Source organism: Pseudoalteromonas sp. J010 (assembly GCF_003934235.1).
Lineage (GTDB): Bacteria > Pseudomonadota > Gammaproteobacteria > Enterobacterales > Alteromonadaceae > Pseudoalteromonas > Pseudoalteromonas peptidolytica.
Genome location: NZ_RDBW01000031.1, coordinates 1 through 115343, shown reverse-complemented (window position 1 = coordinate 115343; position 115343 = coordinate 1). Strand labels below are relative to the sequence as shown.

At 41.2% G+C, this 115343-nt stretch carries 96 protein-coding genes and 2 pseudogenes (1 of these 98 running past the window's edge); 39 read left to right on the top strand and 59 right to left on the bottom strand.

The features are described 5' to 3' along the window. Positions 1-76 carry the 5' end (the start) of a hypothetical protein gene (locus EAG18_RS16685; protein WP_125253497.1) on the bottom strand. 179 nt of this gene lie to the left of the window's left edge, so the window shows 76 of its 255 coding nt (coding positions 1-76); the start codon lies at positions 74-76; the stop codon falls past the left edge of the window. Between the two features lie 532 nt (positions 77-608). Here EAG18_RS16685 and EAG18_RS16680 point away from each other — a divergent pair. Continuing rightward, positions 609-866, top strand: a complete 258-nt coding sequence (locus tag EAG18_RS16680; RefSeq protein ID WP_125253496.1) for a type B 50S ribosomal protein L31 — start codon at positions 609-611, stop codon at positions 864-866. A 5-nt stretch (positions 867-871) separates the two neighbouring features. Next, the gene (gene ykgO, locus EAG18_RS16675; protein WP_080672543.1) at positions 872-1009 is read left to right on the top strand and encodes a type B 50S ribosomal protein L36; all 138 of its coding nucleotides are present in this window, start codon (positions 872-874) and stop codon (positions 1007-1009) included. Positions 1010-1070: 61 nt separating this feature from the next. Here the strand turns inward: ykgO and EAG18_RS16670 are convergent, their stop codons facing one another. Beyond that, a complete protein-coding gene (locus EAG18_RS16670) occupies positions 1071-1466 on the bottom strand; it encodes a cytochrome b562 (RefSeq protein ID WP_125253495.1) in 396 nt (131 codons plus the stop codon). Between the two features lie 240 nt (positions 1467-1706). Between EAG18_RS16670 and EAG18_RS16665 the strand changes: the two genes are divergently transcribed. Both EAG18_RS16665 and EAG18_RS16660 read left to right on the top strand, forming a co-directional pair. Next, entirely contained in the window at positions 1707-2756 is a 1050-nt protein-coding gene (locus EAG18_RS16665; RefSeq protein WP_125253494.1) for an ABC transporter substrate-binding protein, read from the top strand. Positions 2757-2915: 159 nt separating this feature from the next. Next, positions 2916-4562 (top strand): S8 family serine peptidase, encoded by a 1647-nt coding sequence (locus EAG18_RS16660; RefSeq protein WP_125253493.1) that lies wholly within the window; start codon positions 2916-2918, stop codon positions 4560-4562. 21 nt (positions 4563-4583) lie between these two features. Here the strand turns inward: EAG18_RS16660 and EAG18_RS16655 are convergent, their stop codons facing one another. The 4 genes from EAG18_RS16655 to ybaK form a co-directional block, all read right to left on the bottom strand. Further along, positions 4584-5414 (bottom strand): EamA family transporter, encoded by an 831-nt coding sequence (locus EAG18_RS16655; protein WP_125253492.1) that lies wholly within the window; start codon positions 5412-5414, stop codon positions 4584-4586. Next, complete coding sequence (locus EAG18_RS16650; RefSeq protein WP_125253491.1) at positions 5415-6356, bottom strand: phosphotransferase; 942 nt, start codon at positions 6354-6356, stop codon at positions 5415-5417. A 272-nt stretch (positions 6357-6628) separates the two neighbouring features. After that, complete coding sequence (locus tag EAG18_RS16645) at positions 6629-8884, bottom strand: acyl-CoA dehydrogenase (RefSeq protein WP_125253490.1); 2256 nt, start codon at positions 8882-8884, stop codon at positions 6629-6631. A gap of 626 nt (positions 8885-9510) precedes the next feature. Then, entirely contained in the window at positions 9511-9969 is a 459-nt protein-coding gene (ybaK, locus tag EAG18_RS16640) for a Cys-tRNA(Pro) deacylase (RefSeq protein WP_125253489.1), read from the bottom strand. A 278-nt stretch (positions 9970-10247) separates the two neighbouring features. Between ybaK and EAG18_RS16635 the strand changes: the two genes are divergently transcribed. Beyond that, positions 10248-10421, top strand: coding sequence for a hypothetical protein (locus EAG18_RS16635; protein ID WP_185745610.1), 174 nt, complete (start codon positions 10248-10250; stop codon positions 10419-10421). A 524-nt stretch (positions 10422-10945) separates the two neighbouring features. On the opposite strand, the gene dnaJ is transcribed toward EAG18_RS16635, so the two are convergent. After that, entirely contained in the window at positions 10946-12082 is a 1137-nt protein-coding gene (gene dnaJ, locus EAG18_RS16630) for a molecular chaperone DnaJ (RefSeq protein ID WP_125253487.1), read from the bottom strand. Between the two features lie 153 nt (positions 12083-12235). Continuing rightward, positions 12236-14158 carry a molecular chaperone DnaK gene (dnaK, locus tag EAG18_RS16625; protein WP_125253486.1) on the bottom strand — a complete coding sequence of 641 codons (1923 nt, stop codon included), beginning with the start codon at positions 14156-14158 and terminating at the stop codon, positions 12236-12238. Positions 14159-14501: 343 nt separating this feature from the next. On the opposite strand from dnaK, the gene EAG18_RS16620 reads away from it, so the two are divergent. The 4 genes from EAG18_RS16620 (at position 14502) to EAG18_RS16605 (ending at position 18946) form a co-directional block, all read left to right on the top strand. Further along, a complete protein-coding gene (locus EAG18_RS16620; protein WP_125253506.1) occupies positions 14502-15296 on the top strand; it encodes a thioesterase family protein in 795 nt (264 codons plus the stop codon). A gap of 208 nt (positions 15297-15504) precedes the next feature. Continuing rightward, positions 15505-16710, top strand: coding sequence for a PqiA/YebS family transporter subunit (locus tag EAG18_RS16615; RefSeq protein WP_125253485.1), 1206 nt, complete (start codon positions 15505-15507; stop codon positions 16708-16710). Further along, complete coding sequence (pqiB, locus tag EAG18_RS16610; RefSeq protein WP_125253484.1) at positions 16707-18365, top strand: intermembrane transport protein PqiB; 1659 nt, start codon at positions 16707-16709, stop codon at positions 18363-18365. Before EAG18_RS16615 ends, pqiB begins: the two co-directional genes overlap by 4 nt. Then, complete coding sequence (locus EAG18_RS16605) at positions 18362-18946, top strand: ABC-type transport auxiliary lipoprotein family protein (RefSeq protein ID WP_125253483.1); 585 nt, start codon at positions 18362-18364, stop codon at positions 18944-18946. The genes pqiB and EAG18_RS16605 overlap by 4 nt, the downstream gene beginning before the upstream one ends. Here EAG18_RS16605 and EAG18_RS16600 read toward each other — a convergent pair. Together EAG18_RS16600 and EAG18_RS16595 are read right to left on the bottom strand one after the other, a co-directional pair. Beyond that, positions 18941-19450, bottom strand: coding sequence for a GNAT family N-acetyltransferase (locus EAG18_RS16600; protein ID WP_125253482.1), 510 nt, complete (start codon positions 19448-19450; stop codon positions 18941-18943). The genes EAG18_RS16605 and EAG18_RS16600 overlap by 6 nt on opposite strands. A 297-nt stretch (positions 19451-19747) precedes the next feature. Further along, positions 19748-22633, bottom strand: a complete 2886-nt coding sequence (locus tag EAG18_RS16595; protein WP_125253481.1) for an insulinase family protein — start codon at positions 22631-22633, stop codon at positions 19748-19750. Positions 22634-22747: 114 nt separating this feature from the next. Between EAG18_RS16595 and EAG18_RS16590 the strand changes: the two genes are divergently transcribed. The 3 genes from EAG18_RS16590 (at position 22748) to ushA (ending at position 25115) form a co-directional block, all read left to right on the top strand. Then, complete coding sequence (locus tag EAG18_RS16590; RefSeq protein WP_275557326.1) at positions 22748-23173, top strand: MAPEG family protein; 426 nt, start codon at positions 22748-22750, stop codon at positions 23171-23173. 102 nt (positions 23174-23275) lie between these two features. Next, positions 23276-23467 carry a hypothetical protein gene (locus EAG18_RS16585; RefSeq protein WP_125253479.1) on the top strand — a complete coding sequence of 64 codons (192 nt, stop codon included), beginning with the start codon at positions 23276-23278 and terminating at the stop codon, positions 23465-23467. Positions 23468-23528: 61 nt separating this feature from the next. Further along, on the top strand, positions 23529-25115 hold the full coding sequence (gene ushA, locus EAG18_RS16580) for a bifunctional UDP-sugar hydrolase/5'-nucleotidase UshA (RefSeq protein WP_125253478.1): 1587 nt from the start codon (positions 23529-23531) through the stop codon (positions 25113-25115). 280 nt (positions 25116-25395) lie between these two features. Here ushA and EAG18_RS16575 read toward each other — a convergent pair whose 3' ends face one another. After that, on the bottom strand, positions 25396-26322 hold the full coding sequence (locus EAG18_RS16575) for a hypothetical protein (RefSeq protein ID WP_125253477.1): 927 nt from the start codon (positions 26320-26322) through the stop codon (positions 25396-25398). Next, the gene (locus tag EAG18_RS16570; protein ID WP_244297404.1) at positions 26309-27082 is read right to left on the bottom strand and encodes a PhnD/SsuA/transferrin family substrate-binding protein; all 774 of its coding nucleotides are present in this window, start codon (positions 27080-27082) and stop codon (positions 26309-26311) included. Before EAG18_RS16570 ends, EAG18_RS16575 begins: the two co-directional genes overlap by 14 nt. A gap of 344 nt (positions 27083-27426) precedes the next feature. Here EAG18_RS16570 and EAG18_RS16565 point away from each other — a divergent pair, with 344 nt between their 5' ends. From EAG18_RS16565 to EAG18_RS16555, 3 genes are all read left to right on the top strand, one after another. After that, the gene (locus EAG18_RS16565) at positions 27427-28278 is read left to right on the top strand and encodes a S1/P1 nuclease (RefSeq protein WP_125253476.1); all 852 of its coding nucleotides are present in this window, start codon (positions 27427-27429) and stop codon (positions 28276-28278) included. A 40-nt stretch (positions 28279-28318) separates the two neighbouring features. Then, positions 28319-31453 carry a TonB-dependent receptor gene (locus EAG18_RS16560; RefSeq protein ID WP_125253475.1) on the top strand — a complete coding sequence of 1045 codons (3135 nt, stop codon included), beginning with the start codon at positions 28319-28321 and terminating at the stop codon, positions 31451-31453. A gap of 731 nt (positions 31454-32184) precedes the next feature. Further along, positions 32185-35463 (top strand): TonB-dependent receptor, encoded by a 3279-nt coding sequence (locus EAG18_RS16555; protein WP_125253474.1) that lies wholly within the window; start codon positions 32185-32187, stop codon positions 35461-35463. Between the two features lie 56 nt (positions 35464-35519). Here the strand turns inward: EAG18_RS16555 and EAG18_RS16550 are convergent, their stop codons facing one another. After that, positions 35520-35990: a MarR family transcriptional regulator gene (locus tag EAG18_RS16550; RefSeq protein ID WP_125253473.1), complete on the bottom strand. Its 471-nt coding sequence runs from the start codon at positions 35988-35990 to the stop codon at positions 35520-35522. 112 nt (positions 35991-36102) lie between these two features. Between EAG18_RS16550 and hmgA the strand changes: the two genes are divergently transcribed. After that, entirely contained in the window at positions 36103-37398 is a 1296-nt protein-coding gene (hmgA, locus tag EAG18_RS16545; protein WP_125253472.1) for a homogentisate 1,2-dioxygenase, read from the top strand. 8 nt (positions 37399-37406) lie between these two features. Further along, entirely contained in the window at positions 37407-38033 is a 627-nt protein-coding gene (maiA, locus tag EAG18_RS16540) for a maleylacetoacetate isomerase (RefSeq protein WP_176033376.1), read from the top strand. Positions 38034-38102: 69 nt separating this feature from the next. Here maiA and EAG18_RS16535 read toward each other — a convergent pair whose 3' ends face one another. After that, a complete protein-coding gene (locus EAG18_RS16535) occupies positions 38103-38333 on the bottom strand; it encodes a TIGR02647 family protein (RefSeq protein WP_125253470.1) in 231 nt (76 codons plus the stop codon). 60 nt (positions 38334-38393) lie between these two features. Here EAG18_RS16535 and EAG18_RS16530 point away from each other — a divergent pair, with 60 nt between their 5' ends. Both EAG18_RS16530 and EAG18_RS16525 read left to right on the top strand, forming a co-directional pair. Next, complete coding sequence (locus EAG18_RS16530) at positions 38394-38675, top strand: DUF1496 domain-containing protein (protein ID WP_125253469.1); 282 nt, start codon at positions 38394-38396, stop codon at positions 38673-38675. Between the two features lie 33 nt (positions 38676-38708). Further along, a complete protein-coding gene (locus tag EAG18_RS16525) occupies positions 38709-38951 on the top strand; it encodes a VF530 family protein (RefSeq protein WP_125253468.1) in 243 nt (80 codons plus the stop codon). A gap of 172 nt (positions 38952-39123) precedes the next feature. Here the strand turns inward: EAG18_RS16525 and EAG18_RS16520 are convergent, their stop codons facing one another. The 3 genes from EAG18_RS16520 to EAG18_RS16505 form a co-directional block, all read right to left on the bottom strand. Further along, positions 39124-39834: a transporter substrate-binding domain-containing protein gene (locus EAG18_RS16520; RefSeq protein WP_125253467.1), complete on the bottom strand. Its 711-nt coding sequence runs from the start codon at positions 39832-39834 to the stop codon at positions 39124-39126. Positions 39835-40207: 373 nt separating this feature from the next. Then, on the bottom strand, positions 40208-41320 hold the full coding sequence (locus EAG18_RS16510) for an arginase family protein (RefSeq protein WP_125253466.1): 1113 nt from the start codon (positions 41318-41320) through the stop codon (positions 40208-40210). Between the two features lie 297 nt (positions 41321-41617). After that, on the bottom strand, positions 41618-42397 hold the full coding sequence (locus tag EAG18_RS16505; RefSeq protein ID WP_125253465.1) for a DUF2189 domain-containing protein: 780 nt from the start codon (positions 42395-42397) through the stop codon (positions 41618-41620). Between the two features lie 169 nt (positions 42398-42566). Between EAG18_RS16505 and udp the strand changes: the two genes are divergently transcribed. After that, a complete protein-coding gene (gene udp, locus EAG18_RS16500; RefSeq protein ID WP_125253464.1) occupies positions 42567-43331 on the top strand; it encodes a uridine phosphorylase in 765 nt (254 codons plus the stop codon). Positions 43332-43421: 90 nt separating this feature from the next. Here udp and cdd read toward each other — a convergent pair whose 3' ends face one another. From cdd to ppc, 3 genes are all read right to left on the bottom strand, one after another. Next, positions 43422-44288, bottom strand: a complete 867-nt coding sequence (cdd, locus tag EAG18_RS16495; protein ID WP_125253463.1) for a cytidine deaminase — start codon at positions 44286-44288, stop codon at positions 43422-43424. 43 nt (positions 44289-44331) lie between these two features. Next, positions 44332-44700 (bottom strand): hypothetical protein, encoded by a 369-nt coding sequence (locus tag EAG18_RS16490; protein ID WP_125253462.1) that lies wholly within the window; start codon positions 44698-44700, stop codon positions 44332-44334. Positions 44701-44917: 217 nt separating this feature from the next. Continuing rightward, entirely contained in the window at positions 44918-47551 is a 2634-nt protein-coding gene (gene ppc, locus EAG18_RS16485; protein ID WP_125253461.1) for a phosphoenolpyruvate carboxylase, read from the bottom strand. 125 nt (positions 47552-47676) lie between these two features. Here ppc and EAG18_RS16480 point away from each other — a divergent pair, with 125 nt between their 5' ends. Genes EAG18_RS16480 through EAG18_RS16470 form a run of 3 tightly spaced genes read left to right on the top strand, consistent with a single transcriptional unit; the run spans position 47677 to position 49433 of the window. Continuing rightward, complete coding sequence (locus EAG18_RS16480; protein WP_125253460.1) at positions 47677-48069, top strand: DUF393 domain-containing protein; 393 nt, start codon at positions 47677-47679, stop codon at positions 48067-48069. Next, positions 48059-48784: an SDR family NAD(P)-dependent oxidoreductase gene (locus EAG18_RS16475; protein WP_125253459.1), complete on the top strand. Its 726-nt coding sequence runs from the start codon at positions 48059-48061 to the stop codon at positions 48782-48784. The genes EAG18_RS16480 and EAG18_RS16475 overlap by 11 nt, the downstream gene beginning before the upstream one ends. Before the next feature lie 7 nt (positions 48785-48791). Then, entirely contained in the window at positions 48792-49433 is a 642-nt protein-coding gene (locus EAG18_RS16470) for a flavin reductase family protein (protein ID WP_125253458.1), read from the top strand. 4 nt (positions 49434-49437) lie between these two features. On the opposite strand, the gene EAG18_RS16465 is transcribed toward EAG18_RS16470, so the two are convergent. Further along, positions 49438-50223, bottom strand: a complete 786-nt coding sequence (locus tag EAG18_RS16465) for a DUF6279 family lipoprotein (RefSeq protein WP_125253457.1) — start codon at positions 50221-50223, stop codon at positions 49438-49440. A gap of 137 nt (positions 50224-50360) precedes the next feature. Between EAG18_RS16465 and EAG18_RS16460 the strand changes: the two genes are divergently transcribed. After that, on the top strand, positions 50361-51086 hold the full coding sequence (locus EAG18_RS16460) for a tetratricopeptide repeat protein (protein ID WP_125253504.1): 726 nt from the start codon (positions 50361-50363) through the stop codon (positions 51084-51086). A gap of 94 nt (positions 51087-51180) precedes the next feature. On the opposite strand, the gene EAG18_RS16455 is transcribed toward EAG18_RS16460, so the two are convergent. The 7 genes from EAG18_RS16455 to EAG18_RS16425 form a co-directional block, all read right to left on the bottom strand. Continuing rightward, positions 51181-52581 (bottom strand): aldehyde dehydrogenase family protein, encoded by a 1401-nt coding sequence (locus EAG18_RS16455; protein ID WP_125253456.1) that lies wholly within the window; start codon positions 52579-52581, stop codon positions 51181-51183. Between the two features lie 212 nt (positions 52582-52793). Further along, complete coding sequence (locus EAG18_RS16450) at positions 52794-54242, bottom strand: SLC13 family permease (protein ID WP_125253455.1); 1449 nt, start codon at positions 54240-54242, stop codon at positions 52794-52796. A 12-nt stretch (positions 54243-54254) separates the two neighbouring features. After that, positions 54255-55199: a porin gene (locus tag EAG18_RS16445; RefSeq protein ID WP_125253454.1), complete on the bottom strand. Its 945-nt coding sequence runs from the start codon at positions 55197-55199 to the stop codon at positions 54255-54257. A gap of 606 nt (positions 55200-55805) precedes the next feature. Continuing rightward, positions 55806-57158, bottom strand: coding sequence for a sigma-54 dependent transcriptional regulator (locus tag EAG18_RS16440; protein WP_125253453.1), 1353 nt, complete (start codon positions 57156-57158; stop codon positions 55806-55808). Further along, complete coding sequence (locus EAG18_RS16435) at positions 57151-58872, bottom strand: ATP-binding protein (RefSeq protein ID WP_125253452.1); 1722 nt, start codon at positions 58870-58872, stop codon at positions 57151-57153. Before EAG18_RS16435 ends, EAG18_RS16440 begins: the two co-directional genes overlap by 8 nt. A 273-nt stretch (positions 58873-59145) precedes the next feature. Next, complete coding sequence (locus tag EAG18_RS16430; protein ID WP_125253451.1) at positions 59146-60975, bottom strand: M28 family metallopeptidase; 1830 nt, start codon at positions 60973-60975, stop codon at positions 59146-59148. A gap of 396 nt (positions 60976-61371) precedes the next feature. Further along, positions 61372-63555: a M4 family metallopeptidase gene (locus EAG18_RS16425; protein WP_125253450.1), complete on the bottom strand. Its 2184-nt coding sequence runs from the start codon at positions 63553-63555 to the stop codon at positions 61372-61374. A gap of 524 nt (positions 63556-64079) precedes the next feature. Here EAG18_RS16425 and EAG18_RS16420 point away from each other — a divergent pair. Both EAG18_RS16420 and EAG18_RS16415 read left to right on the top strand, forming a co-directional pair. After that, complete coding sequence (locus tag EAG18_RS16420) at positions 64080-64607, top strand: hypothetical protein (RefSeq protein WP_125253449.1); 528 nt, start codon at positions 64080-64082, stop codon at positions 64605-64607. 18 nt (positions 64608-64625) lie between these two features. Next, positions 64626-65060 carry a hemerythrin domain-containing protein gene (locus EAG18_RS16415; RefSeq protein WP_125253448.1) on the top strand — a complete coding sequence of 145 codons (435 nt, stop codon included), beginning with the start codon at positions 64626-64628 and terminating at the stop codon, positions 65058-65060. 251 nt (positions 65061-65311) lie between these two features. On the opposite strand, the gene EAG18_RS16410 is transcribed toward EAG18_RS16415, so the two are convergent. The 13 genes from EAG18_RS16410 to EAG18_RS16360 all read right to left on the bottom strand — a co-directional run bounded on the left by EAG18_RS16410 (position 65312) and on the right by EAG18_RS16360 (position 79443). Further along, positions 65312-66079: a sulfite exporter TauE/SafE family protein gene (locus EAG18_RS16410; protein WP_125253447.1), complete on the bottom strand. Its 768-nt coding sequence runs from the start codon at positions 66077-66079 to the stop codon at positions 65312-65314. Positions 66080-66113: 34 nt separating this feature from the next. Then, complete coding sequence (locus EAG18_RS16405; RefSeq protein ID WP_125253446.1) at positions 66114-67010, bottom strand: LysR family transcriptional regulator; 897 nt, start codon at positions 67008-67010, stop codon at positions 66114-66116. A gap of 11 nt (positions 67011-67021) precedes the next feature. Beyond that, positions 67022-68875 carry a monovalent cation:proton antiporter-2 (CPA2) family protein gene (locus EAG18_RS16400; RefSeq protein WP_125253445.1) on the bottom strand — a complete coding sequence of 618 codons (1854 nt, stop codon included), beginning with the start codon at positions 68873-68875 and terminating at the stop codon, positions 67022-67024. A 507-nt stretch (positions 68876-69382) separates the two neighbouring features. Further along, positions 69383-69802, bottom strand: coding sequence for a GNAT family N-acetyltransferase (locus tag EAG18_RS16395; protein ID WP_125253444.1), 420 nt, complete (start codon positions 69800-69802; stop codon positions 69383-69385). A gap of 356 nt (positions 69803-70158) precedes the next feature. After that, entirely contained in the window at positions 70159-70317 is a 159-nt protein-coding gene (locus EAG18_RS22200; RefSeq protein ID WP_161972751.1) for a hypothetical protein, read from the bottom strand. A gap of 750 nt (positions 70318-71067) precedes the next feature. Then, complete coding sequence (feoB, locus tag EAG18_RS16390; protein WP_125253443.1) at positions 71068-73152, bottom strand: ferrous iron transport protein B; 2085 nt, start codon at positions 73150-73152, stop codon at positions 71068-71070. 182 nt (positions 73153-73334) lie between these two features. Beyond that, positions 73335-73562 (bottom strand): FeoA family protein, encoded by a 228-nt coding sequence (locus tag EAG18_RS16385; protein ID WP_125253442.1) that lies wholly within the window; start codon positions 73560-73562, stop codon positions 73335-73337. Positions 73563-73910: 348 nt separating this feature from the next. Then, positions 73911-74639, bottom strand: coding sequence for a hypothetical protein (locus EAG18_RS16380; protein WP_275557325.1), 729 nt, complete (start codon positions 74637-74639; stop codon positions 73911-73913). Between the two features lie 140 nt (positions 74640-74779). Then, positions 74780-75022, bottom strand: a complete 243-nt coding sequence (locus tag EAG18_RS22435; RefSeq protein WP_275557324.1) for a hypothetical protein — start codon at positions 75020-75022, stop codon at positions 74780-74782. A gap of 92 nt (positions 75023-75114) precedes the next feature. Further along, positions 75115-76308 carry an organoarsenical effux MFS transporter ArsJ gene (gene arsJ / locus EAG18_RS16375; protein ID WP_125253441.1) on the bottom strand — a complete coding sequence of 398 codons (1194 nt, stop codon included), beginning with the start codon at positions 76306-76308 and terminating at the stop codon, positions 75115-75117. A 5-nt stretch (positions 76309-76313) separates the two neighbouring features. Next, positions 76314-77324, bottom strand: coding sequence for an ArsJ-associated glyceraldehyde-3-phosphate dehydrogenase (locus tag EAG18_RS16370; RefSeq protein WP_125253440.1), 1011 nt, complete (start codon positions 77322-77324; stop codon positions 76314-76316). Between the two features lie 40 nt (positions 77325-77364). Further along, positions 77365-78123 carry a metalloregulator ArsR/SmtB family transcription factor gene (locus EAG18_RS16365; RefSeq protein ID WP_125253439.1) on the bottom strand — a complete coding sequence of 253 codons (759 nt, stop codon included), beginning with the start codon at positions 78121-78123 and terminating at the stop codon, positions 77365-77367. A gap of 285 nt (positions 78124-78408) precedes the next feature. After that, on the bottom strand, positions 78409-79443 hold the full coding sequence (locus tag EAG18_RS16360; RefSeq protein WP_125253438.1) for a tetratricopeptide repeat protein: 1035 nt from the start codon (positions 79441-79443) through the stop codon (positions 78409-78411). Between the two features lie 562 nt (positions 79444-80005). On the opposite strand from EAG18_RS16360, the gene EAG18_RS16355 reads away from it, so the two are divergent. After that, positions 80006-80851, top strand: a complete 846-nt coding sequence (locus EAG18_RS16355) for an EamA family transporter (RefSeq protein ID WP_125253437.1) — start codon at positions 80006-80008, stop codon at positions 80849-80851. A 12-nt stretch (positions 80852-80863) separates the two neighbouring features. Here EAG18_RS16355 and EAG18_RS16350 read toward each other — a convergent pair whose 3' ends face one another. Beyond that, complete coding sequence (locus tag EAG18_RS16350) at positions 80864-81280, bottom strand: hypothetical protein (RefSeq protein ID WP_125253436.1); 417 nt, start codon at positions 81278-81280, stop codon at positions 80864-80866. Positions 81281-81503: 223 nt separating this feature from the next. On the opposite strand from EAG18_RS16350, the gene EAG18_RS16345 reads away from it, so the two are divergent. Further along, a complete protein-coding gene (locus EAG18_RS16345) occupies positions 81504-82448 on the top strand; it encodes a bile acid:sodium symporter family protein (protein ID WP_125253503.1) in 945 nt (314 codons plus the stop codon). 18 nt (positions 82449-82466) lie between these two features. Here EAG18_RS16345 and EAG18_RS16340 read toward each other — a convergent pair whose 3' ends face one another. The 9 genes from EAG18_RS16340 to EAG18_RS16300 form a co-directional block, all read right to left on the bottom strand. Then, positions 82467-82901 carry a GNAT family N-acetyltransferase gene (locus EAG18_RS16340; RefSeq protein WP_125253435.1) on the bottom strand — a complete coding sequence of 145 codons (435 nt, stop codon included), beginning with the start codon at positions 82899-82901 and terminating at the stop codon, positions 82467-82469. Then, positions 82898-83929 carry a S66 peptidase family protein gene (locus EAG18_RS16335; protein WP_275557323.1) on the bottom strand — a complete coding sequence of 344 codons (1032 nt, stop codon included), beginning with the start codon at positions 83927-83929 and terminating at the stop codon, positions 82898-82900. Before EAG18_RS16335 ends, EAG18_RS16340 begins: the two co-directional genes overlap by 4 nt. Positions 83930-84558: 629 nt before the next feature. Then, positions 84559-85137, bottom strand: coding sequence for a pyridoxal 5'-phosphate synthase (locus EAG18_RS16330; protein ID WP_125253434.1), 579 nt, complete (start codon positions 85135-85137; stop codon positions 84559-84561). Positions 85138-85234: 97 nt separating this feature from the next. Further along, positions 85235-85795 carry a hypothetical protein gene (locus EAG18_RS16325; RefSeq protein ID WP_125253433.1) on the bottom strand — a complete coding sequence of 187 codons (561 nt, stop codon included), beginning with the start codon at positions 85793-85795 and terminating at the stop codon, positions 85235-85237. 366 nt (positions 85796-86161) lie between these two features. Beyond that, complete coding sequence (locus EAG18_RS16320; RefSeq protein ID WP_125253432.1) at positions 86162-86566, bottom strand: hypothetical protein; 405 nt, start codon at positions 86564-86566, stop codon at positions 86162-86164. 570 nt (positions 86567-87136) lie between these two features. Next, a complete protein-coding gene (locus EAG18_RS16315) occupies positions 87137-88261 on the bottom strand; it encodes a right-handed parallel beta-helix repeat-containing protein (protein ID WP_125253431.1) in 1125 nt (374 codons plus the stop codon). Between the two features lie 247 nt (positions 88262-88508). Continuing rightward, positions 88509-88919 carry a hypothetical protein gene (locus EAG18_RS16310; RefSeq protein WP_125253430.1) on the bottom strand — a complete coding sequence of 137 codons (411 nt, stop codon included), beginning with the start codon at positions 88917-88919 and terminating at the stop codon, positions 88509-88511. Between the two features lie 115 nt (positions 88920-89034). Next, entirely contained in the window at positions 89035-89286 is a 252-nt protein-coding gene (locus tag EAG18_RS16305; RefSeq protein ID WP_125253429.1) for a hypothetical protein, read from the bottom strand. Between the two features lie 325 nt (positions 89287-89611). After that, positions 89612-90067, bottom strand: coding sequence for a DUF3291 domain-containing protein (locus EAG18_RS16300; RefSeq protein ID WP_125253428.1), 456 nt, complete (start codon positions 90065-90067; stop codon positions 89612-89614). Positions 90068-90212: 145 nt separating this feature from the next. On the opposite strand from EAG18_RS16300, the pseudogene EAG18_RS16295 reads away from it, so the two are divergent. From EAG18_RS16295 to EAG18_RS16285, 3 genes and pseudogenes are all read left to right on the top strand, one after another. Continuing rightward, positions 90213-91367: pseudogene (locus tag EAG18_RS16295) on the top strand (IS110 family transposase). Positions 91368-91905: 538 nt separating this feature from the next. Continuing rightward, positions 91906-92148, top strand: coding sequence for a type II toxin-antitoxin system Phd/YefM family antitoxin (locus EAG18_RS16290; RefSeq protein ID WP_000557294.1), 243 nt, complete (start codon positions 91906-91908; stop codon positions 92146-92148). Between the two features lie 6 nt (positions 92149-92154). Next, a complete protein-coding gene (locus tag EAG18_RS16285) occupies positions 92155-92451 on the top strand; it encodes a type II toxin-antitoxin system RelE/ParE family toxin (protein WP_125253427.1) in 297 nt (98 codons plus the stop codon). A gap of 116 nt (positions 92452-92567) precedes the next feature. On the opposite strand, the gene EAG18_RS16280 is transcribed toward EAG18_RS16285, so the two are convergent. The 3 genes and pseudogenes from EAG18_RS16280 to EAG18_RS16270 form a co-directional block, all read right to left on the bottom strand. Continuing rightward, complete coding sequence (locus EAG18_RS16280; protein WP_125253426.1) at positions 92568-95318, bottom strand: restriction endonuclease; 2751 nt, start codon at positions 95316-95318, stop codon at positions 92568-92570. Positions 95319-95889: 571 nt separating this feature from the next. Next, positions 95890-95985, bottom strand: a pseudogene (locus tag EAG18_RS22430) (transposase); the annotation flags it as partial. 302 nt (positions 95986-96287) lie between these two features. After that, complete coding sequence (locus EAG18_RS16270; protein ID WP_275557322.1) at positions 96288-96959, bottom strand: hypothetical protein; 672 nt, start codon at positions 96957-96959, stop codon at positions 96288-96290. A 303-nt stretch (positions 96960-97262) separates the two neighbouring features. Between EAG18_RS16270 and EAG18_RS16265 the strand changes: the two genes are divergently transcribed. Continuing rightward, positions 97263-97880 carry a hypothetical protein gene (locus EAG18_RS16265; protein WP_125253425.1) on the top strand — a complete coding sequence of 206 codons (618 nt, stop codon included), beginning with the start codon at positions 97263-97265 and terminating at the stop codon, positions 97878-97880. Positions 97881-97928: 48 nt separating this feature from the next. On the opposite strand, the gene EAG18_RS16260 is transcribed toward EAG18_RS16265, so the two are convergent. After that, positions 97929-98750, bottom strand: coding sequence for an aminotransferase class IV (locus EAG18_RS16260; protein WP_125253424.1), 822 nt, complete (start codon positions 98748-98750; stop codon positions 97929-97931). Between the two features lie 107 nt (positions 98751-98857). On the opposite strand from EAG18_RS16260, the gene EAG18_RS16255 reads away from it, so the two are divergent. Beyond that, positions 98858-99784 (top strand): LysR substrate-binding domain-containing protein, encoded by a 927-nt coding sequence (locus tag EAG18_RS16255; protein WP_125253423.1) that lies wholly within the window; start codon positions 98858-98860, stop codon positions 99782-99784. Here EAG18_RS16255 and EAG18_RS16250 read toward each other — a convergent pair. The 4 genes from EAG18_RS16250 to EAG18_RS16235 all read right to left on the bottom strand — a co-directional run bounded on the left by EAG18_RS16250 (position 99746) and on the right by EAG18_RS16235 (position 102759). After that, a complete protein-coding gene (locus EAG18_RS16250) occupies positions 99746-100366 on the bottom strand; it encodes a LysE family translocator (protein ID WP_125253422.1) in 621 nt (206 codons plus the stop codon). The two genes, EAG18_RS16255 and EAG18_RS16250, sit on opposite strands and share 39 nt — an antisense overlap. Before the next feature lie 103 nt (positions 100367-100469). Further along, complete coding sequence (locus tag EAG18_RS16245; RefSeq protein ID WP_125253421.1) at positions 100470-102083, bottom strand: PepSY-associated TM helix domain-containing protein; 1614 nt, start codon at positions 102081-102083, stop codon at positions 100470-100472. Beyond that, positions 102080-102400, bottom strand: a complete 321-nt coding sequence (locus tag EAG18_RS16240) for a hypothetical protein (protein ID WP_125253420.1) — start codon at positions 102398-102400, stop codon at positions 102080-102082. Before EAG18_RS16240 ends, EAG18_RS16245 begins: the two co-directional genes overlap by 4 nt. Then, positions 102400-102759, bottom strand: a complete 360-nt coding sequence (locus EAG18_RS16235) for a hypothetical protein (protein ID WP_275557321.1) — start codon at positions 102757-102759, stop codon at positions 102400-102402. Before EAG18_RS16235 ends, EAG18_RS16240 begins: the two co-directional genes overlap by 1 nt. A gap of 138 nt (positions 102760-102897) precedes the next feature. On the opposite strand from EAG18_RS16235, the gene EAG18_RS16230 reads away from it, so the two are divergent. From EAG18_RS16230 to rdrB, 6 genes are all read left to right on the top strand, one after another. Next, a complete protein-coding gene (locus EAG18_RS16230; RefSeq protein ID WP_125253419.1) occupies positions 102898-104946 on the top strand; it encodes a TonB-dependent receptor in 2049 nt (682 codons plus the stop codon). A 148-nt stretch (positions 104947-105094) separates the two neighbouring features. Next, complete coding sequence (locus EAG18_RS16225; RefSeq protein WP_275557320.1) at positions 105095-105796, top strand: transporter substrate-binding domain-containing protein; 702 nt, start codon at positions 105095-105097, stop codon at positions 105794-105796. Between the two features lie 577 nt (positions 105797-106373). Further along, a complete protein-coding gene (locus EAG18_RS16220; protein ID WP_125253417.1) occupies positions 106374-108524 on the top strand; it encodes a DUF6351 family protein in 2151 nt (716 codons plus the stop codon). 474 nt (positions 108525-108998) lie between these two features. Further along, positions 108999-109742 carry a hypothetical protein gene (locus EAG18_RS16215; protein WP_125253416.1) on the top strand — a complete coding sequence of 248 codons (744 nt, stop codon included), beginning with the start codon at positions 108999-109001 and terminating at the stop codon, positions 109740-109742. 3 nt (positions 109743-109745) lie between these two features. Further along, a complete protein-coding gene (rdrA, locus tag EAG18_RS16210) occupies positions 109746-112643 on the top strand; it encodes an antiviral RADAR system adenosine triphosphatase RdrA (protein ID WP_125253415.1) in 2898 nt (965 codons plus the stop codon). Then, on the top strand, positions 112640-115150 hold the full coding sequence (rdrB, locus tag EAG18_RS16205) for an antiviral RADAR system adenosine deaminase RdrB (RefSeq protein WP_125253414.1): 2511 nt from the start codon (positions 112640-112642) through the stop codon (positions 115148-115150). Before rdrA ends, rdrB begins: the two co-directional genes overlap by 4 nt. Positions 115151-115343: the final 193 nt, after the last annotated feature.

Sequence of the window (115343 nt, the reverse complement as noted above, 5' to 3'; positions counted from 1 at the left end):
CTTGCTGTAGTGCAGAGTCATCACTGCTTTGCAGTTTAGCTAAAATTGAGTTATCTAATTCAGCTTGTTTATCCATAATGAATGCTCTTTTATCTGTATTTATATCGGTCAACAACGATGCTCTGTTGCAAACCATTGTACTAGGTTTTAGTTATTTATGAGGCTACTGCTTTATACCACGCACGATGTACGTAATACGAGTTACATTCTTCCACCAACAAGTCGGGAGGATAAAGTCCACTCCTAGCTTCGGTAAAAGCTTTTGACTAATAATAATGTCGTTATGCAAACTGCCCTTACATTTATATGGCTTCGAATCAAATTACCGTAAAAACAGGTATGAACAATATACCTGCACTACTCTAATTTTTTGATACGCATATCATAATGATCTGTTATGCAGCATTAGTTATAACAGGCAATTTTGAGGAAAGTAACCCCCCTTTTTTTTAACTGCTCAAGATACGTTCAGTTTCATGTTGATGGCGACGATAAAACAACCATTATGCTGTAAATATCATCTCATCAAAATTTAGTTGTTGAGAATAGTTTTTATTTAATTTATATTTGATATGGTATAACAACACACAAATGTAGGAATCGTTGTAATGAAACCAAATATTCACCCTGACTATCAACTTGTTGCTTTTCATGACACATCTGTAGACAAATACTTTATCGTGGGATCCACTATTAAAACTGACCGAACGATTGAGTTAGATGGTAATACTTATCCCTATTTTCCGATCGATGTGTCTAGCGCTTCTCACCCTTTCTATACAGGTAAGCAAAAACTTGTTGCAAGTGATGGCCGCGTTGCGCAATTTAATCGTCGCTTTAAAAATTTAGCGTCTAAAAAAGGATAAAAATCATGAAAGTCTTAAGCTCACTTAAAAGCGCTAAAAATAGACCAGGATGTCAAGTTGTGAAAAGAAGAGGCAGAGTGTATGTGATCTGTAAAACGAACCCTAGATTTAAGGCGGTACAGGGTAAAAAGAAAAAGCGCTAAATGTATAAACAAGTGCCAATCAACATCGCTGATCGGCACTTGATTAGAATAGACTTTACTATCACTTGTTTCCAAATAACAGTTCCCAAAAGCTTGGTGGCTCATGGAGCTCGTGATATTTCTTCCTCAACTTATCGACTTCCAGTAATTTTTGACGTGCAGCATCAAGTTCGCCTGACTCAAGTCGCTGCTCAACTAAGGCCACAGTTTCTAATACTTGCTCAAGACCGGTTAATGATTCTGAAGCTACCGTTTTCTTAAAATTAAACGCTTTGCTTTCACGTACAAGTAGCTTAAATTCATCTAGATGTACCTGCATTTGTTGTTTTGTTTCAGACTGCACTGCTAATTTGTATATATGTCCCATCTTTTTCATTGTTTTATTCAGGTCACTTTGCTCGTTTGCGATGACAGAAGTAGCAACAAAAAATATGATAGCGTAAATTACTTTTATCATGAGGGTCTCCCTATTAGATTTGCCGCTTAGTATAAAGCAAATGCAATCAGAGCTACATTTATTGTTGATAACCTAAGTACCTTCGTAAAAAGCTGGCTTAAAACAACCAATACCCGAGCCCTCCTTTATTAAGCCACATGATATACGTGACAATGACAGTCACTAAAGCGCATTTATGAGCTATAATTTGTAAAGCAACGGTTCTTTTGACTTATCAATACATTTTCGCAGCTATGGCTTATGTTCAAAAAACTCGTACTTTTCATCCTGCTCTTAATTACCTCAAAGATAGCTTTAGCTGCACCACGATTCAGTGTTACGTTTGTGAATCCAGGCTTTGCCAACGAAAACCCCACAGGAGACTTCTGGCGTAATGTAAGCAGGATTATGCAAGCAAGCGCCAATAACCTAAATATCGAGTTAAAAATTAGCTATGCTGAGCGCAATCATATTTTAATGAAGCAACTGATAAGCCAAGCATTATCCAATCAGCCAGACTACCTTATTGTCGTAGATGAGAAATCCAGCGTTATTCCTTATTTATTATCAATACCAGCCTCAAACGTAAAAATCATATTTTTGCTAAACGGCCCGTCAAAAGAAGCAGAACTCGCGCTAGCCAATGCAGGACATCAAATTATTGGCACTATTGAACCTAATAATTTCCAGGCCGGGTTTAAGTTAATGCACCAACTTGCGAGAAAATCAATGAGGTCCACCGCCCCATCTAAACACCTGTTAGCGCTGCTAGGTGATGTCGCAACTACAGCTGCATTGGATAGACAGAAGGGCATGCTAGCCTACCTTGAGCATAATAAAGAGATTGAGTTAATCGCTGAAGAAAACAGTCAGTGGTCACAACAAGAAGCGTACAGAATAACAGCAGCATGGTTACGTCGAGACCCATCAATTACGACAATATGGGCTGCCAATGATCCAATAGCCATTGGCGCCTTAAAAGCTGCAAATGAACTGCAGCGAAAAGTAGTCGTAGGTGGTATTAATTGGGATAAAAATATTGCCCCGCAACTTGACGTTTCTATAGGTGGTCATGTTCTTCTTGGGGCTTACACACTTACTAGGCTTGCCCACTATCATCAATTCCAAAACTACATTGGACATTTAAAAGTATCAATTTTCGAACAACTAGACACGTCAAACTTACTTCTTTTTAACGCGATCCATGGAAACTTTATTGGACAGCTGGAATTTTCACGTTACATTAATGAGCCAGAGCAATTTACAATACGGGAAATAAGCAACTCAATAAAGCAAAAAAAACAACAATAAGCCACCCATATATTTATACTTTTAAAATTATCAATTCAAATACAGAAATTAAAAACTATAAATAATGCAATTTGGAAACTAATGGCACCTTCCAATTGACAGCGATGTCAACACCTGTTTTAGTTACAAAAGTAAACAACATGTAAAACAGGTGAACTTATGAAAAACAGTAAAAAAGCAACAAAACTTATCAAGCTTTCGGCGTTAAGCGTATGTGTTTGCGCGAGCCTCTCATCAGTAGCGCAGGCTGACACTCAGCGCGTTATCGTGACATTAAAAGATAACGCCACAACTAACATATTACCGCTACAGCTAAACGATCTTGAAGCCGCGCATTTGAAGTCTCAGATCCTTTCGGAGGCGGCATACACAACATTAGGTACAACGGCTTTGGGCACACTTCCGAGTGTCAATGCGTATGTTGCAGAGGTATCTCCTGCACAAATGCAACAACTGCAGGAAGATAAGAATATTGCTCAAGTTGAGATAGACCCAAAACGTTACTTGCCTTCGATAGAGCCTACTGCAATTGACTTACTAGCAGAAAGTACTCCATATGGGATTAGAATGGTACAGGCTGATCAGGTTTCAGACAGTTACAGCGGTAATCGCAAGGTTTGTATCATGGATACAGGCTACACGCTAGGACATCAAGACTTACCTAATACTGGGATCACCGGTAATGATGGTTATGGTAATTACGATACAGGTTTGTGGAGTAACGACGGCAACGGACATGGCACTCACGTAGCTGGCACAATAGCAGCACTTGGTGGTAATGGAACAGGTGTGGTTGGTGTAAACCCGTCAGGCCAATTAGGTCTGCATATTGTTAAAGTATTTAACGACCAAGGCCGTTGGGCATATGGCTCTGATCTTATTAAAGCGATTGAGCAGTGTGAGCAAGCAGGCGCTAACGTAACCAGCATGAGCTTAGGGGGCAGTGGCAGCTCTACAGCAGAACGAAATGCCTTTGAACAAAGTTATCAACGTGGCATGCTACATATTGCCGCAGCAGGTAACGGCGGTAACAGCTCGCTAAGCTATCCGGCATCTTATGATGCAGTTGTGTCAGTTGCTGCGGTAGATAGCTCAGAATCTAAAGCTTCTTTCTCACAGTACAACAACCAGGTTGAAATTGCAGGGCCAGGTGTTGGTGTTAACTCTACTTGGAATAACGGTGCTTACAGAAGCATTAGTGGTACATCAATGGCGACTCCTCACGTTTCCGGCGTTGCAGCACTGGTTTGGAGCCAATTCCCGCAATGTACAGCCAAGCAAATCCGTAACGTATTAAATGCAACTGCAAAAGATAAAGGCCAAACTGGACGTGATACATCTTATGGTCACGGTATTGTCCAAGCGAAAGCTGCTGTAGATTATTTAACTGCAAATGGCTGTGATACCTCTGGCGCTGTAAATGCGAACTTTAGCGTGACAGTAGATGGTATGACCGCTAAATTCAGTAATCAATCGACATCAGGTCGCTACCAGTGGCAATTTGGTGATGGTGCAACGAGCTCGCAAACAAACCCATCACATACCTATGCTTCAGCTGGTACATATCAAGTGACATTAACTGTAACTGCTGCAAACAATAAAACAGCATCAAAAACTGTTTCCGTTACAGTAGATGGCGCGCCTACGGGATGTAAAGGTATCCAAGAATGGAATGCGACTAAGCGCTACTATAACGGTGACCGAGTATCATTCAAAGGATTCGAGTACAAAGCGACATACTGGTCACAAGGTGCAAGCCCTGAAATCTACTCAAATGTTTGGACAAAGGTAGCACAGTGTAAATAACAACTTGATGAGTAGTGGTGTTTAAGCACCACTACTCAGTGCTAGCAAAACACTGGCGATCAAGATAACTAATATCATCCCCCACTCTCTTATTGATAGCTGTTCTTTGAAACACCACATGCCGAGCAAACTCGCACTGACGATACCAATGGCTCTTTTCAGCCCCTCCACCATCCCAGGCTGTAGTCCAGTTAATGCCTGCATCTGGGCAATAACAGCAATGGCAAACACAAACGTCGACAACCCCCAAAGCCCTGCATGCTTTGTTAGCTCGTGAAATGAATACCTCGGGCGTAGAAAGATGAAGTTAACCATAAGCACCATTAGGGTAATAAACGTGGCATGAAAAGAAAGCGAGCTGTACTGTAATGCTTGTTTGTCAAAAACAATACATAACCCCCAACAAAATGACGTAATAGTTACTTGCTTTGCACCGGGCTCTTGAAAGATAAATTTACCACCTTGCAAGATGAAAGATGCGCTCACAATCACCGTAAGAAGAAGTGACTGATGTATAGTTAATAATTCCCCCAATAATAGCCAAGCAAAAATGCCAGCAACTGCAGGAGTAACCGATAAAAGAGGTAAGATCAATGCCATCCTGCCCAGTGCCAACGCTTGAATAAAGCTGACACTACCAACAGCGGCAAGTACTCCGCTAATTAGCGCGGGTTTAAAATAGTTCCAATCAGGTAGCTGCTTATCAACGAAAAGCCAATAACCAAGGTAGACTGGTAGCACAAGCAGACTCAACATCACTGACATCTGTGCAGCGCTATAGTAGCTCGCTAGCCTTTTTCTTAAAAAATCAAAAATAGCCCAGTGTAAAGCGCTTAGTAGGGCAACCGCCATTTACCGCCCTTGTTGTAAAGCAATTTGAGTTTGAAACTTCATGTATTTATTAATTTTAAAGTGATCAGGCTTCCAGCCTAACAAAAACCGATAGAAGTCAGCCCACACAACCGGCCACAGCGCTTCCCACTCGCTAAGTAGCTGTGCTACGTCTATTGAGGCTGCTTTACCTAACAGCTCGACCCTTAAGGTATCTAAGTACAACTTGAGGTAGTCATCCGCATAAAGTAGTTGTGCTTGTTCATCTAAAACCGAGGTAATGAACAGCATTAAATCTGAAACTCCAATGCCTTTGCCCACGTATTGGAAATCAAATCCCAGCGCTTGCTCTCCATTAAACGCAAAATTAGCTAATTTTGCGTCTCCGTGGATCCATGTGTGCCAGTAGCTATTTTTTATTCTATGGTGCAATAAACTGGCGGCTTGCTTTACTTCACCATCAGCCATTCTTTTAAATTCATCAGGACGAGTTTCTAGATGCCAGTAATTCCCTTGCTCCCAAACATGCTCTGCGGGGCTTTGTAAAAAGTGAGCATGAAACTTGGCAAGCCAGCCAATCACAGCCATTATTTGTGCTTCAGATGGTTTATCAACTTGCACAAAACCCTGACTAGAGAAGTCCCTAAATACAATGTAATCCATACCATTAGCTCCACCTTCCCCTAAATAACTCGCGGTATTACAAGGCGGTATAAGCTCGCAAGCATGGTACTTATAAAAGTGCCTTTCTACTTGGTATGAGTGCGCTTTTCTCTTTAAGGCCACAGCTGACTGTGAAATGCGTGAGTGTGTTACCTGCTTAGGCACTTTGGTTCTTTTTATTGCTAATTTACCAACGTCATGGTTGATAAACAGCATATCACCACAACCGCTCCAAAGTTGCTGATTTCTTTTTAATGACATGGGCACAGAAATTACATCATTAGGAATAATTATTTTCACTGAGTTATACCCTTTTTGTTATTTAACTTGAAATGTAATTGATCAATCTATCTGATTAATTATTCGCCCAAGTTATTCAAACACAACACCAAAGCCTGCTCGTTTGATAAGCCCTGAGCGTCAAAATCAACAACACTCGGTCACCTAATATAAACAAGCTATTGTGCCGTGAGACTCTTAGTATAGCTGCTGTTATTATCTTTACCCAACATGAAAAAGCCCTTAACCAATTGGCTAAGGGCTTTAAGTTTACCAACAAGTGAATGACTAACTTATTCGTTTACCGCTTGCTTGGCAGCTTCTTTTGCGGTTTCCTCATTAAGTAAGTTTAAATCAAAGTCAAACTCATCTACGCGAATGGCTTTTTCACGCTTACGATTGTAGTCAACTAATTTTGCGTATTCTTCTTCATTGATAAGATTTGCAACTAGTGCATTATCAAGAGTTTGCTCAAAACGAACACCAGGTTGGATTTCACGTCGACGAACTGCTTTTTTCACCTTAACAAGTAAATCTAAACAGCCCATTTTAGCTTTATATGCCTGCTCATTAATATCGTGTCCGTCACCTGCTGTAGGCTTAACAAGATGGGTTAATTGAGCCTTAAATGGCGTATCCATTTGTGCAGCAGCGGCAAGCTCGCGCACCATGTCATCATTTATTTTCGGCATCTGTTTTCCACTAAACTGCATCGTGATTACGCGCATGAATTTACGAGTACCGCTCGCAGGGAAGTTGTCCAAGAACTTATGCAGTGCTTCTTCTGCGCTAGTTAACGCGTATCTTGTTGCGTAGTGGAAATAAGGAGCCGCCTGCTCACGCTCAGATACCGCAACTTTCTGCTCATAGTATTTAATGGACGCCATTGCCGCATATAGGTAACTCATAACATCGCCTAGTCGAGCGGAGAGCATCTCTGCTTGCTTCAATTTACCGCCCAACACAAGTAGTGAAAAGTCAGCATATACGGCAAGTTTAGCAGCAAGCCTATGTGCCGCTTTTTCATACTCTCGAACTTCTGGTAGTGATGACTTAGCATCAGCAGTAAATGGCATCACACCGTACTTGAATGCCCGTAAACTGTTTGCAACGCTGTAGCTTACCGTTTTGGTCAGAATACCTCTGAACTTACTGTCAGCATCTTTATCTTCGCTGTGGATTGACTCTACCATTGATTGCAAGTAAGGGTGACAACGCATTACACCTTGACCAAAAATCATCAGGTTACGAGTCAAAATATTTGCCCCTTCCACCGTGATCGCTATTGGCTGAGCAACATAACCGCTTGCAAGTGTGTTTTGCGGACCGTTTTGGATTGCCTTACCAGCAAGAATATCCATCGCTGAGTCAAGCACGTCACGACCAGTTTCCGTCATGTGATATTTAGCGATAGCCGTCACTACTGATGGCTTAAGACCCATCCCCAAACCTTCAGTAGTTAGCACTCGCATTGCTTCTTGCAAATATGCTTTGCCTGCGATATCCGCCAACTTTTCCTGAATACCTTCAAACTGACCAATAGACAGGCCAAATTGCTCACGGACAGCCGCGTATTCAGATGCCGATTTTAGTGCCACTTGGCTTGTCGATACGCCAAGCGCAGGTAATGAAATACCACGACCGGCACCTAAGCAACTGACCAGCATTTGCCAGCCACGACCAATATTCTTTTTGCCGCCGATAATAAAGTCCATAGGAATAAAGACTTTTTCACCGCGGGTTGTACCGTTATAAAAGCGAATTCCCATTGGGTCATGACGATTACCAAGTTGCACACCCGGGTGATCATGCGGTATTAACGCACAGGTAATGCCAAGTTCTTTTTTACCGCCAAGCAAACCTTCTGGATCAAGTACTTTGAATGCTAGACCAAGAACGGTTGCGATTGGCGCAAGAGTAATGTAGCGTTTATCCCAAGTTATTTCGAGACCTAGAACTTCTTCACCATTGTGCACACCTTTTGTAACAATGCCTTGATCCGGAATGCCACCAGCGTCAGAACCCGCTTCTGGGCTTGTTAATGCGAAACACGGAATATCACGGCCATTGGCTAGACGAGGAAGGTAGTGCGCCTGCTGCTCTTTAGTACCGTAGTGGAGCAACAACTCGCCAGGACCCAGCGAATTTGGAACCATAACGGTTACCGCTACAGCTGAAGACTTGGTAGCAATCGTGCCAACAATCGTTGAGTTGGCGTAAGGGCTAAACTCTAGACCACCGTACTCTTTTGGAATGATTAGTGAAAAAAATCTTTCTTTTTTCAAAAATTCAAGCACATGCTCTGGCAAGTGTTTGCCATTTTGAATTTCTGAGTCATCTATCATACCCATGAGTTCTTTCACAGGACCATCTAAAAACGCTTGTTCTTCAGTACTTAGTTTGGCTTCTGGCACAGCGCGTAGTGCTGCAAAATCAGGTTTACCTTGATAAATCGACCCTTCTAACCAAACATCACCGGCATCTAATGCTTCTTGTTCTGTGATTGAAATGCTTGGGAGGATCTTTCTTAAATTCGTTCTTAAGCTCATAATTAACTCATCCGACCAGATAAATATACTTACATTACGGCATAAAAATGCGTTTAGATCAATTACTCTATCTCACTTTTTAACGCTTTTTTTACTGAGTTATCTAGCGGTTAATATAAATGACTGCAAAATTAATAGCTTACACGTGTAAGTTGAAAGTAATATTTTGCAGGGYGATGACAAAAATATGCTTAAAAAAGGGAAGCTCTCCGTTGTTACATGAGAGAAGCTGAGGTAGATGTTAGCTTACGCCCAAAATGAAGGCGCTTGATATCATGAGGTAGCAAGACATGCTGTTCAGTATGGCGCTATTTTTTGGCTATAACTTACAATGCACAACAACGTCTTGGTACTAATAAATAAAGCGTTTTAGCTCCTTAAAAATAATGGCTTATCACATCAATACAAATAATATTTCGTCAAAAACAGCTACAATAGAGCACCTTATTCATCCGGTATAATACTCTTTTGGGCGTCATCGTAGCGCACCAAAGCTATAATCTAAGGTAGGTGTAGTCGGCGATTTTTGCTTGATCTCAAGCTTAAGTTACCTTAATTATGAAATAAACGTTTCTTAGCCACACTGAAAAAACACTGATAACTAAACGCTGTGCAAAGTTGTGACGCTAAAAACATGCTATTTTTGCTTTGCAAATAGCTTTTATATCTGTCGGCGAAATGGCCACTTCCACTCCACGTTTCCCTGCACTCACATACACTTGTTCAAATGACAAAGCACTTTCGTGGAGTAATGTAGGCAGTTGTTTTTTCTGGGCAAATGGGCTAATCCCGCCGACCAAATAACCGGTAACTTTTTGTGCATACAGCTGTTCAGCAAGCTGCGCTTTTTTACCTTCACATGCCTTTGCAAATGCTTTCAGGTCCACCTGTTTAGTTGCTGGTGATACCGCTACATATAGTTGCCCATCAACCTCTATTAATAATGTTTTGAATACTTTTTCTCTATCTAAGTTAAGCTTTGTTGCCGCTTCATTTGCAAAGTCATTGTCGTTAGGATCATGCTCAAATTGCAGTATTTTAAATTCAACATTAGTCTTTTTAAGTAAGTTAATCGCTGGAGTCATCAAGCTTCCTTTTACACTTCTGTTACTATTGCGCACGTATTCTGATATTAATGCGTTTTCTCTTTAAGATGTCAATCTTGTCTATACTGATAAATACCAAACAAGCAAGTCTAGATTTCAGGTGAGGATCTCAGCTCTGCTTATTTTTTAAGTTTGTTTTTGTAGCAGTTTGGTTATATCAATTTGCTTAATTAAGTGCTCTATTTTGAGGCGAGAAAGTCTTGTCGATAACTAGGCAAAAATTTTGCTATTTAGTTGTTCTAAATAAGAAATTTTTAATGCTGTTAGCGTCGGATTTACTCCTTCTAATTGAGCAAGTATTAAGTCAAATTGGTATTAGTACTGATATAAGGCAGCCGCTACGCACCATAGTTACTCAATGTGAGTCAGGCGATAAAGGCCCTGTGCACCTGCAAAGCCACCTTAGCCTGTATTCTTGTATGGCAACATAGTAGTAATGTGGATCAAGCGCTGCTCTTTGAGTCCACCTAAGTGATTTTGTACATTGTTGCTCAACTTCTGCTTAGATTACTGGCGGCAAGTAGAGTGTTGCGACCAAAATACACTCAGGAGAATAAAAACCAAACGGCAAAGGCAAGCACCTCCAGTTATTTCGGTGGAAGGTAATGAAAATATTGATAGTTAAATATCTGTTTTGCCTTGTCGGGTTCTTCTTATTGGTATTAGTTTTATGTCAAGAGTATGAACATTGGAAAACCATGCAGCTATGCAGTAATAAGTGTGCCCATCTCACAGCGACGAAAAATATTCGTGTGCACGCCAAGATCAATGGTGCTGTTTGCTATTGTGGGAAGGCAACAACGCACATCTTGATTGTTGAATCGTAACACCTTTCCAATCAATAATGCCCACATTATTTGCGGGCATTATAAGTAAGCTAGCTACCAAACGTACATTCAATGCTGTTAGGACAAAAGTCCACGACTAGAACAGCATTGATTATCCGAAATTCAAGCTACTTCGTTAAGTCGTCAAAGAACTTTTTAACGCCGTCAAAAAAGCCTTGCGCTTTAGGGCGGTTTTTACCATTATTTTCGCCCATAGAGTCTTCAAATTCTTGAAGAAGCGCTTTTTGACGCTCGTTTAAGTTTACTGGCGTCTCCAGTACGACTTTACAAATTAAGTCACCTACCGCACCACTGCGCACAGACTTCACACCTTTACCGCGCATACGGAACATTTTACCAGTTTGGCTTTCTGATGGAATTTTCAGTTTTGCACGACCATCTAGCGTCGGGACTTCAATTTCGCCACCAAGTGCGGCTGTTGTAAAGCTAATTGGCACTTCACAGTATAGATTATTGCCATCGCGTACAAAGATAGGGTGTTCTTTTACACTCACCTGTACATATAAATCACCGGCTGGAGCACCATGTGCACCGGCTTCCCCTTCACCAGATAAACGTACTCTGTCACCCGTATCAACCCCAGCTGGGATCTTAACATTCAGTGTCTTCGTTTTTTCTACACGCCCTTGTCCATGGCAGCTGTTACATGGATCTGAAATTATCTGACCTGTGCCCTGACAAGTTGGGCAAGTTTGCTGTACAGCAAAAAAGCCTTGGCGCATTTGAACTTGACCTGCACCATGACAAGTTGTACAAGTCTTGGGCTTCGAGCCAGCTTTTGCACCACTGCCATCGCATGGTTTACAGCTCACCCAAGTTGGAACTTGAATATCAACCTGCTTACCACGTACCGCTTCTTCAAGACTTAGCTCAAGGTTATATCTTAAATCAGCACCACGTTGTTGTCTTGATTGACGACGGCCACCGCCACCACCAAAGATATCACCGAATACGTCCCCGAAAATATCGCCGAAGTCGCCAGCACCGCCAAATCCACCATGACCAGCACCACCGCCTTGTTCGAAAGCTGCATGGCCGTATTGATCATACATCTGGCGTTTTTGACTATCAGTCAATATCTCGTAAGCTTCTTTTACTTCTTTAAATTTCGCTTCGAGTTCAGCGTTACCAGCAGTACGGTCAGGGTGATACTTCATTGCAAGACGTTTATACGCCTTTTTAATGTCACGTTCACTGGCGTCTCTTGCAACACCTAATACTTCATAATAGTCAGGTTTAGACATTTTTATCACACTACTCTTTCTTGGCAACTTATGTCGTTGCAGACTCTGTTGAGCCCTGTCGCTTGCAAATACTTGCGAGACAACAGTCTAATTTATAAACACGTAGGGCGCGACAAGCCATACAGCCAGCGCGCCCTCCTTCAAGACCTACAATTACTTGTCGTCTTTAACTTCTTCAAATTCAGCGTCAACTACGTCATCGTCTTTTTTCGCTGAATCTTGTTGGGCACCTGCATCACCGCCAGCTTGTTGGGCTTGCGCTTTTGCTTGAGCGATTTCCATTAGCTTTTGAGATTTCTCTGCTAGTGCTTGTGTCTTAGCATCGATTTCTTCTTTGCTATCGCCCTTAATTGCTGCTTCTAGCTCGCCAAGTGCAGCTTCAATTGCTGTCTTGTCATCAGCAGGAAGGTCGTCACCCGCTTCTTCAACTTGTTTGCGTGTAGCATGAACAAGCGCATCAGCTTGGTTACGAGCGCCAACTAGCTCTTCAAACTTTTTGTCTTCTTCAGCATTTGCTTCTGCATCACGTACCATCTTTTCTACTTCATCATCGCTTAGACCTGAAGAAGCTTGGATAGTGATTTTCTGCTCTTTACCTGTATCTTTGTCTTTCGCAGATACGTGTAAGATACCATCTGCATCCACATCAAAGGTAACTTCGATTTGTGGTACACCACGCTGAGCTGGACGAATACCTTCTAGGTTGAATTGGCCTAGAGACTTGTTATCGCTTGAGCGCTTACGCTCACCTTGTAGTACGTGAATTGTTACTGCAGACTGGTTATCTTCTGCTGTTGAGAAAGTTTGCGACTTTTTAGTAGGGATAGTCGTATTTTTCTCGATTAACGCAGTCATTACTTGACCCATAGTCTCAATACCTAGAGACAGAGGACAAACGTCAAGTAGTAGTACGTCTTTCACGTCACCCGCAAGTACACCACCTTGAACCGCAGCACCGACTGCTACCGCTTCATCAGGGTTTACGTCTTTACGAGGCTCTTTACCAAAGAACTCTGCAACTTTCTTCTGTACCAGTGGCATACGTGTTTGACCACCAACTAGGATGATGTCGTTCACGTCGCTTACAGACAGATCTGCATCAGCTAATGCACGCTTTAGTGGCTCGATTGATTGCGCAACCAAGTCTTCAACTAGTGACTCAAGTTTTGCACGAGTAAGCTTCACATTCATGTGCTTAGGACCTGTCGCGTCAGCAGTTACGTAAGGTAGATTAACCTCTGTTTGCTGTGCAGATGAAAGCTCAATTTTTGCTTTTTCTGCAGCTTCTTTAACACGCTGCATCGCTAGCGGGTCAGTTTTCAGGTCAATGCCTTGATCTTTTTTGAATTCAGCAACTAAGTAGTTGATAACGCGGTTATCAAAGTCTTCACCACCTAAGTGAGTGTCACCGTTGGTTGCTAGTACTTCAAATGTGTGCTCGCCTTCAACTTCATCAATCTCGATGATTGAGATATCGAATGTACCACCACCTAAATCGTATACCGCAACAACATTGTCGCCTTGTTTTTTATCCATGCCGTAAGCAAGAGCTGCTGCTGTTGGCTCATTGATAATACGCTTAACTTCAAGACCTGCGATACGACCTGCATCTTTTGTTGCTTGACGCTGTGAATCGTTAAAGTATGCAGGAACTGTAATAACAGCTTCTGTTACTGCTTCACCAAGAAAGTCTTCAGCTGTTTTTTTCATCTTCTTAAGAACTTCAGCTGAGATCTGAGGTGCAGCTCTTTTCTCACCACGCACTTCAACCCAAGCGTCACCATTGTCCGCTTTTACGATGTTGAAAGGCATGATGCTAAGGTCACGCTGTACTTCTTCATCTTCAAAACGACGACCAATTAGACGCTTGATCGCGTATAGTGTGTTTTTAGGGTTAGTCACCGCCTGGCGTTTTGCTGGCTGACCTACTAGTGTTTCACCGTCATCTGTAAATGCAATAACAGAAGGAGTTGTGCGGTCGCCCTCAGCATTTTCAATAACGCGCGGCTTGTCACCATCAAGTACCGCTACACAAGAGTTAGTAGTACCTAAATCGATTCCAATAATTTTACCCATGAATCATCTCCGACTTCAAAATTCGTTGTTCAGTTAGTTGCTTTGATAAATAGGGCCGCCAATTTGTAATTCAAGCGTCACAACTAAAAAAAATTAAAAAAAATCGAATTTTTTTCCTGTTTCATGTATTTCGCTCAAAAAATCAACTTTTATTGCCTATTTCGTAATAGCCTTATTTAAATCGACAACTGATAAACCATTACTCAAGCATCGGCCTAAAGCGACCAATAAATACGTCGATTTAGTGTTACCAGATAATAATGGTTCTAACATTTCTCTCTTGATTACCTGGTTAGACCAGTTATGCTAATTGCAAACATAGCAAATAATGAGAAATGACAACATGACATTTGATGAGCTTATTCACTCTCCGTGCTTAAAAAAGAAAGAAGCACAAATGACCTTCCCAGCAAACTGGTGTCAAGGTCGCACTGCATTCGGCGGATTGTCAGCAGCTATTGCGGTACAAAACATGAAGCACCAACTTAATGAGCCCCGTCGGTTACTCTCCGTGAGTGTAAACTTTGTAGGTCCACTGCTTGAAGGTACTCCATTTACAGTATCTACAACTATTCTACGTAGCGGCAAAAATGCAACTCAAATGCAAACACAATTAGTTCAATCAGGCCAGGTATGTTTAATTGCTATCGGTTGTTTTGGCAAAGATAGAGAGTCAGCCATTGCTGTCTCTAATAATGAACGCCCTTCTCTACGGGAAGTCAATACAGAAGCAGTTTTACCGTATCAAGAAGGTGTAATGCCAGCGTTTTTCCAACATGTTGCCTTAAATGCCCAGCAAGGTGCCTTGCCCTTTTCAGGCGCTGCATCTTCTAATTTAGGTGGCTGGATGAAGTTCAAGCAGCAAAATGCCAACATGAATGAGCTGCACGTGCTAGCACTAGCGGATGCGTGGCCACCGACTCTACTGCAAATGTGTAAAGCACCAAGCCCTGCTAGTAGTATGTCATGGTATATTGAGTTTCTGAGTGATATTGACCTATCGTCTCAATCTTGGCTGGGTTTTGAAGCTATTACACACCACAGCAACAACGGCTATGGGATAGAAGATGCAAAAATTTGGACACAAGATGGTAAATTGGCCGCACTGAGCCGTCAAACAGTTGCGGTATTTGATTAAGCTAAATTCAGGATAAGGAGTTGACGCATTCCTTATCCAAATCGCAGCTTGATTAGAATGTAGAAATTCAAAATATCATATAACCATCGCTTGCGCTTATTCTAAAAAACTCTATGCCCACCAATCGAGCTGCCTCACGACCTCAAATATTTGAATTATTTAAGTACATCAAGCAAACTAGATAAAAATAAAATCAACGGATTTTTGTGTGTTAACAGCTTGCCCAGAATGCGACACGCTCGTTCAAATTGATCAGGTCGACTCGCAAAAACGTGCGGTATGCCCAAATTGCCGGTGCGTACTTTGCCAAGTGCAAGGCCATCATAATCAACTGATACAGGCTTTTAGCTTTTCCGCCCTGTTATTTTTATGTGCAAGTTTGTTCCCCAACTTCATTACCTACACTCAACACGGTATCACTCAGGTGGTGAGCCTTTGGCAAGCGCTGATGTTACTTGCAGATCATTACAGCTACTTCTTAGCTGGGTTATTTGCGTTTACTATTTTGATCATGCCGATTGCAGTTAGCCTGTTACTACTTCTTGCACACACTAATTATTGGCAAGTGATTAACGCACACAATGCTAGACATTTAGCAAAACTACTATCAACACTTAAGCCACTTAACTTGACCGATATATTCCTGGTCGCGGTGCTTGTCAGTGCATTTAAACTGATGTCTTTTGCTGAACTTGAAATGGGATTGGGTTTTTGGGCTTACATACTATTTGTACTGTGTTTTATCGAAGCTCTATCTCTATTTGATCATGAATTTATGTGGCGCAATCAAACTCAGTGCAATTTACACCTAATTGAGCCTAAAGAGAATGCTACCATTCTACCCGCAGTATTAAAGCGCTGTAAGGTCTGTGGTTTTTTAGGAGAAGGTGATAAGTGCCAACGTTGTTATGCAAAATTAAAATATCGAAAAGCTCAATCTATTCAAAAAAGTTTAGCTTGGATGCTTACCAGCGTGGTGCTACTTATTCCAGCTAACTTTCTTCCGATTATGGATACTATAAGCCTAGGCTTGCATACACCGGCGACTATCTTTTCCGGCGTCCAAGTTTTATGGGAAGATGGCTCCTACCCTGTCGCTACGCTTATTTTTCTCGCAAGTATATGTATTCCCGTGCTAAAAGCGTTATTATTAAGTTACTTGCTGATCCGAGTGAAAATACCAAAGGATCCGCTAAAAGCGACAAAAGTGTATCGACTACTCGAATTTATTGGTCGCTGGTCGATGATTGATGTCTTCGTTGTCATTATTTTGGTCTCTTTGGTTCAACTTGGTACAGTGTTGAATGTGGAACCGGAAATTGGCATTGTATTCTTTACTCTAATGGTGCTGTGCCAGATAGCTGCCGTTAATAGTTTTGATCCAAGATTATTGTGGGATAAAAATAATCAATGACTACTCAAGCCGATATCGAAGACAAACCAAAATTTTCCGTAATATGGATAATTCCTATTATCGCGTTGCTGATTACAGGCTGGATGCTATATCAACACCAAATTAATAAAGGCCATACCATTTTCATCAAGATGAATGATGCCGATGGCATTATTGCTGGTAAAACTGAGGTACGGGTTAAAAGTGTGAAAGTTGGCTTGGTTGAATCATTAAAGTTAGAGCTTAATCAAAATGCTGTTGTCGCCAAAGTCAGAGTATTGCAACCTTATAGCGACTTGCTCGCGGAAGACTCATCCTTTTGGGTCGTTAAACCACGGATAGATGAGTCTGGAATTTCAGGTATGAACACCCTTCTATCTGGGGTTTACATCGAGTTATCACCTGGTGAAGCGAAAGCTCGCTCTAGCATTTTTACCTTAATGGATGAGCCAGCCCTCATTAGTGCAGAGGTTGAAGGGAAACGTTATAAACTGGTAGCATCAGATGCCGAGGTTTTGGATGTTGGTTCTAGTATATTTTTCCGAAACTTTAAAATTGGTCAGGTGGAATCTGCACATTTCAGTGTTGAAAGCCTAAAAATGGAATATGGTATTTTTATCTACTCTCCCTACAATAAACTCATTACAGACAATGCTATTTTTTGGATTAGCTCTGGGATTGACTTTAAGCTGTCAACCGAAGGCGTAGAAGTCTCAACTGGGTCATTAGCCAAGATGATCAAAGGAGGGATCTCCGTTGACTACCCACCTTCAATGCCTAGTGGTAAAGTTTCCACCGAAAATAAAAGCTATGCCCTACATAAAAACTTTTCTATGGCGCTCGAGCGACGCTTCGATCACTTTGATTACTATCTTGTTGAGTTTGAACAATCTATTCGAGGCTTAAAAGCAGGTGCTCCCGTAGAATACAGAGGAATGAGAATAGGTACAATTGAGCAAGTTCCCGCAACAGGTGTCAGTGACGACAGGCCACTTTATTTTCAAAGAGACAACACATCCGTTCCTGTTTTAGTTAAAATTGAATACGGTCGCATTTATGAAGATGCGAAGCTGGCACAAGAGTATTGGTCAACCAATATAGAAAAATGGATTAGAAATGGATTAAGAGCGTCACTAAAAAGTGGCAATTTGTTAACAGGTGCGGTATATATAGAGCTAGATTTCTACCCAAGTGCTGAAATCGTAAGTACCGATAAAGCGACTGTTTATCCAGTGTTGCCGAGCGTTTCAAGCGGGTTCACTGCACTTTCGGAACAAGTCACCAGCTTATTAAACAAACTAAATGGGTTACCTCTTGAAACAACTGTTAAGGAATTAGAAGGCGCCCTTCAGCAACACAGGTTACTAGCAATGGAAATGAATCAACTCGTAAAATCTGTTAACGAGAATGACATTACAGAAAAGGTTGGTGGCAACTTAACCAGTCTTAAAGACACATTAAATCAGCTTACTTCCAGCTTAAAACAATTTGAACAAACAATGACTCAGTATCAAAAAGGCTCTGGCGTGATGGAACAGTTGAACAGCACACTAGAAGAAATTGAGAGTCTTTCAAATCGCTTAAAGCCCATTTCAAAAGGACTTAACGAACAACCTAATATGCTGATTTTTAACAAAGAGGCTGAGGCAGATCCACAGCCAAGGAAAACAAAATGAAAACACGATTCACTGTATCTATGTTGTGTGTTTTGCTCGCTGGGTGTATGACAAATAAATCGTTACCAGTAAGCTATTACCAGTTGAGCACAACGCAGACTCTCAGTGAAGCCTCTGCACTATCACAATCGAGCAATATTATTATCGTTGACAAGGTGCAGTTAATTGAGTTGTTTAATCAACAAGCCCTCGTGCAGCTTCAGCCCAATAATAAAGTGAATATTGCAAACTTCCATTTTTGGGCACAACCCCCCTCTGATATGCTGACTTGGCATTTAATCAACGGACTAAATACCGCTTCGGATATCACCGCAATAAAGAGCGATAAATTTTATCGTCATAATGAAAAACATCGGCGTCTCGTTGTTGAAGTGGATGAGTTTGCTGGTCATTTTGAAAAAGGTGCCGTAATGAGTGGCACATGGTACTTGTATACCTATAAAGACAAAAGCTACCAACTTAGCCAAGTGCACCCATTTCACTTTGAAACTGAATTAGCACAAGATGGTTTTAACGCGCTAGTGGCCGCGCACCAGAAAAATGTTAAACAATTGAGTTTACATATAAATCAATCATTATAAATTGCGTTCAAACACAACCACAGGCTTGTGGTCTTGATCAATAATAATTGCGCCACAACTTGTAAAACCCGTCCTCTTCAGTACATTTATGCTCGCTGTATTTGATTCTAGTGTTATTGCACTAAGGCATTGATAGCTTTCGTGCAATTTAACATATTCTATGAGTGCCATTACTGCTTCTGCTGCATACCCTTTGCCGGTGAAGTGATCTAAAAACGCGTAGCCAACATCAGGATAGCGGAGAAAATTACGCTGATATAAACCGCATACACCAACACTCTCACCGCTACTCGCTTGTGCAACAATGTAAGGTGCAGGTAAGCCAATTTGATACGGAATGAGATACGCATGCTCAATGTGTTCTTGCGCCTCACGATGGGTTTTAATATTTTTATCTCTAATATTATCTATAAAGCTTTTTTGGTTAAGTAACTGAAGCATAAAACCAGTATCATTTAAGTTGGCCTTTCTCAAATAAACACGCTTTCCTTTTGCTATGACCATAATGCTTCCTGTACAGGTTATTCGTGATGTTATTGATATTATACCAATTAGACTCAATACTTGCTCAATTTGAAGGAGTAAATCTGACGCTAACAGCGTTAAAAGTTTCTTATTTAGAATGACTAAATAGCAAAATTTTTGCCTTGCCTACATTCTATAGACCAGCCGAGTTTACGCCGTTAGCGCTAACACTCGGCTGATAGAAAGGTATTAATTATCCGTAGCTTAGGTTATTTATAAATAAAAAAGCTGGCAGGACTACCCTAACCAGCTTTTACGAAATTGCCTACTTTTATTTTACGGCTGAAATTTAACTTGCTTTTTAGCCTGCTCTAATGAGTCTAGTTTAATTTGCATGGGCAGATCAGCAAACGGTTCAGATTTGAATTTGCTGCCACGAAGTTGAATATTCAGTCGAGCAGCATCTGGATTCATTACCGTCTTTTGGTAGTAATCTTTTACATCCGCCAATGTTATCGCTTCAACAGCCGCTATCAATTTAGCTTTAGAGTCAAACTCCATATTTTCTTTAAACCAATCACCTAACAATGGCTGCAACTCTTCAGACAAGTTTTTAGGCGCTTCGGTCAACGACACCAACACCGCATTTTTAAGCTGCGCAAATGTCTCAGACGTTAACTTGTTCAGTTCCTCTGCATATTCTAGCTTATATTCATCAAAGCGAGCTTGCATACTTTTTGCGTCTTTCACTGGAGTCTGAATGTAAAACCCAAGCGCAGAGTACTCATCAATAGTAACACCTGTCGCGCCTACGGCATAAGCCAACTGCTCTTGTGTCCTCAGGCGCTCAAATGCCGCAGTTCTGAGGTGCCCTTGCAGTATCATCGCCGCCGCTTTTTGCGCGTAGCCTGGTACGGGGTGTACTGCAAAATCAATCACAGCCACATCTGCGACATCTATATCTTGCTGCCACACTAAGGTTTGTTTTTTCTCAGGTTTCCAGTAACCAGCTCGGGCATATTGGGTAATATTTTTGCGTTTTGCCAACGTATTGTCGAGCGTTGATTTGAGTACTTCTAAATCCGATTTATCGTAATTGCCGTAGGCAAATACTCTTACTTGGTTATTACTCAGCACGTGATCTTGCACTGTTTCTAAATCGCCCACTGTGAGCGATTTTGCGGCCGCAATTAATGCAGTGTCGTCATAGCTACCAGAACGTATTAGCTTTTGGTAGACGCTAAATGCCTGTCTAAATGGGAATTCTTTAGCTTGGTTTTGAATACCTCTCACGTAGCGGTCTACGGCTTGTTCAAAAGCGCGCTCACTGACACTGATTTGCAGTCCAGATAATGCGTCTTTTAATAGCAGCGATTGCTTGTCAGTAAAACCTGAAATATCCAGCATTAAACCGTTGCTCGGCGTGAGGCCTAGATACATTCCTGCAACACTAGCTTCCGTCATCAATTTCGCTTTATCTAATCGATATAAATCTGACCAAATCGCCAATGCAACTTCAGTTTTAATATCATCCAATGATTCTGGATTATTGATATAAATTTTTAAGCTGCCCTTTGGCTGAGCATAAAATCGCTCGCTGGCTGCATGCCAGATTGTTACCCCATCAGCATCAATTACTTTTTGTACGCCTTTTTTTGCATCGGCTGGCGCAGTTTTTAAAGCAAAGTGCTCCGGTAAGAGCGTATTTACGCTAGGGAGTGATAAGTTAAAGTTTGCAGCTTTTTTCCAGTGTTCAAAGTCGCTTTCTTTTAGATCTACAATTTTATATTCACCGTCATAAAAATGCAGCTTATCTTCGGTAGGTTCATCTTTACTGATGTACCACACTCGCATGTGCTCTGGAGTTAATTGCTCTAATACAGCGTTTACCGCATCAGCATCGAATTGAGCGTAATAATAACTTGCGTTGATGGCGTGGTTTACTGGAAAATGCTGCATGCTATCGGCTAAATTACTGACGTAGCCGAATTCATCTCCTTTTTCCAAAAACCTAAATTGATTGTTTAGCGATGTTTGGATCTCTTTAAAATAGCGGCTATCGACACCTTGCTGCTTAATTAACTCAATGTAATCTAGCACAGTGCCTGTGATTAACTCACGCTGCTTAATACCTTGATCAGTTAACTGAATATCAACTTGGAGCGTGCCATAATTACCATAACTATTTGGCGTAGCATAAGCGGTCAATGAAGAGATAAGCCCTTGCTCTTTTAGCACTTGTGCAGGGCTTCCTGCCATCTCATTGCTTAATAGATAAGTGATGAAGTAGTTGGGCTTAACTGCAAACTCTGCCGCATTATTTTCAATCGTAAAATCAAGTTTCAGCGTCTTTACATCTTCGTTGGGCTTATAATGAACAAGCTTTTGCCCTACTTTGTTATAGTTAAGTGCCTGTGTTACAGACGGTTTTTCAATATGCTTATTTTTAATTGAAGTAAAATGCTTTTTCGCTTTGGCGACCATTTGCTCAATCGGCTCATTTGAAATCATCGCTAATTTCATAATATTCGCCGAATAATATTTGTTGTAGAAATTGACAGTTTCTTGATGAAGGTTGCTCCCTTCCTTATCCCCTAAGGTTTCAAGATTTCCGATCAAGAATCGGTTTGCAGGGTGCTCGCCCATCATGTTTCTCGCAAGCTTAAACTGGCCAAAAAAATCCATTTCTCTTCGCATTGACCATTCAGCATTTACCGCATTTTTCTCTTTTTCGGTATATTCAGGGTACAATTTAGGTGACTTAAAAAAATCTGAAAAGCGGTCTAGCGCTTCATCATAAGCATCATTATTTACCTTAAACATATAATTGGTGATATCTAGCCATGTATAAGCATTATGGGCACCACCGTTATTGGTCATGAACTCTGAATACCCTTTGCTATCGGGGTACTTTTCTGTCCCGAGAAATAGCATGTGCTCCAAATAGTGCGCCATTCCCTGCTGCGACATGGGATCATGAAGTAAGCCAACACCAACACTCAACGCAGCAGCTGATTTGGACACCGAAGGGTCAGATACCAAGATGACATCTATGCCATTTTCTAAAGTCAGTGTTTGATATTGTCTGTCATCGTTTGGACTGACGATAAGTTTAGGTGAGAGTAAATTTGACTTAACAGACGTGCTATTTAACGAAGAAGTTGTACTGCACCCGGTTATAACTGCTACAGTAAGGGCACTAATTGCGAATAGCTTTTTCATAAAACAATCCATTATGGTGATAAATGACTATTAATAGTCACATTATCATGGTCATTGCGTTAGCCTTTTGCAATACTCGATATTTTTGTTTTGTAACACTTCGTAAATTGGAAAATGATGACAACTTCTATTTATATACTACTCGTAGCACTATTTTTACAGACGCTGTTAACTTTTAGTGTGATGCTGGTTATGGGAAAGCGACGCTTTGCTGCAGCAAAGAAAAGCCTAATACACATCGATCAGTTCAAGACTATGCAGATTAACGACGCTCCAGAAGAAGTCATACTCGCTTCACGTAATTTTAGTAATCAGTTTGAGATCCCCATTCTATTCTTTGTTGTCTCCCTCGCAGCACTTTCTTTAAAACTAGTCACATTATGGTTTAGTCTTTTTGCCTTGTTATTTGTATTTAGTCGTATCGCGCATTCATACGTGCATATTGGTAGCAATCACCTGACTTTACGCTTTAGGCTTTATTTAACCGGCTGCGTATTCGTACTAGCCCAATGGCTCACGCTTATATTAACACTTATATAACCAAAAGGACTAAAAAAGCCATCTCTTTTAACTAACTATTCTTTAAAGTCTGAACCAATTTGCTAGCATGTCGATGATTAAAAGAACAACAGGGGCAATCAAATGAAACAGGATAATCTTATTTGCGACTTTGGTCTTCATGCTGGTGAACCGTATTCATCACTACCAGCAAGCTTTTTAAATTGGATGGTTGAAACAGGCCATGACAAACGAGAGTACGCCAAAGTGGAACTTAACAGGCGGGTTTGTGCCGCTGAAAATAGTAATAGAAAATTTAGCGATTTTGAGTGTTAGCACTATTAAAATAATTTTATTGTTCTAAAATACGCGCATAAYTTACTAACGATACTGAATTATGCGCAATATTTTGATTTTTTCAACGGCATTGCTGTTATCAGCTTGTCAGTATTCTCCCAATGAGCCGCAATCTACACAGTACCTGACTGTGCTACATACCAACGATAACCATGGTCGCTTTTGGCGAAATGAAAAGGGTGAGTATGGTATGGCCGCAAGAAAAACCTTAATCGATAAACTAAAGAGCGAAGCCGAAAATTCAGGTCATGCCGTTATCTTGCTTTCGGGTGGAGATATTAATACCGGTGTTCCAGAATCAGATTTGCAATTTGCAGAGCCCGATTTTAAAGGAATGAAAAAGTTAGGTTATGACGCTATGGCGCTCGGTAATCACGAATTTGATAACAGTCGTGATGTCCTCGCGAAACAAATTGAGTGGGCTGGTTTCCCTATTTTATCAGCTAATATCATCGACAACACCTCTCAGTCCCCTGCTTACACTCCATACACTATTATAAAAAAGGAAGGCTTAACGATTGCAGTGCTTGGTCTGACGACCGTTGATACGGTAAAGATAGCAAACCCTAAGCATATTGATGGATTGACATTTATTGAGCCATTGGCTGCGACACAAGACTGGGCACCTAAGATAAAAGCGAAATATAACCCTGATGTGATGATAGCAGTGACTCATATGGGTCATTATCATGATGCCGCACATGGGATCAATGCACCAGGTGATGTGACGCTAGCACGCCAGCTCGCCCCCGGCACACTCGACTTAATTGTAGGCGGGCACTCTCAAGAGCCTGTTTGCGTAGATAAAAGCGGTAAAGAGAATACGCACTTTTCTCCGGGCAAAACATGTAAACCCGACAACCAAAATGGTACTTGGATAATGCAAGCTCATGAATGGGGTAAGTATGTGGGTAAAGCCGTGTTTAAAATCAGCGGAGATACTAAAACCTTGGTCAGTTACAACCTGATCCCAGTCAATCTTAAGGATGACAAGGGTGTGGTAATTGGGGAAAGTATCGAAGAAGATTTACAACTTCTTGCGTTCTTGAAGCCCTTTCAAGATAAAGGGCAAGCGCAAATAGCTGGTGCGGTTGGATCTGTAGATAGTTTTCTTGATGGCCGTCGAAGCACGGTTAGATTTAAACAAAGCAAGCTTGCTGATTTGATTATTAATGCTCAGATGGCCGCTGTGGAGGCGGATTTTGGTATTATCAGTGGCGGCGGGATCAGAGACAGTATTGAACAAGGTGATATAAGCTATAAAGATGTATTAAAGGTACACCCTTTTAGAAACCGCATTACTTACGTCGACTGGCAAGGTAAAGATCTAATCAACTATCTGAACACAGTCGCACAATTTCCACCAGATTCTGGTGCGTATATGCAGTATCACCACATTACTTTTGATTTAAAAGATAATAAAGTGGTTAATGTAAAAATTGCAGGGCAGCCTTTGGCGCTTAATCAACGCTACCGTATGAGTATTAACAGCTATAATGCCGCAGGTGGTGATGGCTACCCTAAAGTTAACCAACTTGCAGAATATACCGCTACAGACTTCACTGATGCTCAAGTACTGAAGGATTACCTGCAAAAGCACAGCCCGATCAAAGCAGTCGATCTGTGATACGGAAACTAGCATTAATATTAGATAGCGCTTTTAGGTGTTATCTATATTAATGCTAGCCTAATAAAAGTGGCAGACAGAGCCTAACGTTGTTACTCGATTAGCGTCTGTAGATAGTAGAAGAGTCGCTCGCTTATTCCAATTATCTTAATTAAGCTTGCTATGTTGAGGCAAAAAATTTTGTCGATAACACCACTTCCCCTAAAACTCTCTGGTTTGACCCAGAGACAAATTAGAGCACTCCTTATCCAAACCTAAGGTTGTTTGAATGATGCTGGTATCACTTACCTATCACTTCTACTTCTGACTTTTTAACTCCATTAAGCCCATAACTATGAAGCTTAGAGCGTGAGCCTTCCCCATGAGCTTTGGGTGGATAAAACAGCGCTTTTTTCTCTGGAAATGCTTCTAGTGCTTCATCTAAAGCAGCTCTAATTTCACTTAGTGTCTTCTCAAGACTATTAGTAAAATTTGGCCGTTTTCTGATAGTGTGACCAAGCTCCACCAGTCGATAAAAGTATTTATCGGCCAATTCTAGCAACGGTTCTGGCATCGCTTTGTTTTGGTTCAAAAGAACATCTGGGTGGACATCGCAGTATTCTATCAATGCCAAATAAAAGCATAATGGCTTATTTGCAAGCTGTACCCTTACCTGTTTATCACGGTTAGTGGTTACTGTTTTTGAGTATAAATCAATAATCAGCTTAAACTCTGGTAAATTTTCTGGTAGTTCAACTTTATTAACCTTTGCTGCGATATGCTTCTTTCTATTCCAACTATAAAAAGCGACGCCAATTAAAGCCATGATGAAAGGAAATATAAAAGTAAAAACAGGTTTAGAGTTATCGATAGAAATAGCTACATAAAAATTTCTATGTGGGGCAGTTAATGTCAGTATTTCACTATTTTTACTTTCTCCAGCACCTGAGGTATTAATATCTAAAACAGTAAGTCGAGCACCTTTATTTTGCAAAGATAAATTTAAAGCATTGATATACTCATTTAATTCAACTTCATTCCCCGCGTAGTGTAAAAATGGATCTGCTACAGGGAGTTTATTTAAATCAATAGCCACTCTCAATGCAACTGCTTCTTTTTGCTGCTTTAACACATCTGTTACTGTGGTAGTTTGAGATAAGTGGAAAATACAGCAAAAAAGCAAAGATAAGCCCATAAATAAAAATATATTACGTTTATTTAGCTCCATTTTTTTCTCCAATAAAGCGGTAAGGAGCCTTCTCACACTGCCAATAGGTATCTACTTTATCAAAATAGCTGGATGTTCTTGACTGAGCTATTTGGTGTACAATCCCCTGTAACGCACACACTAAATCGGTGTTATTGTTGTTCATTTTCAAATACCACTTACTACCGCTGACATTATCCGCAATCGGTGTAATATAATTTTTTGAAAACCTCACCTCATCTTCATCAGACCAGTACGAAGCGATAATGTCTACTTCTCCGGATGCAAGTCGTTCACGCAGTGCTTGATGCGAACTCAAATACGTAATGTCGAGCGCGTTAATATCTATATCTAGGTCTTTTAGCGCACTTTTTGGCAGAATATGCCCCGAGCGGCTGGTTGGGTAATCTAGTAAACCGATCTTTTTGTCCAAAAAGTAAGACTTGGATAAAGTCGGTTTTTCGGTGTTTGAAATAAAAAATGCAGAATAAGCAGGATACCCAATAACCGGTTTGTAACTATGGGTAGACTCGGCCATTAATGCAGACATAATATTGTCTTTGGTCAAGATTACGTCAGCAATACCTTTGGCCAAAAATTCAATTTGCTCTCCTAGGCTGCCACCCCAATATACCTTTACCTCACCATATTGCCTGGTAACAACGTCATTTTCACAGGCTCTAACAAGCACTTCCAAAGCTAGACTTTTAATAGGTACATGTACTTTTAGCGTGTTGATATTGGAAACAGAGCGCGTTTTACACGAACTTGAATATTGCACAACTGGTTCGATTGACAAAGGTTTAACAGATACCAGCCTACTACCGAGGAACCAACACAATAATGCACCTGTAAAAAACACGAAGAAAATTGCTGTTTTACTAACCAAAACGTTACTATATATCACATTTACACATAACCTACCATTTCTTGTCGCCTATTAGATCAATTTTCTTTACTTATTGCAATAGGTAATTTTACTAAAAAGACATAAGCAATTGATTTAAATACTTTATTGATAAGAAATTATGAATCTTATTGAGTCCTTTTATTTTGTTGAAAAATGCGGACAATTGGCCTCACTTTTTATTGGGAAGATTGTTCCCTTTTCCACAAGAGATAAAAATGTTACGTAAAAGCATTTCATTACTTTTTGCAGTAGGAATGACGTTAACCACTTCAGATGCAGCAGCATGGGGTCAAAATGGGCACAGGATCATTGGCGAATTAGCTGAATTACATTTAACTGACCACACCCGCCTTGCTATTAAGCCTTTACTAGAAGGCGATTCTTTAGCTGAAGTATCCACATGGGCTGACGAGATGCGCTCAGATCCAAGCACCTTTTGGCGCAAACAGTCTTCGAAATGGCATTACATTAATATCGAAGATCCTAAAAATATGCACCAACATGTCCATTCAAATCTAGACGACAAAGAAAAAGTAAAAAATATTCTAGATGGCATTTATTACTCTATCAACACGCTCCAATCCGACTCCAAATCTATAGACGAAAAACGTTTTGCGTTACGCTTCCTTGTCCACCTTGTAGGCGATAGTCACCAACCTTTCCATGCCGGCAGAGGTAAGGATCGTGGGGGTAATATGATTAAAGTAAAGTTTTTCGGTAGCGACTCTAATTTACACAGCACTTGGGATACCAAATTAATTGAAAACGAAAATCTCTCGTTTACTGAGTTTACTCGCTTTATTCAAACCACAAACTCTGAAACAATTGCTGAATATTTAGACAGCGCACCAGCTGATTGGCTACTTGAATCAAATAATATTGCCGAAAATGTATATAACAGCAATGAAACTGAAATAAGTTATGGGTACATTTACAAGCATATGCCAACAGTGAAGTTTAGACTGCAACAAGGCGGTATTAGACTTGCTGGTTTATTAAACCAAATTTTTGATAAGGACTCGCAGCCACTAAAAGAAGCACTAAAGACTTCTGTGACTGCGAAATAATATAATTGTAGCTAGTTCTAAAAATACGGGAAACAACATAATGAACACTATTTTACGCAAAACAGCACTTTCTGTAGCGATAGTTGCAGCTGTAGGTGTTAGTGGCGCAGCCAGTGCAAACTCTTTAACATCGACGATTAAAGGAACTATTGTGGGGCCACAAGGTAACCCAGATACTTCTTCTGTCGTAACAATTATTCACGAACCAACAGGTTCAAAGAAAACCCTCTCTCCTAATGAGAGTGGTGTTTTTAATGCGTCTGGCTTACGCGTAGGTGGTCCATACACTGTTGTAATTGACTCTAAGAAACATAAAGATAAAACACTAACAGATCTATTCCTAACGCTTGGCAAAACTTCGGCACTGGATATAGAACTAACTTCTGATATCGAAACAATCACCATCACAGGTGCATCTCGTCACTCAATTATCAATGCCTCAAAAGACACAATGGGAAGTGTTTATGGTGCAGGCGATATTGAGCGTTCACCTTCATTTGACCGTGACATAAAAGACATCGTACGTCAAAACCCGCTTGTTAATATCTCTGATGACTCTCGCGGTGAGATGTCAGTAGGTGGTGTAAACCCGCGCTTCAATAGTATTTCTATTGACGGCGTTAAACAAAATGATGATTTTGGCCTAAACGAGAATGGTTACCCGACGAATGGTTCACCAATTTCATTATTAGCTATTGACCAAGTGTCAGTAGACATCACACCATTTAATGCAAAAGCATCTGGTTTTACCGGTGCTTCTGTAAATGCAGTGACAAAGTCAGGTACCAATGAGTTATCTGGTGAATTCTTCTATGAGTATGAAGATGACTCAATGGCTGGTACGCCAAAGCGTGAAGATGGCACTGATGTAGACTTAGAATATGAGCGTAAAACATTTGGTGCAGCACTTGGTGGTAAGCTTATCGAAGACAAGCTATTCTTTTTTGTTGCTTATGAAGAGTCTACCACTCCATTCGTTACTGAGTGGGGAGTAGACGGCTCTGGCGCAGCAAATGAACTAGATTGGTTAACTGGCGCCCAGCTTGAAGAAATCCAAAGCGTTGCGAGTAACAAATACAATGTTAACACTGGTAGCATTCCTAAGGGGCTAGATAACGACAGTGAGAAATTGCTTGTTAAGCTTGACTGGAATATTAATGACTACCATCGTGCAGCATTTACTTACCAAGACTCTACAGACAACTCGATTACGCCTCAAAACACCAACAGTAGTCGTTTTTCATTATTGAGTAACTGGTATGATAAAAAGGGAGAAATTACCTCTTATGCAGCACAGTTTTACTCAGACTGGACGGATGAGTTTTCAACACAAGTAAAAGTGTCATACAAAGACACCAAAACAAACCAAGCTCCATTCTCTGRCACGCTAAACGATGCGAAAGTTGGTCAGGTGCGTATTGATTTTGACGATAACCGTGTGTACTTCGGCACAGATCCTTACCGTCACGCTAATAAGTTAGAGAACACTACAACTACTTTTGACGTTGAGGGTGAGTACCTATTTGATTATCACACCCTAAGCTTTGGTGTGGGTGTTGAAGAAATCGATGTGTTTAACCAGTTTGTTCCTTTCTCTCGAGGCGACTGGAGATTTGCCTCACTTGAAGACTTTAAAGCAGGTAAAGCGAAGAGCGTTTCTTATTCAAATGCTTACACAGGTAACCCAAATGATGCTGCAGCTGACTTTAAAGTAAAAAATCTTCATATGTTCGTAGAAGATCGTTGGGATATTCGCGATGATTTATGGATTAATGCAGGCGTTCGTTATGAAAAAATCTCGACTTCAGGCCTGATCCGTGAAAACTCTACATTCACTGATCTATATAACTTTTCAAATACCAATAGCCTAGATGGAAAAGATATCTTTTTACCACGCTTAGGCTTTAACTGGACTGCTGCGGATAACCTAACCATCAGTGGTGGTGTTGGCCGTTACTACGGTGGTACACCAAACGTTTGGATTTCAAACTCATACTCGAGCGACGGTCAAATCAACGTTCGTGCAAATACTGATGATGTAGACCTTGATAACCCAGACTTTACACAACCGCCAGCAGGTGCAACCTTATCTCCAGGTAATGGTGACGTTAACCTAATTGACCCAAGCTTCGAGTTACCTTCAGAGTGGCGCTATGGCATCACGGCTAACTATTCAGCTGACTTCTCTGATTTCGGCCTAGGTGATAACTGGGATCTAGAAGCGAGCTTTATGTATGTCGACGAAAAAGATGCTGTCCGCTGGAAAGAGTTGTACCGTGAAACACAAGAGGTTGTTACAGGCCCTGATGGTCGTAACATTTACGTAGGTACTGGTGAACGTGACCGTGCAGATATCATGCTAACCAATGGTGAAGGCGGTACGCGTAAAACATTTACACTTAGCTTGTCAAAAGCATTTGAGAATGGTTTTTATGTAAACGCTTCATACGCTAACCAAGATGCAACCTCTCTAGTTGGCGGTACTTCGTCAACAGCGAACTCAAACTATGAGAAGTATAATGCAGCTGATAGAAACAACCCAGTTGTTGGCCGCAGCCGCTATGAGATTGAACACAGCTTTAAACTTAATATTTCTTACGCAGCAGAATTGTTTGAAGGTTACAAGTCTACTTTCTCACTACAAGGTGAGCGTAGTTCAGGTAGACCATATAGCTGGATTTATGCTAATGGCTACGACACTTTTGGTGGACAAAACAACTTCGATGATGGTGAGTTCTTAGCCTACATCCCAACTGGTGCAGATGATGCCAAAGTACGCTATGCAGATGGTTATAGCTATGAGCAATTGAAAGCCGTAATTGACCAACACGGTCTTGCGGGCCAAGCCGGCGGCATCGTTGATAGAAACACTGTTAATGGTCCTTGGACTACACGCCTAGACTTCAAATTTACCCAAGAAATCCCTGGGTTTATGGAAGGTCATAAAGGTTCTGTTTACTTCTCAGTGAAAAACTTGCTTAACTTAATTGATAGTAGCGCAGGTAAGGTATACAGAACTGACTTCTTTAACGGTCGCGAATTAGTTGGTGTTGAGTATGACCAAGCTGCAAATCAGTATATCTACAGCGAAGGTTATGAAAGTGATGCACCAACTACGTTTGATGCGGAACGCTCTTCATGGCGTATCAAGCTAGGTGTTAATTATAAATTTTAATATCTAGTTACTACGCATACTTAACAAGTTAGCAGCTTAAGTAAAATGCGTCACCTTTATCTCTAGGTGACGCATTTTTATTAAATCTTTGAAACTGCTCAATATAAAATTCAAAAAATAAAATATAAATATTTGGTGTAAATGAATAGTTGTCTTTGAAGATAACTGAAAGTATTGACAGCCTATATCATCACTACAAAGTACCGGCCGCCGCAAACTCGAAAAAAAGACAAAAAACCTTATTTGTCAAATGGTTACAACAACACCAGTGTCTCCACATTTTCACCATTGTTTCAATCAAAAAACCTTAAAAGTAAAGCATAAACTTTTGATAACCGCCCTATTATTACTGTATAATTCGCAAGTATGCAGAATTAAGAATAGTATATTTTTTGCTCTTTTTGATTTAATACCAATCGCATTAAGTAAGCGGCCTTTTTGACATCAAGAAACAGCGTTAATTACGTGGTTTTGGAAGAAAGAGAACCTCTTATGAGGTGCTTACTGTTTAGTCGACACAGACTGAGCTTAGTGTGCGCATACCAGGTCGATAACACAACTTAGATCGACCAAACACTCTCATCAGCACTATTTTGGGACTCTGGCTTCAGAAACCCAAAGCGGCAGTTGATAGAAATGTTTATGAACACAACGTCTTTAAGATTGATATAAAAATGTTGTGTTCGCAGTAATTTACATTGAAACAGTCAAAACACACGGGAAATGACATAATGAGAAACGTTCGCTTAACTAAAGTAGCTGGCGCATTAGCTCTGGCACTTGGCGTATCAGTGAGTGCTTACGCTGCTGACACGTCATCTGCAATGCGCGGTAAAATTACAACGCCAACCGGTGAAGCCGCTGCAAACGTTAAAGTTACAGTTATTCACGAACCAACTGGAACAACAAGTACTTTTCTAACTAACGAGTCAGGTACGTTTATCGCAAAAGGCCTTCGTGTAGGTGGTCCTTACCGCGTAATCTTGGATTCTAACAAGTATTCAGATACACAACTTGACAATATTTATCTAGAGCTTGGTGATACTCACCGCCTAACCAACCAGCTTCAACCGTTACAACAAATAGAAAAAATCGAAGTCACTGGATATAAACTAGTGCAACAAGCTGGTGGCTCAAGCAGTGTATTTGGTGCAGATACCATTGAAAATGTACCTAGCTTCAATAATGATATCAAAGACATTGCACGCTTAAACCCACTCGCCAGCATCAATGGTAATGGCGAACTAACAATTGCGGGTAATAACCCAAGAACCAACGGTTTAACCGTTGACGGTATCGGTCAAAATGATGATTTCGGTCTAAACTTTGGCGGTTATCCGACAGCACAACCACCGGTAGCACTTGATGCAATTGAGCAGATTTCTGTAGATACCTCACCTTTCTCAGCTAAAAAAGGCAACTTTGGTGGCGGTACGATCAATGCGGTTACTAAGTCAGGCTCTAATGAATACACCTTTACTGGTTTCTACGAAACTAGCACACCAAGCCTTGCAGGTAAGCTAGATAACATCTCAGAAGCGAAATACAAAGAAGACATAAAAGACGCTGACGGTAAAATAATCCACCGCGCTGGTTCTAACATTCTTGATGAAGATGGCCATAGAACTTATGAAGTGGCACGCACAGATCCTATCGTTACCGAAAAGCGTTTAGGCTTTAGTACCGGTGGTGCGATTATCCAAGACAAGCTATTTTACTTTGTAAACTACAACGCTTGGAAGCAAGAGATGGACATGGACTACGGTTTTGATGGTTCAGGTACAGCTCATGAGTTTGACGTTAGTGCAGACGATTATCTCGATTTTGTTAATGCTTTAAACAGCGTATACGGTATTCAAGATGAGCTTGGTGGTAACCCTGAAGACACCAGCGATAGCATCTTAATCAAGCTAAGCTGGAACATTTCAGATCTTCACCGTGCAGACTTCACTTACCAATGGCAAGATGAAGAAGATGCAAGAGGCTTCGCAACAGGTGGCGACACAGTATCAATGGCGTCAAGTCGTTATACCTATACGACCAAATTCGATAATTTCGCTGCCAAATTATACTCTGATTGGACAGATGATTTCTCGACAGAGGTTGGCCTTGCTTATAAAAACGTAACAAACGATAGCGTTACAAACTCAGATCTAGGCAATATTCGTGTAAATCTCTTCGGTGAGCGCGGTGCTGGCTTCCAATTTGGACGCGATAGATACCGTCATGTTAACGAGTCTGAAACAGAAACATACGCGTTTACACTTGATGCAACTTACCTAATGGGTGACCACGAGATTAACTTCGGTGGTCAGTACGAGAGCAAGCGCCTTTACAACTTGTTCGGTGAAGACTCAAGAGGTAGCTGGACGTTTGGTAGCATAGAAGATTTTGAAAACAAAAAGCTGTTCTTAAACAAGTATGATGACTATAAGTTCTCTTATACCAATGCTTATACTAACAATGTCAATGACTTAGCTTATGATGCTACACGTGAACAACTTGCGCTTTATATTGAAGATAAGTTCTATGTGACTGACGACCTTGAAATGACAGCGGGTGTTCGTTACGAACGCTTATCTTCAAGCGATAAGCCAACGTTAAATACCGCTTTCCAAGAAACATACGGCTATACAAACCAAGAAAACTTGGACGGTGCAGATATCATTTTACCACGTATCGGCTTCAAGTATTATGCCACTGAATCACTGACCATTAATGGTGGTGTTGGTCGCTTCCACGGCGGTATCCCAAATGTTTGGTTTAACAACCCATTCCAAAAAGACGGGTTAACGCAGGTTAGCGCAAACCAAGACGCTATCAACGATTACTTCGCTGGCGTTGAGCAAGTTGACTTCACTCGTGTGCCACAGCCAATTCAAGATTCTCTACAGCAAGGCGCAGGTAGCACAGCCTATACAGATCCAAACTTCGAGTTACCGTCAAGTATTCGTGCTCAAATTGGCTTTGAATATGATTTTGATTCAGAGCTATTAGGCGATGGCTTTAAGTGGACAGCTGAACTTGCTTATCACAATAAGCAAGATGAAGCGATTTGGAAGAATACTTCTATTACCCCTAAACTTGATGAAAACGGCGATATCGTTCGTTCTGCAACAGGTCGTATCATATATGAAAACAAGTACTCTGGTGAGTTAAGAGATAACTACGACATCATGATGACTAACGCAGATAAAGACGCGCGTTCAGTTATCATTAGCACAGCTATTGCTAAAGAGTGGGATAACGGGCTTTATGTTTCAGCAAGCTATACAAACCAAGATGTTGAAGATGTTTCTCCAGGCAGCGCATCTCAAGCTGATGGAAACTATAAACATGCAACCACGCACAGCCGTAACGTTGAATTGGTTGGCCGCGGCCACTACGAAGTTGAGCACAGCTTCAAGTTAAATCTACGCTATACAACTGAATTCTTTGACGGTTACGCGTCTAAGTTTAACGTATTCTTTGAGCGTCGCTCTGGTCGTCCATTTAGCTACACAATGGGGTCTTATAATGACTATGACTTTGGTGATACTCGCGACTTTGCTGGTACCTCTGCATACCTAGCTTACATTCCATCGGGCCCTGATGACGCCAATGTAAATTGGGAAGAATCAAGACTATCTTGGAACGAGTTAGAGACCTTACTTAATCGCGCTGGTATCACCGAGCGTGGCCAACTGCTTGACCGTAACACCGGCACTCAACCTTGGGTCACTACTATGGATGTAAGCTTTAAGCAAGAGATCCCAGGTTTCTATAAAGAGCATAAAGGTGAGCTTTACTTTATGATCGAAAACTTTGCTAACCTACTAAACAGTGACTGGGGTATAGAGAAGAAATTAGGTTACTCTGACCAAGCTGTTTATGACTTTGGTGGCTTAGACGACGATGGCAAGCTCATTATCTCTCCTCGTTATAAGGGTGCAGATGTTCGTAACTACTCGACTATCGATAAAGGCGCATCAGCATGGCAAGCTAAAATTGGTATTCGTTACACATTCTAATATCTAACAGATAATTAGATAACCTTCCAAAGGCCAGCAAATGCTGGCCTTTTTCGTTAATCAGCATTGCTGGTATCACTATTCACTAGTCTATTATTAAGCACCGTTAATAATTCAATAAACTTTTCTTTCTGCTCATCGCTAAAACAACTAAGTAGCTCGGCTTCCCATGCTAGAGCAAGTGGCGTTAACGTTTGATAAAGCACTCTTCCTCGCTCTGTCACCGCAATAGTTTTTGCACGCTTGTCACTTGAGCTCACTAACATCTCTATCAACTCTCTGTCTTGTAACTGCTTGATCGCCCTCGAAACGGTTGATTTGTCCATGTTTGCCAGTTCACAAATGTGTGCTGCTGTGATCCCATTATGTTGTATCGCATGGGACAGCACCCGCCACTGCGGCTGTGTCAGTTTCCCTTGCTGTTTATACACCTGTGCAAAGTCATTGCTCACTTTTGTTGACAAAGAAACTAATTGATATGGTAAAAACTCTTTAATATTCAGTGACTTTTCATCTTTTTTTGTCATTATCAATTGCTCCTAAGTGTCATCATAACTTTACGGCCTTACTCAACGGTGAAGATTGAAAATACTCTCACATGAGAGTATCTTACTATAAAACAGTAAGGAGTCGAGACAGATGAGCCAAGAACTTCAATATTTAACAGGGTTTGGTAATGAGTTTGAAAGTGAAGCATTGCCAGGTGCTTTACCTATTGGTCAATTTTCACCGCAAAAAGTAAAATACGACCTTTATGCAGAGCAATATAACACTACAGCATTTACAGCGCCTCGGGCTGATAACCGCAGAAATTGGTTTTACCGTATTCGTCCTTCTGTCTTACAAGGAGAATACGAGGCCATTGATAATGGTTTACTGCGCACAGCCCCTATTACAGAGGTAGCGACTCCACCTTCTATGTTGCGTTGGGATCCTATCGATATACCACAAGAGAAAACGGATTTTATCGATGGCTTGGTCACTATGGCAGCTAACGGCAGTGCAAACGGACAAAGCGGAATAGGTATTCATGTATATGTTGCTAACGCATCGATGGAGGGACGTTACTTTTATAATGCGGATGGCGAATTGCTATTCGTCCCACAGCAAGGTGAACTCGTTTTACATACCGAGTGCGGAAAACTCGCGATTAAACCAGGTGAGATTGCCGTTATCCCTCGTGGGATTAAATTTAGAGTTGAGCTACTCAGCGATACAGTTCGCGGTTATATTTGTGAAAACTACGGCAATCCCTACATCTTGCCGGAGCGAGGCCCCGTTGGCGCAAATGGTTATACTAACGAGCGTGATTTCCAATACCCAGTGGCTGCCTTTGAAGACATAGAAGGCGACTTTGAACTGGTTGCCAAGTTCAACGGTAACTTATTTCGCTGTGACATTGGCCACTCGCCACTTGATGTGGTTGCATGGACAGGTAATAGCGCTCCATACAAATATGACTTAGCGCGATTTAACGTGATGAATACAGTCAGTTTTGATCACCCCGATCCATCAATATTCACTGTACTGACTTCGCCATCAGGCACACCAGGTGTTGCCAATGTAGACTTTGTGATCTTCCCACCGCGCTGGATGGTGGCAGAAAATACCTTCCGCCCTCCTTATTATCACCGTAATATCATGAGTGAGTTTATGGGGTTAATCGAAGGGGTCTACGACGCTAAAGAGCATGGCTTTGTACCTGGTGGTATGAGCCTGCATAACTGCATGTCTCCACATGGTCCAGAAGCGGATGTATTTGAAAAAGCGAGCAATGCAGAGCTTGCGCCGCAACGCTATGAAAACACGCTCGCGTTTATGTTTGAGTCACGTTACATTATCTCTCCAACTAAGTATGCTCTTGAAGGCAAAGCACGTCAGCCTAATTATGCTGATTGCTGGAAAGGCATTAAAAAGTACTTTAAAGGAGCATAAAGATTATGTTGAAACTATATACTTATTTTCGTTCCTCAGCTGCCTACCGTGTGCGTATTGCTTTAAACTTAAAGGGTTTGAGCCATGAGTTAGTGCCTGTAAACTTGCTAAAATCTGAGCAAAGCGCAGAGGCATATTTAAGTAAAAATGGTCAAGGCTTACTTCCTGCTTTAGAAACAGAGCACGGCGTCCTTGCGCAATCTTTAGCAATACTGGAGTGGTTGGAAGAAACGCAAAGCGGCCAAGCTTTGTTACCACAAGATCCATGGCAAAAAGCACAAGTAAGAAATTTTTGCTATGCCATCGCTTGTGATATCCACCCTATTGATAATTTACGTGTACTTAAATACTTATCAAACGAGCTAGGCGCATCTGACGACCAGAAAAACGAATGGTATCGTCATTGGGTTATCGAGGGCTTTAAAAAGCTAGAACCTATGATTGGTGATGGTCAATTTTGCTTTGGTACAGAGCCTACGCTAGCCGACGTTTGTTTAGTGCCACAAGTATTTAATGCACTGCGTTTTAAAGTGGATATGACTGCATTTCCTAAGATCGCTCGAGTATATGAACATTGCAATACGCTAAGCGCATTTTCTGATGCCGCGCCTGAAAATCAATTAGATGCACAGTAACTTAATTACGAGATAGATCCGTTGTACGGGGTGATATGCTGGGCATATCACCCCGTAAATCAAACCTTTTTATTTCAGCGCGCTATAAACGTGATCAAAATGGCCGATAAGGTCATGGCCCAAATCGGTTAAATACCCTCCATCGGGGCTATCAATAACCCCTTTTTCAAATAGACGCATCGCAGCGCCCTGGATCCCTTCTGGTGCATTACTGTGAATTTTAATCCCCTGATGTAAACTATGCCTAGGAAACCTGGCAAGTAAGGTTAGCTCATCCAATAATTTTTGATCTAATGCCATTGTCATTTTTCCTTATTCTTCTATATTCTTTTTACACTCTAGTTCAAAATTTTAAATTTGATGAAGTTTTTAATAGGTTTAATAACAGCAACTTTGATCTCACCCAGTGTTTTGGCACTCAGTCCCCAAGAGTTAAGACTTTATGGCGAGTTACCCAAACGAGTATGTTGGTACCAAGGACAGTCATATAGCGAAGGCGCACTGTTGCAGCAATTCGATATGCTCTTTGTATGTGCTCCCAAAAAACACAACGAAAACAATGGTCAGCTTATTTGGATTAAAGCAGATACATCAGGTAAACCAATAAGGCCTGAAATTATCAAGAAAATTCAGGTAAACTAACAACAATTATAGTAGTCAATATAGAAGCAATTAATGAGTACCCAAGCAAACAACCCACTACATGGGGTCAAGCTAGAAGAAATAATTATTAAACTAGAGCAACAGCTTGGCTGGAAAGCCATGTCAGCCGCCGTGGACATAAACTGTTTTAAGGATAACCCGAGCGTCAAATCCAGTTTAAAGTTTTTACGACGAACGCCTTGGGCTCGAGCTAAAGTAGAACAGCTATACCTTGATACCTTTCATGGTTTTCAATGGCCTGAGATAAAAAAATAGTCCGGCTTATCTCCCCTTCTATTTTCAAATTTAAAATCGAGCTCATCGCTCTATACTGGTGAGCTCGAACAAACAGCCTATCCAGCTTAAAAAGTCTTGTTACCAAGCCCTATTTTTGCCCATTCTTAGCATCATAATCGCTACCTGTTTTGAAGCTTTTGAGGTGTTTGAGCTAATGCACTGAATAATGAGATTGATAGGTTTCATGTATTTTATTAAGAATGTATTTGGGCACATTTTTGTTACACGCGAAATATAATGATGTACTGAAGTCATCCAAAGTATACACCGGTTCCAATAAATAAGCCGTTTGCTCTTGTGTTCTTCGAAACCTAAACTGAGCATCACTCAATACCACCAAATCAACAAAGTCTTTTCTTGTATTAAGCAACTCAAACACTTTATCAAAAGAGTTGATGATTAACAGTTGCTTTCCTTCTATAAAACCATGTTCCATTAAAAACTGGTGGCTAAAGTTATCTCTTATTACCGCCGTGCGATAACGTTTGGCATCCTCTAAAGACTCTAATTCAATTTCATTTTCGCGAAGCCCATAAAAAGAGGTCGTAAAGGCATCAATAGGAAACACCCATTCAAACTCATTTTCTCTTACGTTGTTTCGAGCAGTYGAAAAGACACAAGTATCATCTTTTCTTAATGCGGCATTGTAAGCTGCTGGCCAAGTGAGTACGTTAATGGTGTATTTTATCCCTGCTTCGTCGAGAACCGTTTTCACTTTATCGGCCGCTCGCCCTATCAATTCTCCTTTTTCATTCTGATATTGAAAATCCGGAAAATTCTCAGTCACGATATTCAAGGTAAACGCGCCAGCACAGAAACTAATTACTAGTGTGCCCATACAAAACCAAAGTATACCCTTCATGAAACTCTCCCGTAGTAACTTGAATAATATAGTCTTAACTTGGGAGTTGAGCAATTTTTAACACAAAATGAAAGTTTTGGGAGAAGAGCAGACGTTATACCAATTTGACTTAATACTTGCTCAATTTGAAGGAGTCAATCTGACGCTAACCGCGTTAAAAATTTCTTATTTAGAACAACTAAATAGCAAAATTTTTGCCTTGCTTATATGGATGTAGGTACCTTAGCGATAGCAGGACGCGGTAGCGGAGTTATCGACAAGATTTTCTCGCCTCAAAATAGACCACTTAATTAAGAAAATTGGTATTAGTTTTTTTAACTGGAGATATGGTGGGTAAAACTAGATCACCCACCACTGACATAAGCAAGGTTTTTTAGCTGTTGTTAATCGCATCGATTAAAAACGCGCTTAACTTGGCACCTTCTCTTAGTGTCGTTTCTGAGCTTGATTGACCGGCTAAAGAACTGTCGGTGAACGGCGCGATTTCCATCATATCTGCACCAGTTATCTTAAACTCTTCATGCAATGCGCTTAAAATCAACATCGCTTCTTCTGGCGTCATGCCTCCAGCTTCAGGTGTACCTGTCGCTGAAGCAAATGCTTCATCTAACGCGTCAATATCGAAACTAACATACAGCTCTTCAACACCATCAGCTTTTAACTGTGCGATAACTTCGTCAACGATTGCTTGCGCTCCGCGTTCTCTAATTTCATGCGCCCAGTGTTGTTTCACACCAAATGTCGACTCCCAATGCGATTTAGGCTTACCACTTGAGCGGATCCCAAATTGCACGAGGTGAGAAGGTGCAGGCAGAAACTCCAAAATATGTGTACACCAAGAACCGAAGCATAAATCAATACCTAAGCGCTCAACCAGTAAATCCGTATGCGCGTCAAAATGAATAATTGCTGTTTTTATACCGCGAGCACGTTTTGCTTTCAGGTACGATTTGGTAAGCGGATAGCTAATCGAATGGTCGCCACCTATACCAAAGATACCCTTATCAGGGTAATTCTCGTAAAAACCATCACAGACATCTTCTGTAATGGATAAAGGTGACACGTAATATTCACTCTCAGGGTCTGCATAGAGCGCTTTTTGACAATTACTGATCGTACTCTCATTTAGGTACTTATCATGAAGCAGATGCGGAATAACTCTTACATCACCAAGATCAAAAGCACTTGTGTGCGGCTGTTGCTCTATTAGTGTGGAACGTAAAAATAGAGGTCCCCAATTCGCTCCGCGTAAAATACCGCCACCACAATCTGAACTAATCCCCAAAATGGCTGCTTTTTTTTCACTATCAGTAAGGCTATTCAAAGATGCTTTCCACAGGGTGTCAATACCTTCAGTTTGCCCATATAGCTTTTGTCTCAACGCATCCTTTCTCTCTTTTGCAGTGTTTACGGTGAAAACACCATCCCCCGGTGGACATAAACAGTGCTCCAGTTTTTTGTGGAATTGTTGTTTACTATCAGACATCGCTATCCCCTTTTTTGTGAATAATCATGCGATTCGGAAAATTCCAGCCAACTTATTCACGATATTCGTGTAAGAGTTGCCTTCAAGATCAGCCCAAATCTCAGAAACATTGCCAGAAAACAAGTTAACTTAATAATAATCATGCACTTAGCAAATTATCATACTCATTTTTCGTTAGCTTGAATCTGCGCGTTAGATATAAGTTGGTGAACGTATAACAGCTTAAATTGGGAAGTCAACCAAAGCGTATTGATGCAAGCAATACACTCTGGTTGATTATTCATAGAGGATGTTTAGTTATTCGTAATGACGCGGTACTTTGGTTTTAATAACAGCGATATACCCATGCCAACTGGCGTATGCAAGCAGTGGCATAATCACGATAAAACCAGCAGTTCCAGTAGCAAACCCGACCATAACGAGGAATACCAAAATTCCACACCACACAACCATAGCGCCGAAATTCTCTTTCACGGCATGCATAGAGCTTATCACTGCTGTCATAATATCGACGCGACGCTCCATCATGATTTGTGGGGTAAATGCCGAAATTGCAAACACACATACCAGTAAGATCCCTCCCACAATAGAGCCCAAGGCTAAAAATGCTGAGAGTTGCTCAAATGTGGGGTTGGGTACGTTTGGATACAGAGCGTGAATTAGTGCTGCAAGGCGCATCCACACGATCATGATAACCATTAATAGCACTGCAAACCCCCACTCTCCTGCGGGGTTTCTAAACATAGACTTCAGGCTATGTATCAAAGTTGGCTTGTGACCTTTCTCTAATTCCCATGCAACATCATACAACCCCGCGGCAAAAGCAGGGCCAATTAATGCAAAGGCAACAGCTGCAGGCAGGATCACCAAATGGGTGCCAGATTGATACACAAGCCACATGATGGTAGCTGGAATTAAGGTAAAGATCAGTCCGTATAGTAAACTAAGTAAAGGGGCATTAGCCAAATCTTTGCACGCTAGTGCAAGCCAATGAAAAGGCGCCATCGCAGGTACTTTATTGCACTCAAAGCAACGCGCAAACTGGTGATTTTTATCTATAGAATGTGTAGCAGGCATAACCATTCCTCGTAGTTGCTCTCATGTTTAGGTTTAGTGGAACATTGACAATCCCGCAAGCTAGAACAAGCTATAATTTAAGAATCGCCGCGCCCAAACAGGACATCTGTCCTGTACTTGAAAGGCATTAACTATAAACATTACGCTTTACTAATCACTAAGGTTTACTATGGAAAAGGTATTTCACTTAGGTCTTACCAAAGCCGACCTAAAAGGCGCCTCACTCGCAATTGTTCCGGGTGATCCAGAACGTTCAAAGCGTATCTCTGAATATTTAGACTCTCCGGTGTGCTTAGCACAAACTCGCGAATTTCATATCTACCTTGGCTTTTTAAATGAAAGTCCAGTAGTAATTTGCTCAACAGGTATTGGTGGTCCATCAACTTCCATCGCTGTTGAAGAGCTAGCCCAACTTGGTATCACCACTTTTCTAAGAATTGGTACAACAGGCGCTATTCAGCCACACATCAATGAAGGGGATATCTTAGTTAGTACTGCCTCTGTGCGCTTAGATGGAGCTAGCCAACATTTTGCACCAATTGAATTTCCAGCGGTGTCCGACTTTGGCGCAACTTCAGCAATGGTTCAAGCATGTGAATCGCTAGGTATTACCCATCATGTCGGTATCACAGCATCAAGCGACACTTTTTATCCAGGCCAAGAGCGTTATGACACTTACTCAGGATATGTACGTAAGGCATACCAAGGCTCGTGTGCTGAGTGGCAAAAGTTAAATGTTATGAATTACGAAATGGAGTCTGCAACCTTATTCACTATGTGTGCAGCATTAGGGTTAAAAGCAGCTTGCCTCGCAGGCGTACTCGTGAACAGAACACGTCAAGAGATACCGAATGTCGACCACCATGACGTCGAGAAAAAAGCGGTTACTGCGGTACTAAAAGCGGCGGACATCCTTTTACATCAACACAAGTAAATTAAATTAATTCTGCTTGATCTTAACTGTAATAAGTAGGTTCAAGCCGGTCTTCACTGCTAAGGCTGGAGAATGATAGAGATTGAGTAGTTACTCAATCTCTATAAGCCTTAATAGATTTTGCGCGTCATAGGCACTGAGCACAGCTAAACTCACCGCGTGCTGGTTCGCTTTGCCGCGTTTTTCCACAAGTGTAATTGACTCCACATCAACGTCCAACAACGTTCTTCCTGACATTGCCAACTGACTTAATGCGCTCTGTAGCGGCGACAAACTTGGATTATAAGCTGCATTTTCAGCGTATCGGCCAAAAAAGCGCTCTCCGGTTGCTAACGTTATTTCCACCGCACTACGATTTTTTGTGTAAGGGCAATAAGAAGCAAGATAGTGTTGATACAACTTGTCACTTACCGTTGCAGGAAGACCCAGAACTGCTTCGCTGTGTGGATGCTGTGCAAACAGTTTTTCTTGGTTGTCTAAGTCGTCGGGACCAAATGAAGTCGGCAGCAGCGCATTGAGCGTTGTTTTGCCCGAAGGCAATAAAATATCAAGTTCTTTAGCTGTGCTTAATTCATTCATGAACTGACGACAAAAGCCACAAGGTGCAGCGTTGATTGTCATTCTTGAAATTTCTGCCGCCCCATTTAGCCACGCATTGTTGATTGCAGCTTGCTCAGCATGCACCACCAAAGAGAGAGCTTGATGAGAAAACTCAAGGTTGGCGCCTAAAAACGCTTGGCCGGACTTATCGTCCCAAGCAATAGCACCAACATAAAAATCTGAAATAGGAGGCGTTGCAAATTCTGCTGCAACTTCAAGTAATACCGCTTCCAGTTCAGACTCCGACAATTGAAAGCGTGCTTTGCAGGTAGTTAAAAGGTCATAACTGAATATTCCGCGTTTAGCTATGGCATCTTGCTTCAACGCGTTTTTTAGAGATAGTTCTTGTTTTGCCATATTGTTGTCATGTTTATCTATGGCAGGATAGTTTACGCAAGAGTTAGAGTCGACTCAACCATTCTCTTGCAGATTTAAAGCATTCAAAATTCTCGGCGCTGATATTAAAGCGTTTTACTTTTTGTAAGAATAAGTCGTGCATGTAGCCTTCAAAACCCACTACTCGTGCGATATGCAGATTACCAATATGATGTACAACTTTTGGCATAATATTGACAATATCAATAGCCGCAAAACGGTGTTCCAGCTCGCTCACATCTACTAGGACTTTACTACTATTATGCTTTTTAGCGTACAAATTAGCTTTTTCATACGCGCTGACAACATCATTTGCAGTAGCAACACCTCTGACCTTCATCATAATTAAATCATGACACTCATCGAATGTGACGCTAGTAGAAATTTTGTGCATGTTTCGAAAACCTATCACCGAACTATTCTTGACTAAAACAAATATAATAACTGGTTGAACCAGCCGCGCATTGTATAGCTCAATGAGAATTACTGTCAACAAATATAAGATTAAAAAACTAAACATATTAAAAAAACCAATCCATTGGGATTGGTTTTTTTAATATGATCAATACAAATGTTAATTACCGTGTGAATGAATTATCCCACATGGCACATCAACCAGTATTTCGCATTCCAGCAGCTATCCCCGTCATCGTTATCATTAAGGCGAGCTCTAGGTCATGATTTGTGTCTTCTCTTACACGTTTAAGAAGCTCCACCTGCAATAAATTAAGCGGATCTGTATAGGGGTTTCTGAGTGCTATTGACTCTTTAATCCAAGGCTGCTGCGATAGTAATGAAGACTCAGGCGCAAGCCCTCTAATAAGCTCGATTGCTTGTTGTAAATTTTCTCTTAGTTCATCACCAAGACCTTTATATTCAGCGCTGACAAGACTGGTATCGTACATTTCGCTCAACCAAAGGTCTGCTTTACAAAATACCATCTCTAGCATCTCAAGGCGTGTTCTAAAAAACGGCCACTTCGCACTCATTTGCTGCAAGGTGTCTTTGCCAAAGGCTTCAATTGCAGCCTCGAGCCCTTCCTTAGCGCCTAACCATGCAGGTAGCATCAGGCGGTTTTGGCTCCAAGCGAAAATCCACGGTATCGCTCTTAAGCTTTCAACCCCGCCTTGTGGGTTACGCTTGGATGGCCTTGAACCGAGCGGTAACTTAGATAGTTCTTGCTCTGGCGTAGCCATTCTAAAGTAAGGAACAAACTCAGGCGTTTCCCGAACTACTTGTCGATACTTATCACAAGAGGCCTCACTGATTGTGCGCATTACTTCAACCCAAGTAGGCTCGGGTTTTGGAGGAGGTAATAAGTTACTTTGAAGAATTGCACTGGTATAGATAGAGAGACTTTGCATCGCCACTTTCGGTAAACCGAATTTAAAGCGGATCATTTCACCCTGCTCGGTGACTCGTAATCCACTTTTTAACGAGCCTGGTGGTTGTGAGCGTAACGCTTGAGCAGCTGGAGCACCGCCGCGACCAATCGTACCACCCCGACCGTGGAATAAAACCAGTTCAATACCTTTTGTATCAGCCAACGTAACCAGCTGCTCCATAGCCTCATACTGTGCCCAGCCAGCAGCCATCATACCCGCATCTTTTGCTGAATCGGAGTAGCCAATCATTACATACTGTTTTGCGCCAATAGTTCCTTTATACCAGGTGTTATCAAACAAACCGGAAATGACTGTTTGTGCGTTATTTAAATCATCTAAGGTTTCAAATAATGGGGCAACAGGTAAATCAAATTGGCAACCGCTTTCTTGTAACAATAGGTGCACCGCGAGTATGTCAGATGCACTTTGTGCCATTGATATAATATAAATACCCAAAGCACTGCTATCTTGCTGGGCGATAACTTCAAATGTTTCTATTACTTCTTGGACATTTGCACTCGGTTGCCAGTGACGCGGCAGTAACGGCCGTCTAGAGCTCAGCTCTGTAAGCAAAAAGGCCTGTTTATCTTCCTCTTGCCACTGCGCATAATCGCCCAACCCGAGATAACGCGTGAGCTCAGAAAATACTTCAGTGTGCCTTGCCGAATCTTGACGTATATCCAATTTACATAAGGACACACCAAAACAGTCTATTCGTCTCAATACATCTAATAGTAATCCATCAGCAATATTACTCATGCGGCAGGCAACCAAAGACTGATAACAGGCTTCAAGTGGCTCTCTGATTTGAACCACTTCTTTTATTTTATCTTGGTACTGAGAAGGCATACCTTTGATCTTATACTCTAGCGCCGCAATAGTTTCTTCTACATCGGCCCGCAGCTGTTTGAGCACATAGCGATAAGGCTCGTGACTACCATTGGCACGTTCACTAAAAGGTGCTGACGCGTGACGCATCGACAGCTCAGCTCCAAGCGTTTGTAAGTCTCGACGGTATAAATCCAATGCCATCCAACGACCATGATCTAGTACAGACTGAGTAACATGCGAGGTAACAAATGGGTTTCCGTCTCTGTCACCTCCCATCCAAGAAGTCAGTTGAATTGGGCTAAAGTGTGCAGGTAATTGTAAATTTAATCGTGTTTTAACTTGCGTATTAAAATAGCGAACAAACTTCGGTACTGCCTCCCACAGGCTATTCTCAATAACCGCAAAACCCCACTTTGCCTCGTCCAGAGGTGTCGGTCGCTTCTCTCGAATATCACTGGTATGCCATGCCTGAGAAATTAACTGTTCAATGCGATCAAGCACTTCATCGTAAACAGGGTCTTCACCTGAGATGTTTTCCAACTGTTTTAAACACTCGCTTAGCTCTACATGTTTATTGATAATGGTTCGTCGAGTCACTTCTGTCGGGTGCGCAGTTAACACTAAATCAATTTTAAGTTTGCTGATCACGTCAGCGACTTCATTTAAAGTCAACTCACCTGCTTCTACTTTGCTTTGTAACTCGTCGAGTGTGCGGTCTATTTCACCCATCACGCCGTCTGGCGCCCCCGATTTTGAGATGGTGTGAAATTGCTCAGCAACATTTGCAAGGTTTAGAAAGTGATTGAATGAACGGGCAACAGGCAATAAAGCCTCGTCACTTAAACTGCGTAACGTTTCGATTAATACCAGCCTATCTGACTCGTTCCCACTTCTGGAGGATTTTGCCAAATGCCTGATTTCTTCAACTTTGTCTAACGTCTCTTGCCCTTGTGCTTGTTGAATTATCTGTCCTAACATCTGGCCTAGAAGGCTTACGTTACTGCGTAGGCTTGTGTATTGCTCTGTCATACAATCTCCTTGATGAAAAGATACTCGAACTTCACTATACCGAGAATTTTTTTAATTGCGAACGATCTATTTTCAAGACAATAACGTAAAAAAATGACAAAGAATCACGTTAATACGGTTTGGGAATGATTGTATTTTATGATGGTAACTGTCCACTATGTATGAAAGAAATGGACGCGTTAAAAAGTGCAGACAAGGCAAATAAACTAGATCTAGTAAACATTCATAGCTTGCGCTTTGAGCAGGACTTCCCCGAAATTAGCAAACAAGCCGCTATGACCAAACTCCATGCTTATGACAACCAAGGCCAGCTTCTTCTCGGGCTAGATGTCACGGTAGGCGTATGGAGGACAGTAGGCAAGCATCGCTGGCTAGGGTTACTTCGCCTGCCTGGCGTAAAGTTTATCGCGGACAAATTTTATCTATTTTTTGCAGCCCATAGAATGAAAATATCGAATTTACTGATGCCAAATCAATGTGGTATTAATCAAAAAGGGAAGTGTGACGGTGACAGATAAGGCGATTGTGGTGATTGGCGCCAGTTCAGAGATTGCCAAGGCTTTTATCACCGAGCAGGCCAATCGCAACCCTGACCTAAAAGTGATTAGCATCTCAAAAAAACCGAGTGGTCATGACCAAAATATAGCGGCTCACTTTCAATGCGATTATTCACCAAGTCAAATTTCTCAAGTCGGTAAATCTATAAAAGACCTCAACCTCACTATTGCAGGCGTTACTATCTTTAACGGAATGCTGCACAGAGAAGATGGCAAGCTACCAGAAAAAAAGCTGGAGGAAATAGACCTTGATTACAGCATGATGCTGTTTAACATAAATACAATGCTGCCTATGTTGTGGTTGCAAGCCCTGCTCCCAGCCTTGAAAGGTAAAAATTCATGCGTGGTAACAGCATTATCCGCCCGAGTTGGTAGCATCAGTGACAATCAACTTGGCGGTTGGTATAGCTATCGCAGCTCTAAAGCCGCCTTAAATATGATGTTTAAGTCCGCTGCTGTGGAACTTGCAAGGCGAGCAAAAAACATCAAGCTGGTACTGTTTCACCCGGGCACAACCGATACTCCGCTATCTAAACCTTTTCAAGCCAATGTACCTAGTCAAAAGCTGTTTAGTCCCACATTCGTAGCAGCACAACTCAGCGATATTATTGCGAGACAAAAAGTTGATGGCACCGTAAGTTATGTAGACTGGCAAAATAAACCGATCGATTGGTAGATAAATAATGAAACACTTTTCAAACGAAGACATTAACAAACTTGAACAGCGTTACCGTGCGTTGTTGGTAAACTCTCTTTCTGGTTTTAAAAGCGCAAACCTAATTGGTACAGTGGATAGTGCAGGACAAGAAAACCTCTCTATTGTTAGCTCTGTGTTTCACCTCGGTGCGTGTCCGCCATTAGTTGGGGTTATATTTCGCCCCCATAGTGTTTCAAGGCATACACTTGAAAACATATTAGAAACCAAGACTTATACTATTAACCAAGTAAATGCACAGATTTATACCGCAGCTCATCAAACCTCAGCACGGTATGATAAAACAGAGTCCGAATTCGAGCACACAGGGCTTACTGCTGAATATTTAAACGGTTTCTCTGCTCCCTTCGTAGGAGAAAGCCGTCTAAAGTACGCACTCGAACTACGAGATCACCAACGCATAAAACTCAATGATACCGAGTTGGTCATAGGAGAGATAACCGCTTTGCATGTCGATGAAATTGCGCTACAGCCAGACGGCTATGTTGATATAGAAGCACTAGAGAGCGTTGCAATTTCAAGCTTAGACGGTTATCACACAACTAAACGCTTAAATAGACTTGAGTATGCCAAAGCACACCAGCCGACGCGTATTAAAAAATTAGGTTAAGGCGTTACAAACTCTTTAATAGCTCCAGCAAATCGCGGAGCTCTTCCTCAAAATGCGCCTCTTGTTTATCGCTCATTGTCGCTCTTAGCCGTATCGCTAAAGATGCGGTCGCAGCTATTCTTCTATTTTGTATTTCAACGATGCGTGCAGGCAGCTGCTGTGGTTCAGTAACAATCGCTTTTTGAAATAAGTCCCTAGATAGGTGCTCGTCATTACTGAGCATTAGCGCTTGCTTAAATTGGTTGAAGCGGCGCTGTTGATGAGCGCGCCACACTTGCCGTGCAAATTCTCCTTGCTGGTAATGCTCATTTATTATCGCTCTTTGAGCGTTATTCAGCTTACCAAGCCAACGCTCATATCGGCGATACTGATCTCCGTCTTGCCACTCATCTTTTAGCAACTGAGTCTCCAAATTAGTGATGAGCATCTCCTTTTGTTGCCGATTTAACGTGTTTAAATGATGCACTAACTTTGGAAACACTTGAGCGACAACAGAATACCAGTAGTGACGTGTAGTATCGAACAGTGCTACTACATCCGCTTCTGTCATCTCCTGCCAATTGTTGATAAGTAATTGAACTTGAGACTGATACTTGGGTAATTCTGACTGTCTATGCCAATTGACCAAGGCTTCAACATCAGACTCTAGTTGGTCTTCTTGTTGATCGGTGAGATCCACAAAGTCTGATATATAATAGCTCGCAAGCCACCCAAGGTTGTTGTATGCCAAACGTTGGCTGCAACCAACCAAAATGGTGGCACATAAAATCAATAGCACGCACTTTTTCATTCCACTACCCTGCTGTTTTTTATTATTTTATATTAACGTAAGCAATCGCATTTTAGATTTGAATTTTGTAAATCCTTGTTTCTGGGATTAGAATAACAAACAGTACAATAAGCATAGCTACCTAAAGGAGATCTATGATGTTAGGCAAAATTTCCAAGGCATGTGTCGTGTTGGCATTACTTAGCCAAGCGCCATTTGCAAACGCAGGATTAGAGGAAGGTATTGATGCGCTTAATGCCGGCAGATTTGAAGAGGCGCTACAAGAATTCAACTATTTAGCAGAAATGAATTATGCCCCAGGTATTTATCAATTAGGTGTAATGTATGAAGGTGGCTATGGCGTTATCAAAAACCAGCGCAAAGCTGCTGAGTTATTTCAACAAGCCGTAAAACTTGGGGAAGCCGATGCAATGTTTGCTCTGGCAGTGATGTATGACGAAGGTCGCGGTGTAAAAAAAGATCGTTCAAAGTACGTTGAATTAATGAAACGAGCGGCAAACAAAAACATGCCTGCAGCACAATTTAACGTTGCACTTATGTATGCTAACGGAGATGGCGTGACGCAAAGCTACCGTCAGGCTCTAAACTGGTACGAAAAAGCCGCAGCAAACAACTATACCTTAGCCATGTTCAATTTAGCTTTGATGTACTTCCAGGGGTTAGGTGTTGAAAAGAGTATTGAGCGCTCCTATGTTTGGAACACATTAGCAGAGTTCAATGGTTATGCAGAAGCAACAAAAAGTCGCCTCCTTGATGAGAAACAGCTTTCACCTTCACAAATAGAGCAAGCAACGGAGCTTGCCAATAGTATTTACGAGCGTATTCAAGCCGGTAAATATGTAGCTGAAACAAGAACTAAGTAATTTAGCACAGTTGTAGCGGTAAACTGGCTTTAGGAAGCTAGGCCAGTGCATCGCTACTAAGCGGTCTGCGCATTTCAACGCCCCATATTTATTATTATTTTCGCAAATATAACCACTCTAAGGGCTTGGTTAACAACTTAGAATGACCGAGCAGCATCTTATTGCGCCATTTGGTGTTTTTAGAGTGCAACACCGACTTCTTGTGACTAAAAGTATAAAACCCTTCTTCGCCATGGTACTGCCCCATTCCAGAATGCCCTAACCCGCCAAATGGTAGTGACTCTACTGCAACGTGAATAATCGTTTCATTAATAGCAAGCGCACCCGCAGCTAACTCCCGAGAGGCCTTATTAATCGCATCTGATGACTGCGTAAATAGGTAGCTTGCAAGCGGGGTTGTATCTTCTCTGATATATGCAATCGCACCTTGTAGGTTGGCTACCTTTAAAATCGGTAAAATGGGCCCAAACAACTCTTCTTGCAGCACCCGCATAGACTTGTCGACCTCAGTGACAATATGTAGTGGTAATTGCCGGTTATCTTGAGACGGCTCTGCCTGCCATACATTAGCGCCCTTGCCTTTAGCATCGCTAATGATGGTGTTTAAGCGCTGAAACTGCCTTTCATTAATGATGGCTGTTTGATTTTTGAGGCCAACTTTAGGCTGATAGGACTTCTTATAGTGACGTTTTAATGCTGCAACCAGTGCATCAAACTGTTCATGATGAACCAGCACATAGTCAGGTGCGACGCAGATCTGTCCGGAATTAGACAGTTTCCCCATTAAGATACTCATTGCAGCTGTATCAATATCGGCATCATCCAAGACAATGACAGGGGATTTTCCACCGAGTTCTAAGGTCACCGGAGTCAGATTTTTCGCTGCTGCTGCCATTACTTTTTTGCCGACCTCAGTTGATCCAGTAAAAAGCAAGTGATCAAATGGCTGTTCAGTGAACATAGCGGCAATATCAGGGCCTCCCTCTATCACACAGACCTCATTATCTAGCCCATCAAATAATGTACGGATCACTTTATTGACTGCTGGTGTAAACTCACTGAGTTTAAGCATTGCTTTATTGCCAGCAGCGAGTGCTGTGATAACAGGAACTATCGCAAGCTGGATCGGGTAATTCCATGGCGCTATCACCCCTATTACTCCCTTGGGCACAATATCAATACCAGCGCGACTGGGTAGCCACTGTATACCTGCAAATCGACGCTTGCTTCTACTCCAGCGGGGCAGGTGTTTACTTATGTAGTCAATTGCATTAACACACGGCATAATATCAGCAATAAGTGTGTCAAACCGACTTCTTTTGCCAAAGTCCTTGTCTGCGGCAGCAACAAACTGCGCTTGAAGTTTTAACATTCTGCTTTTCACATCTCGCAGTAAACGCAATCGCTTCTCAATAGCCGGATAAGGCTCTTGATGAAACTGACTTTTTAGCTGTGTAAACGTGGCAATTAAATTACTGGTATTGTCTTCAATCATTGTAAGGTCCTACTATCACTCGACTCGAATATAGCAAGGAACAAATCTAGGGTCTATTAATACCATTTTGGATAACCCCTAAGAGCGATTCAACAGTAAACGATGGGTTAACTGGAAAAACAGGGTTAGAAAATTGGTTTTATACTCGTTGAGACAGGCTGCGTATGACCGAGTTGCCCTTCGATGGACACAGCCTGTGGAGAATGGCAACTTTAAAACCCTAGTATGGCGCTCGCTAAAGTCAAGGTTACAAACGTAATTAAACATATCGCCACCAAGTTCAACACGAACCCAGCTCGGATCATATCTTTGATTCTTATCTGTCCCGACCCAAATACGATGGCATTTGGTGGAGTTGCTACAGGCATCATAAATGCACAGCTTGCAGCAATAGCAGCGGGCACCACCCAAACTAAGGGCGAGCCTGTTATAGACTCTGCGACGGGACCAAGCAAAGGTAAAAAACCGGCCGCTGTCGCAGTATTACTGGTAATTTCCGTTAAAAACGTGATCAACGCCGCAACCACTAACACGCTCAGTACCAGCCCTATTGCATCCGCGCCAGCCAACAGGTTAGCAATGTAGTCAGCAAGGCCTGATGACTTAATTTGCGCGGCCAATGACAGTCCACCACCAAAAAGTAATAGGATTCCCCAAGGTACTTTTGCTGCGCTTTCCCAATCAAGTAGGCGCTCATCACTATTTGCTTTTGCCGGTAACACAAAAAGCAGTAATGCAGCTGCAATTGCGATTCCAGTGTCAGATAGTTTTAAACCAGTAAAATCACCAATAAGCGGCCTAAAAACCCAACTAAGCGCTGCAAGCACAAATATGGCAAATACACCTTTTTCAGCCCTAGACATGTTACCTAGCGCTGCTAGCTGACTGGTAAATAGAGACTTGGTATCAATACTTACCGCTTCTTGGTCTACCTTATAAGTCACTTTGGTTAGCCAAAACCAAGCAAATGCTAACATCACGATTGATAGCGGTACACCTATCATCATCCATGTGGCAAAACCAATTTCTATTTGATAGCTATCCGACAAATAGGCTGCCATTAGAGCGTTTGGCGGTGTGCCAATGAGCGTTGCAATTCCACCGATACTGGCACCATAAGCAATAGATAAAAGTAACGCTTTAGCAAAGCTTTGACTGTCACCACCTTGCTCTCTCACTAGGTGAATAACAGAGAGCGCAATTGGTAACATCATCACTGCCGTTGCTGTGTTAGACATCCACATGGATAAAAAAGCTGTGACGGCCATCATCGCCAAAATTTGAGTGCTAGGTTTGCTGCCCGCGACTAACATGGTGTTGAGTGCAATACGCTTGTGTAGCCCCCACTTTTCCATCGCGATAGAGATAAGAAAACCGCCCAAGAACAAGTAAATTAAAGGGTGTGCAAAAGGAGCTGCAGCACTTTTCATTGAAGTTATTCCGGCCAAGGGAGAGACCACTAAAGGCAACAAAGAAGCCGCAGGGATAGGGACAGCTTCCGTTATCCACCACGACGCCAACCAAAATGTTAGCCCTGCGGTTCGCCACGCTTCAATGGACATACCTGCTGGTGGCTCGGTTAAACACGCTATCAACATAACGATAGGGCCTAACCACAAAAATAATTGCGACCTTTTGTTTTTTGTACTTTCAACTGTCATGATCGGATCCCTTTAAAATCTGTACTTCAATCCAAGCGCTATACTCGTATCATCTTCTGTATCAAGGTCGAGCCGTGTTGCCATTACATACAAGTTAGTTTGCTTATCAAAGAGATAGTCTGTTCCCAAACTCCATTGCGTTGCATCTTCATCATGGCGTAATCCGCTGGTGTCTCGGGCAAACTGTAATTTAGGACGCCAATGATCGCTTAGCTGATAACTGGCACTCACCACATAGCCCTTGCCTGATTTATCTTTTGCTAGGTTTTCACTGTCTTGGATAATGGCACCAAGTTGTAACTTTTGCCACTTGTAAGCCAGAGCAATGCGCGTAGCTAGCAAGTTGCCGATACTGTCTGTATGACTGAGCGCTATATAATAATGTTTATTTTTTAATGCTCGATCGCCATAAATTGCTGTCGCAGCAAGCCCTGCTTGTTCATTACTCGCATCATCTTTAGGAGTATAAGTGAGCGAGAACGACATATTATTCCAATTTGGCGAAGTGTATGTAATTGAGTCTCCAACTCTATCTTGTCCAGCAAGGACTTGGGCGATATCACTTTGTGTTTCATTAAACTGATCAACTTTACCTTCACTAAACTTAAAGCGAGTATCATTGCGACCAATTAGCACAGTGCCAAATTGTCCAGCAAGGCCAACATAGGTGTTTCTAGCAGAAAATGGCTCTGTTGTGTCGTCATGTTCAAAGCCCTTTACCTGCACTTCATATTTATAAACAAGTTTTAGGTCACTTGCTAACGTATGCTCGCCCTTTACCCCAATTCTTGAAAACGGTGCATCAATTTGCGTCCCAGCTTTAGTGTATCGCATGACCCCTTTATCCGTATTTGCGATTTGGACTTCTGCTTTGCCGTAAATACGATAGTCTGCTGCCATCACACTGGCGGTCGCTGATGTGGCTAACACAGCCACGATAAATTTACTTGCTGTCATTGCTTATCTCATTTTTTTGATTGTTGTCACTAGGTGTAACGCAATTCTGAGACCAGCATTATTTTTTAATTTAGAATCATGAAGATATAAAAATTCACTACAACTAATTGATACATAGTGTGCGGTTTTCCACACACGCAACCTTTATGTTTGTCACTAACTTCACCCACACTCGTACAAGCTCACAGACCTTTTAATTATTCGAAGTTCATATATGGGTCTCCTCCATTTTTGCAAAGTCACCTTACCCCATATCCCTGTGGGGCAACACAGTAAAAATGCCAATCAAGCGCAGCCCTTCGGGTTCATCTGAATACGTTTTGTTCATTGTTACTCAACGTTTGCTAGGATTATTAGGTAATTAAGTGGTCTATTTTGAGGCGAGAAAATCTTGTCGATAACTAGGCAAAAATTTTGCTATTTAGTTGTTCTAAATGAGAAATTTTTAACGCTGTTAGCGTCAGATTTACTCCTTCAAATTGAGCAAGTATTAAGTCAAATTGGTATTACTATGAATGTATTGAGCGTAGTGTGAAGTAGTTAACTGAGCAGTGGTTTAAACCTGCCCTTAGTTTACATCAATAGGGAGTGGCTACACCGTAAAAGCTAATCCCCACCAGCAAACATAGTGCGATTTAAGCCATATTTATTCATCTTGTCGTAAAGTGTTTTTCTTGGGATTTGTAGCAAACTCATGGCTTCTTTGATGCTGCCTTGGCTTTGAGCCAAGGCTTCCTCAATCAGAGACTGCTCATAATAACTGACTTTTTCAGCCAAGCTTAGCGTGTCTTCAGACCAAGTTGGGTTGATGCTGCTGTCACTCATCGCTCCACCAAGCAAGATATGTCGTTCAGCATGATTGCGTAGCTCCCTGACGTTCCCCGGCCAAGGCTGAGCCAATAGTTGCGACTCAAGTTCTGGACTTATCGGTTGCATTGGCTTGTGAAACCGCGTGGCTGCTATTGAGCTAAAATGCTTATAAAGTAAAGGAATATCTGCTTTCCTCGAGCGCAGCGGTGGGATCTTCACTTTGACAAGATTCAGTCGGTAGTACAGATCTGATCGGAACTTACCTTGCTCGACAAGTTCATGCAACTCTACTTTGGTTGCGGCAACCACTCTAATATCAAGCGCGATAGAAATGTTGCTACCCACTGGCGTTACACTGCGCTCTTCAAGCACTCGCAACAGCTTAACTTGCAGCGCAGCTGACATTGCTTCAATCTCATCTAAAAATAAAGTACCTCCTTGAGCAAAAGAGAACTTTCCCTCGCGTGACTCCTTTGCTCCAGTATATGCACCGCTTTTAGCTCCAAATAATTCACTCTCTATAAGTTCTTCTGGAATTGCACCACAGTTTATGGCCACAAAGTTATGCTTAGAACGCTCACTGTGGTCGTGTAAATAACGTGCAACCAGCTCTTTTCCTGTGCCAGTTTCACCCTCGATTAATACATCTGCTGGCGTATCAATAATTGCATCAAGTAAATGCAGCATTTGTTGCATTTGCTTTGTCTCACCGAGGATCCTAACACCTGGGGCTGATTTCTTCTTCACTTGAGCTTTAAGCGCGCGGTTTTCCATCACCAAGCGGCGCTTATCAAGCGCCCGCTCTATACAGTCTAAAAGCGGTTCAGACACTGGCTTTTCAAAAAAGTCATAGGCACCCTTTTGAATAGCCTTAACCGCGACCTCTACATCAGCATATCCTGTGAGAAACACCACCGGTAGCTCAGAATCAAATTGAGTTAATTGCTCCAAAAACTCGATGCCATTCATTTCAGGCATATTAATGTCGCACAGCACCACCCCCTGAAATTGGCGCGAGAGTTTTTTTAAGGCAGGAGCGGCATTGGTATAACAATGGACTTCATATCCTTCAATTTCGAATAGCTGCTTGAGCGCATCGAGGATACTTGGTTCATCATCAATAATTAACAACGTCTTGTTTTCAGTCATGCGGCGGGTTCTTCATATATAAACTAATTAAAAATTCTGCACCACCTTGGGGGTGATTGTGGGCACTCAATTGACCCTGAAACGACTCGATAATTTGTTTTGAAATAGACAATCCAAGTCCTAACCCGTTACCACTTTTAGTAGTAAAAAACGGTTCAAAGATAGTCGATAAAGCATGTTGCTTAATTCCCTCGCCATTATCAATAATAGACAGCTGTACTTTGTTTTCATGGGCTTGGGCACATATTTTTATACGCTTTTGGTGCTGCTCAGTCAGTGCTTGACAGGCGTTACTAATGATATTGACCAACACTTGTTCAAATTTAAATGGGTCTACCCAGATATTGCACGCTAAGCCTTCGCATTGCACTTCAACACCTGTGCGCTTTAGCTCTGGGCCAACTATCACCAGAGCGTTATCTACTGAATGCTTGAGGCTAGTCGTCAGCATTTTATTATCATGATGCTGACTAAAAGACTTTAATTGCGCAACAATTTTGTGCACTCTGGTGATCAATGATTGAATCAAAACCATGTTTTCGACAACAGGCTGCACCTCGCCTTTTTGTGCAAGACGTTTGGCACTTGCAACATACGCACTCATGGCGCTAAGAGGTTGGTTTATCTCATGGTTGATACTTGCACTCAACTGCCCTATGGTGGCAAGTTTTGCCGCCCGGATCAACGCATCTTGCGCATGCTCTAGCTCCTGCCGACGATATGCAACTTCAGCTTCCAACGTGCGCTGACTGTATAGTAGTTGTCGATAGCCTGTAAGCTTACTCAATGTATACTCAGCGACAGCGAATATAATTATCAGGATAAGTGCTGTGATCCCAAGCCGTCCCCACTGCGCTGACTTAATTGCTGCCACCTCGTATAACAAATAAAGCGTGTATTGCGGCAAGAGTACTTGTTGTTGCACTAACACTTCCCCTTGGTGCGTCGCACTCCACGCTCGGTTGTCAGACAATTCGCGCCAGCCAATAGGCTTTAGAGGCTCATTCTCAAACTGTCTTGCAACAGTAATTCGCTCACGTTGAGTTGACGATAATGCCAATAATGTTCCCAGGCGCCACTGCTCTACATTCGATGCAAGTACAATATTATTACTGTCTGCGATTAAGAAGTGGCTATTGGTGCCGGTATCTAGTTGAGCTTTGTCTGACTCAAATTTACTGGCATTCACTTTCATGACCACTACACCTAACAGCAAACTGTCCTCATACACAGGGTTAGCAAAGTAAAAGCCTCGTGTCTTAGATCTCAATCCCAGAGCAAACGATACATTGGCATCGCCTTTGATGGTTTGGTAGAAATAAGGACGAAAAGCAAAATTGCTTCCCTTGTAGCTATGTAGTTTGTCCCAGTTGCTGCTGGCGATCACTGTGCCGCTAAGGTCTAGTAAATAGATGTCTGATGCACCACTGGAGATTTGTATATCTTGAAGGTAACGATCGAGTTCGTTGTCATTGTCATCGCTTTTTGGCTGAAGGCCAAGCTTTACCAAAGGACTTTGACTCAATTGAGATTGTATTGCCTGGTAACGGCTAAACTCAGCTTGAACGTACCCCTTGAGCTTTTCCAAATTACTTTTAGTCWGGCTGAGTATTCGCTCTTCATCCTGCGTGACATTAAAAAAATAGCTTATCCAAAGCCCACAAAATAATAGTAAAAAGTAAATTAATATCTTAATTGAGAACTTATGCGACACATGTGACTCCTGAGCAGACTCGATGAGTCTAACAGAAGCCACATGTCAATAAAATCACATCTTTATACCCATTAATTAAATGGCCTATGCTAAGGCGAGAAAACCTTGTCACTAACACCGCAGTTGGTTCCTTTTAAGCTGGTAAAAGCTTTACTACTTAGTTGTTCTAAATAGCAAATTTAAACCTATTTAGTGACTGATTTTCTCCTCGCACTGATACATCAATGTAGTTTTATCGTTATCAGCTACTTTCTTTGATACTGCGAGCTGGCGTCAGTTAGCGCTGATACTCAGTGTGACATTATTCGCAGCTTGGTACCCTTGCAAACCGATATGCCAAGTACCGGCTTGTGGCGTTGAAATAGTACACTGTTCATTGTTGCCGTTTTTGTATGGTCGGCATTGATATGTACCAGTACCGGGTTGTGTACCGAAATTAACATAAAGATCAGCATCACCAGTTCCGCCAGAAGTAGTGATTGTTAACGTTTGATATCCGGCACCCAACGCTTGGGTAAAGTATTGCCACTGACCACTGGCAACTGCTATGTTTTCTACGGTCTTGTCAATAGGAGGGTTTCCACTGGAGGTATCATATTTGCCTAGCAGACTGACGCCTGAAATAGCGTTCCACGCCTCCACCATTACATGGTAAGTACCGGCCTGTGCCGTTGATATATCACATTGCTCGTTACTAGTAGAATTAGTACTTTTGCAGTCATACGTTTCTAATGTTGGCTTTGCACCAAATCGGACATAAAGATCAGCATCACCTGAGCCGCCTGAAGTGCTAAAACTTAAGTTAGATGCCCCCTCTGCCACCTCCATGGTAAAAAACTGTTGGCTCTTCGCATTGCCTGAAATGCCCGTTTTCGCAACACCATTTTCGAGTTTATTATCAGGTAAAGGAGGAGGTGGGTCTCCTGCATTTTTACCGATTTCAGCAACAAACGCCAACGCCAATTTGGCAAATTTTTGCGCATGAGTTGCATCAAATTCAGTGTCGTTTGTTGTATGAATTTTTCTATTAATATCTGACATTCTAGACTCGAATGGCATTGAAGCTGGAAACCCCTGCTGATACCAAGATGCGTGATCAGAGCAGCCATAGCCACATTGGTCGTAAGCATAAGTTAGGTTGGGTAAATAGGTTTCTATCAACTGACCTAGAAACTGATTTTGAGCGCTATTGGTATAGTCTGTCATCATCACGATGTCTGCACTGCTACCATTTCTGCCTGTCATATCAAACTGCGCCATCCCTACTACATTTTTACCTTGTGAACTGTAAGCCTGAGCAATCGCTTTGGAGCCACGTAAACCCACTTCCTCTGCGGCAAAACCCATAATTTGAATAGTACGTTGTGGTTTATATCCATCAGCAACAATTGCTTTAAGCGCTTGTGTTAATACCGCGATCCCTGACGCATTATCGTCAGCACCGGGTGCCAAGCCGCTACTATTGGACTGATTGATAGAATCAAGGTGTCCACCAATCACCACAATTTCGTCGCTAAGCTCACTCCCAGCGATGGTGACAATTACAGATGACTGTGCCCAGCTGTGAGAGAAGTATTCAACTGTAATATCTGAGCGACTGGCCGCAATGTCAGACCAATTTTGTTTTACCCACTGCGCAGCATCAATCCCTGATTGTGAGGTGTAATAACGATTATAAAAACTCGTCAGTGAGCTAACCGTGGCACTTAAATTAGCAGTATTGACCTTAGATAGCAGACTATTGACTCGCTCGGGGTTATCAATGCTGTAATTGACCAACGTTGCCGCTGGATCTATGGTTTCAAGTTGCGCTAAGTAGCTTTGCGCACTTTCAAGAGAATCATGAGCTACAAATCCACCACAGCGGTGATATTCATCATGCATAAATGCACTTAGCTCGCTGTGATAATGTTCTGGGACTTTGAGCGCTTTAATGTCGCTATTGGCTATCGAAAGTTGTTCAAAGTGGTTGCCTCTTATTGAGTTATGCACCTGAAAATGTTGGCTTGAATCCGCATCCATGGTGATCCATATTTCCTCAGATGCTGTGGCTACACAACTTAGGCAAGCCATACTAATTAGTAATGGGGTGGTAACATTCATTGTTGTATCCTCTGCTCACTTGAACCTAATCTTTATCCAAATACATCAATACAAATCAGCGTGTTCAAATGAGAAATATCATGGTTGATAGACTAAGTACCGTGTGGCGCGATATTAAATAACTTGAGCTGCCGATAATTACTGCCTTTCTCGCAGTCATAGCGTTAACTGCGTTGTGCTTTAGCAACAATGAATTGGAATATTTCTTATCCAAACCTCAGGTTAATCAACGTATTGTTTTAGGCTTGCTTACCCGTAACCGTCGTTGCTGAAGTTAGTTGCAATCTAGTTCTCACAAAACATGCAGCGAAAAATATTAATAACCGGTTGCTCACGTTATTAGTCCATCACCCTAAAAAGTAAGAGGGAGCTTACGCTCCCTATTGAATTGGCAGATTAATTCGCTTTAATATTCAAAGTTACGCCGCTTGCTGCATTGTAACCTCTTAAATCTATGTGCCATGTACCTTGTTGTGGGTTTGCAATTGTACAGCTCTCGTTGTTACCGTTTTTAAACGGACGGCATTGATAACTTGATGTTGTCGATTGAGAACCAAAGTTGACGTATAGATCAGCATCACCTGAGCCACCAGAAATGTTGRCTTCAAGGTTGCTGTAACCCGCAGCTAATTCCTGTGTGAAACGAGCCCAACCACCAGAAGCGACGTCAATATTAGACTCAGTGCGATCAATTGGTTGCGTTCCACCGGCTGCACTATAGGTGCCTGTTAATGTCACCCCAGAGATCTGGTTCCATGCCTCTACCATGACATGGTATCTACCGGCTTGAATATTGCTAATATCGCAGCTTTCGTTGCTTGTAGACGTGGTACTATTACAGTCATAGCTGCTCAGTGTTGGGCGAGAGCCATACTTCACGTAAAGATCCGCATCACCGCTTCCACCGGAGGTTGTGAAATTTAGGCTCGTCGCATCAGCGGGCACATCAAGCGTGAAGAACATTTGAGCTTTTGCTGCACCGTCAATACCGGTACGCGGTTGACCATTAACTAACTCTTCATCACCGCCTGGAGGTGGAGGCGGTGTTGTTGAACAGCTGCTTCCTGCACTTAGGTCAGAGTTAACGCCAACCGCAGCTAACGCGGCTTTTACATCATTTGGTTCATAGCCTAGGTCACAAGCTGCATCCATTACCCCATTACCAGCTAAATCCCAATCTGTATTTGCAGTCCAATACATTTGGTTCGCTTTAGCCATCACGATAAAGGCTTTTTTAGTATCCCAGCCAGCGGTGGTTGCAAGGTTATAAAATGCTTTATTGAACACACCTGATGTGTAATGGACATCCATGCTTGATGTATAATTCGACTGATGGTCAATAGAGCGGCCATCACGAGTAGGGTCATTCATATAACGTAATGCACCGCTACCTTTGAAGATATCCTGTCCTACTAACCAGTCATTGCTGCCTTTCATATAAAACTCAGCCGCTTCACCCGCCATGTCAGAAAAGGCTTCGTTTAGGCCACCAGATTTATAGCGATATACTAGGCCAGAATTTTGTTCGGTGAATCCGTGGCTTACTTCGTGAGCAGAGACATCTAGGCTGACCAAAGGATAAAAAGTGTTGGCACCGTCACCAAAGGTCATCGCACTACCATCCCAAAATGCGTTTTCATAATTGTTACTGTAATGAACACGCATTTGTAGCTGGAATGAAAGCGGCGCAGTACCAAGCCAATCATTGTACATGTTAAAAACGACGTTACCGAAATAATGCGCATCGTTTAGTGGAGAATAAGCGCCATTGATTTCTTTAAAGGTGTTTTCTGGACAAGTAAAGCTGTGTGCTGAAGATCCACCGCTACCATGGTTCAAATTAATGGTCTTAACATTCGCATTAGTCATCGAACACGTATTGCCTGACTGTGCTACATCCAAGTACCCGTAGTCAGTACCATACTCATAGCGGCCAGTTTTTTCGTTACCGCCCGGACCGGTTGCGTTAGCGTGTTGTAAGTTGTCAAAACTTTCTAATATTTCGCCGGTGTTTGCATCCACAATTAAATATGGGCGTTTCGGCTCATCTCCGTAGGTAACGAAGGTGATCTCATAAACTAATCGAGCTGTCGAGTTGCTATCGAGCCAAATTGCTAAACGAGACTTTTCGTTGTGCTTTTTGTGCTGTTTCTTGCTCTGCAAAGACTGCTTTTCAGCCATTTTTAACGCCTTAGCTGCGTTAAGCGCTGGTTTAACGGCAGCAAGATCCGCTGCAATGTTATATACCGCTGCACCATGTGCTTTTTTTAATGTACCAGCGTCATCGAATGTAAGAATAACGGTGTCGCCGATCACCGGTAAGCCATGATAGGTTTGCTGAAAGCGTGTGGTCGTTTCACCCTTTTTATTGCTAAAGCTTTTTAACTCTTTAAGTTGGCTTGCACTTTCTAACCCAATAAGCACCTTAGGCTGCGTACTGAGTACAGTTTGAGACGCCGACTTTAACATTGTGTTTAGATCTGATTTTTGATTTAAGTATTGTTTTGTTGCAGCCTGAGCGCTCAATGACGTAAACGCAATTGCGCATGCTGTAGCCATAGTTACTGTAGATAATTTCACTTATTACACTCCTAGTATTGTTGTTTTATCGTCACTTTTACTTTCTCGCTTTTTACATCCTGCGATAACAAATGACTTCTTTCTCCTTCAACTTCAGAAGACATGGGAAACACATGTTGGCTTCCCATGTCTTATTAGACTAGGCAGCAATGAAAATAAATAAACCCCAAAGTTAACATTTTAATAATATTTAATTCACTTTAAATATTTATGCAATAATTTCATGCGTTTGCTCAAAATACGTACTGAAAATGGGGAGAGCTTTATATTTCACATTGATATAAATGTAAAAAATTTGATACAGAACGGGGAATATAACAGTCTACCCTTTCTTAAAACATTCAATAAGTTATGTTATATCAAAATGTGTAATTTCTACTCTGTAATCCCTACTCAATCAATGACTCTTAGCCAACTAGAAATCGTATAAAAGATAAAATTATACTTATATTTCATACACTTGAATAATTAGGTATAACGCTTGCAGCTCTTTCGCTAAGACATCAATAGTTAAGGGAAATGTTGTGACGAGTGTAGAAATTTTATCCTTTTCAGATCATAGAGTTGGCGCCGTTTTGTCGGAAAAAGCCGCGGTAAGGCAACTACAAGATGATTTGCTCAATGAACGTTTAGTTCAGCAACAGCAGCTAACATTACTTGGCCCCCAGCAAAGCGACCCTGAAAAGCAATTAATTAGCAAACCTGATCCCGAGCTGGCCAGAAACATGCTCAATTGGCATATCTATTTAGGCGCGATTGGACTCATCTTGGCATTTTTGCTGGCAGGATGGTTAGTCAATTATGGGCCAATGTTTACTCAAGCAAACCCCTACTTGACCTTTATTGCACTGCTCAGTCCGGGTTTGTTCTTGGGGTTATTCGCATCAGGGTTAGTATCGCTGCGCCCAGACAAAGACCCATTTAATCAGGCAGCGTTATCAAAAGTTGCACAAGGCAAGTGGCTGCTGATCATTTGTGCCAACAATGAGGCTCACAGAGCCAAGTTGATGTCATTTTTCAGGAAAAATAATCAAATTAACCTTTTAAACTAGACAACCCGAGGTACCGGTATGGAAATTTTTAACGCGATTAAACAAGATCATGATCATCAACGTGCGCTTCTAAACATGTTAGCGGAGACTTCCGGTGATTCAAAAGTCCGCGAAAAGTACTATCAAGAGTTGAAAGACGCGCTAGAGGCACATGCTGTCGCAGAAGAAAGGTACTTTTACGCTCCATTAATGCACAGCGACATGACGATTGAAGACTCTCGTCACGGTATCGCGGAGCACCATGAAATCGATGAGTTAATTGAGGCACTAGATAATACGGAGTTTTCAGATCCCAGTTGGCTTGGCAAACTAAAAAAGCTCAAAGATAAAGTCGAACATCATTTAGCTGACGAAGAGCAAGCATTTTTCCAGCGTGCGGGTAAGGTACTTGATAAAAGTGAAAAATCGCAACTTGCACAGGAGTATCAAAAAGAGATGGAAGAGCAGCAATAAACACTAAAACTAAACGCCCAAAAACCAACATCCTGGGCTTGTGAGTAACAGTAAAGTCATCTCAAGCTCAGGTTTGTACCAATTATCTTAATTAAGAGGTCTATTTTGAAGCAAGAAAATATTGTCGATAACACCGCTTCCGCGTCCTGCTCACGCCGAGGTACCTACGTCCTGTAGGCAAGGCAAAAATTTTGCTATTTAGTTGTTCTAAATAAGAAATTTTTAACGTAGTTAGCGTCAGATTTACTCCTTCAAATTGAGCAAATATAAAGTCTAATCGGTATTATTACTAGCGCTAATCCTAGTATTAATAAGAGCCAGTTCATAAGTGATAAAAACTGCTGCCTTGGTAATGTTTTGGCTAATATAACACCAAGCCGATTACCAATTAGGGCAATTGGAGTAAAGCAAACAGCCAACAAGAAGTGCTCTAGCTGTAACAGCCCTGAGGCAGTAAAAGTCACTAGCTTCACGGCATTCATTAAAGCGAATAGTACTGCAACGGTCGCGATATATGCTGCGGGCGCCACTCTACGCGCGTTAAAATAAATCATCAATGGCGGGCCGCCAGCGTGAATTAGCGTTGTAGATATACCAGCCATAGTAGATGTACCTATTGCCAAAACGCGCTGAGAGAAAAAGCGTAAGCCTTGCTCTGGCTGTTTATTAGCCGCAATACTCTTTAACGCAAACCCGATACTCATCAATGCGATAACTATGGTCAACCAAAACTCACTGACTTCTTGCAAGAATATTGTCGCCAGAGCAATCCCCAGCAGTGTACCAGGCAACAGACGCTTTAGTTCAGCAACATTCCACTGTTTCCAGTAGCTTTTTAGGCTAAATACGTCAGCTACTATCAATATCGGTAGCATCAAGGCTACTGCATCCTTTGGTTCTAATACCATCAGCAGCAGCGGTACAGAAAACGCCCCTAGTGCGCCTGCAAAACCGGATTTTGAGATACCACTTAGTAGCACAACAAGCGAAATTACAACAAGTTGTAACGGTTCTGTCATTCACACCTCTTTAAGTCGGCCAATTTGCGCGTTATCACATTACCTCTTCAAGCTGCATACATTGATATCTTAACTCACCGATAAACGCACGTGCTGCGGGCCCAAGTCTGTCACCATCTTTAAAAATAAGATGAAGCTGTGCTTTTCGTTGGCTTTGTTGCAGCAAAGGGAGGGGTTTTAGGCGTCCAATCTCTAACAACGCTTGAATTGCAGGAGTTGGCAGCCAAGCGAAGCCCAATCCCTTGGTTATCATATCAATAGAAGTCGTCATATGACTTACTGTCCAGCGCTGATGAGCGCCGAGCCAACCGTCATCTTTTTTGCGGGCGATCGCTGAGTCTCTCACAACAATTTGTCGGTGTGATTTTAAATCCTCAAGAGTGAGGTCACGTTCATAACGGTGAAGAGCGTGATCAGGACTCGCGACAGCAACAAACTCAATGTGGCATAATTCTTCACTGAACCCGTCAGATAAAACAACAGGTGATATTGCAATGTCCACATCTGTATTTTGCAATAACTCCGATCCCCCAGTAAGGACTGACTCCATAAGCTCTATGCGTAATAAAGGGTATTGATTGGACGTTTGTTCTAGCACTTTATACAGTAAATGCTGTGGAAAAATTTCATCAACCGCTATGCGTAATTGACTTTCTATTCCCTCTCCCAATGTCTGCCCTACAGCCTCAACTTTAGCCGCTTCTTCTAATAGGAAATTTGCACGGCGAAGCATCATCTCGCCAGCTTCCGTCAACTGTGTTTTCCTCCCCTGCACGGTAAAGAGCTTGACGCCAAGCCCTTGTTCTATTTTATGTACCGCGGTGTGGATGCTGGATTGGCTTTTGTGTACTTTTTTAGCAGCTTGATTAAATCCACCGTATTCCACAACCGCCTTAAACATTCGCCATTGCTCTAGCGTTACTCTTAGCATACTTATTTAGCCTAGGGTGTTATTTCTTTTGGTTTATCGTCGCAGTGTTCACCATGACAGGTATTAAGATCTTCTTGTGCTTTTTCGTCAGCCTGAAGTACTTGTTTCAGATCAGCCATCCGCTGACGAATTGCAATACCGTAACTTTCATCGTCTCCCCACACGTCAGCGAGTATGTGCATCGACTCAACATCGTGCTGAGTAAATAGATCGCCCGCTCGTTCGACATCTTCATCACTGTGGCCCAATAATTTGAGCGCCTGCTCACCTAACTTCACCGCAGAGACAAACGTTTCACGCTCAAAAGCGGTGACCCCCAGTTTTATTAACTGGTAGGCATGACGACGATCCGTTGCACGAACTACAAGCTTTAGATGAGGAAAGTGTTGCTGTGCCAACCTTACGATTTCAAGGGTCTTATCTGGTTCATCAATCGCTACAACCAGCATTTGTGCATCATGAGCTCCTGCGGCTTCAAGCAAATCTAGTCTTGCACCATCGCCATAAAATACCTGATTACCAAAGCGACGTAGTAGTTCTATTTGACTCGGACTGTGATCCAAAATCGACAAGTGATAACCCTGTGCATGGAGCAAACGTCCTATCACTTGACCAAAACGACCGTAACCGACCACAATCACATTTTGTGTCGCTTCCATCGTCTCTACGCTGTCTTGTTCTTGAGTCGTATTAGCCTGGCGCTCTACCACTTTATCGTAAAGAATAAAAATGAGCGGCGAGCCAAGCATAGATACCGCAACCACCAATGTAACTAGGGCGGCCTGATCAGGTGTTAGAATTGCTAAGCTACCAGTCACGGAAAGTAGCACAAAAGCAAATTCACCGCCTTGACAAAGCGCTGCGGTAAATAACCATTTCGCTCGCTTGTGCAGTGAAAAGGCTGTTGCCAACAAATATAAAATAGCCGCCTTCAATCCCATTAATAGTGCGACTGAAGCCAAGATAAATAGCCACTTTTCTGCTAATAAAGAAAAGTCGATTGATGCCCCTACAGTCATAAAAAATAACCCTAGGAGTAACCCTTTAAAGGGTTCAATATCGGCTTCCAATTCATGGCGAAATTCGCTTTCCGCGAGGACAACCCCTGCAAGAAATGTCCCAAGCGCAGGAGATAGCCCGATACTTTGCATCAATAGCGCGGTTGCAATAACGATAAATAGCGCAACCACAGTAAATAACTCGCGCATTCGAGTACTGGCGATATATCGAAATAATGGCGCGGCAACATAGTGCCCAGCAGCGATGATAGCTAAAATGACAAAAACAGAAATAATGACTTGAAGGTAAGTAGGAAAAGTATGTAATAAGTTTCCATGTCCATCACTCACGGCTAAATCACTAAATGCTAACAACGGCATAATAGCAAGAATGGGGATCACTGCGATATCTTGAAATAACAATACAGAAAACGCATTTTGACCGCCCGATTGTTTAATCAAACCCTTTTCATTTAACGTCTGAAGTGCAATAGCCGTAGAAGAGAGTGCTAACATTAACGCAATTGCGATTGATTGTTGCCATAAAAAGCCAAGCGCTAAATCAATTGCAACATAAAGAACAGCGGTTGTTATCAGCACTTGTAAACCACCGAGGCCAACTATCGATCGGCGCATCGTCCAGAGCCTTTTGGGTTGCAGCTCTAGTCCGACTAAAAACAGCATCATCACCACACCAAACTCAGCAAAGTGCATAATGTCTGTTTGTTCACCTACAAGGTGCAAAAGGTGGGGCCCAATTAAAATACCAGCTAGTAAATAGCCAAGCACGGAGCCAAGCCCTAACCGTTTGGCGATTGGCACCGCCAATATTGCTGCTGCAAGGTAGATAGTAGCCAGTAATAGCATAGTCGTTTTATCCCGTTTTATTGTTGTCTTTATTATGTTTTGGGGCGAGAGAATAATCCAGTTTTTACACTATGGTGAGTGTACGAAACAAACTTTTTCAGTATCACAGAGGGATTATGATCGGCCAATTCGCCGAACAATTACAATCAAGCAAACAATAAGCATTTTTAAAAGCCTGATTTTATCGCAGCTCCAGCGTAGTCATCCAAAAAATGGATTATACCAATTTGCTTAATTAAGTGGTCTATTTTGAGGCGAGAAAACTTTGTCGATAACTCCGCTACCGCGTCCTGCTATCGCTAAGGTACCGACACCCATATAGGCAAGGCAAAAATTTTGCTATTTAGTTGTTCTAAATGAGAAATTTTTAACGCTGTTAGCGCCAGATTTACTCCTTCAAATTGAGCAAGTATTAAGTCAAATTGATATTACGTGTTTGATATCAGGTTTACTTACTGATGCAATGAAATCATCATTTAAAACCGAGCATTGATAGGTGGTTTCATTTCAATTAGCGTAAAGATTGGGTTGGTTTATTTGCATTAAGATACTTGGGTCCTCAATCGCTTTAAAGCCAAATTTACTGTATAGAGAGTGAGCATCTGCAGTCGCAAGCATAAATCTTCTTAAACCCTGTAACTCTGGGTGTGTCATCACGGCTTGCATGATAGTTTTAGCCACCCCTTTACCCCTTTCTTGCTCTGTAACAATCACATCAGCCAAATATGCAAATGTGGCGTAATCCGTTATCACACGACAAAACCCTTGAAATTGACCCTCATCATCAACAGACATAAAACTCAGGCTATTTCTAATTGACTTTTCCAAAAGAGATTTGGGGATCTGCTTCGCCCAATAAGAACCAGAGATCAGTGCGTGTATTTTATCAAGATGAGTGAGTATTTGTGTGGTGTCTGTGATTATCATTCAATGCTCCCTTGATAACGAATAGGCTACTAAAGTAAGCGATCCGACGGACAATGAAAAGTAAAATTTTTTGTAGATAATTTTTGCCCAAGGTTCTGTTAAGACGATAAGAACATGCCATTACCACATCAAATTACATAATTTTGTACATAAAGGGGGAATACTTGTATAGAGGATCAGATAGTAGGCTAAAAACTAGCCTACTAAAAATATCAAACCTAAAACCAAGAAGGAAAGATTATTTATGCCATAAAAATTTAATATAAAATTAAAACAATCTATAAATTTAATATTTAAAAAATTATAATGACATGAAAAAATTGATTTCAGGTTAACTTTTAATCACCGCGTTTATTTTACGCACATTGCCATGTTTTAGGGCACTGCATTGTTCTTAAGCACATAAGCGTGTCAATGCCTGCACCACCAGCAACTTGTGGTGTTTGTTGAGGGTTCAATTTAGCTGAAGCTGTACTTAGGTTCTTCATTGGTTTTTTGTTTAATTTAAGTAACATTTTAATTTCCTTTGGTTAGTCACAAAATCCGGAACAAAGATAACAGATAAATAAACACAAACAAGAGGAAATAATAAAAAATTTGATCTAGATAAACTTAAAAAGAATAATATAAAAATATTTTATAATTTATGACCTTATTTTAATCATTTAATCTACATAAATGCACTATTCTCAAATTATAAACTATAATCACGACTACTAGCTACTTCAATGCTATCAATATAGGGTTAAAGCGGTATGCCGCAGTCGACACACTTAAATTACCTGAAGTTTGGATAGCGAGTGAGCTAATTCCTGATTTTTAAAATTATACCAATTTGCTTAATTAAGTGGTCTATTTTGAGGCGAGAAAATCTTGTCGATAACGAGGCAAAAATTTTGCTATTTAGTTGTTCTAAATGAGAAATTTTTAACGCTGTTAGCGTCAGATTTACTCCTTCAAATTGAACAAGTATTAGGTCAAATTGGTATTACATTCAATTATTTCTTTATCTAACCAGAGAGTTTTAAGGGCAATACCGCTGCTGCGCACTGCTCTTGCTATGTTGCCTACATCTTGTGAGCAATGTAGGTAAGGCGAATATATGCACTAATAGCTCGCTATGTGAGGTGAATGCACGCGGTTAGCGATAAAACAGGATGTTAGAAAGGCATTAGCTATCCAAAGTCCAGATTAAGTGGCAGATAACTATCGAATAATGAGATACAGATAACTGACGACACACAAAGCACCGTCAGTTAAACAGGTTAATGTAACTCTATTGGGTATGTTGGAGGCTGATTCAACCTATTACCGAGCACGGAAAGCCCTTTCCACCACGCGAACCCAAACAGCAACATAGCAACTATCCATAAAGATGCGCTTAAGGTTGATGTCGCTAATTGGCTAAACTGGTAGACAAGCGTTGCCATAATATACGCAATTGAGGTCGTCCAGCCTATGACCAGCCACATCCATCTACTACCAGATTCACGCTTGATTGCACCGAGCACGGCCACACAAGGCGTGTAGAGTAAAATAAATACCAAGTAGCTAAATGCGCCAATCTGACCGTTGAACTTAGCGGCCATGGCAGTAAGTAGCTCAGCGCCATTGTCTTCCCCACTATCAAGTTCATTCAATCCCAAGGGATCGCCAAGGTTGGCGATTAGGTCTTTGCTATTATCAACGATGGACATTAATGCTGCTTGCATTGAATCAAGTAATGAAAAAGCGTCATTATTTTCAGCTGAGCCTGTATAAAGTGCGTCCAGCGTGCCAACGATCGCCTCTTTGGCAAACATACCTGTAACCACTCCAACCGTTGCAGGCCAGTTTTCCTCTTTTAACCCAATAGGCTCAAACACTGGCGTGACGATTTGAGCCGTTTTTGCCAGTAATGAATGTTCAGTATTCTCATTACCAAATGAGCCATCAGTCCCAATTGAATTTAACGCACTTAGCAAAATAACTACCATCACAATCGTCTTACCCGCACGTTTTATAAAACCGCTTAAACGCTGCCATGTCGTCATCAATATGTTTCGCCAAATGGGCATATGGTAAGCTGGCATTTCTGTAAAAGAAGGTAACTTTTGGGTTTTAAACACCTGCTTTCTGAACAAAAAGCCAGAGCCGATAGCGACTAAAATACCTAGTAGGTATAACCCAAAGACAACATTGGCACCATTGGTTGGAAAAAAAGCCGCAGCAAATAACGCATAAACAGTTAACCGCGCACCACACGACATGAAAGGCGCCATAACAATTGTCAATAAGCGGTCTGATTCTCGCCCCATGGTTCTAGCAGCCATCACCGCAGGTACATTGCAACCAAAGCCAACAATCAAAGGAACAAACGCATTACCTGGCAGCCCAATGGAGGACATCAATCGGTCAATAACAAATGCGGCACGAGACAAATAACCGCTATCTTCTAATATTGACAAACAAAGGTACAATACTGCTATCACTGGAATAAAAGTAGCGACTAGCTGAACCCCTGCCCCAAATCCGTCAGCAAGTAACACGCCAAGCCATTGAGGAGCACCAACATCTGCAAGTAACTCTTTTACACCATCAATGAGAATGGCACCTACGGCGATGTCAAAAAAGTCGATAAAAACAGCACCAACGTTCACAGCTATCGTGAACATCAAGTACATCATGGCTAAAAAAATTGGAACACCTAACCATTTATTCAGCACTACTCTATCAAGGGTTTCTGTTGTATCTGCACGTTTTGGCGTGATAGTGCTTACACCCGCCGCCAGCTTTTTAACAGCTTGATGACGTGCGATCGCTTTTTCCAATGGATCATGTTGAAGTTTCGGTGGCTCTGCTCCCTCAGGCTTACTAGGAAACCGAGTGATTTCAATAAGCTGCTCCAACAGCTTCTCTTGCCCTGTGCCTTTTGCTCCATGAAATGCCACCACTGGTAAACCTAGTTGTTCAGACAAACGTGGTAAATCAAGTGTCCGACCTCGCTGAGTCGCAACATCAACCATATTCGCCACAACGATGATCGGTTTACCTAACTCTTTAAGTTGTGACGTTAATATCAGATTTCGCTGCAGGTTAGCGGCATCTACAATGTTAATAATGACATCGGCTTCATTTTGCTTTAGGAAGTCACAAGCGATCTGTTCATCTTGACTTGGCTCGATCTGCTCCATGCTATATAGCCCGGGTAAATCAACCAGTTCTACGTTTGTGTTTTCTAAAGCAAAATAGCCAAATTTCTTTTCAACTGTAACACCTGGCCAGTTTCCAACTTTTTGTTTTGAACCTGTTAGGCGGTTAAATATTGTGGTTTTCCCGCAATTTGGGTTACCCACTAACGCAATTTTCATCCGCGATGACCTTCTCAAATTATAACGTTTTAAACCAATTTTCTTAATTAAGTGGTCTATTTGGAGGCGAGAAAATCTTGTCGATAACCCGGCAAAAATTTTGCTATTTAGTTGTTCTAAATAAGAAATTTTTAACGCGGTTAGCGTCAGATTTACTCCTTCAAATTGAGCAAGTATTAAGTCTAATTGGTATTAATTTCCACGAACTGTGCGTCGGCCTTACGCACACTCACAAAGGTATCACCCACTTTCACTTGCAACGGGCATCCAAGTGGGGCGACGTTGATCACTTCTATTTGCTCACTAGGAATAATACCAAGTGCCATTATTCGGCTTAGCAGCGCAGTATCAGGGTGGGTTAATGAAGTAATTGTCGCGGTGCTATTTTTGGGGAGTTTATCTAATGTCATTGAGTATGATAACAATTTGCAATAAAAGTGAGGCGCATCATACCTTATTACTAATTCGCTTTAAACGGAGTTGCGATAATAATCTATTATTTCCAGTTATTTAACCTCAGACGAAAGACACTAAGGTTCAATAAACCGTAACTCTGGGTAATCATTTGTTCCCTAGCTGCAGTTATCCTTTACTATTTGCGTTAAGTTTGTGTGCAATAGGCTGACTTGTTGAGTTCATTTTAGGTGTCTTCACTTTGATGGTGGAGGATTTCAGAACAGGTCTTATCAAAGCAATAAGCAGCCGAAAAGCTAACTATTGCTTTTGGTACAGGTGCTAAACCGACTTGTACTCCTGTTTTACTTAGGAAATAACGGGCAACTTCCCATCATTGTAAAAAGTATCTCGCCCCAATAGTCATAGAATGTCCATGTACAAAGCTCTTCACCCGACTCTCCATAACTGCGACCTGGATGTCGGCCAACGGCGGGCGGTAAGTCGACTCCACCACCCGAAGTACCACTACTTTTCACACTCGCTTCTCTATAAATATTAAGTATTTCAAGCATGCAGTTTGATACTTTATTTCGGCTAGCTGGGTTTTCATGCAGTGAACGCACTGAGACTCCGCCAAATTTCGTCATATCCTTGTTTAAATCCATGCGAATACCTTTACTAAAGTCTAAGTTATACACCACTCGATGATTACCATTGATGGCATCATGAAATTTTAAGTCAATCATCCTTCTCTCTGGTACGTACTCTACTTGACCTAAGAATCCAATGCCTCCAGCACCTATTGTGTGGCCAAACTGAGTCATACGAGTGGTCTCAAATGCTGCCCCTAAGCTACCATACTCCTCAATTAGTGCTTTTTCTGTACGTTCTTGCAGCGTCGTTTTTGTCCTGCCGTCAAAGGCTAGTTTGGCGACTCGGGTAAAAGCTTCATTTTCACAATTATTTTCAGATAACGTTTGCTGGAGCATAGTGTTAGTACTGATAGCCAGCGTGGATTGCATACTAGATGAATTGTACTCTTGGGAAACTTTGGTTGTTGCCCGATCCCAAGCATCATAGTACTTAATCAATTCATCCGCTAAATTACTAGCATCACGAGGAACCGTCTGAGCAACCGCCTGCAGGTTATTAGTCAGCTCATGGCGCCATCCACCTTGGTTTGAATGCGATAATTTATACAGCCACTTTTGATTTGTGTTTGCATTAATAATTAATACATCTTTAGAGTTTGAATAACAGCGTTGAGAGTCGTTATGCTCAACTGACCCCCGTGCTCATAACACGTTATTTCAGGCTCGTACTTCTTTGCAAAACTCAGGGCACTTCCTGTATCACATGTGTAACATAATTCTGAGTCATACGTTTTTCTCGTCGCAGACTCAGCATCGGTTGAGTACGTAAAGCCAAGAAGGTAAATTGACGTGAGTATTGCACCAGCTACATACTTATTCATTTATATTTTCCTTAATAATTATTATGAATAGTTCGGGTAAAAATAGAGCATAAATACATTAAAAGGCCAACAAATATATAAAACTAGTCCACTTAAATTCTTTTTGACGTGCAGCCTGCTAATATCAAAAAGAGGCTTGATAACACCAAGCAGGCAACCAAACCATAGTGCAAAAATACCCAGCCGGACAAGACCGTCCCTATTAGTCTTCCCATTGCATTGGCCATATAATAAAAGCCGACATCCAGCGATACACCATCACTATCTGCAAGACTAACAATTAGATAGCTGTGTATTGAGGAGTTAATCGCAAACACTACACCAAAAAGTAATAGCCCTCCCACAAGCGTAATGTTAGGCCAATGTTCTGTGTAAAGTGATACCGCAATAGCCATAGGTAAAATAGCCAAATAAAATGCCCAAATAGCAACTGCTTGTGGTTTATGGGCGTAGCTATCACGGTTGAGCAAGTTTGGTGTCAAAGACTGAACCAATCCATATCCAATCACCCACGTCGCCATAAATCCACCAACCCACCAATGATCCCATGCAAATTGCTTTGACAGATACACAGGTAATGCAACAACAAACCAAACATCTCTGGCAGCAAACAAAAATAGGCGTGCAGCCGACAAGCGGTTAATTGCTCGGCTTTTTGAGAATACCTCAGTAAATTTTGGCTTATGCTTAGATTTCCCCAGTTCACTTTTTAAACAGACCATACTAAAAAGCCACACCGCCATCAAAGCGGCAGCCATCACCCACATGGCCCCCGTAAAGCCGAGTAATGTCAACAGTACGCCACCAAGAAAGAATCCAACCCCCTTTAGCGCATTTTTAGACCCTGTAAGTATTGCTACCCACTTAAATAACGTTCCTTCCTGACCAGATTTTACAATCGCCTTGATGGCACTTTTAGCACTCATTTTATTGAGATCTTTGGCTACCCCAGAGAGCGCCTGCGCCGCCATAACATAAGGAATACTCAGCCAATTTGCCGGTACAACCAACATTAATAAAGCGATTATTTGTAGACCAAGACCAATATTCATTGTTCGGTTCAACCCGATCCGAGCGCCGAGCCAGCCCCCCACCAGATTGGTAATAACGCCGAAAATCTCGTAAAACAAAAATAACATCGCAATTTCCAACGGGTTGTAGCCTAGCTTATGAAAATGCAGTACCACTAACATTCTTAAAGCACCGTCGGTGAGCGTGAATGTCCAGTAATTGCCGGTAACTATCAAATACTGTCTAATATCTTGAGGTAAGGAACGTAACGTCATCGTATTTATTTACCCAGTGAAAGCCCAACCTTTAAAACCAACTCGGCAGTACGATTTGCATAGCCCCATTCATTGTCATACCACACGTACAACTTAACCTGTGTACCGTTTACAACCATAGTGGATAACGCATCAACAATACTTGAGCGTGGATCCGTTTTATAGTCAATAGAAACTAAAGGCCTTGGCTCATATCCAAGGATCCCTTCAAGATGAGTCTGTGCAGCTTCTCTCATCCACTGATTGATTTCCTCAACAGAAGTGGGGCGTTTTACCTCAAAAACACAATCAGTTAATGAGGCATTTGCCAATGGGATACGTACCGCATGGCCATTGAGTTTCCCTTTTAGCTCAGGGAATATATGTGTAATCGCTGTCGCGGAACCAGTCGTAGTTGGAATGAGGCTCATGCCACATGCTCTTGCTCTGCGCAGATCTTTATGTGGTGCATCTAAGATAGTTTGGGTATTGGTGATGTCATGGATCGTAGTCATTGAGCCATGCTTAATACCTATTTTGTCTTGTAGTACTTTAACAACAGGTGCTAAACAGTTTGTAGTACAAGATGCTGCGGTCACGATTTCATGTGGCTGTTCATCATAAAGATGATCGTTCACACCCATCACTATGTTTAGTACCCCATCCTCTTTTACCGGTGCAGTAACGACAACCCTTTTAACACCCTGATCTAAATATTGTTGTAGTAGAGCTTTGGTTTTCATTTTACCAGAGGCTTCTATAACCACATCGCATTGTGACCAGTCAGTATCAGCAATGTCTTTATTTTGGGTTACCGATAACTGATGACCAGCTATGAGGATATGGTCATCTTGATGAGAAACAGCGTGTTCCCACTTGCCATGTACCGAGTCAAACTCCAATAAATGGGCTAGTGTCTCGGCGTTGCCCGCAGGATCGTTGATTTGTACAAACTCAATTTCAGGCCAATCGAAACTTGCTCGAAGCGCTAAGCGCCCCATACGCCCAAACCCATTAATTCCAACTTTAATTGTCATACGTATTCCTACTATGAAAGTTAATAAATTTAATACTAAATTATTCGCAGCATGCAGCAGCCCGACTAGGGCGTTCGCCCATTGAAGAAAGTCGTTTTAATTCCGATGCAATATAGTTAGGTTGATGCAGAACTGTCGTGTTTATAACAGCCTGCATCCATGCTGGAAGCGTTGGGTTGATTGAGTAAAAAACCCATTTTTTGTATTTCCGGTCACACAATATTCCAGCTTTTTTCAGTTGTGATAAATGCCTTGATACTTTAGGTTGACTTTCTTGCTCTAGCGCAATCATCAACTCACAGACACACAACTCACCCTCAACGTTCAGCATGGCAAGCGTCTTCAAGCGAATGTCATCCGCTAAGCACTTATAAAATTGCAAAGGTGAGATTTCATCTGGCTTTACTTTTTTTTCATGCAGTAATGCAGTTACTTGTTCGTTTATTTCGAATAGCGTTTGTTGCAGGGCATTTGCACTATGTCGAGCTGAGGGACTGGCTATTTCCCACGTCAAGATGTGTTGACCTTGTAATTGGTGTTCACATTCGGCACGCACTTCATCACAAAGGGTGATCACAACATCAAAGTGCTCACCCCGGTAGGTATCAAGATGCTTACTATAGAGGCTGTCAGTCTCTATGCCTTTGTGCTGCAAAAGCGCTAGCACTTCGGGCTTTATCTCACTCGGTTTAGTGCCAGCACTAAAAGCTTGTACATCAGCGCCACCATGAAAGTTCGCGATTGCTTGGGCGATAATTGAGCGCGTCGCATTTCCCGAACATAAAAAAAGTATCTTCATAAATACATAACAATTTAATTATATAACAAAATTATTATATGATGAGAGTGCAGTGTCAAGCTCAGATTTTTAGTAACGTTGAGGTCGCGCAATGCCTCTTGCCAAAACCTTAAATTTATATTTTAAAATCAGTAATTTAAATATTTTAGGGACTTGTTCACTGATACCTTTTCAGGTGTGCTGAGCTGATTTAGAAAGACTAAAAGCTTCATAGAACTCATAAATTTGAACACGTCATAACAGTGTATAGTTTAGGTGAGGCTTGAAGTATTACCTTTAGTCTGACTAGAAATTGCAAGACAATGCGCTATTTAGCCAATGATTATTCGTTGTTTCCAACATCATTTTTTGTGGTATCGCTATAGTTAAGTTAACAGGATTTATGCCTGCTACCCTACTTATATGCTGTTTTAACAGTGATTTAAGACCAGCTTCACTGAGGTCGTTAAATGCTGCTATTAACTCCGCTTGTTCTCTTTTTGATAGTTTAGCAGCGGTGAAAGTAACATCATAAAAACGCTCGATCCACAGTGAATAGGCTGATTGAGCGGCATTTTTGTGCTTTTGCACAAGCGCTAACACGCGAGGAGACACACGCTCGTACATCTCTTTTTCACCCCGTAATATATATACAAACAACAAGTTGAGACCGGTATTTAGCTCACTACTCTCTCTTCCTGCTAGCTGGTGCCTAGCATAGGCTAACTTAAAATAGTTAACCGCATCCTCAAAGTGATTTGTTTTAAGTGCCAATACCCCGAGGTTGTTTTCGATTATCCCCATCGCGCGCTGATTTTTAATACGTGTGCCTATTGCCAAAGAGCGCACAAAATAGTCTTTTGCCGAGGTGTTATCGCCGTAATTATAGGCTATCACCGCGAGGGCATTCAGCGTTTTAATTTTTTCTTTCGCGGACCGTGCACTTTTTAGCGCACACATTAATAGGTGCTCAGATTGGCGGATATAACCACCTTTTCTTAGCCATACACTGGCATCATAAGTAATTGAAAATCGATGCTCGCTGAAATACGTATTTTGCGGGTTCTGAAACAATACAGCTAATGCGCGCTGCGCTTGCTCTAACTGACCAAGTGATAACGCTATCGATACGCCTAAATGATGGAAATGAGCGGTATGGGCTGGAGTAAAATCTTTTACTTCAATGGCTTGATGTAATTTATGTGCTTTGTGTGGATCGGACTTTAAAAAGTAATTAACCGTATCAAGGCGATATTGAGCGTTGTCGTGTTCACCCCAAACAGCTGCAACGAAGAACAATGTAGGCAATATGACAAAAAGATTACAAATTAGATTACGCATAACAACAAAAAAATATTTTATTCACACAAAATACTACATGAAGCAAATAAGATTCGTACCGTAAAATTTGTAACACTTTATTCTAAAGCCTGTTGACTTTTGCTGTTTAATTTTCATTTTTCTGAATGGCTTAAGGCGCTTTGCAGGAGCCCTAAGTCTTTACCTTCTAAGTTATATAAAGTGACTCTGTTACGCAGGCTCTGATTTGTCTAAATACCAATTAAACCGCAGCAAAACTAACTTCAAAAATAAACTGACTCTAGTTGTATTTACACAATCAAAAATTTAATTTGTCGCGATTGTTCAATACCGCATTTGCTAATGAGATTTTTCAGGCGGTTGTCATCAAACATATTTGGAAAGAAAAAAGGCCGCAGCGGCGGCCAAACACATCATGGGTAAAACAATGAAGGGATGTATCTGTGAATACGGGAGTTATTTTATGCGAAATATTGTAAATTAAAATCACATTATAATGATTGTTATCATCGCTTTTTTCGAACATTCATTGTATGATCCAGCTCGTGATACACTCTAATATCAATACTCAAAAAATAAACCTATGACTTTACTTTGGACTATCACCTTACTTTGGGCTTTTTCCTTTTCACTTATCGGTGTCTATTTAGCAGGAAATGTAGACCCGTGGTTTAGCGCTTTATCAAGAACTGTGTTAGCAGCACTGGTTTTTCTGCCATTTTTGCGGCCTACATCAGTTACTAAAACGCTAATGCTAAAATTGATGGCCATTGGTGCTGTACAAATTGGCTTAATGTATAGCTTTTATTATCACTCATTTTTATATCTCAGTGTGCCAGAGGTGCTGCTATTTACTGTAATGACCCCCGTTTACATTACGCTTCTTAATGATTTACTCAACAAGTCGTTTAATCGTACTTTTTTAACTTCAGCGCTTATCGCAATGTTCGGTGCAATTACTATTCGGTTTACAGAGCTAACGAGTGACTATTTTTTTGGTTTATTATTGGTACAAGGTGCAAACCTTTGTTTTGCTATAGGACAAGTCAGTTATAAGCGCTTGAGTGCGCAACACTCGCTAATTCATCACCAAAGTTTCGGCTTTTTCTTCATCGGTGCATCTTGTGTCTTAGCTCTTGGCCTTGTTTTATTTGGTAATTTACAACAGCTCCCCACTACTGGCCAACAGTGGGGTATTTTGATTTACTTAGGTCTCATTGCTTCAGGTATAGGATATTTTGTGTGGAATGTGGGATTAACCCGCGTATCTGTCGGCGAGTTAGCTGTGATGAATAACGCCCTTATCCCTGCGGGAATTTTAGTCAACTTATTTATCTGGAACAAAGAAGCCGATCTCATTCGACTTGGGATCGGAAGTCTAATTATATTTGCTGCGCTAGTGCACAGCAAACGAGCCAGTTCAGGTTAATTTTGAGATACGTTAACTGCGGCTTACACCACAGTCACTTTTTATCACTGAGGCTCTTTCATAAACGGTTTGAGCAGAATCGGCTTTGCTAAACTCAATGCTAATTTGATGTCCTTCTTCAAATTTAGGCTCAAAATAATCACTTTGGCAAACATAGTTGCGTGCTATGTTACTGTAATATGACTGTAATTCTGCCGACTCCGCAAATTTAGGCTCCAGCCCGCTAACGGCAATACGCACAGTAAAACGCTTTGCAGACTCAGATACATCTATTAACTCTAACTGCTCTGAGCCGTATGGTTGTAGCTGCTTTACATCGTTACTTACAGTTAGTGCAAATTGATATTTTGAATACCCGTAGAATCCCGCAACTAAAATCAATGCAACCAGTAATAGTAGTTTTTTAAAGCTAGAAGAAATTGTTTTCATTTTTATATTCCATGGACCTTGATGTAACTTTCACAACTATACACAACGCCAAGTAACAATCTCAATGAGAATATGACCTAAAGTGTAACCATCTATGTTATTTAATTAACCTGAGGCTTGGATAAATAACTTACAAACTCTTCACGCCATACGCCATAGGTATTTTTTAAAAAGTTCGTTAGTATCGGGGTATCAATACATGGTTACCCACTCAAATCAAAACATCATGAAAAAAATCTTACAGTTATTTCCACTTTGGGCTATCGCGGCAGCAATGATTGCATACCTTTACCCTGCCCTCTTGATCCCATTTAAAAGTACAATTATTCCTCTACTTATGTTTATTATGCTCACTATGGGGTTGACCCTTACCGCAAAAGATTTTTTGCGGGTTTTCGATAACAAAAAAGCGATTATCGTGGCGGTCTGCCTACAATTTACAGTGATGCCGAGTGTTGCCTACTTTATTGCAACCACAATGAGCTTAGAAACCGACTTATTAATTGGTATGATTTTAGTGGGCACAGTTGCTGGCGGCACGGCAAGTAATGTTTTGTGTTATCTCGCCAAAGGAGACGTCGCGTTATCGATTTCTATGACAGCAACGAGTACGTTACTCGGCGTGCTTTTAACACCATTACTCACTACGGTAATGATAGGGCAAGTGGTTGATATTCAATTTTCTGATATGTTGATGAGCCTGCTAAAAATTGTGCTAGTTCCAGTGGCTGTTGGCGTTGCCTTCAATACTTTATTTGCCAAGCCGTTGGCGCATTCCGTTATCAACACAACCCCTATTTTACCTTTACTGTCCATGCTCTCCATCATTTTTATTATCGCAGTAATTGTTTCTCTTAATCAACCTAAGCTTGAAAGCATCGGACTCGTTGTGCTGGTCGCAGTGATCTTACACAATATCACAGGATTACTTTTGGGTTATTTCATTCCAAAAAGACTCGGTTTTGAAGAAAAAGTATGCCGTACAATGGCTTTTGAAGTGGGGATGCAAAACTCAGGACTTGCCGTCGCACTTGCCATGAAGTTCTTTACTCCTGCGGCGGCTGTGGCTGGTACCCTATTTTCAGTTTGGCATAATATCAGTGGCTCAATATTAGCAGGAATATGGCGGCGAAACGCCACCAGCTCATCTGATGACAACATAGCCTAATATCAAATACTGGACTTTTTATAATTGTTTATAAAAGTGAATTTTGCTATCTGATACGCCATTGATCTGTTCACATTTTACAATTTGGTAGTCGCGACTTATTAGCATCAATAGCATGTTTTTAAAAAGGTTTCTCGACTTTACTCTGATGGCGCTATAGCCTTGTGCCTTACACCAAGCCTCTTGCATCACCAATAGCTGTTTCGCAATACCATTACCACGATGTTCAGGAACAACCGCGCCTAACCAACTATAAAACTCATTGTTTGGTAGTTCGTGACCTAACTTATACCCTACAGGCTTGCCTTGATCGTACGCCACCAGCAATAAATGTTGTTTATCTCGCAGCTTATCTACGACTTCCTCACGCTTTCTTGGCGTAGCAAATTCAGGAATTTGATTCTCTATCGCAAGGAGGTCATCTACCAAGCCAATTTTATATTCTAGGTTCATATTAATGTCTGTGTAATTGAAAAAGCGTCGTTACATATCACTTCAGCATATGCGCCGTTAATAAGCGTTAAATTCGGTGCTTGATGACCGATGTCGACATCATATAGCACGGGGAAATCGCAATCAGCAAATACATATTGCAAGGCATCCACGTGCGTCCAGTCGCTATCTTTTGCTAGCGGCTCGGGGTTACGACCAATTAAGACCCCCGCAACTTTCGAAAACCAGCCCCGTAGTTTAATACTTTGCAGCGCACGATAGTAAGCAGCTGGCGGCATTTCGCCGTTTTCAAAGTATAAAATTATTGATTCGTTGGGATGCTCCTGTAAAAAAGTGTCTAAATCAAAATATTCAGTGCCTGCCAATAACATGTGAATATCTAAACAACCCCCTAATAATCTACCAGTAAACCGCTTGCTGCTTTCGCGGTTCGCTAAAGTACGCCACTGAGTCGTGGTGGACAAGTTAAATCCAGCATCGGGAAAGTCAACAAAATTGAGTGGATCAGCCTCATAGTGAGTAGAAGGAAACTGTGTGAAGGAGTTATTAGGCGTGCACCTCAAATGGTCAAAAAGCCCTATCGTCAGCGGGTCTTGCTGGTGGCCATTTAACTGCATAAGGTTAGTCCCATGAACGCTTGCCCAACCTAGTTTGCAAGTTACGGCACTAAGCAAAGTGCTGACGTCAGAGAAACCGATGATCCACTTTGGCCTAGCTTGTGCTAAATGCTCCCAATGAAGTTGACTCAGAACATCCATCGCAATTGCTCCGCCCCATGGTGGCATGATGGCGTCTATTGTGTCATCGAGTAAGTATCCCATAAGTTCATTAACACGGGTTTTGGCATCTGCGCTTACATAGTTGTGGTTATCTCTCAGGCATTCACCAACCACCAACTCGAAGCCTTGTTGCGCTAGATAACTCAAAGCATTATCTAGTCTCGCGTGCATAGAAGCAGGTACACCTGCTGAGAATGCCGTAATCGCAATTTTACTACCCGCTTTTAACGGTGTGGGATACTTCATCATGACTCCTTCTTTTACTCCATTGTACCCGATCTATTTCTATTTTAATCTGAACTCGTTATAAAGAAGTTAGTTAATCGCCTAACATACCTATGATCAAAAGCATAATATCGCTCTAGTCTGAAGTTACTTCTTACTACAAGTCAAACTTGTGCATAAATAGCTAGCCTAGCCATGGTCAGCAAATAATAGTGAATGTCAGTGTTGATGCAAAAACTTTGTGGAGCTTCATTAATTGRGGTAACTGAGGAATAGTAAATTGCGAGTCATTCCTCCCTTCGTTCATTAACACTTGAATCGTCCGAAACCGTTTTGTCACTTTTCAACTTTGGGTAGTTCATTAGGTGAAAAATTCCACAAACCATCAACTTCCTTTGTATCCACATGCTGACTCTATAGTACTTAGTTTGGCTGAAAATTTGCGTTTAAAAAGCAGTGAAAAAAAGTGTACGTAAAGAGGTTCCAGCGCCAGGAAATAGCCCACACTTGCTTTTCATTATATACTTCAGCATGTTAACTCCGTTCAATAGCTAACCCTGCCTTTAGCGGTGGGTTAGCTATTTTGTGAAGCGAAGTGAAACCAAGCCAACGGTTACCTGTTCGGCTTTGAGTCTTGGTTATACCTTTTGAATTTAAGGTTGCAATAGCATCTTGCTCCATTGCCCATCCGCATTTTTGTATAGCTCACGCAGATGTAAGCGGTTTTCTTTAAATGTCAAAAACTCAATTGATAAAGGCTTTATTATGTAACCCCCCCAATTTTTTGGTTTTGGTACSATGTTACCTGCCATTTGTTCTTTTATATCATCAAATTTTGATATTAATTCTGATTCTGAAGATAGAGGTTTACTCTGGTTAAAACACATTGTGGTCAATTGAGCATCCCTTGAACGCGTTTGCCAATATTTAATTGCTTCTTCTTCAGATATTTGTTGCGCAACGCCAACGGCTCGTATTTGAATGCCAATATGATCCCACCATAAAGCTAAAGAAACTTTTGGCTCCCTACGAATATCGTCTCCTTTATTTGAATCAAGATATGTGCAAAATACCAAGCCACATTTATTTACCGCTTTTAAATCGACAAAACGACTTTCAGGAAATCCGTCTTCATTTATTGTTGAAACGCAGACTGCACTTTTTTGCTTGAGCGGCGTATCCAAAAGCGCCTGCCCCCATAAGGTATTAAATTTATCTATTGGATCATCCATTTACAACATTCTCCCTTAGGTATAGCGCCTCACTAACCAGCGCAGCTTTCTGCGTCCGGCGCCAAAAGCGCAAAGTTAATCAACTTGTTATGTGAATTTACAGTGAACGCGCCCTTTGCCAGAAATTATCGGTCTCTAAATTCTTGTTCCAAAGCTCAAACTTAGCACGGTGACTTTCCCATGGTTCATCTAACACTTCACGTGTATCAGTGAGAGAGTAAGCCATACCTTCCATAAACCATTGAGGAGTATCTAGCCATACCTCAAAGTTACCAAGTTTTTCATGCTGTAAATGATGAACAAATTCATGAGCAAGAAAAGTCGAGTTCCAACCTCTAGGACCTACGATTACACCAATTGTACTAATTGTTATAGCCCTCATTTCATCAAGACCGAATGAGTTAAAGCAGGCAGAGGTAGAGCAAAAAATAACTTTAGGGCTTTTCTCGAATGAAGCCACCTTTTTTTCTGTGAAAAAATATGCTGATGAATACAGCTTTGATGCTTCATCAAGTTTAGAAGGGTCATCAATACAGACGGTAGCACTAACACAGTCCAAACCGTTGAGCTCAGGTGCAAATATTCGGATAGGTTTGTATCCGTACCAAAAAACTAATGGGCTTAGGAGCACAGCAACGAGTAGCAATTTCTTCTTCATATTTATCCATCTACATAACGCCTAGCATAACCGACTAATTCTGGTCAGGCACGAACCACGCCAAGCCGTATTAACCCATGCGTTAATCAACAATACTTTACCACTTTGTCTTTTCAATAAAATCCTAGAGTTTATGTTAGTAAAACTTTTTCTTGTAAATCAAACCGTAACATCTTTAATGTTGAGAAGCGTTAAAACATTAGCTTCAGCGGCATTTTTAGTACCTAATAGTAAATGCATTAAAAATGAACCAAGAACCATAGGTGCAGCCATATAGACACATGAAGGTAATCAAATTCGAAATTTATAACTTAAACCTTAACTCAATGTAACTCCGAGTTATATAACTGCCTTGTTAGAAATAATTTACAGCAATGAAAAACCTTTAGGCGCTAAAGGTTTATTAAATTTGTATAAATTGACGTAAATAATAGCTGGCTTTTCTTGACCTTCGTATGTCAGTTGGTAGCGATCTAATAAACCACCGCCAAAAGGCATGGATTTATCTTCAAATGCACAGCAACTCCCAAGCCGTGTCACTTTAACTTTTTCACCGTTCGGACCTATTAGCCCTTCAAAATATTCTATGTGTGCACTCGCATTTTTAGTACCACGTAAAAAACTGCCCAATTCTATTGGCTTTTTCTCTGTGTAGCCGTATTCAGGATCATTTGACGTTAAGTGAAAGCTATCCGTCGAAATAGATTCTTTAGGTGTAGTGTTACATCCGAAAATTAATAAAGTGAAAAAGACCACTAAAACTTTCTTCATTGCAGATACTCCATTTTATTTCTAACGCCACAATAAGGGGCTGATAATGCTTGGATAAACTTATGTAGTGGAACTGAGCCAAGCGTTAGCAGTCCCATACTTAATTAACTTATTTAGCCCTACTTGCTACCTAAATACTTGGCGTGAGCTTTTTCATTATCATCAGTATTGATAAGTAAGTAGTCGTATCCAGGAGATCCCCTATCGGATGTTGCAACTGTGATTTCTGAAATAGGAAGCCATAGCATTGCATCAATTTGCTCTAAAGGCTCTATTTCTCAAATAGAGCCGCCTTCTAGAATTATTAATTTTCCACTATCAATATTTTCTTGTATCCAATGACCGCTGCTTCCTCCCACATACTCAGACTTAGTATTTTCTTTCGGTTTGGAGCTTTCAGTTAATGAAGTACCATTTTTAGCTCATGTTATTTGCCCATTATCAGTGATTACTAGGGCATCTTTATTTTTGATATTGTCTAATATACCGCAAAATTTCCAGACTCTCCGTCAAATATGGAGCCTGTATTGGAAAGTGAATAAAACAGACGAGTTAACACCATATAACTTATTAAAGCTTTAGTTCAACATTATCCAAAGATTGTACATTTGTAGAGTGTTCAACATTCAACAATGACACATCACCAGATGTATTATACGAATTCATCTTAACCACAGAATATATAAACTTTTTTTCATTCTCTAAAAAATTAATAATATATCTATTAGATACGCCATATAAACTCATATCAACATCAACAAACTTATTAGCACTAATAATTACATTTGAAACATGCTTTCCAGAAATTAACTCCCCCGCAATATCTGAAACAATACGGATGCCTCCTCTTGATTTGAATGCAGTATTTTTTATAAAAGACAATCCATTCCAGTCTATTGCTTCATTAACATTACTGATCGAGTTTGGGAATACATTGAGAATAAATTTATTAACGTTTGAAAAGGAATTATCCTTAATAACAACGTTAGAATAATAATTAACCTCCATTGCAGAGCCATGTATGAAATTAAATATATTACCTTCTACTAATGCATTAGATACACCTTTACGTGATGATATTTTCAACCCTCCTTTCATTTCATAGAATAAGTTATTTTTAAAGATTATATCCCTCGTTCCTCCAAAATCCTTACTCCATGGATGTGTAGTTGTAACTTGAGTTACATTATAGAAAACATTACCTTCAGCACGAAAATTTTTAGAATTAACCTGCTCTCCAGAATAATGACTCCTGGATGAGGTTATACGTAATGCCGCATCACCAAAATTATAGAAATTACTATTTTCAACTGACGAACCCGACGTACCAGAGAATAACACACCCTGCTCTCCCCAGACGATATTGGTAGTGTTTTCATTAATATATTTAGCATCTGTCAAACCATAAAATGAAACACCATCAATTGATACATTATCTGAATCAATGACTGACAATATATATTCACCATTAAATGAGTTACACTTTCTAATTTTAACCTCACCCACACCAACTATTTTAATGTCAGTTTTATTTTTAATATACACTGTAGAACAAACATCATAATCTCCAGGTTCTATCTCTATGGTAGACCCAGATTCTGCTCGCTCAATCATACTAAGAAAATCATTACCTCCAGAGTGAGCGCTCACAGAAAAAGAAATAAATATTACGAAGAAAAATTTCATTCCAAGCATTTAAACACCTTATATATAACAACGTAAAAATAAAAAAACAACATTTTAACTACTTAAAAACCCTTTAAAAACACAACAAACACTTATTAAACTCGACAAGCTTGAACAATTAAAAATTAGTAAAATGCAATACAAAAATATCTTAGATAAAAATATAACGCCTCGTTTATCCGGCGCAAAATTGTTGGCTAAAATTAGCGAAGAATGAGCGCAAGCCAACTGTTTTGCGTCCACTTTGAGCTACTTGTTAAAACCACATAGTTAATTTTTCTGATTTCTCTGACTCAGTAATAATAAGAAGCTTATCTTTCAATTTTCTAGAAATTTCGGAAGAGTTATTTAGAGCGATGTAACTGCTATTGAAAAATTGAACACCGCTAGAGTTTAAGACTGTTTCAAAAGTAAATGTTTGAATATTCCATACTTGTTCAGGTTTAAACAAAAATGACTTTGTTTCAGAGGTTGGATCAAAAATGAGAATGTTTTTAATGCGAGTGTTTGATTTACTTGAAAACATTCCTCCTGATTCAGGTCTATGTTTTACAGGATAGTAAAACAGGCCTGTAATAGGATCATATCCTTGATTTACATTTTGATAGTAACCTCCAGCTAGAGAGTTAAAAGATATTAAAAAAAATAAGAATATCGATTTTTTCACCTGAACTCCATTTGCAATATAACGCCCGCATAATGGGCGGCGTAAAATAGCAGGCTAAACTAAGCGAAGAATGAGTGCAAGCCTGCTGTTTTGTGTCCTTTGTTTAACGACCTTGTTAGAAGCCGGCTCTCCGTTGTTCTTTTAAAGGGTCGTGAGGCTGTACATTGCCCCCTTGAGTAGCCTTATTTACATACCCTAAGTTAGTTTCAATTTCTACTTGAACTAAGTAGGGTTTGCCTAACTCTGAGCGCCAGTAATGATATTTTTCCTGATACTCTTGATTAAAGCTAAATTTAGCTGAAATTGATTTCACCCATTCATCTGGTAGCTTATGTGCTTTAAGTATTCGCGTAATTTCAGAACTCATATACTGGCACATATCTTCTAATAAGGGTGAACTGATATCGCCTGTACAATTTATTAAATCTAGCAAGATCATATCTACTTCATGCTTTTGAGCAAATAGAAATAGCTGACCTACAGCCCAATAGACTAAGTAATCATTATTGCGACCACTCAGTAATTCAGCGAGATTATTTGCGACCCCTTTTCATTCTCTACGACGAGGCATAAGTTCTCATAGGCTTCTAACGCCGTTGTAAACGGCACAAAATAGCAGGCAAAACTCAGCGAAGAATGAGCGCAAGCCTGCTGTTTTGCGTCCACGGTTTAATTAGCTTGTTATACGCATTTTACTCCGACGCTTTTACGTCATCAGGTGTATAGTTACTTTTGAAGGTAAACGCATTAGGGCTATCACCATTCTTGCGAAGGTACTCTAACCGTTCTAGTGCCTCTTCTGTGCTGGGAATATGGTCATCGTCAACCCACCAAAGAACATAATTGTCCTGCTCAAGACGATGGAACCACTCACTTTTTCGGCGCATAAAGTCTCTATGGTGGGTTCTAAACATAAAGTTTTTTAGTGCATTAACTGAATCCCAAACAGACATGTTTACAATCATACTCGGATCATCAAATAGCTGGATATTGGTAGCATCACCACTTTCATCTTTTAAGCGCCAAACAAAGCCTTCGCTTTCCTCGGCAATACCATTAACCAAATCCAAGTTATCAACAAATTCTTTAATTTCCGGCGCATCCAATGGATATTTGGCCGACGCTATATTCAACTGTGCTAATTTCATTGCTTCCTTTCCATCGATAAACTTCGAATGCGTATAAACATAATGGCCCCCACACGGTGCTAGCCTCCGCATTTTCGTGGGTTAGCTCAAAGCCATAGCCATAGCCATAATTAGTTTGTCAAATAACTATATAGCAGAGGCTAGCATGACTAAACATAACATACTTTTCATTGGCTTAGATACTCATAAAGAATTCATTGAGGTTGCCTATATTGAAGATAATCGCGGCGCACACCCCATTCATTTCGGTCGTATTTCTTCTGCTAAAGTAGCTATAAAAAGGCTCATCAGGCAATTTGAATCTAAATACCCTAATGCAACTATACATTTCGTTTATGAAGCTGGCCCTTGTGGTTACTGGATTTATCGCTTAATTACTTCTCGTGGGCATTGCTGTTACGTAGTTGCCCCCTCGCTTATCCCTAAAAAGCCTGGTGAACGTGTTAAAACTGACAAGCGTGATGCACTTAAATTAGCTAAATTACTTAAGTCTGAAGACTTAACACCTATTTATGTGCCTGAGCCTGAAGATGAAGCTATTCGTGATTTATCTCGTGCTCGATAAGTCGCGATGAAAGACTTAAAAGATGCGAAGTACCAGTTAAAAGTACTTCTTCTTCGCAACAATATAAACTATGCAGGCACTGCAAACTGGTCCCTTAAACACTTACATTGGCTTACCGAACTGGTATTGCCACACCCTGCACAACAAATCGTTTTACAAGAGTTTATTCAAACCATCAACGAGCGAACTACACGATTAGAGCGACTAGACAATGAACTCTCTCATCATGTTTGTCAATGGCGTTACTACCCTGTTGTTAAAGCCATTCAGGCTATGAGAGGTGTTCGTTTACTTGTAGCCGCTGGCGTTGTCGCTGAGCTTGGCGATTTAACCCGCTTCGACCATCCGCGAAAACTAATGAGTTACCTAGGTCTTGTACCAAGCGAACACTCGAGTGGCGGTAAAAGACACATTGGTGCAATTACTAAATGTGGCAATGGTCGTGCTAGACGTTTATTAGTCGAGGGTGCTCATAGTTACCGTCATGCAGCCAACATATCGACCGAGTTACAAAAACGACAAGAGGGTTTACCAAAGCAGATTGTTGATATCGCATGGAAAGCACAATTAAGGCTCTGTAAACGTTATAAAAAGCTCATTAATAAAGGCAAGCATTACAACCTCGTTGTCACCGCCATTGCCCGTGAAATGATTGCTTATATCTGGGCAATCGCAAAACAGATTGTGCTCTCGCCGATAAATCCTAAGTTAAGATTATCAAGAGTACCTGCTTAATATGAACGAATTAGAGTTAATGCATTGGATCAAGCATCGGTGGTGGCACAACCACCGACGGCGTTAGGATGGTAATGTTACTACCGCAACATTGAATCACGAACATAGACTGAAGACAGGTGCCACCGATAATCGGCATAGGACGAGTTAAGTAAAGTCTGCTCTGCTCATAAAAGTGAGTAACCAACGAATACCAGCAAGAAAACCGACGAAATTACTTGCTTCATCCTATTCATTAACTCTTTCTAATTCGAGTTAGGAAATTATGGCTTAAAGTTAGGCAAGGAGCAGTGTGTATAACTTGACAGAGGGAGTCATACCAACGCCCAATTGAGGGGTGAACAACGCCTCCACCCAAACCTAAAGCATTGTGCCATAAACACTAAATTTGAAGTAGAAGCAAAAATGACAAGCGTTGTGAATCCCTCTTAAATTGCTTGTTAGTTTAACTTTTACACAAATCGCACGATTTAATTAGGTTGACCACTTCATGCGATCCACTATAATCTTACTGTAATTCCAGATTTGGAGATTGATCATGCATACATTAACAGCAAATGATGCCAAACGTAATTTTGGTGAGCTACTCCTAAGCGCCCAACGTGAGCCTGTGAAGATTAGCAAGAACAGTAAAGATGCCGTAGTTGTAATGTCTATCAAGGACTATGAAGAACTAGAAGCAATGAAAGCCGATTACCTTAGACATTGCTTCGAGTCCGCAAAACAAGACTTAGCACAAGGTGATGTGGTTGATGGTGAAGACTTTTTAAATGCCTTATAACCCGATATGCAAAAGAGAAAATACAAACTGAGTAAATTAGCTCAGGCTCATTTACGGAAAATTAAAAGCTACACAGTGAACAATTTCTCCGAGATGCAGTGGCGAAGCTATAAAGATACGTTACTAACTGGTTTTCAAATGCTTGCTGATAATCCAGCTATTGGTCGCAGTTGCGATGAAATATACCCAAGCGGATTCTATTTCCCTGTAGGCAAGCATACCGCTTACTTTACAAAAGAAGATGGTTTCATATTAGTTGTAGCTATACTCAGTCAATCACAGCTTCCTCAGAACCATTTATAATCAAGGTTTCACCCTAGATTTGAATTTAGGGTGATGATCTTGATTGGTAAACTAACGCCTCATTCAGCGGCAAATAATTGTTGGCTAAAATAGCGACGCAGGAGCAAAGCCAACTTTTATATGCCCTGCTGTAATGACTTGTTAGGGCGCCCTGGTGGAGTAGGTACAATAGTTAACTCGATTCCCTCTTTAACCCAAGAAGACCATTGTTTTAGTATCCCGCCATTTCTCACTTTGGAGCCTTTTGACCAATTAAGCTCAAATTCATCTGAAATTTTCTCTGCAATTTCTCTAGTGTCTAAATCAGGGGATTCTGTCATTAGATCGATACAACTTAAAAATGAACTTTCATTCTTAGCTGCAGCCCATATAGCTTCTTTGTTACCACCCGATTTTTCTATTGAATCCATATTTAAAGTTACTAACCCTTGATTGACCGTGACAAGCTCAAACCTTTTCAAAACCGAGAGTGCATTTCTTTGTACGTCTTCAATTTTAGCCCCTGAACTCGAAATATTTTCCATTTCCATAAGAACGGAGAATGGTGATACCGATATAGAAAATACCTTCCCCCTTTGTTTGCCTCTTCTTGCAAGCCCCTCACGGTCTAATATTACAGTTCCTGTATCTTGAACAACGATATTTCTTCCTGCTTGCAATAGGAAGCCTGTGTAAATCAAGTAGTTCGTAAGTCTGTTACAGTATGTATTCCATGTTTTATCTCCAAACTTAGCTCTTGGGGTGCATTGTTTAAGATTTTCTAGGATAGTATCGTGGTTAATAGTTTTTCCTGCATGATTCTTAAACAGCAGTATTTTTAATGCATGCTTACTCATTATATTACGAAGTGATTTCAGTATTGTCTCTTCATCATTGTTGCTAAGCTTGCTACTTACCTTGAAAGATGTTCCATCTCTTTCTGCTAAGCCTAACATCACGAGATCTGCACCAATATTCCAAATGGTCTTTTCATTAAGAGCTGTTTTTTGCCCAATTTCACCTGAAGTTACATACTTATCAATAAGTAATTTTGTACAAATATTTAGAAGAGACGATACGTCAGATGATGGAATATAATTGTAAGGGACAACAGGAACATTGCCGGATAATAAATAATCTTTAAAAATATCCCAATACACATTGAGGCGATCACCACTTTTAATGACTAGACGCTTATGTACCAAACTATTAAGAACTGTCGTTCCAGAAGTTTCAATGATTTCACTCCAATCGGCAGGTGCTTTTTGAGCAATAAGTCTCAAGCAAACTAATTCTTGTTGTGTTAGTACATCTAAATCTGCTTCAAATAAACGCTTAATATCAAGATCTACAAATAATGAGTCAGTATTCTCTCCCTTTACTATACCTTCATAGAGGTTAATACATAACTTTTTCAACAACCATGGAAAGCCCTGACTAACTTGAGAGATCTGGTGTCTAATCTCTGCAGATATTTTTTGATCTATTTCCTTTTCAAATTTAGTTAAGGAATTAGATATTTCTCCACTTTCAAAAACCCCCAACCGAAACTCTTTTCGGTGATCAGATAGTTCGTGCCACAAATGATATGCGGGGTGATCTTGTTGAGTCGTACTATCTGTCTTCCAAGCGAAGCCAAGAACAATATTACTTTTACTGCTTGCTATATCGAGCATTAGGTCTTTTGCAGCTTTAAAAATACCAAATAATTCAGGTTTAGAGTAGAGCTCTTCAAACTGGTCAAATATCAAACAAACAACTTGTTCTTTTTCTCTTAAAGAGTCCAGATATGCGCTAATACTCTCAGAGTTTAAAGGCGAGCTAGGATCAGTAAGTGATAAGTCGCTTGTATTACCAAAACCATTTTTTTGCGCTTCTCTCAAAGCTTCAATTAAAGATGCTGGAATATATGAAGGCTCTCGGGCACCACGAATATCTACAGCGTAAACAAAATACTTTTTTCGGTAGTGCTTATTTCTTGCTCTATCTCTAAGTTTCGCTATTAAAGAGCTTTTCCCTAATCCAGAGTTGCCTGTTATAGCAAAAATTCTTGTACCTGAGTTAGTTTTCGCTGAACTTAGAAAATTTAATATATCTTTTTGAGTTACATCTCTACCTACGAAATCTTTAGGCCTTGCTGGACGATAATCATCCCATGACTCTCCTATTTGCACCTCGACAACTGGTGGTAATTTTTTAGATAAGTTTGTGGAAATTGATTGCTCAGACTTAATGCCTACCTCAAGATCATAATCAGCTAACGTACTATCCAATAAAGACAAATTATTAATCGTTTCTTTGTCTTTTATATGTTCGCCTGTCGAGGCACTATAAACTAGAACGCCAAAAGGTGCTCCACCTTTTAGTGTATAGACACACCAATAAACACCGAACTCTGATAGTAGTAATGTCCAATCACCTAATGCGTCAGATGAGCCAACAAACTTGTTCGCTGAATCGGTTGGAGGGGTGCGAATAATTGACGCACTTTTTAGTGAGTCAATTATTAATTCTGGAGTATAAAAACTTAAACGAGATGATTTCTCTTTCGGTTTCGTTTTCCAGCTTTCTACAAAGCCTTTTGCGTCTTTGGTTAGCTCTGATGTCGTTATAAGCCAACCTTCAGAATAATCTTCAAAATCTACAGTCCCCCATAATTGCCTTAATACGGGTGCAGAAACAGGATCTTTTTGAGCCTTACACTCTACATATATTTCTTTACCATTGACCTTATGCTTACAAAGTAAATCCAGTTCAGCACCAACTGTACGAATTTCTTCAATTACATCATAGTTTTGCGCCAATAATAGCTTTTTAGCTAACCCTTCAAGAAGATCTCCTTTTGCTTTTTTACTACTGCCATTTTTACAGGAAACTTCTATTTTCATGTGTAATCCTTTCTTTAGTGCTGAACTCTGTAGGTGGCTTACGCCCTAACACTTTAGTATTTATGCGACACGCAGTTTGTGTTGCATAATCGCTTGTTGGACTGAGCTGCTACCCGCTCGATGTCTCAGAGTTGGTGTTATTTATGCTAAGGGAATTTGCTTTTTGGAGGCTCTCACTTTCCTAGCTAGTGTATTCAGTTTAGCTAGTGTTATGTAAGCTTTCCCTGCATTGCTCAGCGCTCATTATGTATTCATTACACCTAAATTTACCTTAATAAGCAATTATATTTTTTTAGCGTACAGAGGCCGCTAGCCTGAGCAATTAAGCAGGTTAACTAATTGATTTTGAGCAGCTATCAAGCTGCTAACTCGTTCGGTCTACTTTGGCCGGTGTTGCATCTAACTTGAATACGCCAATTAGCCGCAAGATACCTACCTTACAATGCTGACAAGCCCAATTCGGTATCAATGTCACGTTTTCTCCTGTCTTTGGCCTCTTTACTCTGCATGTGCATGACGCCTGCGACCTTATCAGCGCTAACTTTCGCTTGCGACATGCATTAGCTAAAAAACCGTAATGCCGAATACGCATAAATCCTTTCGGTAGTACATGCTGCAAATAACGCCGTAAGAATTCGTCATTACTCAGTGTCATCACTTTATCACGATTATCATCCGCGTAATCTCGGTATTTGAAGCTCACCGACTGTGCATTCGCAGCAAGGCGCTAACGGTGTTGTTAGCCCTTTAAGCAAAATTTTCTAGCTTGTTTTGGGGCATAAATAAGTTAGTGGAACGTGCGCTTTGTGGAACAAAAGTAACGTTGACGAGCGTCTTTTATTCGCTCAAAACGCCTGTCAAGTATAGTCTAACCCCGTTCTTTTTAAACGGTGAGATTCGGGCATGGGCTACTACTTTTTATACCTGGTAAAAAGTGCAAATCCTGCTAAACAATCATGGTCACAGCAATCAAGTCGCGCCGGTTACTGGCATATCCGAATCAAAGCCAACACTGGTAAACAGGCTATCTAGTTCAAGCTCAAAATCTTTGCGATTCAAATCCAAAGATTTTAGTGTTGTCCCACCAAGCACGGTTTCTTGGCCTCTTTCTAATCGAGCATGTAAACTTGCTATTACCGTACGGATGCGATCTCTATCTTGCTGTGCTAGCGCTTTTTGACTTTCGGTTTCATGGTCGAGCTTTGCTAACATTTCCAGCCGTTCCGAGAGTTCTTTATATGCCAAGAAGTCCAGCTCTAAATTGTTAAACAGTAGTAACTGAGATTGATCTTTACTGCCGATCGTGACCTTTATCGGGTTGACCATAATGTCCGCTAGCAGTCGTTTAAGCTCCTCAAAGGCAGCTTCATCTTGTTGTGCGAGACTTGCAAGATCAAACAAAACCTCATGCTCTGCAAACTGGAATTTCAGTGGCTCTTGCTCATTTTTATAGTTTTCTATCTCAACAGCAGGCTTAGCTTGTACCGCCTCTATCAAATTTTGTTCAAACGCTCCTGTCCGTTGTATTTTTGTATTTGTGTTAAATTGGTAGTCTTCCCTGTTTAGAGCAATCTCAGACGTAGCGCTAATTGTAGCCTCGCTAAGCCCTGAGGCTTGTGATCCTATAAAAAATATCTGCATGAAATAATCAAAGTTTAGTTAACTAGATAACTAGTCTTAGCAAACACCATTCCACCTCAATACCAACTAAAAACAGGTCAAAAAGAAAGCAATAGGTAGTTCCACGCTTGATATTTCAGATAAAAACCTAGCTTCACAGGCAATTCATTGCCACTTTGGTACGTTTTTTTGCCTCAAGAGTAATGGTTGATCAAGTGACTGCTTAATCTAGCCATGCTTTGCTTCATGCTAAGCCGCGACGGCTAGTAATTTGGTACAAACCTTGCTGGATAAATATCAACCACCCAATGGATGTGTTAAGCCATGAAACTAACAAAGGAAGAGTTATTGTTTATTAATCGAACGTTGACTAGTCATCTCACTGAGCAACAACGGCCATCAGACAATATTCCAAAGCAGGCGCAGCAAACTTATGCGGAAATTAAAAAGTTACTGGCAAGTATTTCGAGTCATTCACAGTTTTGTATCGTGGCTAAAAACGACAATGAGCACGTTGAGTTTCCACTTACCAATCTATCGAGCCTGATTGATTTACTCGAGCATAATGTCGAGGCTCCGAGTATTCTCGAAGCCACACAAGCAGGCTCAGCGCGCAGTTGGCGAACTTGCCCTTCGACCCCTGTTAGATTGAGAGTCTCCTCTCAATACATGCCCTTTAATATTGTTTCTATTTCACAATCTGGTGGGCTGCTGAATACTTTTCCCTTCAAAGCAAGCGCGATCCAAGCCAATTTAGCCCGTCGGATCGCAAAACTATACCTCGGTGATCCTATTCCATTACTTGCAAAGATAAACTCCATAAAAGTGATCACTCCACTGGAGCTTGCCATCTCTTTTACAATGGATAAAGTAGACAATAGCAGGCTCAAAGCATTTATCCTACATAACTATATACAGCGAAAAGGTTTTGATAAGACGTGAGTTAACCTCATCCAAATCGATTCCCGCGTACTGTCGGACGGATACTAACTATCTAAAGTTCAGATCAGTTAACCGAGTCACGACAGCATTATCATATAACGTTCGTAGTAATGTATAAAAATCATGGTTTAATTTAAGTTTTATCCCATCAAGCTCCGCGATGGGAACACAGGGCGTCCAAGAGTTTAGTAGTGCAAGCCCATCTAGCTGCTCTATTTCACTTAACGAAATATCAACACAGCTTTGCTTTATTCCAGCTTGTTGCGCCATTGCTTCTATGATTTGCATCATGGTGCCGTGTAACTTAGGCCCTTTCGGCCAGACTAACCCTTCCCCATCCCACCCCACAAGATTCCAAATGCTGCCTTCCAATACTCGATTATTGTGGACAAAGATGGCATCATCAAAACCAGCGTTATGTGCTTCACGCATAAAGTAAGTCTTTGCGATTTCACCCACATGTTTAGTGTCGGCTAGTGGGCGCTGATATTCAAAAGATTTCAAACGCATAGGCCCCGTTGGACCATTATGTGCTGCGCTTGTTTTAATCATAATATTGAGTTCTGCATCTTTAGATTTTTGCGTAAATTCACCGTCCGAACTAAATACTGTGATTAAGATTGAGCTGTCCTTTGGGGCCTCTCTTATAGCGGCTTGTAACTGCTCTATCACATCACCCTCTTTTAATTCCATTGAAAATAATTTTTGTGAAGCTTGCAGTAATCTTGTTATATGGAACTCGAATCCTTTCACTGCATAATCTCGCATCTGCATCGCAGTAAAATGTGCATGACCTGCAAATGCCAACTGCTCTAATACGTCTTCTTTGGCAACATTACCATTAATAAAAGTAGTAAACTTATTTTTCATTTCACTAGTCCAAATACCTCTGTGTGGTATTATTCTCGCCAAAGTAGAAGGCTTTGAAAAACGAATAGTTTTTTCAGCGTTACAAATTAAATTTGCAGAGATATTAGATGAAGTACTTAAGTGGCTCTCTCTTTCAAATCTTGGACGCGAGTTTGCGGCTCAAAAACTTTTCAAAAGTAGCTAACGAACTTGGACTCACACCTGCAGCCGTGAGCTACCAGATCAGACAATTTGAAAGTCGACTTGGTTTTTTATTATTTACGCGACACCCTGGTGGTCTCGAAGTGACCAAAGAGGGTCAGATCATTTGTCAACAAGCTTGCGAGTCGCTTTCACAAATGCGTTCGGTAATAGAGCAAGCAAAACGGCTCAACCAAGATGCTAAAACATTACGCATTACAGCAAGTACACGCTTTGCTACTCAGCTGCTTTTACCTAATTTAGCTCGCTTGAAATCAATAACCCCTGATACAGACATTGAGATTGATATTTCAGATAAAATACGACCACTGGTACAGAGCGATTTTGATATTGCAATACGCTTTTGTGATGGTAAGCCGCAAGGCGCGGTTCGAGTAAAGAAAGTAATGAATACCAGTCTAATCGCTGTTTGTAGCAAGGCTTTATGGCAACAACATCAAGCCTTATTGGCAAGTCCTAAAGCATTTCCACAATTTTTATTATGCTCAGTTAAGTGTCGCGTCGGTACGTTAGAATGGCCAAGTTGGTCAAGTTGGTTCGAAAGCTTGGCAAGCGTCGATTGGCACAATGCTGAGCATCTTACATTTGACGAAATGACCCAAGTGATTCAATTTATACAAGACGAAAACGCGATTGGCCTAGTCGAGCCCAAACTGGCAGAGAAAGAAATTTCCAACGGTCGATTGGTTCAGCTGAGCAAACACGAGCTCACTATCCCTGCACCTTACGCATATTATGCTGTAATTCCCGATAGGCGCGAAAATAGCGCGCCTGTCCAAAAATGTGTTCAGTGGCTACAGGGATTGGTAAATAACTCGTATCGCGAGCAGTAAAAAGGCACAGCCGAGTATTTTATCAATCACCGCACGCTTTGCTGTTAAATCAAATTTATCCCTTGCTGAGGCACTGGCCACCGAGACAAAAAAATACCATAAGGCGTCTATCGTAAGCACTGTGATACACATGACAAATCCGACGAATAGTGTCATTTTTTCGGGGTCTATAAACTGTGAGAAAAGTGCTACAAAGAAAATGGCAAGCTTTGGATTCAAAAAGGCAATTGCGAACCCGTCTTGAGCTGCTTTTCGGTATGAGCTAGCTCCATCAGCATTTGACACGCTGAGACCCTCACTTTTACTTGTTAGGATTTTAATCCCCATCCACGCGAGGTATGCGGCCCCACCATAAACCAAAAACTGATATATAATTGGAAATTGGTGGATCAACCCAGACAAGCCTAAAATGGCTAAACTTGCATAAATTCCCACACCAACACCATGTGAAAGGCTCGCCACAATGCCGTGTTTAGCACTATGAAATAAGCTGTAGCGCAATACAACAGCCAAGCTAGGACCCGGTGACATAGCACCGAAAGCACAAATAGCGGCCAAACTTAGCCAAGCAGTAAGTTCCATAATATTTCCGTAGAGAATTTCAAAGCGCGTAGAATAACAGAATTAAGAAAATAGATGATAGTTTACAAGTAAAAAGGAGCAGATTGCTCCTTTTTTATGTTGATTATGCAGATTGAGATTGTAGCGTTTGCTCAGCCTGCGACTGACCAATAAACCAGATGCTATTAGGCTCACCATAAAGTGCTCGAAGCCTTGTTTTATCAGCCATTTTCCAGAAAATGACACCAAGGATCGCAGCACTTAGCTCCAGAACCACTGATGACCAACCAGATGCTGGCCAAATACCTAGGCTTGGCAACATCATCGCAATAATTGAAGATAGCGGCAGTGAAAAGCATAAAATCGCGATACTTCTTTGTGACCAAATTGCGGTTTTACTTATGCCAAAAATAAATGCAGACATTAGCGTAATAAAGAAGCAGAGATAGTAAGCCCACATATAGACTACATTTATATTTAACGCTGTCAGCGCCACCCATTTAGTCACAGCAAAAGCCGCAGCGACCCCAAGCATCGCGCCCATTGCGACGCCAATAGTGAGTTTACCCATAATCTGAGTAGATTTAGATTGCTCAGCCTGCTTTTGTTTACGCCGCTTTTCGAGCCAGAGTAAGTTACCAGTGTAAAATAATACGGCTCCCAGCACGCCTAGGAAAAAATACACCCACCGTCCTATCTCGCCACCATAGCTTCCAAAATGAAGACCAAATAGTGTGGTAACTACTGCTCCCCAAATACCTTGATCGCCATTAATTACACTGCTCGTTGAGATTTCAAACGTATATGGATTCATAAACAAGAAGTCTGTTTTTGGTCCACGCATCAGATACTCATCACTTACCAGTTGCACCGAAGCTGATGGGCTTTTACTGTTTAGGCGGCTAAGTGTGATCTCTTTGATAGCGTGTTCTGGTGCATAAACTTTCGCTCTTGCCACTATTTCTTCAATGCTAGGCAAATGCGCTACGTTAAATTCAACCTTGGAGGGGGCGTCACGCGCGAAAAGCGGTTTATCGCCATATAGCTTACTTAAGCCACCATAAAGAATGTCGTGAAATGCAAATACAATGACGGTGAGCGCTATAATAATATGAAATGGTAAGCTGGTGATCCCAATTAAGTTATGAGTATCCAACCAAAAACGACTTGCCCCTTTATTATCCCTAAGTGCAAAGAAGCTTTTGACCAATGTAGGTAATAAAAATATCACCCCAGAGATCAACGCGATGAAGTACAAAATAGCAGCAATACCGAGCACATACACACCCGCTTGATCATGGCCAATTTCCCCTGCAATGCCCGCGCTTCGATGTAAATAATCAACCAAAGCAGAGAGCTCGTTGATGTAGCTCGTATGCGCCTGCAACTCTCCAGATTCATCCAATGTGCCATGCCATAGCTGTTTATCTAAGCTTAGTCCTCTTGCACTCCCTTGCTGATACCAAGTAATAGGAGATTGCCCCTCCTCAAAACTTACTTTTAGTCCATTTTGAGACTCGGGATATTGTGCTAACACACTGTGAATTAATGTATCATATTGAGTCGACTCGACTTGTGGTAATTGATGAGAGGGTGGCGTCGCCCATTTATCTATGGAGCTTGCAAACATCGTAATGGCACCAGCAAAAAAACCTATAAACAACAAAAGTCCTGTCGTGATCCCGGTCCACGTATGAACAGCTTGATAAATTCTTAGAATGTCTGCTCTTACCTTCATGCTATCCCTCTCACGAAATACAATATTACATATACCAGTATGTTTGCTCCACCTAACCAAATTAGTGCTTGCTTTGCGCTTCGAAACATAAATACAAAGCTCAGAATTAACAGCCAAATAGGCGGTATGATCCACATATTAAACTGAGTACGCCAACTATGTTTTTCTACACTAATGGTTTGGGTAAGGCCATCACTACCAAGCCATGCAAATAACCCTACCATTCCAAAACTCAACGCAAGTCCAAATACAGCACCAGCGAATATTTTCCCCCACCAATCAGGTTGGACTTTTTCTGTTGTGACTAACCTACTCATTATGATTTCCTGAAAAGCATCAAAATAGTCAGTGGGATAAGTGCAGTCAGCGCCATTACAGCAACTAGCCAGCTAAATAAAACAGCAGCACCAACAAATAACTGAAATGCACAAGTAAAAGAGACAATCATCAAAACATAGCCTACGACCCTAGCTTTTTTGGGTAGACGTTGACTCAACAAGCGTTGGTGTTTGCTGGTGCAATAAATCAGCGTAATGGCAACAATCAAGAGAAGGGCAAAAAACAAAATTACCAAAGTAAAACTCCGTTTCACATCAAAAAAGGATGAATAAGGCATGAGAATTATAGCGTATGTTTTTATTTCAGCAACACAAAATGCAATTGATATGATAATCATTTTTGTTTAGAATATTACCGAAAATGACAACAATCTGTGTCTCTAGCCTATTCGTAGCCTAGCGTGTAGATGTGTATATCTTGATTGCTCAGGCAATTATCTTAAGAAAACTACTATCAGGTAAGAAGGATCACCTCGGTGAATAAATACTCTCCAAATAAGTCTCTTATAGCGCTTTGTGTCTCAACCGCACTACTCTCTCCTCTTAGTTATGCCGATGATGATAAAGAAATCGAATCTATTGAAAAAATCATCGTATTAGGCGAAAAAACAGCACGTAGTCTAAAAGATACCGCTTCTTCCGTATCTGTAATTGATGAATCTCAACTCAAAGATCTAACGCACTTAAGCTTAAGTAGTGCAGTTTCTGAAATCGCCAATGTAGTTGTACTTTCAGGTGCAAAGCCAGATATTCGCGGTGTATCAGGCAATGGTTCGGCAACCGGGTTCAATGGTGTTTCTGGTGGTGCTAAAGCAAGAGTTTCAACCATTACCGACGGTGTGGCTGAGCCATTTATGGCTGATTTAACCGGTGATACGGGAATGTGGGATGTAGAACAAATCGAGGTATTTAGAGGACCACAATCTACTAGCCATGGCCGAAACAGTATCGGCGGCGCAATGTTTATAAAGACCAAAGATCCCTCTTTTGATTGGGAAGGTGCAGGTAGAGTTGCATATAGAAATAAAGATAGTTATATAGATAAGTCGATTATGCTATCTGGGCCGCTTATTGATAATGAGCTGGCATTTCGTATTACCGGTCAGCGTGTTGACGGTGAAGACTACGACAACAGCATTGAGTACAAAGATAACCCACCTAAATTTGACCTAAACGAACTCAATACAGAAAAAGCCAGATTTAAATTATTGTGGCAACCTAGTCAATTTGAGGGAGTAACGGCACTGCTTAGCCATTCAATTGCTTTTGAAAAAGGTAACACAGGCCGTACAAACTATATTGCAAAAGATCCTCGCGCTTTCATTCCAGCTTGGGAGCGTTATATGGATACCAATTCAAAAACAACTAGTTTAAAAATCAACCACAAGCTAAATCAAAACCTTGATTACGAAATTTTGATGGCAGCGATGGATTACAATTTCGGCTTTGATTCTTATGAAGCTAATCCGAATTTTGAACAAATCATGAGAATGAATGAGGACAATGTAAACGTCGAATTCAAACTCAATTACAACGCAGACCTTTTATCAGGCTTCATTGGTTTAGCATATTATGATAGAGAACAAAGTTATCATAGTGACGGCTTCGCTAACTATTTTGGCAGTGATGACAGCAAATCAAAAGCCATATATGGGGAACTAAGCTATAAACTAAACCCTGATTTTACGATCATCACTGGGGCACGTATTGAACAAGAATCACAGTGGCGTGATATTCACTTTACTACTGCTCAGGGGGTACTAAACTCCCTACTCGATCAAGACAAAACAATTCGCTTACCTAAACTGGTTTTACAATACAATGTAAATGATAAAACCACAGCATCTTTTAGTGCTAGACGAGGGTACAATGGTGCAGGTGGCGCGTTACAATGGGAAACTGGAGAGTATTATTATTACGACTCAGAAACCGTTAACACGTATGAACTGGGTCTAAGATCGGCATTAAGTAATGATGTGAATATCAGCGCTAATTTGTTTTATAACAATTACGATGGTTACCAAGCAAATGATCCTCAATATCGTATCTCCAATATGGATACTGTGATCACCTACGGTGCTGAATTCGAATTTTCCGCGATGTTAACACCTGATCTTCAGGTTCGAGGCGGCGCGGGGGTATTAAGAACCGAAATACAAGATACCAGCGTAAAATTCTCCGCATTTGATGGTAACGAGTTAAGCTCAGCGCCAGGCTTCACAGCCAATTTAGCAATTAAGTATTGGCTCACTGATGAGCTGCATGTTGGCCTTAGCACCGTTAAAGTAGATGAGTACTACGGTGAAATCGGCAATACTCAAGAGCGGATCGCAGGCGATTACACCCTGTCTCGCTTTAATATCGATTATGAAATTGACAATTGGTTGATTGCTGCCTTCGTAAATAATGTTTTTGACAAAGAAGCATACACTCTGGTTTCACCGAGCAGTCGCCGCTACGAATACGGTTATGTTGGTATTGTAGACCCTCGCAACATGGGTATTTCAGCTACTTATCGCTTTTAACTGTAAATCGACTAAATCTCAATGATATAAAGCGCAACATCATCATGTTGCGCTTTTTCTTATCTCAAATTAACCTTAGAGGAGGATAGTTAAGATAGTTTATTAAATGCGGGTCTTCTTCTTTTTGTTCGCTGTGTTTGTGTGTACAGTGTCCCAAGCAAAAACAAATGAACACATAATCAATATATGCTTTGAGCGTTGGTGGCCTTATAGTTTTTTTGACCAACACAAACAGGCGCAAGGTATTGAGGTTGAAATCATAAAAGCAGCGCTAATCGATAGCGACTACAAATTGGTTTTTCACGAACTTCCTTATCGCCGTTGCTTGGCTGGTGTCGCCAATAACACGTTCGATTTTACGCTACATGTTGATAAAGCTGATGGCTTTGCTACTTTGAATATGTCTTTCACTACATGGCAGCTTTCTCTTGCAGTCACCCGTGGCCGCTTTGCATCGCCAGATGATTTTTATCAGCTCGCGGCACCACGAGTGATGATTTCAGAAGACTATAATTATCCCGAGCAGGTCATTAACAGTCTCAAAGCTATCAATGCAGCCATTGTTGAACGCTCATTTTACGAACAAACCCATGAAGACGGCAAAATATTTTTCTCCGTACTAAATAACAATAGAGTTGATGCCGTGTTAGTTGACAAAGTGTGGGCGTTGGAGGTGATCAAACACCATCAACTCGCAGTCACATTTTTACCCAGTCCATTTCACGCTGAGCCCCAGTTTATGGGCTACAAAAGCAGCAATCAGACGCTAGCAGATTACGTAGGAGCAAAGCTTCATAGGGTAACACCTGAGCAGATCCAAACCATAAAAACACAGTATTTAGGAAACTAGACGTGGAATCCTGTGACAAGCTTAGGCATTTTAGCTATCAACTTTTAGCTTAGTTACACGTATTCCAATTTAATGAGTCAACATCATATATATGCACCAACATTCTGCTTTATATAACCTTTTTATTGCTGTGCATTTTATTTATGTTCAAATAACAAACAAATAACCACACTTCATTTGAGCCGTTCTACACTTAAGATATACGTCTTATAAGCGTTTGCTCATTGAATATGGTGCCTACTTAGAAATACAGAAACCGTACCGATAATGAGATGAAGATTATCCCAAGTGGTCGTGAGTACGTAAGAAGTATTAGTGCCAAAGCAATAGTGTTGATACCCATTTTTTCGATCTATGCGGCTTCAAGATACCCATATTTATATGGTAAATACCACTGATGTTATCGCGTACTTCAAAAAAGAAGTCTGGACAAAAGGTAAGTGTCTTAATTTCAAGGAATGAGCTACGTCAATAACTTGAAATCAAGAGGAGCGAATAACGCGCTTCGTAGTGCGATCTGCATTTCTTTAAACGACGCTAAAAGTAGTTTGTTTATCCAAAACATGAGGAGCGACTTATGAAATCACCAAAATTATGGCTCTTTATCGCACTTCTGATTGTGCTTATTACAGGCTCAGGATACTGGTATTGGCTGGAGAGTGAGCGTCAGCAAATCTTAGGCGTTAAGGGGATTGCCAGTAGTGAAAATACAGCAATTCTTGACTTTTATCCTCATATTTCCAAAGCAGAAAGACCCAAAGATCCCTTTGAATTCCCTATTTCTGTCGGTAAAACCGGCCCAACAACCAGTTTATATTCTGGCCCTAATCAGTATCCTTTTTACTGCATGACGGTGGATTCTGGCCTCGGCCAACCAGACGTTGATAACCATGATGGTGTTGGTGTTCCAGTGCTTAGCGAGCAATCTGGTAAAATAATGGGTTACAGCAAAGACTGTACAGTTAAAACGCGACTACAATATTTTCAAATAACTGAAGATGAGCGTATTACCCCCGTAGACGCCACAGCAGATCTATCACAATCTGGGCTACTGCTGCGGGTAGAGCAAGGTACAATTAACCGCTTTATCTACACCATAGTGATGCCAATAAACGCAGAAGAAATTGGCAGCCAGCATGGTAAAGCAAAATGGAACCAACGGCTAATTTACCAATTTAATGGTGGCTCAGGTATTGGCTATCGCCAAGGAAGACAAAAAGCAACTCGGGTAATTGACAGGCAACTAGAGCAGCTAAAGTTGGGTTATGCCGTGATAAGCTCAAGTGGTAACAAAACCAGTTATACCTATAACATGTTATTAGCTGAAGATACTGCTAGGCGGGTCAAAAAACAGTTCACGAGTTTATATGGCGAACCACTTTATACCGTTGGTATTGGTGGTTCTGGTGGTGGATTAGCTCAATACCTCATTGCCCAAAATAGCGATGGGATCTTAGATGGTCTAATTCCGCTGTATAGTTACCCAGATATGATCACACAAACCACCTATGCCCTTGATTGTGATCTGCTAAATAACTACTTCACCTTTCGTGCTAATGACCGTAACGCATGGCGCGATTGGACCCGGCGTCGTCATATAGAAGGAATGAATGCCATTAACGACTTTCCCCAACGAGCTGGCTTTTTACAACCACTAAACCAGTTGATGTCGGGGTTCGTTCCCTCATTTCCTGATGGCAACAGTGAGTGCATTAATGGATATTTTGGCTTATCTGCTTTTATTAATAACCCAAGGCAAGGATTTTTGAGGCCTTTTTTCGCAGACTCGGTTGTAGAAAATACAAATTGGAGTTACTGGCAAGACATGGCTAACCTATTTGGTACCGACGACTCTGGAATGGGGCTGAGTACGTGGGATAATCAAGGTGTCCAGTATGGTCTGGAAGCGTTAAAAGCGCAGCAGATCACCCTAGCGGAATTTATTGATATCAATAAAAACATCGGCGCGTGGAAGCCACAAGCGCAAATGCAGCAAGAAAAGATAGCCCTGCCCTTTGGTCATAACCTACCAATTTGGTTAACACTTTGGGGCAATCACAATATCACAACACCGGATGACACCGGTGTAGCACCTCGGCACCAAGGCAGTCTGCAAGCAATGGAAAAAGCTTATCGCTCTGGCCAAGTATTTATCGGTAAAGTCAATTTACCCATTATTGACGCTCGGCATTATCTAGAAAATGAGTTAGATATGCACCATATGTCAGCTTCATTCTACACTCGTTTACGAATGGAAGCAGCAAACTCAACCCCTAGCAATCAAGTGATTTGGGTTGCCCACCAATCATTTAACCCAACAAAATTGGCATTTGAGAAAATGGACGAATGGCTGCTTAACCTAAAAGAAAACCCGAGTTTATCAGTGGCAGACGCTAAACCTGCAACCCTTTTTGACACTTGCTATGACGAACACGGCAATGTTATTGCTAGCGGTGACGCTGTCTTTAATGGGATCTGGAATAATCAGCCTCAAGGCACCTGCACAGCTAAATACCCGATGTTTTCTACCAGTCGAATTCAAGCTGGTGCAAGCTGGGCTGGAGATATATTTAAATGTCACCGCATTTCGATTGACCAAGCTATCGCCAAAGGGCTGTACACAGGTATCGATATCGCACCAGCGGTTCCCGAATTAAAACAGATTTACCCAGATGGTGTGTGCGATTACAGTCAACCTGACATGGGAAGACCGCAAGATCTGCATTGATGGCACGTAGGAGGTATTACATAGCCTGATACCTCCTTTGCTAGTTGGTGTTGTGATGCTGCTATTATTCTCATTCTTCACGTTTTGCGATAAGTATACTTAAAGTAAAAAGATACTTATATTTTTCTGTCAATTTGTAACCTTGAGGATAAAGTAGCAGGAATTTGTCGTGTTAAATAACCTGAAGTTTGGATAATGGCAGAAGCGAATGAGGTCAAGCCGCAAGGCATGTAGCCAACAAGCGAGTCTCAACTTGCTGAGTTGCCACTTAGAAAAACTCTACTGAATTTACACCGCATCAGCACATGCAAAGACCGCTATAACTTACTAATTCTCCATATATCTCAGATATATAGTATTGCTTTTAATTACTCTCCACCATAATATGTTACTACATTGTTGCGATTCATTACTCTCACATTTCGCACCATACTGTTGATTAAGCGCACGCGCTACCAAAACTAGAAGAAAAAAATGTCTGCTAAATACCAACCTTTGCCCACTGACTTTGACGCACTAGCCAAAGCAGCTTTCACAACATTCAGCAAACGCATAGCTATATATCACCAATTACACAAGTTAACTCGTCGGCTTGCTGTCACTTCCACCATATTCATTATCCCAAGTTTTATTTACTTTTTATCTTCACTTGACGTATTTTCTGGTACATCTTTTGAGAACATCAGCGATATAGGCGAGACCGCTATTATCAGCTTAGCTGCAGATAGTTGCTTAAGCTTGTGGCAAGCTATTTTAATCTGTGCGTTTTCACTTTTCTTCATACTTATTTTATTCAAAGCGCTAGTAACGGATAAAAATACAGAAAAAGATACATCATTAATAAGAATTATATTAAAAGATTTCTATCGTATTTATTATCTAATTACCACTCTCGCACTCACCACCCTGATATTTATCGATTTTAAAACATTGGCTCCCTACTACTTTATTTTAGGTTCCACCATTTTCATTGTGAGTTATTCTGTAAATCGCAAACTTGGCTATACCCGTGCTTGGTCGAGAAAAAGACTTTATATCGAGCGATTGCATGTGATTGTCGCTCGCCATAAGTCAGGAGTGATCTTTAGAGATAAGGCAATGGAAGAGCTACTTAAACTAATAGAGCAATACGAAATACAAACGCATCAAGATATTTTTAACGACTATATCCGTTATGGTGACTCTGCATTAAGTTCATTGAAAGGGTTAAGGAAGTAAACCATGAGCAGAAAATATAAATTAAATTTAGATAAAAATGAGTTCAGAGATGACTATATTGCTGGCAATAATCTAGATGAGTTTTGGCAAGACGATGCAAAAAATGCGCTGCTAAGTCGGTTAACAAATTGCTTGGGCGAAGCAAAAGAGTATCACTCATTTAGGCAAGGGAGCAGTAAAACATGGTTATCTCACAATGCGATTTTGGTCTCGGGACAGCGCGGAACAGGCAAAACGGTATTTTTAAGAAACAGTAAAGCAATGTGGGAAAGCGCTCATTCAACTGGCGAAGATGAAAAGTCACTGTATTTTCTTGATGTCATTGACCCCACCATGCTGATTAATGAAGACACCTTCGCCAATGTTATCGTGGCGCAGATATACAGCGAAGTAGAGAAACAGCTCCTTAAACACACAGAGTTTGCATGCTCAAGTGCAAAGCAAAACGACAAAAATAAGTTTACTTATGCGTTAAAAAAACTTGCAGATTCACTAGGAAAGTCTAGCGAATTTAACGGCTATACCGGTATTGATAAAATCCAACAATATAAATCCGGTATACATATCGAGTCTTTTTTTCATCAATTTGTTGAAATAGCGATCAACATACTTGGTTGTAAAGCCTTAGTGCTACCCATCGATGATGTTGATATGGCATTGGATCGCGCGTTTGAAGTTGTCGATGACGTCCGCAGGTTGTTAGGTTGTCCTTATATTATCCCTATTGTCAGTGGCGATATGCGTTTATATGAACATATGACTCACGTACATTTTGATGATAAAGCGTATAAAAAACACGTACACAACGAGGAGCTAACAGAGGAAGGGTTAGCGGTCGCAAAAGAACTCACCACAGCATACCTAACCAAAGTCTTTCCCAATCAAATGCGTATTTCACTGCAGCCTATTAGCCGCTTAATACCTAACTTAACGATTGCCGAGCGCTCAAGTAAAGAGGATTTCCAAGAAACAACCGTTGGTGACTACGAACAATTGCTGTTTCAGGCCTTTTACCCCTTATGTCATAATGACGAAGCTCTGCATCATTGGCCAAAGCCTGAATCTTCACGGGAGCTGGTGCAACTTATACGCTCAATTCCTCCTAGGTATATTAATAATACGCAAACATTCAGCCAATCAATAAAACCTGATCTTCATACACTTTGGAATAACTTTATTATTTGGGCTGAGCAGAAGAAGAATGGTGTTGCCTTTACAAATGCCGACTCCTATCTAACACTGCTCAACCAAAATAATAGTAAAGAGTTTAATATTCAGACATTATTGGCTTTTAACCCTAGGCAACAAATTAATAAAGAGTTGTACCCATGGGCAAAGAAAAACTTTTATCAAAACCAATYAACGGTTCTTGAGTCACTGGCACAACAAGCTCGCGCTTATAGTGGTAACAAATCCATTTTAGACTCAGTCTTCAAAGCTAACTCGCATACGCTAAGAAGTATGCCACCGCTGGAGTTTTACGACGAAAGAATATTTATTTCGCAAAAAGCCATAGATAACGCGAAAGACAATCCAGAACTCAGATTAATTGAAACAGAAGACCGTGGGGTTCTCGAAATACCTCTATATCAATTATTGTTAGATATATATACCCACGGTGAAGTCTATTCTACCTTAAGGAATACCTATCAATTTATCTTTTTTAGCCGAGCCTTTGAGCTAATTGCTTACTCTTGTTTAAAGCCCACAGCAGAGTTATCCCTACTTGAGCGCAATATAGCGGCCATACTCAACCGCGTACCGTTTTATTCAATCTTTAGTATCAATCAGACCAAGCCTGTATTTGGTTCAACCGATCAAGAATCAACGGAAGAAGAGCAGGCACAGTTGGATGAAGACCCTGATAAAACGCGCAGTGCAAAAATACTGGCGATACAAATTTCTAACTGGCAAAAGGCACACGAAAATACGTTTAATGCACTAGACAGTAAAGCACTGGTGGCGCTGCTCTCGTATATGTTTAACAAAACCTTCACTGCTTTTGCGGTATTTAAGTACCAAAACTTACTCAAATCAGACCGCTATGACGACGAGCATTTATCCGACTTGGTTAATCGCTTTAGTTATATGTTAGTGAATTCAGCTTACACCGCTGGCATCCAGGGGGAGTCAATACCTGCAAACGTCGCAATCTCCGATAACCATGCAACCATCAGAGATCAGATAAAATTTGAAAAGGTAGACAATACATTAAGACGTAATAAATCGTTTTTAGAAAAGGAGGCTGAGGAGAGTGAGTATTCCGTACTTGCACTTAACTTCTGCCGTGCCTTAGAGCAACATCCCGTTTTATTTGCATTTACCGCTACACCGCAACTGAAATTAGGTAAAACACAAAGTAATAATGCTAATACCAAAACTGCCAAAACGGCTTGGAATATAGATCCAGAGAATAACGCCGGTTCATGGAAACCCAGTAAAGGTGCAGAAAAAAGCTCGTTTTCGCCGGTGAGAAGTAGTAAAGCGACAAGGACTGATAATAAGTCAGCTGAGCCTATATACTCTAAGATCACTAGACATAATCCAGAAATAGAAGCACCTACAGAGCCCAACTCTACCCACAATGATCAAGATAAAACTAAGCCTGTAGATCCTAAAGTTATTAAAAATAACCAAAAAATAGACAAAGCTATAAACGCGATTTTAAAAGGGTATCAGGCGGAAACGGGGGCAAAGCCCAATGTTAAAAGTCTGCAACTGTATATGCTTGAAAATGAGCCATTTGTTCTAACACACATCATCAATCCAGACTTTTCACTTGAAGCAGTACGTGAGTACGCTACAGCTAACGATTTATACACTAAAAAAGGCGAAATATCTGGCAGAAGCTCTGAAGGGAAAGTCATTCTAGCCCTAAGAAACGCCGGAGCAATTGAATGATCTGTGCATCAGATAAGTCTATTGTCGCCGCAGCTGCGTTAACATCTGATCGGTTGCTCGCTTCTCCTTCTGAACATGGCTCATTGCTATCGAGCACCTCGACAAAGCCCATCACAGAAGCGCTCACTGCTGCGGTATCAGACTACCAAGCCTATACCCGCCATACACTTCGAAGTGATGACATTTATCATATGCTAAAGCTTAACTTTGTTACTTTTGACAACGAAGACTATGAGCAAGTATTAAGTCACCTCAGTGACTATTATTTACRGTGGCAAGGAAATAGATTTGAAGTTAAGCCCAAAAAGCTGGATCAATGGCTTGAATTATTAACGCTGCTTGACCCAAGCTGGGTAATTGTACAGGCTTATAAAGATTTATCCTCACGCCATGGCGTGAGCAAACATGATGTCATCAGCGCCATTACTCACACTCAATGTCCTTTCGCATTATCTAATGATAGATATGACAAAGCATATGCTGACAACCATGTACATTTGGGAGGTCATGGCTATATCGGTCCTTCCCTATTGGGGTTTGCACTTTATGGCCAACGCCTAGATGACAAAATTGTGTGGCCGAGGCGAGCAGAATACACCTTGTTTGAGAGCGGCGCATATAAAAAGCAACACCTACCAGCGTGGTGTCACCAATTAGGTACCACCTTGATTGAACACACTTTTAACTATCAGGCTTCCACTTTGCGTGAGTTTGACCCAAGCGAGGATATCGCCAAAATACACAACGTATTACCATATTTACACCAAGATAAAGCCGATCTGGTTACACAGCACTACTTTGTTGCCGCACACAATCGTTTTGCTCCATCGTCAAAACGCTGGCTACTCTTCTGTCTTGGGGTATTACACTGTGATAAAGCACTTAGTCACCACATCAATGCTTTTATTCGTGTTAGTGCTATCTTTCGAAACTATATGGTGGTGTCGGGCGTCAGTTTAAGTCAATTCGTTAGTCACTCTCGCTTTCAGGCTCGCAGTAAACGAGCGCTTGCGTACCAAAGTCACAGTGGGATAGATGCACTCAGTGCAGATATGCAAAACACTTATCGTGAATTTAGGACTACACCGCAAGTACTACTAGGCACTGAGCAATTCCCAGCCGATCCAGAGTCCTTAACCCAAGCACTGCGGGTACTGTACGAGTCTTCCTTAGCTGAACAGGTGCATTTTGTGTTGCACTTTACGCGCTCAGGTAATAGAGCAGATAAATACCAAGAACAAATTAGAAAGGCATTGAAAGCGCAAGTAAACATGCTGCAAGCGTTTGCATGCTCAACGACCTTTTCAAGTTACGAGATAAAAAAGTTTGGTATTGCTGACAATACTTGCCCGCTTACTTTTGACTTGCGCAAGGCCATTCGCGGCTTTGACGTAGCAGGCAATGAAAATGAGCTACCGATAGAAGTATTTGCCCCCGCACTTCGAATACTCCGTCAGGCCAAATATAGTGCCTCTGGGATATTTTCAAACCGGATGCAGAGACCTTTTTTAACCGTCCATGCTGGTGAAGACTTTAGCCACCTCCTGAGTGGACTGCGTGCAATTGATGAAGCGGTGTACTTTTGTGATTATCAAGCTGGGGATAGATTGGGACATGCGCTGGCGCTAGGTGTGCTACCTCGTAAATGGGCAAAGCGACAACGAGTTGCCTACCTCTGTATCGACGAGCATCTAGATAATCTCGTGTGGTGTTATCAAAAAGCCCTAGAAGTTGTTCAGCAAGTTCCTCAATTTACAGGTGTGCTGCAACTACTTAATGAAAAGATCCAATACTGGTCAGGGTTACTTTATGATGACGAATATAGTTGTAGAGCGTTATATGAAGCGTGGAAACTACGCAGAAATTGCCCGTACGCTGTGCGCGAAACCAACTTGATGGAGCCTGGCTGGGCAGTTGACTTTGAGCAAGGTGAAGCAGTTAACAGTTCAAAAAAAGCGCTAGCACTTTGGCAAAGCTACGTAGATAGGGACGTGCTTGCACCACATCAGCAAAAATCAGTAATGGTACATTGCATTCCTAAACCTGCGGAAGAGCCATTTGGCGTGGAACAAGGAGTATATTTTGATTCTATTTCTGCAGCAGAACTGGAGTTATATGAGGCTATCCAAGATTTGCAAATGGAAAAGTATGCCGCTGATGAAATCATGATTGAGGCATGTCCAACTTCAAATATTTATATTGGCCGATTCCATCATCATCATGAGCATCCCATTTTTCGCTGGGATCCACCTGAACAAGAGTGGATCAAGGCCGGTGAAAAGTATAACCGTTTTGGCCTCAGAAAGGGTTCCGTTGCGGTATGTGTGAACACAGATGACTCAGCATTAATGCCTACTACCATTCAAAATGAACACAGGATATTGCAACAAGTTGCAATTGAGCATTATCAAATAGGTGTTAATCAAACCGAAGTTTGGATTGAAAGGATCCGACAAAAAGGTATCGAGATTTTCCAAAGCAACCACTTATCCTGGTTAAAACCCTGAGCTGCCTTGGTGGAATATCAAATTCGTCTTAATACTTGGCTAATTTGACTTAATACTTGCTCAATTTGAAGGAGTAAATCTGACGCTAACAGTGTTAAAAATTTCTCATTTAGAACAACTAAATAGCAAAATTTTTGCCTTGCCTACACGGATGTAGGTACCTTGGCGATAGCAGGACGCGGTAGCGGAGTTA

Bases quoted from the DNA above. Each gene is read 5' to 3' on its own strand.
- EAG18_RS16525 (WP_125253468.1), top strand. From the start codon at position 38,709: ATGAGTACCCAAGCAAACAACCCACTACATGGGGTCAAGCTAGAAGAA.
- EAG18_RS16445 (WP_125253454.1), bottom strand. From the start codon at position 55,199: ATGACAGCAAGTAAATTTATCGTGGCTGTGTTAGCCACATCAGCGACC.
- EAG18_RS16620 (WP_125253506.1), top strand. From the start codon at position 14,502: ATGACATTTGATGAGCTTATTCACTCTCCGTGCTTAAAAAAGAAAGAA.
- EAG18_RS16440 (WP_125253453.1), bottom strand. From the start codon at position 57,158: ATGACTGAAAACAAGACGTTGTTAATTATTGATGATGAACCAAGTATC.
- cdd (WP_125253463.1), bottom strand. From the start codon at position 44,288: ATGGCAAAACAAGAACTATCTCTAAAAAACGCGTTGAAGCAAGATGCC.
- dnaJ (WP_125253487.1), bottom strand. From the start codon at position 12,082: ATGTCTAAACCTGACTATTATGAAGTATTAGGTGTTGCAAGAGACGCC.
- feoB (WP_125253443.1), bottom strand. From the start codon at position 73,152: ATGAAAATTGCGTTAGTGGGTAACCCAAATTGCGGGAAAACCACAATA.
- EAG18_RS16355 (WP_125253437.1), top strand. From the start codon at position 80,006: ATGACTTTACTTTGGACTATCACCTTACTTTGGGCTTTTTCCTTTTCA.
- EAG18_RS16340 (WP_125253435.1), bottom strand. From the start codon at position 82,901: ATGAACCTAGAATATAAAATTGGCTTGGTAGATGACCTCCTTGCGATA.
- EAG18_RS16235 (WP_275557321.1), bottom strand. From the start codon at position 102,759: ATGATTATCATATCAATTGCATTTTGTGTTGCTGAAATAAAAACATAC.
- EAG18_RS16670 (WP_125253495.1), bottom strand. From the start codon at position 1,466: ATGATAAAAGTAATTTACGCTATCATATTTTTTGTTGCTACTTCTGTC.
- udp (WP_125253464.1), top strand. From the start codon at position 42,567: ATGGAAAAGGTATTTCACTTAGGTCTTACCAAAGCCGACCTAAAAGGC.
- EAG18_RS16400 (WP_125253445.1), bottom strand. From the start codon at position 68,875: ATGCTATTACTGGCTACTATCTACCTTGCAGCAGCAATATTGGCGGTG.
- ybaK (WP_125253489.1), bottom strand. From the start codon at position 9,969: ATGACTCCAGCGATTAACTTACTTAAAAAGACTAATGTTGAATTTAAA.
- dnaK (WP_125253486.1), bottom strand. From the start codon at position 14,158: ATGGGTAAAATTATTGGAATCGATTTAGGTACTACTAACTCTTGTGTA.
- EAG18_RS16680 (WP_125253496.1), top strand. From the start codon at position 609: ATGAAACCAAATATTCACCCTGACTATCAACTTGTTGCTTTTCATGAC.
- EAG18_RS16255 (WP_125253423.1), top strand. From the start codon at position 98,858: ATGAAGTACTTAAGTGGCTCTCTCTTTCAAATCTTGGACGCGAGTTTG.
- ykgO (WP_080672543.1), top strand. From the start codon at position 872: ATGAAAGTCTTAAGCTCACTTAAAAGCGCTAAAAATAGACCAGGATGT.
- ppc (WP_125253461.1), bottom strand. From the start codon at position 47,551: ATGACAGAGCAATACACAAGCCTACGCAGTAACGTAAGCCTTCTAGGC.
- EAG18_RS16555 (WP_125253474.1), top strand. From the start codon at position 32,185: ATGAGAAACGTTCGCTTAACTAAAGTAGCTGGCGCATTAGCTCTGGCA.
- EAG18_RS16250 (WP_125253422.1), bottom strand. From the start codon at position 100,366: ATGGAACTTACTGCTTGGCTAAGTTTGGCCGCTATTTGTGCTTTCGGT.
- EAG18_RS16530 (WP_125253469.1), top strand. From the start codon at position 38,394: ATGAAGTTTTTAATAGGTTTAATAACAGCAACTTTGATCTCACCCAGT.
- EAG18_RS16405 (WP_125253446.1), bottom strand. From the start codon at position 67,010: ATGCTAAGAGTAACGCTAGAGCAATGGCGAATGTTTAAGGCGGTTGTG.
- EAG18_RS16265 (WP_125253425.1), top strand. From the start codon at position 97,263: ATGAAACTAACAAAGGAAGAGTTATTGTTTATTAATCGAACGTTGACT.
- EAG18_RS16285 (WP_125253427.1), top strand. From the start codon at position 92,155: ATGCAAAAGAGAAAATACAAACTGAGTAAATTAGCTCAGGCTCATTTA.
- EAG18_RS16645 (WP_125253490.1), bottom strand. From the start codon at position 8,884: ATGAGCTTAAGAACGAATTTAAGAAAGATCCTCCCAAGCATTTCAATC.
- EAG18_RS16550 (WP_125253473.1), bottom strand. From the start codon at position 35,990: ATGACAAAAAAAGATGAAAAGTCACTGAATATTAAAGAGTTTTTACCA.
- EAG18_RS16575 (WP_125253477.1), bottom strand. From the start codon at position 26,322: ATGGAGCTAAATAAACGTAATATATTTTTATTTATGGGCTTATCTTTG.
- EAG18_RS16660 (WP_125253493.1), top strand. From the start codon at position 2,916: ATGAAAAACAGTAAAAAAGCAACAAAACTTATCAAGCTTTCGGCGTTA.
- EAG18_RS16395 (WP_125253444.1), bottom strand. From the start codon at position 69,802: ATGATAATCACAGACACCACACAAATACTCACTCATCTTGATAAAATA.
- EAG18_RS16320 (WP_125253432.1), bottom strand. From the start codon at position 86,566: ATGAAGAAAGTTTTAGTGGTCTTTTTCACTTTATTAATTTTCGGATGT.
- EAG18_RS16290 (WP_000557294.1), top strand. From the start codon at position 91,906: ATGCATACATTAACAGCAAATGATGCCAAACGTAATTTTGGTGAGCTA.
- EAG18_RS16410 (WP_125253447.1), bottom strand. From the start codon at position 66,079: ATGACAGAACCGTTACAACTTGTTGTAATTTCGCTTGTTGTGCTACTA.
- EAG18_RS16350 (WP_125253436.1), bottom strand. From the start codon at position 81,280: ATGAAAACAATTTCTTCTAGCTTTAAAAAACTACTATTACTGGTTGCA.
- EAG18_RS16305 (WP_125253429.1), bottom strand. From the start codon at position 89,286: ATGAGTTCTGAAATTACGCGAATACTTAAAGCACATAAGCTACCAGAT.
- EAG18_RS16385 (WP_125253442.1), bottom strand. From the start codon at position 73,562: ATGACATTAGATAAACTCCCCAAAAATAGCACCGCGACAATTACTTCA.
- EAG18_RS22200 (WP_161972751.1), bottom strand. From the start codon at position 70,317: ATGTTACTTAAATTAAACAAAAAACCAATGAAGAACCTAAGTACAGCT.
- EAG18_RS16370 (WP_125253440.1), bottom strand. From the start codon at position 77,324: ATGACAATTAAAGTTGGAATTAATGGGTTTGGGCGTATGGGGCGCTTA.
- EAG18_RS16300 (WP_125253428.1), bottom strand. From the start codon at position 90,067: ATGAAATTAGCACAGTTGAATATAGCGTCGGCCAAATATCCATTGGAT.
- EAG18_RS16605 (WP_125253483.1), top strand. From the start codon at position 18,362: ATGAAAACACGATTCACTGTATCTATGTTGTGTGTTTTGCTCGCTGGG.
- hmgA (WP_125253472.1), top strand. From the start codon at position 36,103: ATGAGCCAAGAACTTCAATATTTAACAGGGTTTGGTAATGAGTTTGAA.
- EAG18_RS16510 (WP_125253466.1), bottom strand. From the start codon at position 41,320: ATGTCTGATAGTAAACAACAATTCCACAAAAAACTGGAGCACTGTTTA.
- EAG18_RS16460 (WP_125253504.1), top strand. From the start codon at position 50,361: ATGTTAGGCAAAATTTCCAAGGCATGTGTCGTGTTGGCATTACTTAGC.
- EAG18_RS16245 (WP_125253421.1), bottom strand. From the start codon at position 102,083: ATGAAGGTAAGAGCAGACATTCTAAGAATTTATCAAGCTGTTCATACG.
- EAG18_RS16505 (WP_125253465.1), bottom strand. From the start codon at position 42,397: ATGCCTGCTACACATTCTATAGATAAAAATCACCAGTTTGCGCGTTGC.
- EAG18_RS16585 (WP_125253479.1), top strand. From the start codon at position 23,276: ATGAAACAGGATAATCTTATTTGCGACTTTGGTCTTCATGCTGGTGAA.
- EAG18_RS16215 (WP_125253416.1), top strand. From the start codon at position 108,999: ATGTCTGCTAAATACCAACCTTTGCCCACTGACTTTGACGCACTAGCC.
- EAG18_RS16480 (WP_125253460.1), top strand. From the start codon at position 47,677: ATGATTGTATTTTATGATGGTAACTGTCCACTATGTATGAAAGAAATG.
- EAG18_RS22435 (WP_275557324.1), bottom strand. From the start codon at position 75,022: ATGAATAAGTATGTAGCTGGTGCAATACTCACGTCAATTTACCTTCTT.
- EAG18_RS16455 (WP_125253456.1), bottom strand. From the start codon at position 52,581: ATGATTGAAGACAATACCAGTAATTTAATTGCCACGTTTACACAGCTA.
- EAG18_RS16270 (WP_275557322.1), bottom strand. From the start codon at position 96,959: ATGCAGATATTTTTTATAGGATCACAAGCCTCAGGGCTTAGCGAGGCT.
- EAG18_RS16450 (WP_125253455.1), bottom strand. From the start codon at position 54,242: ATGACAGTTGAAAGTACAAAAAACAAAAGGTCGCAATTATTTTTGTGG.
- EAG18_RS16655 (WP_125253492.1), bottom strand. From the start codon at position 5,414: ATGGCGGTTGCCCTACTAAGCGCTTTACACTGGGCTATTTTTGATTTT.
- ushA (WP_125253478.1), top strand. From the start codon at position 23,529: ATGCGCAATATTTTGATTTTTTCAACGGCATTGCTGTTATCAGCTTGT.
- arsJ (WP_125253441.1), bottom strand. From the start codon at position 76,308: ATGACGTTACGTTCCTTACCTCAAGATATTAGACAGTATTTGATAGTT.
- EAG18_RS16535 (WP_125253470.1), bottom strand. From the start codon at position 38,333: ATGGCATTAGATCAAAAATTATTGGATGAGCTAACCTTACTTGCCAGG.
- EAG18_RS16565 (WP_125253476.1), top strand. From the start codon at position 27,427: ATGTTACGTAAAAGCATTTCATTACTTTTTGCAGTAGGAATGACGTTA.
- pqiB (WP_125253484.1), top strand. From the start codon at position 16,707: ATGACTACTCAAGCCGATATCGAAGACAAACCAAAATTTTCCGTAATA.
- EAG18_RS16360 (WP_125253438.1), bottom strand. From the start codon at position 79,443: ATGCGTAATCTAATTTGTAATCTTTTTGTCATATTGCCTACATTGTTC.
- EAG18_RS16220 (WP_125253417.1), top strand. From the start codon at position 106,374: ATGAAATCACCAAAATTATGGCTCTTTATCGCACTTCTGATTGTGCTT.
- EAG18_RS16590 (WP_275557326.1), top strand. From the start codon at position 22,748: ATGATGACAACTTCTATTTATATACTACTCGTAGCACTATTTTTACAG.
- EAG18_RS16635 (WP_185745610.1), top strand. From the start codon at position 10,248: ATGCTGTTAGCGTCGGATTTACTCCTTCTAATTGAGCAAGTATTAAGT.
- EAG18_RS16595 (WP_125253481.1), bottom strand. From the start codon at position 22,633: ATGAAAAAGCTATTCGCAATTAGTGCCCTTACTGTAGCAGTTATAACC.
- EAG18_RS16240 (WP_125253420.1), bottom strand. From the start codon at position 102,400: ATGAGTAGGTTAGTCACAACAGAAAAAGTCCAACCTGATTGGTGGGGG.
- EAG18_RS16260 (WP_125253424.1), bottom strand. From the start codon at position 98,750: ATGAAAAATAAGTTTACTACTTTTATTAATGGTAATGTTGCCAAAGAA.
- EAG18_RS16600 (WP_125253482.1), bottom strand. From the start codon at position 19,450: ATGGTCATAGCAAAAGGAAAGCGTGTTTATTTGAGAAAGGCCAACTTA.
- EAG18_RS16430 (WP_125253451.1), bottom strand. From the start codon at position 60,975: ATGAATGTTACCACCCCATTACTAATTAGTATGGCTTGCCTAAGTTGT.
- EAG18_RS16465 (WP_125253457.1), bottom strand. From the start codon at position 50,223: ATGAAAAAGTGCGTGCTATTGATTTTATGTGCCACCATTTTGGTTGGT.
- EAG18_RS16490 (WP_125253462.1), bottom strand. From the start codon at position 44,700: ATGCACAAAATTTCTACTAGCGTCACATTCGATGAGTGTCATGATTTA.
- EAG18_RS16470 (WP_125253458.1), top strand. From the start codon at position 48,792: ATGAAACACTTTTCAAACGAAGACATTAACAAACTTGAACAGCGTTAC.
- EAG18_RS16335 (WP_275557323.1), bottom strand. From the start codon at position 83,929: ATGATGAAGTATCCCACACCGTTAAAAGCGGGTAGTAAAATTGCGATT.
- EAG18_RS16665 (WP_125253494.1), top strand. From the start codon at position 1,707: ATGTTCAAAAAACTCGTACTTTTCATCCTGCTCTTAATTACCTCAAAG.
- EAG18_RS16280 (WP_125253426.1), bottom strand. From the start codon at position 95,318: ATGAAAATAGAAGTTTCCTGTAAAAATGGCAGTAGTAAAAAAGCAAAA.
- EAG18_RS16325 (WP_125253433.1), bottom strand. From the start codon at position 85,795: ATGAAGAAGAAATTGCTACTCGTTGCTGTGCTCCTAAGCCCATTAGTT.
- EAG18_RS16415 (WP_125253448.1), top strand. From the start codon at position 64,626: ATGGAAATTTTTAACGCGATTAAACAAGATCATGATCATCAACGTGCG.
- EAG18_RS16315 (WP_125253431.1), bottom strand. From the start codon at position 88,261: ATGCTTGGAATGAAATTTTTCTTCGTAATATTTATTTCTTTTTCTGTG.
- EAG18_RS16365 (WP_125253439.1), bottom strand. From the start codon at position 78,123: ATGAAGATACTTTTTTTATGTTCGGGAAATGCGACGCGCTCAATTATC.